Origin of the sequence: Arthrobacter oryzae (assembly GCF_003634095.1) — a bacterium.
GTDB lineage: Bacteria > Actinomycetota > Actinomycetes > Actinomycetales > Micrococcaceae > Arthrobacter > Arthrobacter oryzae.
Genome location: NZ_RBIR01000002.1, coordinates 1 through 115,343, shown reverse-complemented (window position 1 = coordinate 115,343; position 115,343 = coordinate 1). Strand labels below are relative to the sequence as shown.

The 115,343-nt window shown below is 67.1% G+C and carries 98 protein-coding genes, 1 tRNA gene, 1 other RNA gene, 1 pseudogene and 1 riboswitch (1 of these 102 running past the window's edge); of the genes and pseudogenes, 61 read left to right on the top strand and 40 right to left on the bottom strand.

Annotation, left to right across the window (positions count from 1 at the left end; all coding sequences use genetic code 11):
• A protein-coding gene (gene secA / locus C8D78_RS04865; protein ID WP_120950791.1) for a preprotein translocase subunit SecA crosses the window boundary here: on the top strand, positions 1-851 show its 3' portion. Its footprint begins 1,888 nt before the window's first position; the window shows 851 of its 2,739 coding nt (coding positions 1,889-2,739); its start codon lies beyond the left edge, outside the window; its stop codon occupies positions 849-851.
• Positions 852-975: 124 nt separating this feature from the next.
• On the opposite strand, the gene C8D78_RS04860 is transcribed toward secA, so the two are convergent.
• Together C8D78_RS04860 and C8D78_RS04855 are read right to left on the bottom strand one after the other, a co-directional pair.
• Positions 976-1,458: an Rv3235 family protein gene (locus C8D78_RS04860; protein ID WP_120950790.1), complete on the bottom strand. Its 483-nt coding sequence runs from the start codon at positions 1,456-1,458 to the stop codon at positions 976-978.
• A gap of 132 nt (positions 1,459-1,590) precedes the next feature.
• On the bottom strand, positions 1,591-2,454 hold the full coding sequence (locus C8D78_RS04855; RefSeq protein WP_120950789.1) for a LysM peptidoglycan-binding domain-containing protein: 864 nt from the start codon (positions 2,452-2,454) through the stop codon (positions 1,591-1,593).
• 164 nt (positions 2,455-2,618) lie between these two features.
• Between C8D78_RS04855 and C8D78_RS04850 the strand changes: the two genes are divergently transcribed.
• A complete protein-coding gene (locus C8D78_RS04850) occupies positions 2,619-3,188 on the top strand; it encodes a hypothetical protein (protein ID WP_120950788.1) in 570 nt (189 codons plus the stop codon).
• A gap of 19 nt (positions 3,189-3,207) precedes the next feature.
• On the opposite strand, the gene C8D78_RS04845 is transcribed toward C8D78_RS04850, so the two are convergent.
• Positions 3,208-3,429: a helix-turn-helix domain-containing protein gene (locus C8D78_RS04845; protein ID WP_120950787.1), complete on the bottom strand. Its 222-nt coding sequence runs from the start codon at positions 3,427-3,429 to the stop codon at positions 3,208-3,210.
• A 152-nt stretch (positions 3,430-3,581) separates the two neighbouring features.
• Here C8D78_RS04845 and C8D78_RS04840 point away from each other — a divergent pair, with 152 nt between their 5' ends.
• From C8D78_RS04840 to C8D78_RS04825, 4 genes are read left to right on the top strand one after another with little or no spacing between them, the layout of a single operon-like run.
• Positions 3,582-4,229 (top strand): CpaB family protein, encoded by a 648-nt coding sequence (locus C8D78_RS04840; RefSeq protein ID WP_120950786.1) that lies wholly within the window; start codon positions 3,582-3,584, stop codon positions 4,227-4,229.
• Entirely contained in the window at positions 4,226-5,548 is a 1,323-nt protein-coding gene (locus C8D78_RS04835; protein ID WP_120950785.1) for a CpaE/TadZ family protein, read from the top strand. The genes C8D78_RS04840 and C8D78_RS04835 overlap by 4 nt, the downstream gene beginning before the upstream one ends.
• A 57-nt stretch (positions 5,549-5,605) precedes the next feature.
• Entirely contained in the window at positions 5,606-10,471 is a 4,866-nt protein-coding gene (locus C8D78_RS04830; protein WP_120950784.1) for an NAD-glutamate dehydrogenase, read from the top strand.
• 35 nt (positions 10,472-10,506) lie between these two features.
• Positions 10,507-11,976 (top strand): sensor histidine kinase, encoded by a 1,470-nt coding sequence (locus tag C8D78_RS04825; protein WP_120950783.1) that lies wholly within the window; start codon positions 10,507-10,509, stop codon positions 11,974-11,976.
• 158 nt (positions 11,977-12,134) lie between these two features.
• On the opposite strand, the gene C8D78_RS04820 is transcribed toward C8D78_RS04825, so the two are convergent.
• A complete protein-coding gene (locus C8D78_RS04820; protein ID WP_003804966.1) occupies positions 12,135-12,383 on the bottom strand; it encodes a WhiB family transcriptional regulator in 249 nt (82 codons plus the stop codon).
• A 238-nt stretch (positions 12,384-12,621) separates the two neighbouring features.
• On the opposite strand from C8D78_RS04820, the gene C8D78_RS04815 reads away from it, so the two are divergent.
• Positions 12,622-13,146 (top strand): hypothetical protein, encoded by a 525-nt coding sequence (locus tag C8D78_RS04815; protein WP_120950782.1) that lies wholly within the window; start codon positions 12,622-12,624, stop codon positions 13,144-13,146.
• Here C8D78_RS04815 and C8D78_RS04810 read toward each other — a convergent pair.
• Positions 13,114-17,331, bottom strand: a complete 4,218-nt coding sequence (locus tag C8D78_RS04810) for an FtsK/SpoIIIE domain-containing protein (RefSeq protein ID WP_120950781.1) — start codon at positions 17,329-17,331, stop codon at positions 13,114-13,116. The genes C8D78_RS04815 and C8D78_RS04810 overlap by 33 nt on opposite strands.
• A gap of 368 nt (positions 17,332-17,699) precedes the next feature.
• Between C8D78_RS04810 and glf the strand changes: the two genes are divergently transcribed.
• From glf to C8D78_RS04765, 9 genes are all read left to right on the top strand, one after another.
• Complete coding sequence (gene glf / locus C8D78_RS04805) at positions 17,700-18,887, top strand: UDP-galactopyranose mutase (protein WP_120950780.1); 1,188 nt, start codon at positions 17,700-17,702, stop codon at positions 18,885-18,887.
• Positions 18,884-20,902 carry a glycosyltransferase gene (locus tag C8D78_RS04800; RefSeq protein WP_120950779.1) on the top strand — a complete coding sequence of 673 codons (2,019 nt, stop codon included), beginning with the start codon at positions 18,884-18,886 and terminating at the stop codon, positions 20,900-20,902. Before glf ends, C8D78_RS04800 begins: the two co-directional genes overlap by 4 nt.
• A gap of 1 nt (position 20,903) precedes the next feature.
• A complete protein-coding gene (locus tag C8D78_RS04795; RefSeq protein WP_120950778.1) occupies positions 20,904-21,785 on the top strand; it encodes an ABC transporter permease in 882 nt (293 codons plus the stop codon).
• Positions 21,786-22,511: an ABC transporter ATP-binding protein gene (locus C8D78_RS04790; protein ID WP_120950777.1), complete on the top strand. Its 726-nt coding sequence runs from the start codon at positions 21,786-21,788 to the stop codon at positions 22,509-22,511. It begins immediately after the preceding gene.
• A 99-nt stretch (positions 22,512-22,610) separates the two neighbouring features.
• Positions 22,611-23,900 carry a nucleotide sugar dehydrogenase gene (locus tag C8D78_RS04785; RefSeq protein WP_120950776.1) on the top strand — a complete coding sequence of 430 codons (1,290 nt, stop codon included), beginning with the start codon at positions 22,611-22,613 and terminating at the stop codon, positions 23,898-23,900.
• Between the two features lie 48 nt (positions 23,901-23,948).
• Positions 23,949-24,545, top strand: a complete 597-nt coding sequence (locus tag C8D78_RS04780) for an acyltransferase (protein WP_120950775.1) — start codon at positions 23,949-23,951, stop codon at positions 24,543-24,545.
• Positions 24,542-25,633 carry a DegT/DnrJ/EryC1/StrS family aminotransferase gene (locus tag C8D78_RS04775; protein WP_120950774.1) on the top strand — a complete coding sequence of 364 codons (1,092 nt, stop codon included), beginning with the start codon at positions 24,542-24,544 and terminating at the stop codon, positions 25,631-25,633. Before C8D78_RS04780 ends, C8D78_RS04775 begins: the two co-directional genes overlap by 4 nt.
• A 1-nt stretch (position 25,634) precedes the next feature.
• Positions 25,635-26,630 carry a Gfo/Idh/MocA family protein gene (locus tag C8D78_RS04770; protein ID WP_120950773.1) on the top strand — a complete coding sequence of 332 codons (996 nt, stop codon included), beginning with the start codon at positions 25,635-25,637 and terminating at the stop codon, positions 26,628-26,630.
• Positions 26,627-27,790 carry a glycosyltransferase family 4 protein gene (locus C8D78_RS04765; RefSeq protein ID WP_120950772.1) on the top strand — a complete coding sequence of 388 codons (1,164 nt, stop codon included), beginning with the start codon at positions 26,627-26,629 and terminating at the stop codon, positions 27,788-27,790. The genes C8D78_RS04770 and C8D78_RS04765 overlap by 4 nt, the downstream gene beginning before the upstream one ends.
• Positions 27,791-27,867: 77 nt before the next feature.
• On the opposite strand, the gene wecB is transcribed toward C8D78_RS04765, so the two are convergent.
• The 3 genes from wecB to C8D78_RS04750 all read right to left on the bottom strand — a co-directional run bounded on the left by wecB (position 27,868) and on the right by C8D78_RS04750 (position 32,285).
• The gene (gene wecB / locus C8D78_RS04760; RefSeq protein ID WP_120950771.1) at positions 27,868-28,944 is read right to left on the bottom strand and encodes a non-hydrolyzing UDP-N-acetylglucosamine 2-epimerase; all 1,077 of its coding nucleotides are present in this window, start codon (positions 28,942-28,944) and stop codon (positions 27,868-27,870) included.
• A gap of 80 nt (positions 28,945-29,024) precedes the next feature.
• Entirely contained in the window at positions 29,025-31,031 is a 2,007-nt protein-coding gene (locus tag C8D78_RS04755) for a DUF6541 family protein (protein WP_120950770.1), read from the bottom strand.
• Positions 31,032-31,139: 108 nt separating this feature from the next.
• Positions 31,140-32,285: a glycosyltransferase gene (locus C8D78_RS04750; protein ID WP_120950769.1), complete on the bottom strand. Its 1,146-nt coding sequence runs from the start codon at positions 32,283-32,285 to the stop codon at positions 31,140-31,142.
• A 55-nt stretch (positions 32,286-32,340) separates the two neighbouring features.
• Between C8D78_RS04750 and C8D78_RS04745 the strand changes: the two genes are divergently transcribed.
• The 3 genes from C8D78_RS04745 to C8D78_RS04735 all read left to right on the top strand — a co-directional run bounded on the left by C8D78_RS04745 (position 32,341) and on the right by C8D78_RS04735 (position 35,668).
• Positions 32,341-33,447 (top strand): glycosyltransferase, encoded by a 1,107-nt coding sequence (locus C8D78_RS04745; protein WP_120950768.1) that lies wholly within the window; start codon positions 32,341-32,343, stop codon positions 33,445-33,447.
• Positions 33,448-33,522: 75 nt separating this feature from the next.
• Positions 33,523-34,644 carry a glycosyltransferase gene (locus C8D78_RS04740; RefSeq protein ID WP_120950767.1) on the top strand — a complete coding sequence of 374 codons (1,122 nt, stop codon included), beginning with the start codon at positions 33,523-33,525 and terminating at the stop codon, positions 34,642-34,644.
• Positions 34,645-34,660: 16 nt separating this feature from the next.
• Positions 34,661-35,668 carry a glycosyltransferase gene (locus C8D78_RS04735; RefSeq protein ID WP_208641878.1) on the top strand — a complete coding sequence of 336 codons (1,008 nt, stop codon included), beginning with the start codon at positions 34,661-34,663 and terminating at the stop codon, positions 35,666-35,668.
• A gap of 6 nt (positions 35,669-35,674) precedes the next feature.
• Here the strand turns inward: C8D78_RS04735 and C8D78_RS04730 are convergent, their stop codons facing one another.
• Positions 35,675-37,540 carry an ABC transporter ATP-binding protein gene (locus C8D78_RS04730; RefSeq protein WP_120951698.1) on the bottom strand — a complete coding sequence of 622 codons (1,866 nt, stop codon included), beginning with the start codon at positions 37,538-37,540 and terminating at the stop codon, positions 35,675-35,677.
• 150 nt (positions 37,541-37,690) lie between these two features.
• On the opposite strand from C8D78_RS04730, the gene C8D78_RS04725 reads away from it, so the two are divergent.
• From C8D78_RS04725 to C8D78_RS04710, 4 genes are all read left to right on the top strand, one after another.
• The gene (locus C8D78_RS04725; protein WP_244208262.1) at positions 37,691-38,356 is read left to right on the top strand and encodes a glycosyltransferase family 2 protein; all 666 of its coding nucleotides are present in this window, start codon (positions 37,691-37,693) and stop codon (positions 38,354-38,356) included.
• Between the two features lie 4 nt (positions 38,357-38,360).
• The gene (locus C8D78_RS04720; RefSeq protein WP_120950765.1) at positions 38,361-38,759 is read left to right on the top strand and encodes a DUF2304 domain-containing protein; all 399 of its coding nucleotides are present in this window, start codon (positions 38,361-38,363) and stop codon (positions 38,757-38,759) included.
• Positions 38,756-39,847, top strand: a complete 1,092-nt coding sequence (locus C8D78_RS04715; RefSeq protein WP_167467856.1) for an acyltransferase — start codon at positions 38,756-38,758, stop codon at positions 39,845-39,847. Before C8D78_RS04720 ends, C8D78_RS04715 begins: the two co-directional genes overlap by 4 nt.
• Positions 39,848-39,924: 77 nt before the next feature.
• Complete coding sequence (locus tag C8D78_RS04710) at positions 39,925-41,070, top strand: glycosyltransferase family protein (RefSeq protein WP_120950763.1); 1,146 nt, start codon at positions 39,925-39,927, stop codon at positions 41,068-41,070.
• A 183-nt stretch (positions 41,071-41,253) separates the two neighbouring features.
• Here the strand turns inward: C8D78_RS04710 and C8D78_RS19800 are convergent, their stop codons facing one another.
• On the bottom strand, positions 41,254-44,682 hold the full coding sequence (locus tag C8D78_RS19800) for a GH25 family lysozyme (RefSeq protein ID WP_244208261.1): 3,429 nt from the start codon (positions 44,680-44,682) through the stop codon (positions 41,254-41,256).
• A 249-nt stretch (positions 44,683-44,931) separates the two neighbouring features.
• On the bottom strand, positions 44,932-47,550 hold the full coding sequence (locus C8D78_RS04695; protein WP_120950761.1) for a GH25 family lysozyme: 2,619 nt from the start codon (positions 47,548-47,550) through the stop codon (positions 44,932-44,934).
• Positions 47,551-47,849: 299 nt separating this feature from the next.
• Between C8D78_RS04695 and galE the strand changes: the two genes are divergently transcribed.
• Entirely contained in the window at positions 47,850-48,893 is a 1,044-nt protein-coding gene (gene galE, locus C8D78_RS04690; protein ID WP_120950760.1) for a UDP-glucose 4-epimerase GalE, read from the top strand.
• Between the two features lie 15 nt (positions 48,894-48,908).
• Here the strand turns inward: galE and C8D78_RS04685 are convergent, their stop codons facing one another.
• Positions 48,909-49,781, bottom strand: a complete 873-nt coding sequence (locus C8D78_RS04685; protein ID WP_147429549.1) for a glycosyltransferase family 2 protein — start codon at positions 49,779-49,781, stop codon at positions 48,909-48,911.
• Positions 49,782-49,967: 186 nt separating this feature from the next.
• Between C8D78_RS04685 and C8D78_RS04680 the strand changes: the two genes are divergently transcribed.
• The 13 genes from C8D78_RS04680 (at position 49,968) to ssrA (ending at position 60,454) form a co-directional block, all read left to right on the top strand.
• Positions 49,968-51,191, top strand: coding sequence for a TadA family conjugal transfer-associated ATPase (locus tag C8D78_RS04680; protein WP_120950758.1), 1,224 nt, complete (start codon positions 49,968-49,970; stop codon positions 51,189-51,191).
• On the top strand, positions 51,191-52,045 hold the full coding sequence (locus C8D78_RS04675; RefSeq protein ID WP_120950757.1) for a type II secretion system F family protein: 855 nt from the start codon (positions 51,191-51,193) through the stop codon (positions 52,043-52,045). Before C8D78_RS04680 ends, C8D78_RS04675 begins: the two co-directional genes overlap by 1 nt.
• Complete coding sequence (locus C8D78_RS04670) at positions 52,042-52,983, top strand: type II secretion system F family protein (RefSeq protein ID WP_120950756.1); 942 nt, start codon at positions 52,042-52,044, stop codon at positions 52,981-52,983. The genes C8D78_RS04675 and C8D78_RS04670 overlap by 4 nt, the downstream gene beginning before the upstream one ends.
• A 131-nt stretch (positions 52,984-53,114) precedes the next feature.
• Positions 53,115-53,324 (top strand): hypothetical protein, encoded by a 210-nt coding sequence (locus C8D78_RS04665; protein ID WP_244208259.1) that lies wholly within the window; start codon positions 53,115-53,117, stop codon positions 53,322-53,324.
• 111 nt (positions 53,325-53,435) lie between these two features.
• The gene (locus C8D78_RS04660; protein ID WP_244208296.1) at positions 53,436-53,783 is read left to right on the top strand and encodes a TadE family protein; all 348 of its coding nucleotides are present in this window, start codon (positions 53,436-53,438) and stop codon (positions 53,781-53,783) included.
• Entirely contained in the window at positions 53,764-54,198 is a 435-nt protein-coding gene (locus C8D78_RS04655) for a hypothetical protein (RefSeq protein WP_120950754.1), read from the top strand. The genes C8D78_RS04660 and C8D78_RS04655 overlap by 20 nt, the downstream gene beginning before the upstream one ends.
• A 122-nt stretch (positions 54,199-54,320) precedes the next feature.
• A complete protein-coding gene (locus tag C8D78_RS04650) occupies positions 54,321-54,734 on the top strand; it encodes a pilus assembly protein TadG-related protein (protein WP_120950753.1) in 414 nt (137 codons plus the stop codon).
• 146 nt (positions 54,735-54,880) lie between these two features.
• Positions 54,881-55,996, top strand: a complete 1,116-nt coding sequence (gene prfB / locus C8D78_RS04645; protein WP_120950752.1) for a peptide chain release factor 2 — start codon at positions 54,881-54,883, stop codon at positions 55,994-55,996.
• A gap of 193 nt (positions 55,997-56,189) precedes the next feature.
• A complete protein-coding gene (gene ftsE, locus C8D78_RS04640) occupies positions 56,190-57,008 on the top strand; it encodes a cell division ATP-binding protein FtsE (RefSeq protein ID WP_120950751.1) in 819 nt (272 codons plus the stop codon).
• On the top strand, positions 57,005-57,919 hold the full coding sequence (ftsX, locus tag C8D78_RS04635) for a permease-like cell division protein FtsX (RefSeq protein ID WP_120950750.1): 915 nt from the start codon (positions 57,005-57,007) through the stop codon (positions 57,917-57,919). Before ftsE ends, ftsX begins: the two co-directional genes overlap by 4 nt.
• A gap of 26 nt (positions 57,920-57,945) precedes the next feature.
• Positions 57,946-59,349 carry a M23 family metallopeptidase gene (locus C8D78_RS04630; RefSeq protein ID WP_120950749.1) on the top strand — a complete coding sequence of 468 codons (1,404 nt, stop codon included), beginning with the start codon at positions 57,946-57,948 and terminating at the stop codon, positions 59,347-59,349.
• Positions 59,350-59,490: 141 nt separating this feature from the next.
• On the top strand, positions 59,491-59,961 hold the full coding sequence (smpB, locus tag C8D78_RS04625; protein ID WP_120950748.1) for an SsrA-binding protein SmpB: 471 nt from the start codon (positions 59,491-59,493) through the stop codon (positions 59,959-59,961).
• A 124-nt stretch (positions 59,962-60,085) separates the two neighbouring features.
• Positions 60,086-60,454, top strand: a transfer-messenger RNA (tmRNA) gene (gene ssrA / locus C8D78_RS04620).
• 198 nt (positions 60,455-60,652) lie between these two features.
• Here the strand turns inward: ssrA and C8D78_RS04615 are convergent.
• The 14 genes from C8D78_RS04615 to C8D78_RS04555 all read right to left on the bottom strand — a co-directional run bounded on the left by C8D78_RS04615 (position 60,653) and on the right by C8D78_RS04555 (position 72,197).
• Positions 60,653-61,015 (bottom strand): SHOCT domain-containing protein, encoded by a 363-nt coding sequence (locus tag C8D78_RS04615; protein ID WP_244208258.1) that lies wholly within the window; start codon positions 61,013-61,015, stop codon positions 60,653-60,655.
• 53 nt (positions 61,016-61,068) lie between these two features.
• Positions 61,069-61,539 (bottom strand): DUF6325 family protein, encoded by a 471-nt coding sequence (locus C8D78_RS04610; protein ID WP_120950746.1) that lies wholly within the window; start codon positions 61,537-61,539, stop codon positions 61,069-61,071.
• Positions 61,540-61,866: 327 nt separating this feature from the next.
• On the bottom strand, positions 61,867-62,001 hold the full coding sequence (locus tag C8D78_RS20050) for a hypothetical protein (protein ID WP_018775274.1): 135 nt from the start codon (positions 61,999-62,001) through the stop codon (positions 61,867-61,869).
• Positions 62,002-62,048: 47 nt separating this feature from the next.
• A complete protein-coding gene (locus tag C8D78_RS04605; protein ID WP_120950745.1) occupies positions 62,049-62,420 on the bottom strand; it encodes a hypothetical protein in 372 nt (123 codons plus the stop codon).
• A 124-nt stretch (positions 62,421-62,544) separates the two neighbouring features.
• A complete protein-coding gene (locus C8D78_RS04600; protein WP_120950744.1) occupies positions 62,545-62,913 on the bottom strand; it encodes a fluoride efflux transporter FluC in 369 nt (122 codons plus the stop codon).
• Entirely contained in the window at positions 62,913-63,362 is a 450-nt protein-coding gene (locus C8D78_RS04595; RefSeq protein ID WP_244208257.1) for a fluoride efflux transporter FluC, read from the bottom strand. The genes C8D78_RS04600 and C8D78_RS04595 overlap by 1 nt, the downstream gene beginning before the upstream one ends.
• Positions 63,363-63,378: 16 nt before the next feature.
• Positions 63,379-64,092, bottom strand: coding sequence for a metal-dependent transcriptional regulator (locus C8D78_RS04590; RefSeq protein WP_120950742.1), 714 nt, complete (start codon positions 64,090-64,092; stop codon positions 63,379-63,381).
• 16 nt (positions 64,093-64,108) lie between these two features.
• On the bottom strand, positions 64,109-65,383 hold the full coding sequence (locus tag C8D78_RS04585; protein WP_120951692.1) for an Nramp family divalent metal transporter: 1,275 nt from the start codon (positions 65,381-65,383) through the stop codon (positions 64,109-64,111).
• A 160-nt stretch (positions 65,384-65,543) separates the two neighbouring features.
• Positions 65,544-66,335 carry a class I SAM-dependent methyltransferase gene (locus C8D78_RS04580; RefSeq protein ID WP_120951689.1) on the bottom strand — a complete coding sequence of 264 codons (792 nt, stop codon included), beginning with the start codon at positions 66,333-66,335 and terminating at the stop codon, positions 65,544-65,546.
• Positions 66,336-66,493: 158 nt separating this feature from the next.
• Positions 66,494-67,948: an aminotransferase class V-fold PLP-dependent enzyme gene (locus C8D78_RS04575; protein ID WP_120950741.1), complete on the bottom strand. Its 1,455-nt coding sequence runs from the start codon at positions 67,946-67,948 to the stop codon at positions 66,494-66,496.
• Positions 67,949-67,982: 34 nt separating this feature from the next.
• Positions 67,983-68,096: riboswitch (SAM riboswitch) on the bottom strand.
• Positions 68,097-68,263: 167 nt separating this feature from the next.
• A complete protein-coding gene (gene hisN, locus C8D78_RS04570; protein WP_120950740.1) occupies positions 68,264-69,076 on the bottom strand; it encodes a histidinol-phosphatase in 813 nt (270 codons plus the stop codon).
• A gap of 77 nt (positions 69,077-69,153) precedes the next feature.
• Positions 69,154-70,269: a ribosome small subunit-dependent GTPase A gene (rsgA, locus tag C8D78_RS04565; protein WP_120950739.1), complete on the bottom strand. Its 1,116-nt coding sequence runs from the start codon at positions 70,267-70,269 to the stop codon at positions 69,154-69,156.
• Positions 70,253-71,641: a 3-phosphoshikimate 1-carboxyvinyltransferase gene (aroA, locus tag C8D78_RS04560; RefSeq protein WP_120950738.1), complete on the bottom strand. Its 1,389-nt coding sequence runs from the start codon at positions 71,639-71,641 to the stop codon at positions 70,253-70,255. The genes rsgA and aroA overlap by 17 nt, the downstream gene beginning before the upstream one ends.
• Positions 71,642-71,648: 7 nt before the next feature.
• The gene (locus C8D78_RS04555; RefSeq protein WP_120950737.1) at positions 71,649-72,197 is read right to left on the bottom strand and encodes a DoxX family protein; all 549 of its coding nucleotides are present in this window, start codon (positions 72,195-72,197) and stop codon (positions 71,649-71,651) included.
• A 248-nt stretch (positions 72,198-72,445) separates the two neighbouring features.
• Between C8D78_RS04555 and C8D78_RS04550 the strand changes: the two genes are divergently transcribed.
• Both C8D78_RS04550 and rsrA read left to right on the top strand, forming a co-directional pair.
• Entirely contained in the window at positions 72,446-73,198 is a 753-nt protein-coding gene (locus tag C8D78_RS04550) for a sigma-70 family RNA polymerase sigma factor (RefSeq protein WP_120950736.1), read from the top strand.
• A complete protein-coding gene (gene rsrA, locus C8D78_RS04545) occupies positions 73,195-73,455 on the top strand; it encodes a mycothiol system anti-sigma-R factor (protein WP_120950735.1) in 261 nt (86 codons plus the stop codon). The genes C8D78_RS04550 and rsrA overlap by 4 nt, the downstream gene beginning before the upstream one ends.
• A 93-nt stretch (positions 73,456-73,548) precedes the next feature.
• Here the strand turns inward: rsrA and C8D78_RS20125 are convergent, their stop codons facing one another.
• The 5 genes from C8D78_RS20125 to C8D78_RS04520 all read right to left on the bottom strand — a co-directional run bounded on the left by C8D78_RS20125 (position 73,549) and on the right by C8D78_RS04520 (position 79,850).
• Positions 73,549-73,623, bottom strand: a complete 75-nt coding sequence (locus C8D78_RS20125; RefSeq protein WP_104061284.1) for a 50S ribosomal protein bL37 — start codon at positions 73,621-73,623, stop codon at positions 73,549-73,551.
• A gap of 133 nt (positions 73,624-73,756) precedes the next feature.
• Positions 73,757-74,383: a PadR family transcriptional regulator gene (locus tag C8D78_RS04535; RefSeq protein ID WP_120950734.1), complete on the bottom strand. Its 627-nt coding sequence runs from the start codon at positions 74,381-74,383 to the stop codon at positions 73,757-73,759.
• The gene (locus tag C8D78_RS04530; RefSeq protein WP_120950733.1) at positions 74,383-75,210 is read right to left on the bottom strand and encodes a DUF4097 family beta strand repeat-containing protein; all 828 of its coding nucleotides are present in this window, start codon (positions 75,208-75,210) and stop codon (positions 74,383-74,385) included. Before C8D78_RS04530 ends, C8D78_RS04535 begins: the two co-directional genes overlap by 1 nt.
• A 137-nt stretch (positions 75,211-75,347) precedes the next feature.
• Positions 75,348-75,947 carry a GDSL-type esterase/lipase family protein gene (locus C8D78_RS04525; RefSeq protein ID WP_120950732.1) on the bottom strand — a complete coding sequence of 200 codons (600 nt, stop codon included), beginning with the start codon at positions 75,945-75,947 and terminating at the stop codon, positions 75,348-75,350.
• Between the two features lie 111 nt (positions 75,948-76,058).
• On the bottom strand, positions 76,059-79,850 hold the full coding sequence (locus C8D78_RS04520) for a multifunctional oxoglutarate decarboxylase/oxoglutarate dehydrogenase thiamine pyrophosphate-binding subunit/dihydrolipoyllysine-residue succinyltransferase subunit (protein ID WP_120950731.1): 3,792 nt from the start codon (positions 79,848-79,850) through the stop codon (positions 76,059-76,061).
• 457 nt (positions 79,851-80,307) lie between these two features.
• On the opposite strand from C8D78_RS04520, the gene C8D78_RS04515 reads away from it, so the two are divergent.
• The 6 genes from C8D78_RS04515 to C8D78_RS04490 all read left to right on the top strand — a co-directional run bounded on the left by C8D78_RS04515 (position 80,308) and on the right by C8D78_RS04490 (position 87,333).
• Entirely contained in the window at positions 80,308-81,771 is a 1,464-nt protein-coding gene (locus tag C8D78_RS04515; RefSeq protein WP_120950730.1) for a GuaB1 family IMP dehydrogenase-related protein, read from the top strand.
• A gap of 350 nt (positions 81,772-82,121) precedes the next feature.
• The gene (locus C8D78_RS04510) at positions 82,122-83,456 is read left to right on the top strand and encodes a hemolysin family protein (protein ID WP_120950729.1); all 1,335 of its coding nucleotides are present in this window, start codon (positions 82,122-82,124) and stop codon (positions 83,454-83,456) included.
• Positions 83,453-84,517, top strand: coding sequence for a hemolysin family protein (locus C8D78_RS04505; RefSeq protein WP_120950728.1), 1,065 nt, complete (start codon positions 83,453-83,455; stop codon positions 84,515-84,517). Before C8D78_RS04510 ends, C8D78_RS04505 begins: the two co-directional genes overlap by 4 nt.
• 120 nt (positions 84,518-84,637) lie before the next feature.
• Positions 84,638-85,591 (top strand): metal ABC transporter solute-binding protein, Zn/Mn family, encoded by a 954-nt coding sequence (locus C8D78_RS04500; protein ID WP_167467855.1) that lies wholly within the window; start codon positions 84,638-84,640, stop codon positions 85,589-85,591.
• A gap of 50 nt (positions 85,592-85,641) precedes the next feature.
• On the top strand, positions 85,642-86,457 hold the full coding sequence (locus C8D78_RS04495; protein ID WP_120950727.1) for a metal ABC transporter ATP-binding protein: 816 nt from the start codon (positions 85,642-85,644) through the stop codon (positions 86,455-86,457).
• Complete coding sequence (locus C8D78_RS04490) at positions 86,458-87,333, top strand: metal ABC transporter permease (protein ID WP_120950726.1); 876 nt, start codon at positions 86,458-86,460, stop codon at positions 87,331-87,333.
• 12 nt (positions 87,334-87,345) lie between these two features.
• Here C8D78_RS04490 and C8D78_RS04485 read toward each other — a convergent pair whose 3' ends face one another.
• On the bottom strand, positions 87,346-87,807 hold the full coding sequence (locus C8D78_RS04485; protein WP_120951683.1) for a Fur family transcriptional regulator: 462 nt from the start codon (positions 87,805-87,807) through the stop codon (positions 87,346-87,348).
• Positions 87,808-87,939: 132 nt separating this feature from the next.
• Between C8D78_RS04485 and C8D78_RS04480 the strand changes: the two genes are divergently transcribed.
• Entirely contained in the window at positions 87,940-88,596 is a 657-nt protein-coding gene (locus C8D78_RS04480) for an MBL fold metallo-hydrolase (RefSeq protein ID WP_120950725.1), read from the top strand.
• Positions 88,597-88,677: 81 nt separating this feature from the next.
• On the opposite strand, the gene C8D78_RS04475 is transcribed toward C8D78_RS04480, so the two are convergent.
• A complete protein-coding gene (locus tag C8D78_RS04475; RefSeq protein ID WP_120950724.1) occupies positions 88,678-89,796 on the bottom strand; it encodes a PLP-dependent cysteine synthase family protein in 1,119 nt (372 codons plus the stop codon).
• A 48-nt stretch (positions 89,797-89,844) separates the two neighbouring features.
• Here C8D78_RS04475 and C8D78_RS04470 point away from each other — a divergent pair, with 48 nt between their 5' ends.
• Positions 89,845-90,717 (top strand): sulfurtransferase, encoded by an 873-nt coding sequence (locus C8D78_RS04470; protein WP_120950723.1) that lies wholly within the window; start codon positions 89,845-89,847, stop codon positions 90,715-90,717.
• A gap of 54 nt (positions 90,718-90,771) precedes the next feature.
• Here the strand turns inward: C8D78_RS04470 and C8D78_RS04465 are convergent, their stop codons facing one another.
• Entirely contained in the window at positions 90,772-92,424 is a 1,653-nt protein-coding gene (locus C8D78_RS04465) for an HNH endonuclease (RefSeq protein ID WP_244208295.1), read from the bottom strand.
• 167 nt (positions 92,425-92,591) lie between these two features.
• Here C8D78_RS04465 and C8D78_RS04460 point away from each other — a divergent pair, with 167 nt between their 5' ends.
• From C8D78_RS04460 to C8D78_RS04450, 3 genes are all read left to right on the top strand, one after another.
• The gene (locus C8D78_RS04460) at positions 92,592-93,155 is read left to right on the top strand and encodes a GNAT family N-acetyltransferase (RefSeq protein ID WP_208641877.1); all 564 of its coding nucleotides are present in this window, start codon (positions 92,592-92,594) and stop codon (positions 93,153-93,155) included.
• Between the two features lie 128 nt (positions 93,156-93,283).
• The gene (locus C8D78_RS04455) at positions 93,284-94,450 is read left to right on the top strand and encodes an NAD(P)-dependent alcohol dehydrogenase (protein WP_120950721.1); all 1,167 of its coding nucleotides are present in this window, start codon (positions 93,284-93,286) and stop codon (positions 94,448-94,450) included.
• A complete protein-coding gene (locus C8D78_RS04450) occupies positions 94,447-94,875 on the top strand; it encodes an HIT family protein (RefSeq protein WP_120950720.1) in 429 nt (142 codons plus the stop codon). Before C8D78_RS04455 ends, C8D78_RS04450 begins: the two co-directional genes overlap by 4 nt.
• 51 nt (positions 94,876-94,926) lie before the next feature.
• Here C8D78_RS04450 and hrpA read toward each other — a convergent pair whose 3' ends face one another.
• The gene (gene hrpA / locus C8D78_RS04445) at positions 94,927-98,979 is read right to left on the bottom strand and encodes an ATP-dependent RNA helicase HrpA (protein ID WP_120950719.1); all 4,053 of its coding nucleotides are present in this window, start codon (positions 98,977-98,979) and stop codon (positions 94,927-94,929) included.
• A 102-nt stretch (positions 98,980-99,081) separates the two neighbouring features.
• Positions 99,082-99,249, bottom strand: a complete 168-nt coding sequence (locus C8D78_RS19660; RefSeq protein ID WP_167467854.1) for a hypothetical protein — start codon at positions 99,247-99,249, stop codon at positions 99,082-99,084.
• A 93-nt stretch (positions 99,250-99,342) separates the two neighbouring features.
• Between C8D78_RS19660 and C8D78_RS04440 the strand changes: the two genes are divergently transcribed.
• Complete coding sequence (locus tag C8D78_RS04440; protein ID WP_120950718.1) at positions 99,343-100,308, top strand: GlxA family transcriptional regulator; 966 nt, start codon at positions 99,343-99,345, stop codon at positions 100,306-100,308.
• Positions 100,309-100,359: 51 nt separating this feature from the next.
• Here C8D78_RS04440 and C8D78_RS04435 read toward each other — a convergent pair whose 3' ends face one another.
• The 3 genes from C8D78_RS04435 to C8D78_RS04425 form a co-directional block, all read right to left on the bottom strand.
• Positions 100,360-100,656, bottom strand: coding sequence for a protealysin inhibitor emfourin (locus C8D78_RS04435; RefSeq protein WP_120950717.1), 297 nt, complete (start codon positions 100,654-100,656; stop codon positions 100,360-100,362).
• A 29-nt stretch (positions 100,657-100,685) separates the two neighbouring features.
• Positions 100,686-101,762 carry a M4 family metallopeptidase gene (locus tag C8D78_RS04430; protein WP_120950716.1) on the bottom strand — a complete coding sequence of 359 codons (1,077 nt, stop codon included), beginning with the start codon at positions 101,760-101,762 and terminating at the stop codon, positions 100,686-100,688.
• Positions 101,763-101,935: 173 nt separating this feature from the next.
• A tRNA-Arg gene (locus tag C8D78_RS04425) sits at positions 101,936-102,008 on the bottom strand.
• Between the two features lie 183 nt (positions 102,009-102,191).
• On the opposite strand from C8D78_RS04425, the gene argS reads away from it, so the two are divergent.
• The 10 genes from argS to C8D78_RS04375 all read left to right on the top strand — a co-directional run bounded on the left by argS (position 102,192) and on the right by C8D78_RS04375 (position 115,042).
• Positions 102,192-103,856, top strand: coding sequence for an arginine--tRNA ligase (argS, locus tag C8D78_RS04420; protein WP_120950715.1), 1,665 nt, complete (start codon positions 102,192-102,194; stop codon positions 103,854-103,856).
• A 5-nt stretch (positions 103,857-103,861) separates the two neighbouring features.
• Positions 103,862-105,328, top strand: a complete 1,467-nt coding sequence (lysA, locus tag C8D78_RS04415) for a diaminopimelate decarboxylase (protein ID WP_120950714.1) — start codon at positions 103,862-103,864, stop codon at positions 105,326-105,328.
• Complete coding sequence (locus C8D78_RS04410) at positions 105,329-106,645, top strand: homoserine dehydrogenase (RefSeq protein ID WP_120950713.1); 1,317 nt, start codon at positions 105,329-105,331, stop codon at positions 106,643-106,645. It begins immediately after the preceding gene.
• A complete protein-coding gene (thrC, locus tag C8D78_RS04405) occupies positions 106,646-107,752 on the top strand; it encodes a threonine synthase (protein WP_120950712.1) in 1,107 nt (368 codons plus the stop codon). It abuts the gene before it with no gap.
• A gap of 2 nt (positions 107,753-107,754) precedes the next feature.
• Positions 107,755-108,741 (top strand): homoserine kinase, encoded by a 987-nt coding sequence (thrB, locus tag C8D78_RS04400; protein WP_120950711.1) that lies wholly within the window; start codon positions 107,755-107,757, stop codon positions 108,739-108,741.
• 320 nt (positions 108,742-109,061) lie between these two features.
• Positions 109,062-111,203, top strand: coding sequence for a transcription termination factor Rho (gene rho / locus C8D78_RS04395; protein WP_120950710.1), 2,142 nt, complete (start codon positions 109,062-109,064; stop codon positions 111,201-111,203).
• A gap of 190 nt (positions 111,204-111,393) precedes the next feature.
• Entirely contained in the window at positions 111,394-112,467 is a 1,074-nt protein-coding gene (prfA, locus tag C8D78_RS04390) for a peptide chain release factor 1 (protein ID WP_120950709.1), read from the top strand.
• A gap of 17 nt (positions 112,468-112,484) precedes the next feature.
• Complete coding sequence (gene prmC / locus C8D78_RS04385; RefSeq protein ID WP_120950708.1) at positions 112,485-113,381, top strand: peptide chain release factor N(5)-glutamine methyltransferase; 897 nt, start codon at positions 112,485-112,487, stop codon at positions 113,379-113,381.
• A gap of 15 nt (positions 113,382-113,396) precedes the next feature.
• Positions 113,397-114,278, top strand: a complete 882-nt coding sequence (locus tag C8D78_RS04380; protein WP_120950707.1) for an L-threonylcarbamoyladenylate synthase — start codon at positions 113,397-113,399, stop codon at positions 114,276-114,278.
• Positions 114,275-115,042, top strand: a complete 768-nt coding sequence (locus C8D78_RS04375; RefSeq protein ID WP_120950706.1) for a WecB/TagA/CpsF family glycosyltransferase — start codon at positions 114,275-114,277, stop codon at positions 115,040-115,042. The genes C8D78_RS04380 and C8D78_RS04375 overlap by 4 nt, the downstream gene beginning before the upstream one ends.
• A 17-nt stretch (positions 115,043-115,059) precedes the next feature.
• Here the strand turns inward: C8D78_RS04375 and C8D78_RS04370 are convergent.
• Positions 115,060-115,343 (bottom strand): annotated as a pseudogene (locus C8D78_RS04370) (glycosyl transferase); the annotation flags it as partial.

The following is a 115,343-nucleotide window of genomic DNA, read 5'->3' as shown; positions in this document are numbered from 1 at the left end:
TGGAGGGCCGCAACGCCGAGCAGCGCAAGAACGTGCTGAAGTACGACGACGTCCTGAACCGCCAGCGCGAGGCCATCTACGGTGACCGGCGCCGCATCCTCGAAGGCGACGACCTGCACGAGAAGGTCCAGTACTTCCTGGAAGACACCATCAACGCCTTCATCGACGCGGCCACGGCCGAGGGCACCGGGGACGACTGGGACTTCAACCTGCTGTGGTCCAACCTCAAAACCCTGTACCCCGTGAGCTTCACGCCGCGCGATGTCATTGACGAGGCGGGCGGCAAGTCCCGCGTGACCGTCGACTTCCTGAGGGAAGAGATCCTTTCCGACGCCCGGCTGGTCTACCAGGCCAGGGAGCAGGCGATCGGCTCGGAGAGCATGCGCGAGCTCGAGCGCCGCGTGGTCCTGTCCGTGATCGGGCGGAAGTGGCAGGAGCACCTCTACGAGATGGACTACCTCAAGGAGGGCATCGGGCTGCGGGCCATGGCCCAGCGCGACCCCCTGGTGGAATACCAACGCGAGGGCTTCATCATGTTCCAGGCCATGATGGAAGCCATCCGCGAGGAGAGTGTCGGCTTCCTGTTCAACCTCGACGTGGAAGTGACACCGGCCGAGGACGTCGTGGTGGCAGACGCCGCAGGCCAGCACACGGAGCACCACGAGCCGCAGATCCATGCTGCCGGACTCGAAGCCCCGGAGAAGCCCGCGCAGCTGCAGTACACCGCTCCCGGCGAGGACGGCGCGGCCGAGACCCGGATCGAGGCGAAGGGCTCCGGCCGTTCGGGAAACCCGGCCAAGGCTGCAACGCAGGATGTCGGACGCCGCGCGGCGAAGAAGAAGCGGCGCTAGGCACCAATGAAACGCGGGAGGACCGGAACGATTGTTCCGGTCCTCCCGCGTTTCCGCCCTCCTTTCCTGACGGGAGCCGTCTCAGGCCCCCTGCTGGCCAGTCTTGCCGCGCGCGGCGTGAAGCTCAGCCGATCTCCAGCACGGTGACGCGCCAGGCCGCCGTGCCGCGTTCGAGCCGTAACGCGACCGCGCGGACCCGTGACTCCTCGACCACCACCGCGCTGGCCTCGTACACGTGATCCGATACCCGGCAGGCCCGGACGGACCGGACGGACGGATTGCGGTGCGGCCGGCCAGCCGTGGGCGAACTCCCGGAGGCAACCCGCCGGGTCAGTGCGGCGCGGTGCTGCAGGGCCGCCAGGCATCGAGGGTCCAGGCGGCGGGAGAGCTGCTGGGCCGGCCGTGTCCCGGCAAGGACTTCAATGGCCGCCTGGACGGTGCTGCGGGATATCGCGCAGATATCGCGGGCTTCATCAACCACGTGCAAGGGCGGGGGAGGCGTGGCGGGGTGAGGGGCCGGCGCCGCGCTGCCCGGCACAACCCGGAGTGCGGGGAGGGACGCGGCTGGGGTTGCCGCAGCGGAGCGGATCCCGGTGACTGCATTCATGACGGTTCCTTTGCTGGTGGCTGATGCTGGCTGAGCTGTTGTTCTGGATTACCTTTTCGTGCTGAATGAACTCTTGCGCCGTGGCTCACCAGCTCTGGTGACCGAGCGTTCCGGCATTTGCGTGATGGTCCTTCAGGTTCCAGGCGGGAGGATAAGCACCTGCCCCGGCCGCAGGAAATGCGGGTTGGTCCCGATAACTTCGCGGTTGCCCGCATACAGCCGCGGCCATGCCCGGGCAATCTCGGCGTCGGACGCCAGAGGTCCAAGCGACGCTGCGGCGATGCTCCACAGCGAATCACCCGAGCGGACCGTGATCTCTCTGCGGGCGCCGGGGGAGTCCTGCGTCCGGACATGCCGGGCGGTCAGGGGGCCCGCGGCCACCTCCGGGGCAGCAGGCTTCCAGCGCGCGTCCACCGCGGAACCGGCCGCCGGGTCGTTCGGCTCCGGAGCCGTGTCTGGCGCCGGTTCGGACGTCGGTTCGGATGCCGGACGGGGCGTGGGCAACGGGCCAACGCCAGGCGAAGGCGTCCACGCCGTTGAAACCGCCGTCGAAACCGCTGTGGAAACCGCTGTCGAGACCGGCTGGCCGGGGCCGGGCGCGTCGTGCGTGGTTGCCGCCGTAGCCAGCGGGGCGCCCAGCAGTTGGAGGCTGACGGCGGCGAGCACGAGCCTGCGCATGAAGGCCGGACTGAACCGGGCCGTGGCGGCCGCTGCTCGCGTCCTGCCGAGGCGATCGAGGAGGGCGGCGGCGACCGCAATGGCCAGCGAGATGACCCACCAGGTGATGACGATCAGGCCGGCGGTATTTGCCGCGATCCCGAGCTGGTCCTCGAAGGACAGTGACTGTTGGCGCGAGGAGGCTGCGTGCCAGCGCTGGACGAGGAAACTTCCCGTAATCGCAAGAAAGACCCCAAGCAACAAGATCACGGCTGCCATGGCCGCGTCCGCCCGAACGGCCTGCCGGGGACGGGGATTCGGCGCTGCTGCTTTGTCCATGACCGCTACCTCCCTCCGCCCCATCAGCATTTGATGCCGTTTGAGGTGATTTGATGTTCTTTGATCCAATTGATGCCAGTCTGACCCCAAAGGATTGTGTTTGTCTAGACCTTGTCCGTTGCCTGTGGATTGACCGGCGGGGAAGGCACGCCTACGCTGGCGCAATGCGGTGGGACGCCCTGTTTGAAGACATGGAGGCACAGCTTGCCGCGCGCCGGCGGCTGGACTTTGAGGCGGAAATCGCCGAGCGCGCCCGTGTTGACTCGGCGGGCGTGGAGATCGCGGACCGTCTTCGCGGATCCCTGGGCCTCTGCATCCGGGTCCACGTGGGCTCGGGACCGGCGTTCGAGGGAACCCTAAGCCACGCGGGAAGCGAAGCCCTGGTCCTTGATGAACCCCGACACCAAGTACTCGTCCCGTACGCCGCGGCGGTGCATTATGGCGGTCTTTCGCGGCTGGCGGTCTCCGAACCGTCAAAGGTGCGCCAGCGCCTTGGTCTGGCGAGTGCCCTGCGCGGGCTCGCCCGGAACCGGGCCCGGCTGACAATACTGGTATCACGCGGCCCGGTCGGGACAGGACTTCACGGCGTCATCGACACGGTCGGCCGGGACTTCCTTGATCTGGCACTGCTCCCGGAGGACACGGACCGGCGCCCGGGGACTGTCCGGCAGGTGCTGACCCTCCCCTTTGCCGCGCTGGCAGCCATCAGGTCCGGCGGCGCCGCGGGCGGCTAGCCGTACTCGGCCAGTAGGCTCAGCGCCCGGCAGACTTCGATTTGGCCTCTTCGATCATGCGGCTGGCCTCGGCGTAGCGCTCCTGGATGTACTGCTCCAGCATCGTCTCCTCGACCCGCCACTGGCCGCGTCCGCCTACCTGGATCGCCTTGAGTTCACCGCTGCGCACGAGTGCATAGGCGGCCGGCGAATTGATCTGGAGCTGCTCGGCAACGTCTGCGAGAGTCAGGAATCGTGGCATGTGTCCATTTTGCCACCGTTGGCCCCGGCTGGAGCCGTTATCCACAGTTTGGCCGTGTTTGTCCCTGGATCTTCCGCACGGACCGCCCGGGCGCAACAATAGGGGAGTCCGGCATCCTGTGAACGGACGGCGACGACAGGGGGAGCGGACGCATGAGTGGAAGCAGCGCGGCAGCCGAAGGGGCCCGTTTGAAGAGGCCGTCCTGGAAGGACCCGAGGCTCCTCGTCGGAATCCTGCTGGTGCTGGCATCCGTCGTGGGGGTCGTCTCGCTGGTGGGTGCCGCGGACCAGACCACCGAAGCCTATGCCGCGCGTGAACCGATTGCTGTCGGCGAGACGCTGACCGTTGAAAAGCTGCACCGTGTCAAAGTGCGGCTCGGGGAGGTGGAACAGCACTACCTGACCCCGGAGGCTGGCCTGGAGGCCGGTCTCGTTGCCGTCCAAAGGATCGGCAAGGATCAGCTCCTGCCCCGCGAAAGCGTCGGGCAGTTTGATGGACTGGACCGCAAGCCCGTAGCCGTCACCGTCGACGAAAGCCTCCCCGCCCAGGCCGTGGCGGGCTCCCGCGTGGATGTCTGGGTGGCGTTGCCGGATACCAGAAACGGGTTCAGCGAGCCCACCCTGCTCCTGGCCGGCGCTGAGATTGCGCAGATCACCCCGGGCAGCACCGCCCTGGGGTCTTCCCGTTCCGTCGTGGTCATGGTGCTCGTCACGGATGCCCAGATGCCGAAGCTGCTGGGAGCGCAGGCCAACAAGGCGAAGATCGCGGTTGTGTGGAACCCCGGCGGTGCCGCACGATGAGCATTCCCGTCGTGACCGTGGGCGACTCCCGCGATGACCTGGTCGGAGGCCTGGAGCGCCTGCACGGGCCCGTGTCCGTAGTCCGGCGGTGCGGCGAGCTGGCGGAACTGCTGGCCGCCTGCCAGAGCGGGTTGGCGCGCGCCGCCGTCGTCGCGGCGGGCAGCGAAGAGCTGACCGCCTCGCTGGTGGACCGCCTGTCCGCCGTCGGCGTGGTTGTGGTCGCCCTGACCGACAATCCGGAGGAAGCGGCCCGCCTGCGGTCCATCGGGGTGGCGGCAGAGGCCGGCGCCATTGATGCCGCGGCCCTGGCCGCGCGGATTTCCGCGGCGGTGGCGCTGCGGAGCGGCGTGCGGCCGGGGCTCGATGCTCCCGACGGCGGCGCCTCGTGCGTCCCCATGCCGGACGGACCTGCGGCACGGACTTCCGGAGAGCGTGCCGCAGGCATCGGCGGCCCTGCCGGGCAGGGCCGGATCATTGCGGTCTGGGGCCCTGCCGGCGCTCCGGGCCGCACCCTGGTAGCCGCCAACATCGCCGGCGAGCTGGCCGCGGACGGACAATCCGTCCTGCTGGTCGATGCCGACAGCTACGGCGCCAGCGTGGCCGCTGTGCTGGGGCTGCTCGACGAGGCTGCCGGGCTGGCCCAGGCCTGCCGGCTGGCGGACCAGGGGCTGCTCGACACCGATGCCCTGCTCCGGGTTGCCACCACAGTGCCAACCAAAGCCGGGACGCTTCGCGTGCTCACGGGGATCACCCGGGCGGACCGCTGGACTGAACTGCGTGCCGCGGCGCTCACTCTGGTGCTGGAGCGAGCGAGGGAGATCGCGGATGTGACTGTGGTGGACGCCGGCTTCTGCCTCGAAGTCGATGACGACCTCGGCTTTGAGATCGGCGCGCCGCGGCGAAATGCCTCAACCCTGAGGAGCCTGGAACTGGCCGACACGGTGTTTGCGGTCGGCGCTGCCGACTCCGTCGGGGTGCCCAGACTGGTCCGCGGCCTCGCCGACCTCCAGTTGGCAGTCCCGCACGCATCGCCGCAAGTGGTCATGAACAAAGTCAGGGCGGCCGCAGTGGGGCGGTCCCCGGAACGCCAGTTGCGGGCCGCCTGGGAGCGGTACGGCCCGGCGGCACCGCTCTCGGCCTTCCTGCCGGCCGACCCGGCCGCCGCCGACGCCGCGTTGCTTACCGGAGCACTTTTACTCGAATCCTCCCCGGAATCCGAGTTGCGCCGTGCCATCGCCAACTTGGTTTGTGCACCTGCCCAGCAAAAGAAGAAATCCTTTGTCTTTTCTTCCACAGCACGGCGCCGGGCAAAAGGTTAGGGTCAACGTAAGGGCCGCAAAGAGGCGGCTGTGAACTTCTTTTATGGAGGCTTTTCGATGTCGTCTGGGTCCAGCGTGGAGGATCAACCCGTTTCGATCGGTAGCCGTGAAAGCTACCTCGGGGATTACTACGAGCACCTCGCGGAGGAGGATCTCAAGGCCTATCCCCAGGAAGTCCTGACGGCGAGGGCTGATACGCACCGCCAGATCGCGGCGACCCGGCTGCCGGGCATCGCGAACATTGCGGTCCGTGACGAAGCTGACTGCAGTGTCCTCTACATCGTCACCGATGACATGCCGTTCCTCGTGGACTCCGTCAACGCCGAACTGGTCCACCAGAACGCCCCCATCCACCTCGTGCTGCACCCGCTGTTCGTCGTGACCCGCAACCGGGAGACCGGCGACCTTGTCAAGGTCTCGCGCGTCCCCTCCCACCTGGGCTTCTCCAGCGGTGATACGGCGGCCATGCCGAACCTCTCGCACCTGATCGCGCAGGGTGACAACGCCTCGCACATGGAGTCCTGGATCGCCGTCGAAATCGACCTCGTCGGCGAGGAAAAGCGCGCTGAACTCGTCAAGGGCATCGCCCGGGTGCTGGGCGACGTCCGTGCCGCCGTCGAAGACTGGCCGAAAATGCGCGCAAAGGCCCTGGAGATCTCCGCGGACCTGGACCGGGTTGCCAACCGGGGGCAGATTGCCGAGCTGCGTCAGGCCCAGGACCTGCTCCGCTGGCTCGACGACGGGAATTTCACCTTCCTGGGCTACCGGGAATACGACCTCGTGAATGAATCCGGTGAGGATGTCCTGGAGCTGCGCGAGGAAAGCGGCCTGGGCCTGCTCCGCTCCGGCGCCGACACCCGCCAGATCCAGCACCTCACCGAGGCCGGCAGGAAGAAAGCACGCGAGAAGCGCGCCCTGGTCATTACGAAGGCGAACTCACGTTCCACCGTGCACCGCCCGGCCTACCTGGACTACATCGGCGTCAAGAGCTTCGATGCCGCCGGAAACGTCAACGGCGAACGCCGCTTCATCGGGCTCTTCGCCACCACCGCCTACGCCGGCTCCGTCCGGGACATCCCCGTGGTCCGCGAAAAAGTCGCCGCCGTCCTCGACGACGCCGGCTTCCCGCCGGACTCGCACTCGGGCAAGGACCTGCTGGGCATCCTTGAGACGTACCCGCGCGACGAACTGTTCCAGATCGAGATTCCGGACCTCGCCGCCATCGCCACCGGCATCCAGCGGCTCCAGGAACGCCGGCGTACCCGGCTCTTCCTCCGCCCCGACATCTACGGGCGCTTCATGTCCGCCGTCGTCTACCTGCCACGCGACCGCTACACCACGAACGTCCGCCTGCGCATCGAGCAGGAACTGCGGGAGACCTTCAACGCGGTGTCCATCGACTACGAGGCGCGGATGACCGAGTCCGCCCTGGCCCGGCTCTTCTTCCGCATCCGGCTGCCGAAGGACGCCGACGTCAGCAACGTCAACAGCGACGAGCTGGAGAAGCGCCTGGTCCGTGCCGCCCGCTCGTGGGGCGAGGGCATTTCCGAGGTTCTGCGCGCCCGCGGGGCCGAGGGTCCCGGCGAGGACAGTGCCAAGGAACTCGCCGCAATCTGGGCCGAAGCGTTCCCGCCCGGTTACCGGGTGGACTATGAGATCGAAGACGCGCTGCAGGACATCGACCGCTTCGAGAAGTACGGTGCCGCGGCCGAGCGGGCCGGTGAGGCCGTCAAGGAGCAGCCCGGCGTCCACGTGTACCTGCCCGACGGCGCCGGCGCCACCTTGGAGGAGGACGCCCGCGTCAAGCTCTACATGCTGGAACCGAAGAGCCTGAGCCAGATCCTGCCGTATTTCCACAACCTCGGACTCGAGGTCCTGGACGAGCGCCCGTTCGAGATCGAGACCGCGGACCACCGGGACTTCTTCCTGTACGACCTCGGACTCAAGTACCCGGCCGGCGTCGACCCGCGGGCCACCGGCCAGCTGCTGGGCGAGTCCTTCGGGGCGGCCGTCACCGGGGCCGTGGAGTCCGACAGCTTCGACCGGCTCGTGCTGCGGGAGGGGATGCACTGGCGCCAGGTGGTTGTGCTGCGCGCCTACGCCAAGTACATGCGGCAAATGGGCAACACCAACTCCTTCGAGTTCATGTCCGACACCATGCTGGCCAACCCGGACGTGACCCGCGCCCTGACCGGGCTGTTCGCCGCACGCTTCGATCCCGCGCTCAGCGACGCCGAACGCCTGCACCGGCAGGATCAAGTCAGCGCCGAGCTGGATGCCGCCATCGAAAACGTCGCCACCTTGGACGCCGACCGCGTGCTGCGCACGTTCGCCAACCTGATTCGGGCGACGCTGCGGACCAACTACTTCCAGAACAAGACCCACGTGAGCTTCAAGCTCAGCCCCTCGGCCATTGACGGGCTCCCGTTCCCGCGGCCGGTGTACGAGATCTGGGTCTACTCGCCCCGGGTTGAAGGCGTGCACCTGCGCTTCGGCAAGGTGGCCCGCGGCGGCCTGCGCTGGTCGGACCGGCGCGAAGACTTCCGCACCGAGATTCTCGGGCTCGTGAAGGCGCAGACCGTCAAGAATGCCGTCATCGTTCCGACCGGCGCCAAGGGCGGCTTCTTCGCCAAGCAGCTCCCGGACCCGGCGGCCGACCGCAGCGCCTGGATGGCCGAGGGCATCGAGAGCTATAAGACGTTCATCCGCGGCCTCCTGGACATCACGGACAACCTCATTGTGACGCCCGAGGGCGAGACGGTCCGGCCGCCGGCCGACGTCGTCCGCCATGACGATGACGACTCCTACCTCGTGGTCGCGGCCGACAAGGGCACTGCCTCCTTCTCCGACATCGCCAACGGCCTGGCCGCCGAATACGGCTTCTGGCTCGGCGACGCCTTCGCCTCGGGCGGGTCGGTCGGCTATGACCACAAGGCCATGGGCATCACCGCCCGCGGCGCCTGGGAATCGGTCAAGCGCCACTTCAGCGAGCTGGACCTCGACACCCAGTCGGAGCCCTTCACCGTGGTGGGCGTCGGCGACATGTCCGGCGACGTGTTCGGCAACGGCATGCTGCTCTCCAAGCACATCCGCCTCCTGGCGGCCTTCGATCACCGGCACATCTTCCTTGACCCCACACCGGACGAGGCGGCGTCCTACGCCGAGCGCCAGCGGCTTTTCGAGCTGCCCCGGTCCTCATGGGGTGACTACAACAGGACGCTCATCAGCGAAGGCGGCGGCGTCTTCGCCCGGCAGGCTAAGGTGATCCCCGTGTCTGCCCAGGTGCGGGCGGCCCTTGGACTCCCCGACGGCACCACGGAGCTGAGCCCGCCGGAACTCCTGCGCGCGATCCTCCTGGCCCCGGCGGACCTTCTCTACAACGGCGGCATCGGCACCTACGTCAAGGCGAGCACGGAATCCAACGCCGAAGTCGGCGACAAGGCCAATGACTCCATCCGGGTCGACGGCCGGGACCTGCGGGTCAAGGTGGTCGGCGAGGGTGGAAACCTGGGGATGACCCAGCGCGGACGCATCGAGGCGGCGCTGCAGGGCGTCATCCTCAATACCGACGCGATCGACAACTCCGCCGGCGTTGACTGCTCCGACCACGAGGTCAACATCAAGATCTTCGTGGACCGGATGGTCGCTGCCGGCAAGCTGGACGGTGCGGACCGGGCGTCGTTCCTGTCCTCGATGACCGAAGAGGTCGGCCGCCTGGTGCTCGAGGACAACATCGACCAGAACATCCTGCTCCTCAACGACCGGATGCGGGTGTCCGAATGGAGCCCGAGCTACGAACGGCTCATGGACTGGCTGGAAAAGTCGGCGGACCTCAAGCGGGACCTTGAAGCCCTGCCCACGACGGCGTCGCTGCGCGAGCGGTTGGAACAAGGCCAGGGGCTGACGTCTCCGGAGCTGTCAGTCCTGGCGGCCTACGCGAAGATCGAACTTGCCACCGCGTTGCGCGACAGCGACCTCGCCGATGATCCGTGGTTCCGCTCGACGCTGCGCGCCTACTTCCCGAAGCAGTTGCGCGAGAGGTTCGACGCCGAACTGGACACCCACCCGCTGCGCCGCGAAATCATCGCGACCGTCGTGGCCAATGACATGATCAACCTCGGCGGCATCACCTTCGCCTTCCGTGCCATGGAGGAAACCTCAGCCACGGAGTCGGCCGTCGCCAAGGCGTTCGTGGCCCTCCGCGAGATCTACGAGCTGAACATCATGGTCGCCGAACTCAACGAGCTGCCGGCGTCGTTCCCGACCGAACACTGGAGCACCGTCCACCTGGACATCCGGCGCCTCCTGGACCGCGCGGTCCGGTGGCTCCTCGCCCAGGGTTCCACCTCGCGTCCCATCGCCGAGATCGTGGGTGAATTCAAGCCGCTGATGGATCCCATGCGGTCCCGGCTGCTGGACTACCTCCGGGGCGACGACCATGCCCGCGTGGCCGAGTGGCTGGAGAAGGCACGCAGCTGGGACCTTCCGGAGGACCTGGCGCACCGCTGGGCCGAGCTGTTCGAGAGCTTCGTGCTCCTGGACATCGCCAAGATCGTCCACGCCAGCGAGGAACCCGTGGCCGAAATTGCCCACGTCTACTACACCGTGTTCAACCGCTTCCACGCGGATTCGCTCCTCGAACGCATCACCAAGCTGCCGAGGGCGGACCGCTGGCAGGCCCTGGCCCGCGCGGCCCTGCGGGACGATCTTTACTCCACCATTTCGGATATGACGACGGCGGTGCTGGCAACCACCCCCTCCGGAACTCCCGCGGAGGAACGGCTCACGGCCTGGGAAGGCCAGAATGTGGAACAGCTGGGCCGGGCCAAGTCCATGTTCGACGAGGTCAATGCACTCGAAGCCGATGACATGGCGTCGCTGTCGGTAGCATTGAGGCTCTTGAGGTCAATCGTCCGACGCTAGGGGCAGCTGCCCGCGGTGTCGCAAATGGAGGTGCTGTGGCAATCTTTACGGACCCTATCAGGGAGCATGCTGATTTTGGCCCGGGGGATGCCGAGTGGCTGCACCTCCTGGTCGGCGACTGGCAGATGGTCGCCGACCTCGCGTTCGCCGACCTGGCGCTGTGGTTTCCGCATCCCGAGCTCGGCTACGTGGCGCTCGCCCACGTCCGCCCCTCCACCACGCACACGGTGTTCCACGCCGACTTCGTGGGGGAGGGGATCAGGTCGGACCTCCAGCCGCTGGTCGACAAGGCCTGGGAGAGCCGGGCGATTGAGCGCTCCAACGAGACCAACTGGAGCAGCGACATGGCCCTGCGGGTCGAGGCGGTGCCGATGGTCCGTAACGGCCGCACCCTGGCCATCGTGACCTCCCACATGGACCTGTCCAGTTCAAGGATGCCCTCGCGGCTCGAGCTCACTTACCGCCAATGCGCCTATGATCTGCTGCGCATGGGAACCCTGGGCCTGTGGCCGGACTTCGCATCGCCCACAGGCTCGCGCCGGGGCGCGCCGCGTGTGGGCGACGGCCTGATCAGGCTCGACGCCGAGGGGATCGTCCAGTACGCCAGCCCCAACGGGGTCTCCGCGTTCCGCCGCCTCGGCGACGGCGAGTCCCTCGAGGGCCGGTCGCTGGCCGAGGTGACCGCCGGACTCCTGAAGGACAGGCGCCTGGTTGATGAGACGCTCCCGCTCGTCGTCACGGGCCGGATGCCGTGGCGCAGCGAAATCGAATCCCGGGGCGTGAGCCTGTCGCTGCGGGCGATCCCGTTGCGCGACGAACAGCAGCGGTTCGGCGCGCTGGTCCTGTGCCGCGACGTCTCGGAGCTGCGCCGCCGGGAGATGGAACTGGTCACCAAGGACGCCACCATCCGCGAGATCCATCACCGGGTGAAGAACAACCTGCAAACCGTCGCGGCGCTCCTTCGGATGCAGTCGCGGCGCATGGTCAGCGACGAGGCCAAACAGGGACTCGAGCAGGCCATGCGGCGGGTGGCCACGATTGCCCTGGTCCACGAGACACTCTCGCAGGGGCTCACTCAGAGTGTTGACTTTGACGAGCTCATCGGGCGGCAGTTCCGCCTGTCGGCCGAGGTCGCCTCGCCCTCGCAGCAGGTCAAGACGCAGCGTTCCGGGCTGTTCGGCGATCTGCCGAGCGACTTCGCCACGCCGTTGGCCCTCGTCATCAACGAGCTGGTCACGAACGCCGTCGAACACGGGCTGGAGGGCCGGACCGGCACGGTCTGGTTGCTCGCCGACCGTTCGGAGACCGAAAACGGGGACGAACTGCTCACCGTGACGGTGGAGGACGACGGCGTCGGGCTGCCGGATACGCCGTACGTGGAAGGCCTCGGCCTGCAGATCGTCCGCACGCTGGTGATGAGCGAACTGGGCGGCACGATCCACTGGCAGGCCAGGGACGGCGGGGGAACCGCGGTTCAGATTGTCCTGAGCCTGACAACGAAGTGAATGCCGCCCGGCGCGGGCCGGCCTACCGGCAGCCCTGCGGCCCACCGGTCCGGCGGGCGGCCGGGCGGCTGGGCGCTTAAGCGGCTGTGGCCGCGGACCAGACGGTCCGCGGCCACAGCTGCAGGTATTGCGGTAGTTGCCGGCGTTCCGGCAGCGGGTCAGGAAGCGCGACGGGCCCGTGCGGCGCGGCGTTTCAGGGCGCGGCGCTCGTCCTCGCTCATGCCGCCCCAGACTCCGGCGTCCTGGCCGGATTCCAGAGCCCACTGCAGGCAGGTGTCAACAACGGGGCAGCGCCGGCAGACGCTTTTCGCTTCCTCGATCTGCAGGAGGGCAGGGCCGGTGTTTCCAACGGGGAAGAACAGCTCCGGGTCCTTGTCAAGGCAGGCTGCGCGGTTACGCCAATCCATGCTGATCAGTCACTCCATTCCTGGGAAATCGTTAAATGCCTTTGTGAAATTATTCACTAGAGGCTCCATAAGAAAAGGGCCCAATGGGCCCCCTCGGTCGTCTGGATTAAGCGTGTCATGTTAACGCTGTGTAAACAAGGGGTAATAGAGGCCGAAATGCCTAGAGACCGTGAGCGATGCATCACATACGGTGGCGGCGTCCTCACATCTAAACGACTATGTCCGGTAGTGTGCCAGTGTGTCAAGGCCCCCTGTGAACCCTGAAGATCCCAGCGAGGATCCCCGCGGCAACCCCCGCGAAAACTCCAGTCAGCGTCCCGGTCAACACCCGCTTCCGGGTGCGGACGGGGGCCCCGCCGGGCCCGCGGTCCGGCCCAGGGCAGTCGTTGTCATCGCCGTCGTCGTTGCGCTTGAGGCGGCGGCGCTGCTCTTGGCTGCCGCCTGGTACGGGACCCAGCTCCTGAGCGGCGCGCCGGTCGCCTCCTTCTGGGGTGCCGTCTTTACGCTGGGCCTCCTGCTGGCGTTCTCCGCATGGCTCTTCGCCGTCGCCCGTTTCCTCCTGCGCGGCTTCCGGTGGCCGCGTGCCGGGGCGCTGGTGACCCAGCTCTTCGTGCTGACCATTGGCTTCCCCACCCTGACCGGCGGTTATCCGCTGGCCGGCCTGGCCATGCTGGTCCCGGCTGTGCTTACGATTGTGCTCCTGTTCGACAAGCGGGTCATTGCGTTCGCCTCACGGGCAGCCGGGGCCCCGCCCGCCCTGTAGCGGCCCGTCCCGTGCAGTCGGCTGCCCGGGGGATATCCGGATCCGGCGTCCGGTGGTCCGGAGAACGGCGAGCTGGACAGGTGTTGCACGGCCATCGGAAATGACCACGGCGCGTCCCGGTGGCGCATTCTGTTCCGGGTCGAACCTGACTCCGAACGGCTCTCCGTCCATGAGCCCGCGCGGTCTGATCAGGACCGCCCGGCCCTGGCTGCGGGCCATGGCGGCGAGGGGCACCCGATGCCCGAAGCCCGGGCCGAAATCCGCTGTCAGGATCACCCTCCAGCCGAGGCTGTTCAGGGCCGCCAGGCTGCTGTTGGCTTTGTGCGAGAGCAGGTCGGCATCATCTGCGAGCGCTATCGCCTTCCGGTCGAGGGTGCCCGCGATAGCGCCGGCAAGGACCTCGGACCAGTAGTGGTCGGCATCGGTCCCCGCCTGCGGCACGAGCCAGATGTCGGCGGGGTTCATGTAGGGGAGCGCTGCAACCAACGAACTCTTCCCGGCGGCGGGGCCGCCCAGGACTGCCAGGACGCCGCCGGCCGGCAATCGAACGTCATGCCGCCGGAGTTCGTCCCCTCCGAGCCCGATCAGCACCGAAGCCGGTGGAACAACGTGCGCGACAGCGGGCGTGGCCCCGGGCAGCGCGAGCGGCGGCATTCCTTCAACTGGCCTGGGGCCGGCTGGCTGGGCCAGCACCTCGTCTACTGTCACAATCGACGGCAGGGCATCGATCCGGAAGGGCCGCGTGGAGACGCCGCCTGGCGGGCGCCTTGCTCCCGCGGGGTTCGGTTCGAACAGCTGGGCCGCGTGCCCGGCCGGCCCCGGAGCCGGCACGAACGCCCCGAACACGGCCACACGGCCGCGGATCGGCTCCATGGCCGGAATCCGCGGCCAGGCGAGACGGCCCTCCTCAGTGGACCCCGAGGGGAAGAAGATCCGGTTTGGCAGGCCCGCGAAGAACCTGGCGGTCACGAGTTCGCGATCCCCGGAAATGAGAACGGTGACGCCGGCCCTGGCGCCGTCCCGCACGATGTCATGGACAAGATCCTCGGCCCACGTCAGAGGCCCGGCGCGAAATGCGGAAACCCAGGCGCCCCAGTTGCTCACAACCAGCACCAGCCGGGGCCCCCGGCCGGCTGTGGGCATACCGAGCCGTGAGGTGGCTTCCTCGGCCACAAGCTGCAGAACCCTGGCCGCCCGGCGGAGTTCTTGCGGGCCGGCCAACGCCCCGACTCTGTCTGCAGCCGCTGCGGCGCCGAGCCCGCCGTCGGCGTCGAGTATGTACAGGTGCGACTCCACGCTGCCGGACAGGAGCTGGTTGACGGCGAGGGCCACGGCCTCGTCGCCGGCCCCGGCGGAAACCAGGCCCAGATGCCCGTGCTCGGCAGGATCCCAGCTGAGCTCCGCGACGCGTTGGCGTTCCGGCAGGTCTACCCGGCCCAGAAGAACAACATCCCCGTCGGCGTGACCGGATGCCGGAAAAGGCAAGGAGGACGGCAACGGCTCAGCCACTGGTGGCCGGGGCGCCGGGCCGCTCTGATTTCGCCACAGACGCGCCGTGACCTCGACGAGCGGCGCCGGCCCGTGTGCCGGCGTCAAGGCCGCGCCGTCGAAGGTTTCCCCGCGGGCGGGGATGCCGTCAGCCCGGACGCTCGCCGGTGACTGCGACCCCGCCCGTGTCAGATGGTCCGCGACCGTGCGCACGACGACCGTTCCGTTCGTCAATGCGGCGGCAGCCGGCGTCAGGGTGGCCGTCTGGAATTCCACCGGGGCCTGCGTGCCGCGGATCAGGAACGCCCGTCCGGGACATGCAATCGGGATGGCGGCCGCCAGCCCGGAGCCCATGATGTCGAAAGATTCGACGCCTGACTGGACCCGGAGGGCGATGCAGGTGGTGACGTTGGCCCGTATGTCGGCGTTCAGGGCTCCCTGGGGCCGCTGGGTTGCCATGATGAGATGGATTCCCAGAGACCGGCCGACGGCGGCAATTCTCATGAGCTCGGAGAGCGCGCCGGGCACTTCCTCCACGAGGATCCTGAACTCATCGACGACGATGACGAGGTAGGGCAGGGCGGGGCCGGCCGCCGGTGAAGACTCGTAGGCAGCGAGGTCCGGGGCGCCGAACAGTGAGAGCAGTTCCTCTCTGCGGCGGACCTCGGCCCGTAACGAGACCAGCGTGCGTTCTACTTCCGCAGCGCCCAGGTCCGTCAGGAAACCGACGCAGTGCGGCAGGCCGGTTAGCGGGCCCAGGCCGGAGCCGCCTTTGAAATCTATGAAGAGCAGGTTGAGGCGGTCCGGCGGATGGCTGGCCGCCAGCCCGGCGGCCAGGGTCCGCAGAAACTCCGATTTCCCGGATCCTGTGGTCCCGGCGACCAGGAAGTGCGGTCCGTCCGCTTTCAGGTCGATGCGCAGGGTTCCCGATAGGCCGGCGCCGACGGGCACGCCCAGTCCGGACGCTGGTCCTGCCGTTGGTCCGGCCCGGGACCAGCGCCGGGAGACGTCCGGCTCCGCGAGGAGAAGAATGTCCGCCAGGCTGCAGCTGCGCGGGACGCCCGGGACGGCAGCCTCCGCGGTTCGCCCGGCGGTGAAATTGCGGCAAAAGCGGTCAAAGACCTCGGCCGGAACCAGGTCCGGCACGAGGTCCAGGGGCGGATTCCCCGCAGTGGTCAGGGTACTGCGCCGGCCTAGGACGAGGCAGGCCTGTTCGGCGGGGCACTCCTGCGCCGAACACTCAAGGATCCGCCACCCGTGTGATGCTGCCAGGGGCCGGAGCGCGGTCCCCGCCCCGTCCGCTTCCGGGCTGCTGGTGGCGCCCGGCTGCCTCGGTGTGTCCCAGAGAATGAATACTCCCTGGTCGAACCCCTGGCCCGGACCGGCGGTCAGCAGGGCGGCAGTGGCAGCGGCATTTGCGGACAAGGTCACGCCGGGCAGGAAGCGCGCCGCCAGTGGCACGGTGTCCGCCGGCCCGTGCAGGAGCAGGCACGAGCCCCGGGCGATCGGATAGGCGGCCAGTTGCAGGATGAGGGAGCGCACCAGTCCGGCCACCGCGGTCCGGGGTCCATTGATGGTGACCACCGGTGCAGCCGGGTCCAAGGTCACGGGCACCGGGCCAAGCGGCGGCGGCGTGAAGCCGGATTCGGGTGGTTCCAACCGTATATTGGCCAGTTGATCCGCCAGCCCGACCCGCAGCCAGATCCCGGCCGTCTCCGGCCGCGGTGCACCTGCCGGTACCGGTTCCCCGGCGGCGGTCCCGAGGACCAGATCAGCCGCCGACGGTGCCGCCCGCCGGCGTCTGTCCCTGTCCTGAAGGGCCGCCGCAGCCACGGCGGCGGAGGTCTCGCGGCGCTGGCGGCGGCCAGAGAGAACCGGCACCAGAACGGACACGGCGGACACAGTAGTGAAGGCGAGGAACATCCACATGCCGGTGACGAGCGCCAGGCCGACGCCGGCCAGGAGCGGCAGCACTGCGGCCAGGACCACGGCTGCCCGATGGCTTGGGGCGCCGGTGCCGCTGACAACCAGCGGCTCGGCAACGCTGGAGCCTGCCAGGACCGCCGGGACGTCCGCGGCAGCGTTCGGGACCGTTGGCAGCCCGAGCCGGAGCGACATCGTGGACTCGCCGCAGCGGATCAGGGACAGTGTGGTGACCGGAGCCGTCCGAACGGTCCGGCCGTCGACGCGGGTTCCGTTGGCACTGCCGAGGTCCACGATCGAGACCGCGGAGTCGGATACGTCCAGGCGCGCATGCTCCCGGGAGAGGGTGGCATCCGGGATCACGATCCCGGTCCCGTTGCGTCCGATCCGGAACTGACCGCGCCGCAGCATGACCAGTGTGCCCGCACCCGGCCCGCTGTCTACCGCGAGGAGCAGGACCGCAGGTTCGGCACGCGCCCGCCCTGAGCGGATCGCTGCGGGCGAACCATTGGCCCCCGCGGCGTCAACACGCCCCGCGCCGTCAACGAGCCCGGCAGTATCAACGAGCACAGCAGTATCGACCAGCACGGCAGTATCAATGAGCACAGCGCCCTGGACTAGGGGAGCCGCGCCCACCGTCATGGCTGCGACCGGGTCCCCGCGGACGAACAGCCTGCCGGTCCCGAACCGGCGGGCAATGGCCGCCTCAAGGTCCCGGCCCGGGCACGGGTCCGGCACCTCGACGGCCAACTCGATGAGCGGCCCGTCCGGCATAGGGGGCGTGAAGGCGCCCGGCCTGGCTGTGTCCGGTCCGGGAGCGCCCCGTCCAGGAGCGTCCGGCACAAGAGTTCGCGGCACAAGAGTGCAGTGGAATATCATCCGGGCATCCCCTCCGATCGTGGCGGCCCGACTACCACGCTAGGGCCGCTCCGGCCGGAGGAGCGGCCGGAAATGTGGCCATGTGGAAAACGCCCGCGGAGGGGCCGGGAATCCCCGGAATGAGCGGCTTCCAGGGGGCAGTTGGCCGTGCCGCCGGCTCGTGGGATAAGCCGCGGGTCGCCTGTACCCTCGCTGTCTCAGGTAGGCTAGACCAGCAGCCAATGCACAACATTGCGCTGCCCGCATTCGAACCAGGAGAGTTTGTGACCGCTGACCTCGTCATCGTAGGGTCGGGCTTTTTCGGCCTGACAATCGCAGAACAGGCCGCCACTGAGCTGGGCTTGAAGGTAGTCGTCATTGACCGCCGGCACCACATTGGCGGCAACGCCTACAGCGAAAAGGAAGAGCAGACCGGCATCGAGGTGCACCGCTACGGCGCCCACCTCTTCCACACGTCGAACGACCGCGTGTGGGAGTACGTTAACCGCTTCACGACGTTCACGAACTACGTGCATAAGGTCTACGGCGTGCACAAGGGCGAGGTCTACTCCCTGCCCATCAACCTGGCCACGATCAACCAGTTCTTCCGGGCCAACCTCACCCCCGGGCAGGCGCAGGAACTGATCAAGGAACAGTCCGGCGAACTGGCCGGCACCGATCCGCAGAACCTGAACGACAAGGGCATCCAGCTGATCGGCCGCCCGCTCTACGAGGCGTTCATCAAGCACTACACCGGCAAGCAGTGGCAGACGGATCCGAAGGACCTGCCCGCGAGCATCATCTCCCGGCTTCCGGTGCGCTACAACTACGACAACCGGTACTTCAACGACAAGTACGAGGGCCTTCCGACCAACGGTTACACCGCGTGGATTGAGAAGATGGCGGAGCACCCCAACATCGAGGTACGGCTCAACACGGACTTCTTCGATGAATCCCACGAGTACAGCAAGGGCAAGGTAGTCGGCAACATCCCGGTCGTCTACACCGGCCCGGTTGACCGCTACTTCGACTACGCCGAAGGCGATCTTTCCTGGCGCACCATCGACTTCGAAGAAGAGGTGCTCGACGTCGGGGACTTCCAGGGCACGTCGGTGGTCAACTACAACGACGAAGACGTTGCGTACACCCGCATTATCGAGCCGCGCCACTTCCACCCGGAGCGCGACTACCAGACGGAGAAGACCGTCATCATGCGCGAGTTCTCCCGTGCCGCGGAGAAGGGCGACGAGCCCTACTACCCGATCAACACGCCCACGGACCGCGACCGGCTCCTGAAGTACCGCGACTTGGCCGCGGCCGAGCAGGATGTCCTTTTCGGCGGACGACTCGGCACCTACAAGTACCTGGACATGCACATGGCCATCGGCTCAGCCCTGACCATGTTCGAGAACAAGATCCGCCCGCATTTCGAGGGTGGCGCCAAGATTGAGAGCGGAGGGGTGGACGCATGAGCGTTGACCAGCAGGATAGTGAGACTGTGACGGCCGGACAGGGCAACGAGGCTACCTGGCAGACCATTCAGCGCGTAATCCTTCCGGGCGAGCGCGGGCTTGAGACCCTGCCGCTGTACATGGACTCCGGTGTTGTGAGCAGCTCCAGCGACGTCTCGGCGGAATCCTCAGGGTTCGGCCGCGTCAAAGCACCCGTCACGCTCCTGGACTCGGCGCGGATGGCGCACGCGGATGACATCACTTCGCGGACCAGCGCCTCCGTGCGCGCCGGCGAGCGAATCTCGTTCGCGACGTATTTCAATGCCTTTGCGGCGAGTTACTGGCGCCGTTGGACCACGGTCGAGGAAGTCCGCCTCAGGGTTCGGACTTCTGGCCGGGGCACTGTCAGCATCTACCGCTCCAACGCCCGTGGCTCGCTGCAGCACGTCGAGACGACGAGGGTGGTCGGCGAGGCGGAGACCGAGTTCGTCCTGTCCCTGGCCCCCTTCGGCGACGGCGGCTGGTACTGGTTCGACGTCACGGCCGGCACCGAGGGAATGGAGTTTGTCGGGGCCGAATGGCAAACCCAGGCCGAGCGCCGGCAGACCGGTTCGATCACCGTGGAAATCACCACCCTGAACAAGACCGGCTACTGCATCAACAACCTCCGCATCCTCGGACAGCACCCGGAGGCGCTGGCGCACGTGAAGGAAGTCATCGTCGTCGACCAGGGCACCGACAAGGTGGCCGAAGCCGAGGGCTTCGCCGACGTCAAGAGTGCGCTGGGCGGCAAGCTCCGCATCATCGACCAGGACAACCTGGGCGGATCGGGCGGCTTCGCCCGCGGCATGTATGAGGCAGTGGAGAACGGCAGCGACTACGTCCTGCTGCTTGACGACGACGTTGTCATTGAGGCCGAGAGCCTCACCCGGCTGGGTACCTTCGCGGATTACTGCAAGAAGCCCACCCTGGTCGGCGGCCACATGTTTGACCTGCACGACCGCAACGTCCTGCACACCCTGGGCGAGGTCGTTAACCCGTACTACATCGGCCCGGCGGAACCCAATCCCAACCAGGAAATGCGCCACAACTTCGCGCAGCAGAACCTGCGGGACACCCCCTGGATGCACCGGCGCGTCGACGTCGACTACAACGGCTGGTGGATGTGCTTGATCCCGACTGCGGTAATCCGCGAGATCGGCCTGTCGCTGCCCGTCTTCATCAAATGGGACGACTCCGAGTACGGCGTCCGCGCCAAGGCCGCGGGCTACAACACCGTTTCGCTGCCGGGTTCGGCGGTCTGGCATGTCTCCTGGATCGACAAGGATGACCTGGTGGGCTGGCAGGCCTACTTCCACACCCGGAACCGCTTCATCTACGCATTGCTGCACAGCCCCTATGACTTCGGCGGCGGCCTCGTGGAGAACTCGATCAAGCTTGACCTCAAGCACAACATTTCGATGCAGTACTACACGCTGCAGGGCCGGATTGAGGCCATGAAGGACCTGCTCCAGGGCCCCGGCAACCTGCACAAGATCCTTCCTACAAAGCTCCCCGAGATCCGGGCCATGGCCCAGCAGTTCTCGGAAGCACAGTTCAAGCCCAGCTTTGACGACTACCCGTCGGTCATGTCCACCAAGGTGCCCCGCCGCGGCAAGGGCGTATCTGTACCGTCCTACCTGCAGCTGCTGCCGTGGGTGGCAAAGACAGTGGTCCGGCACGTCGGCTTCCCGGTGTCGGAGAGCAGCAAGGCCCATCCCGAGACCATCGTGGCGCACCAGGACAACAAGTGGTGGAGGGTTTCCCAGTTCGACAGTGCGCTGGTATCCAATGCTGAGGGGACCGCCGTCTCCTGGTACAAGCGCGATCCGCGCCGGGTCCGCAGCCTGCTCGCCGAGAGCGTCAAGATGTACGGCGAAGTGCTGCGCAAATGGCCGACCCTCAAGCAGGAGTACCGCGGAGCCCTCGCCGAGATCACTTCCATGGAAGCATGGAAGAAGACCTTCGACGAACACTCTCAGAATGAAGTGAAATAGCGTGACAACCACGATTTCCGGCGAATTGACCCGTCCGGGCCTCGGCGGTGGATTTCGGGATCTGCGCCAGTCCAGCTTTCTGCTTAAGCTTCTGGTACGCAAGGAACTGAAAGTCCGCTACCGGGGCTCGGTACTGGGCCTGCTCTGGTCCTACGTGAAGCCCGCCGTGCAGTTTCTCGTGTTCTACGTGGCTTTGGGCGTCTTCCTGGGCCTTGAGCGCAGTGCACGCAACCCGGACGGCCTCTCGAACTATGCCGTGTATCTCTTCTCCGGAATCGTGCTGATCAACTTCTTCTCCGAGGCGCTCGGGAACTCGGCACGGTCGATCGTGAATAACGGCAACCTGATCAAGAAGATCTACCTTCCCCGGGAGCTGTTTCCGGTGGCATCGGTCTGGGTGTCGGCGGTCCACTTCTTCCCCCAGCTCGTAGTCCTCCTGATCGGTTGCCTCGTTGCGGGGTGGCATCCGGACGTCTTCCAGCTATTGGCGGCGGTCGGCGGATTCGCCATTGTGGGCTTCCTGGCCACCGGGCTCGGACTGCTTTTCGGCGCCGCCAACGTGTATTTCCGGGATTCGGAAAACCTCGTTGACATGCTGTTGATGGTGGCCACCTGGGCATCGCCTGTCATGTACTCCTGGACGATGGTGCAGGCCAAGCTGGGCCCGGTGGTCTTCGCCATCTACCAGGCCAACCCCATCACGGTGGGCGTCGAATTGTTCCACTACGCGTTCTGGTACCCCACAACGGACGGCTCCGCCGCGATGCCCCCGAACCTCTTCAGCCTCTGGTTGCCGATCGGCCTCGTCATTTCGCTCGTGGTCCTGGCGCTGGGACAGCTGACTTTCCGGCGGCTCGAGGGCCGCTTCGCTCAGGAGCTGTAAATGGCAAACGCGATCGAAGTTTCCAATGTCAGCAAAGAGTTCGTGCTTCGCCACACCCGTTCCATCAAGGAGGCGGTTGTGTGGCTGGCGAAGGGCCGCAAGGGTGATCTGTCCAAGAAGTTCCACGCCCTGAAGGACGTCTCCCTCATGGTGGAAACGGGGGAGACCGTGGCGCTGCTGGGCCTCAACGGATCCGGAAAATCCACCCTGTTGAAGCACATCTCCGGCGTCATGCTCCCGGATTCCGGCAGTGTGTACACCCGCGGCCGTGTGGCCGGCCTGATCGAGGTCGGAGCGGGCTTTCATCCGGACCTGTCCGGACGGGACAACGTGTACCTCAATGGAGCGATCCTGGGGATGACGGAGAAACAGATCAACGAGCGGTTCGACGCGATCGTGGCGTTCTCCGAAATCGGTGAATTCATCGACACGGAGGTCAAGTTCTATTCCTCCGGGATGTACCTGCGCCTGGCTTTTTCCGTGGCCGTCCACACGGATCCCGAGGTCTTCCTGATCGACGAAATCCTTGCGGTGGGGGATGAACCGTTCCAGCGCAAGTGCATCGCCAAGATCCAGGAGCTGGCCGAGCGCGGCAAGACCCTCGTCGTCGTCAGCCACGACCTGGACCTGGTGTCCCGGATCTGTGACCGCGGCGTCCTGCTTGAACACGGAAATGTAATGTTTGATGGGCCGATCAGCGAGGCGGTAAGCAGGCTCCGCAGCTAGTCGGCAAACCCCGCTGCGCCGTCGCGGCGCGGCAGCCGCTAGGGTGGAGGCTGGTCCTTCGGCCCCGCCGCCAGGCATGAGAGAAAAGGCACGAAAATCGTGAAGATTGCTGTAATTGCGTTGGGTAAGATCGGCCTGCCCTTGGCCGTCCAGTTTGCATCCAAGGGTCATGACGTCGTCGGCGTCGACGTTAACCGGCAGGTTGTCGACCTCATCAACGCCGGAACGGAGCCATTTCCCGGCGAAGCCCGGTTGCAGGAAAAACTCTCCGAACTGGTGCCGGCCGGGAAGCTCCGGGCGACGACCGACTACGCGGATGCCGTCCCGGACGCCGACGTGGTCGTTCTCGTCGTTCCGCTGTTTGTCGACGCCGAAGCGAATCCTGATTTCGGCTGGATGGACGCGGCGACCGCCGAACTGGCCAAGCACCTGACGCCGGGCACCCTCGTGTCCTACGAGACCACCCTTCCGGTCGGCACCACCCGGACCCGGTGGAAGCCGGCCCTGGAATCGGCCTCCGGACTGGTCGAGGGACAGGACTTCCACCTTGTGTTCTCGCCGGAGCGCGTGCTCACCGGCCGCGTGTTCGAGGACCTGCGCAAGTACCCCAAGCTGGTGGGCGGCCTGTCTGCTGAAGGTGCAGCCAAAGCAGTCGAGTTCTATCAGGCTGTGCTGGACTTCGACGAACGCACGGATCTGGCCCGCCCGAATGGCGTCTGGGACCTGGGCTCCGCCGAAGCATCGGAAATGGCGAAACTGGCGGAAACCACCTACCGCGACGTCAACATTGGACTTGCCAACCAGTTTGCCCGCTATGCCGCCACGGCAGGCATCGACATTTACCAGGTCATCGAGGCCGCCAACTCCCAGCCCTACAGCCACATCCACACACCGGGAATCGCCGTCGGCGGACACTGCATCCCCGTGTATCCCCGGCTGTACCTCTGGAACGATCCGGAGGCCACCGTGGTGCGCGCAGCCCGCGCCGCCAACGCCGATATGCCGGCCTACACCATCGGACTGCTTGAGGGAGCCTACGGCGACCTGACCGGCGCCCGCGTGGTGGTACTCGGCGCGGCGTACCGCGGCGGCGTCAAGGAGACGGCGTTCTCCGGCGTCTTCGATGCCGTCAAGGCACTTGAACTGCGCGGCGCCGACACGTTCGTCCACGACCCGCTCTACACCGACGAGGAACTCCAGAAGCTGGGCTTCCAGCCCTACCACCTGGGGGAACCGGCGGACGCGGCCGTGGTCCAGGCAGACCATGCCGAATACCGCACGCTGGGTCCGCAGGACCTCCCAGGCGTCCGGGTGTTCATTGACGGCCGCCGGGTAAGCAGCCCCGAGGCGTGGGACGGCGTCCAATACCGCGTCATCGGCAAGGCATGACCTCGGCAACTTCGCCGATCGATTCTTCCCTTTGACAGGAGATCCACGATGAATAACATTGCCCCGAGCGCCGACGTTTCGGACCGCGCGGTGCTGGGCGCCGGAACCAAGATCTGGCATCTGGCCCAAGTGCGCGAGGACGCCATCCTCGGAGAGAACTGCATCGTCGGCCGCGGCGCCTACGTCGGCACCGGCGTCCACATTGGCGACAACACCAAGATCCAGAACTACGCGCTGGTTTACGAGCCCGCGAAGCTGGGAAAGGGCGTCTTCATCGGACCCGCGGTGGTCCTCACGAATGACACCTACCCCCGCTCGGTCAGTCCCGATGGGTCATTGAAGAGCGCGCACGACTGGACCCCGGTGGGCGTCACCATCGAGGACGGAGCGTCCATCGGCGCTCGAGCGGTCTGCGTGGCGCCGGTGACGATCGGCCGTTGGGCGACCATCGCCGCGGGCGCCGTCGTCACGAAGGACGTACCCGCCTTCGCCCTGATGGCCGGGGTGCCGGCCAAACGGCTTGGTTGGGTCGGAAAGGCCGGCTTCCCGCTGCGCGAAGCGGACGGGTTCTGGGTGTGCCCCGAGACCGGCGCCAAATATGTTGAAGAAGAAAACTTCCTGAAAGAGGCAGAGGACAACGCATGAGCCTGGACTTTATCCCCGCAGCAAAGCCGATCATCGGCGATGAAGAGCGGGCGGCTGTAGATGCCGTACTCGCCTCCGGAATGCTGGCCCAAGGCAAGCAGGTAGCCGACTTCGAAACCGAGTTCTCTTCGGTGCTCGTCGACGGCCGCGCGGCCGTCGCCGTGAACTCCGGCACCTCCGGCCTCCACCTGGGTCTCCTCGCCGCCGGCGTCGGTCCCGGCGACGAAGTGATCGTGCCGTCCTTCACCTTTGCCGCCACCGGCAACGCGGTGGCACTGACCGGTGCGACTCCGGTCTTCGCCGACATCGAGCTGGAGCACTACACCCTGGACACGGCTCACGTCGCGTCGCTGGTCACGGAGAAGACCAAGGGCATCATGCCGGTCCACCTGTACGGCCACCCCTTCGACGTCGAGGGCCTCGGCCGGCTTGCCGCCGAGCGGGGCATCGACCTCTACGAGGACGCAGCCCAAGCACACGGTGCAAGCTTCAACGGGAAAAAGGTCGGCAGCTTCGGCACCTTCGCCATGTTCAGCCTGTACCCGACGAAAAACATGACCTCCGGCGAGGGCGGCATGGTAACGACGTCGGACGCCGACGTCGAGCACAAGCTTCGGCTGCTGCGCAACCAGGGCATGGAAAAGCAGTACCAGAACGAAATCGTCGGCTTCAACGCCCGCATGACCGACCTGCACGCCGCCATCGGCCGCGTCCAGCTCACCAAGGTGCTCGGCTGGACCGCGCAGCGGCAGCAGAACGCCGCATTCCTCGACGCCAACCTCGAGAACGTCGGCACCCCGGCGGTCAAGGCGGGCGCCGGCCACGTCTACCACCAGTACACCATCCGGGTCCCCGAGGACCGCGACGGGCTGGCCAAGGCACTGCGGGAGGAGTACAACATCGGAACCGGTGTGTACTACCCGGTCCCGAACCACAGGCTTCCGTCCTTCAACCGGACGGAAGACCTGCCCAACACGGAGACGGCCGCCAAGGAAGTGCTCTCCCTGCCGGTTCACCCGTCCCTGAGCCAGGACGACCTCGAGCGGATCGTGGCTGCTGTCAACGCCGTGGCCAAGGCCGGTGCCTGAGATGGCGAATCTGCGCGTTGGCCTAATCGGGCTGGGGATGATGGGCCGGCACCACGCCCGGGTCCTTCGCGAATTGCCCGGCGTCGATCTGGTGGCCGTGGCGGACGCCTTTGGCGATCCGCACGGCGTGGCCGGTGGACTGACGGTGCTGTCCTCGGTGGAGGAACTGATCGCCCAGGGCCTGGACATGGCGGTCGCGGCCGTCCCCACGGGGATGCATGAGGAAGTCGGTCTGGCCCTGGCCGAAGCCGGCATCCACACCCTCGTGGAGAAGCCGATTGCCGCAAGCGCCCCCGCAGGCCAGCGGCTCGTGGATGCGTTTGCCGCCAAGAACCTCGTCGGGGCCGTGGGCCACATCGAGCGTTTCAATCCGGCCCTGCAGTCCCTGCGGAAGCGGATTGAAGCGGGCGAACTCGGCGAGGTTTACCAGATTGCCACCCGCCGGCAGGGTCCCTTCCCGTCGCGCATCGCCGACGTCGGTGTCGTCAAGGACCTCGGCACGCACGATATCGACCTGACCGCATGGCTGGCCCAGAGCCGCTTCGATTCGATCTTTGCCCACGTCACCACGCGCAGCGGCCGTCCGCATGAAGACATGGTTGCGGCGACCGGGCAGCTGGAAAGCGGCGTCATCACCAACCACCTGGTGAACTGGCTCTCTCCCATGAAGGAGCGCCTGACCATCGTCACCGGCGAAAAGGGCGCCTTCGTGGCCGACACGGTCACCGCGGACCTGACGTTCTTCGAAAACGGCACCGTTGCCACCGAGTGGGATTCCATGGCAGCCTTCCGGGGTGTCTCCGAGGGCAACATGACCCGGCTTGCCATCGCCAAACCAGAACCGCTGCGCACCGAGCACGAGGCCTTCCGTGACGCAGTCCTGGGACTGCGGAACGACGTCGTGACCATGCGCGAAGGCCTGGACACGCTTGCCGTCGCCGAGGCCGTGCTCGAGTCCGCGCGCACCGGGCAGATGGTCAAAGTCGCCGCCTCATGACGGACCTTCCCCGGTTGAGGGTCACGGTCGCCACCCGGCTCTTCACCCCCGAAGTGGGGGCCGCCGCCTTTCGTCTCCAGGCGCTGGTAGACGGGCTCGTGGCCGCGGGCGCGGAGGTTCAGGTCGTGACCACCCGCGCCCCCGGCGGAGCCTCGGCCGGCGCCGTACCCTACAGGATCAGCCGTTGGCCCGTGCTGCGGGACCCGGGCGGCAACGTCCGCGGCTACTTCCAGTACCTGAGCTTCGACATCCCGGCGTTCTTCCGGCTGCTGGTACAGGGCGCGGATGTCGTCGTCTCCGAGCCGCCGCCCACCACCGGGCTGATGGCGGCCCTCAGCAGCCGGCTACGGCGCCGCCCATACGTCTACTACGCTGCGGACGTGTGGAGTGAAGCGCTGGCCGCAACCGACGTCCCCGGCGTCGTCATCGGCATAATGCGGCGCGTCGAAGGCTTCGTGCTGCGGCGGGCCGCCTGCGTGATCGCCATTTCCGACGCCGTCGCCGAGCAGGTGGCGAAGTTCGGCGTCCCGGCTGAACGGCTCCGGGTGGTGGCCAACGGGGTCGACACCTCAGTCTTCAGTCCGCAAGGCGAGACCGCCGTCAGTGACCGGCCCTACTTCGCCTACACCGGAACCATTTCGGAATGGCAGGGAGCCGACGTTTTTGTCCGCGCGCTGCCGATCGTGCAACAGAAATATCCCGACGCGGAGATCCGCTTTTTCGGGCAGGGCACCGACGAGCCGGCCCTGCGGGCGCTGGCGGCCGAGATTGCTCCCGGGAGCGTGGTTTTCGGCGGAGTCGTGCCGCCCCGGCAGGCTGCGGCCTGGCTGCGGGGAGCAGCGGCAGCACTCGTCAGCATCAAACCCGGCCAGGGCTATGACTTCGCCAAGCCGACCAAGATCTACGCGGCCGCGGGATGCGGGACCCGGGTGATATTTGCCGGCGCCGGCGAGGGGGCCGCGGTGGTCGCTGACAACGGACTCGGCGACGCCGTGGACCATGACCCCGATGCCGTGGCGGCTGCGATGATCGCCGCACTCGAAACCGACGACGCCGACCGGGATCTCCGCGCGCAATGGGTGGCGGACCACGCCTCCCTCGCAGCTGCAGGCCAGGCAGCGGCGGCTGTCATAGCCACGGTGGCAGAAGCCTCCCGATAAGCGCCCCCGGACAGCAGCAGGGGCGGTCAACGGACGCCTGTACGCCCGTTGACCGCCCCTGAGAGGCGCCTGCGCCCCTACTTTGTGTCGGACTCCGCGTTGAAGCTCAGCAGCGCGTCCACGATTTTCTCGGCGGCGTGTCCGTCACCGTAGGGCGCTGCGTCCGTGGGCTCGGGGGCAGGCCGCTTCACCGTGTCGGCCAGGATGGAGAGGTCCTCGCTCACGAGGACGTTCCACCGTGATTCGAGGGTCTCGACCCACTCCGTCTCGGGGCGGATGGTGGTGCACGGAACCCGCAGCAGGAAAGCTTCCTTCTGCAGCCCGCCCGAGTCGGTGATGACGCCTGCACTGTTGACCACGGCGTTGACCAGCTGCGGATAAGCCAGCGGCGGGCACACCCGGATGCTTCCCTGCTCGAGCTTCAGCCCGTGACGTTCGGCGAAACTGACCAGTCGCGGATGGGCCAGCAGGAGGACCGGACGGTCCAGGGACGCCAGGGACGCCAAAATGGACCCGAGCCGGGCCGGTGAGTCCGTGTTGTCCGGCCGGTGGATGGTGCTGACGTAGTATCCCTGCGGGGCCACGTCGAGGGGGAGCGGCTCCTTCCGGCTCTCCAGCAATGCGCGCACCTGGTACAGGACGTCGGTCATGACGTCGCCGACGAGGACCGTCTTGGCGGCGAGACCCTCATTGGCCAGATGGTCAACGGCCACGCGGGTGGGGGCCAGCAACAGGTCCGCGGCGTGGTCGGTCAGGACGCGGTTGTGTTCCTCGGGCATGCGCCGGTTGAAGGAACGCAGCCCCGCTTCAAGGTGGGCCAGCGGTATGTGCATCTTGACCGAGGCGATCGCAGCGGCCAGGGTCGAATTGGTGTCACCGTAAACCAGGACGCAGTCCGGTTTGGCTTCTTCCAGGATCTCTTCGAGACCTCCAAGCATGGCCCCTGTTTGGGCGCCGTGCTTGCCGGATCCCACGCCGAGGTTGAAGTCCGGCGCCGGGATACCCAGATCACGGAAGAAGACATCGCTCATGAGTTCGTCATAGTGCTGGCCGGTGTGGGCGATGAGGTGCTCCGCCCGGCCGGCGATGGCTGACGCGATCGGTGCGAGCTTTACAAACTGTGGTCTTGCGCCGACGACGCTGAGAATACGCATGGTCCCAGCTTAGGCGATAGCTGCGGCCCGCCATGGCCGCTGTGATCCTGCGCACAGGTCATAACCGGAGCCCGGTACGGTCAGCAGGCATCGATTTTGTAGAGTTTGGCCGCGCCCTGCTGGTCCACCAGCTCGACCTTCGCGCCGGGGGTGGTGACCACATTGACGAAGGCCGGGTAGGCACCCGCCACGGCGAAATTGAGCATATAGAACTGGCCGAAATCGAGGATGTAGCGCACATGGTCTTTAGTCGCGAGCTTGCACGTCTCGGATCCGGGCTGCGCCGTGGTGACGTCCTTGGCGATCTTGCGGAGTTCGGCGTCGGGATCCGGGGATAGGTGGTATTGCGTGACGTGGCGGCCCGAAATGGCGAAGGCCAAAGCACCGCCGTTGAAAGGATTGACGCCGATTACAGCGTCCTTTGGAACCGTCGAATCGAGCCTGGACATCAGCGCGAACTCGTCGTCGGAGACCACCCAGCCCGGGGCAAAAGAATACGACTTTTGGATTTGGTTGGAAACGGTTACCAGGCCGGGGCCGTGGTAGCGGTCGACCAGATTGGACAACGCGAGCGCAAGGATCGCGGCTGCTGCAACGGCATAAAGGCCCGCGGATCCGCGGAACTCGGGGAGGCCGAGCCGCCGGCCGGAGGAGCGCTTTGCGGTGATGCGCCGGAGCCAGCCCCGGACCGCGGACACCAGTCCGTCCGCCCCGACGCCGGCCAGGACGATCATGAACAACGGCACCAAAGCCGCGAGTCGGTACGGATCCTGGTACCAACTGCCGGTCGTGAAGTGCCGGAAGCGGCCTTGATGCATATAGACGGCAACGATGTAGAGGGCGGCCGCGATGAGCGCGCAGGCAATCATCCACCCGCCTTTGCGGCGCCAAAGAATGGTGATGATGCCCAGCACGGCCGCCACCGAGGCGACCATCGTCTCGCCGCCGCCAAGGAGGCTGCCCGTAGCGACGTCGTTGACGGCGTCCGACAGCGTCCGGCTCGGTTTCCAGTTGTCATAGCTCAGGAGCAGTGCCTGCCAGATGACCAGGAAGGCGGCGGCCGAGGCCAACCCCCAAAGCACCACGAGCGCGATTGACCTGGCACGGGCCTTGGCACGGATGCGGGCGCGCAGCTGGGTGAACCACGCGGCGGCAATTAGCGGGACGGAGAAGGCCAGGAGTGCTGTGACGCCGTTGGGCTGTGAAAGGAACAACGCCGCAACCGCAATGATCAGGAAGGACCAGAGGCTGACATCGTCCAGGAATCTTTCGCGCCCGACTTTGAACAGCCCCACTAGGACGAGCACCGCCAGGGGCAGCAAGCTGTAGGCCAGGGTGTTGGGGTAGAGCGGGCCCCACTGGAGCAACTGGAAGGGGAAGATCCAGAAGCTGCCGCTCAGGACGCCGGCCACCACCAGCGGCAGGACGCGGGGACCGACGATGCCCCGGACCAGCATGATGCAGGCGAAGGGCCACAGGAGGGCGCTCACCGCCACGATCACGGCGTTCTCGCTGACAAAGACGTTGTTGTTGGTCAGCTGGGCAACGAGGGCAGCCAGCGAGTGCCACACGGACGGGTAGATGGCGATCCCGGCATCCGGGCTCAGCATCCGGCCCAACGTCAGTGACGAGGCGTTACCGGTTTCGAGGATGTACCGGATCGCGTTGAGGTGAAAGATGTTGTCGTACACCTGGGCGAAGTTTCCGGGCTTGCCGACGGCGGGCAGCAGGCGGTTCAGTATCAGGGTGGAGCCGGCCACCAGGCCGCCCAGGATTGCCACCCATTGGACGGCGGGAACTACCGAGGCGGGCGCGACGGGGGCAACCCGTCCCTTGACAAATCTCCGCAGCACTATTGCCAGGCCGGTGCAGACTGCCGTCACCAGCAGGTAACTAAAGAGGCCCCAGTCGAGCCGGACCAGTCCACCCACCACGCCGGCGAGCCCGATGAGTCCACAGGACGCCAGGGGTGACATCGCCGCGGACGCGAAGCCCTTGGCGCCTAGTGCCCTTGCCAGCACGAACCCGGGAAGGAACATCAAGAGTGCGGCCACGGCGATAGCGGGAAACGCCTGCCACCAGTTCATTAATGCTCCTGCTCGTCCGATTTACCGACTCGAGTCTAGCAAGCCGGGCGGGTCGCCCTGCGCCCGGGAACCGCGGCAGCAGGCGGTGCGGCGGTGCGGGTTACCCGCTTAGGGCGCAGCGGGCGGGGCTGTGAAAACGCCGGCTCTGGCCCGCAGCCTCTCGCTGAGGTAGTGGCGGAGCGTCGAATCGCGGGACAGGGAGTCCTGCAGGCGTGGAGTGAGCAATGCCTCCCGGCGTCCGGAGCCGCGGTAGTCCGCCACCAGGACGCGCAGCTGCTGAAGTTCACCGGCCGAGCCCGCGGCCCGGATGAGTGCGGAGTCGCGCCGGCTGATACTCGGAATGGAACCGCCGGCAAGAGCCAGGACCCGGTCGGAGACGTCGCGCCAGTACAGGCTCTCGTCGGGATCCCACAACGGGGCCTGGCCGGGGGAGTCGGGGGCGTCAGCGCGCCTGAGCAGGGCCCCGATGCCGTGCACCCTCAGCACCTTGTGCGCGACGGCACGCCGTTCCGGCGTCGACGCCTGCCGCAGCCAGTCCGTGTCAAGCAGGTTTTCCAGCCACGCGAACTCCTGCCTGAGCGGCCGGATTGAGCTAGTTACGCGGGCCGGCCCGGAGTCGTCCGTCTGACGGTAGGCTGGCGCGCCGTACGGATAGCAGATGGCCCCGGAGCGGAACCACAAGCGCAGTGTGGGTTCAAGGTCTTCGCCGGTCAGGATGCCCTCGGTGTAGCCGAACCCCAGGGCGAGCAGGCTTTCCCGGCGCAATAGGCCGTACGGCACGCTGCGGTAGGCCAGCCCGTCGCGGAGGGGGTGGAGGATCTCGGGCTTTGACGGTCGAATTCGTGGGGACGCGAGGATGTTGCCCGCCGGGGTCCGCAAGGGTGCGATCACCGCCGCGGCAGCATGCTTCTCGGCCGACTCCCACCAGGCCAGCAGCGAACCGGGCTCCAGGTAGTCGTCGGAGTCGAGGAAGCTCACGTAGGTCGCACTGCTGCGGCCCAGGGCGTAGTTGCGGGGGCCTGCCGGTGACGCCACGCCGTCGGAGTGGGCCACGTAGGTGACACCCGGAAGCCCGGAAGGGAACCCGGGCTGGGAGAGGATATCCGCATCAAGGTTGTGCAGCACCACAGTCACGTGCAGGTCGACGCCGTGTGCCGCCAGTGCGGTGCGCTGGTCAGTGACGGATGCTATCCCGCGCGCCACCGGCCTTGCCGGGTCATGGACCGGGATGATGACTTCAATACTCCGGTTCACGGCGACGTACTCCTTGGCGGGCTGCGGTGGCTGGGTTCCGCGATAACCTTACTAGGTGGACAACCAAAGCCAGGATTCCGTGCTGCTCGACGTCGTGATCGCTGTGCACACGCCGGATCGGCCCGTGGAACGCGCGGTAGCCTCCCTGGTTGCGGGCGGACTGCCTACGCATCCGAACGGACAGCAGCGCCTCCGGATCAACGTCGTCTGCCACAACACCGAGGTGGAGCCGATCCGCGCCCGCGTGGCTGCCGAGCATCAGCCCCTGGTTCGGTTCCTGCATTACACCGACGGGATCAAGAGCCCCGCCGGACCCTTTAACCATGGAATTTCCCGGGCTACCGGAACCTGGGTTGCCATCATGGGAAGCGACGATTCGGTGGAGGCCGGCGCGTTGGCCCGCTGGGTCGAGAGCGCCGAGGATGAACGGGCCGACGTCCTCATCGCCCCCATGGCGCATGCGGGCGGCGGCACCATCCGCACGCCGGTGGTCCGTCCGACCCGCAGGGCAGGGCTGGACCCGGTGCGTGACCGCCTGAGTTACCGCACGGCACCGCTGGGCCTGATGAGGCTGTCGCTGGTTCGCGGCCTCGGCCTGATATTTCCCACTGACTACGCCACGGGCGAGGACCAGTCATTCTCCGCGAAGCTGTGGTTCTCCGGTGCCCGCATCAGCTACGGGCGCGGCCTTCCGCGCTACCTGGTGCATGACGATGCCCAACTGCGGGTCACCCAGACACCGCGGCCCGTGACGGAGGATCTGGCCTTTGCCACGGATTTGGTGGCCACCGACTGGTTTGCCGGGTTGAAGCCCGGCTCCCGTGAGGCGCTCGTGACCAAGCTCATCCGCGTCCACGTCTTCGGGCACGTCATGCTGCGTGCCCAGGCCGGAACCTGGAACGCCACCGACGCGTCCTTGATGGCAGCGGTGTTGCGGCAGTTGCTGTTCAAGGCCCCGCTTGCCGCCCGGCCGCTGTCCCTGGCCGACCGGCAACTTCTGGACGCCGTTGCGCGCGGGGAGGCGGACGCCGGGACCATGGCCGGGCTGGCCGCCGCGCGGCGGAGGTTCACCAGCCCCTGGACCTGGATGCCGCGCAGCCTGCCCCATGTCCTCCACCCGGAAGCTCCCTTACGCTTCATGAGTGCATCGGCACTCGTCTAAGCCCATTCGCCGAGGACATTCCCGGCAACCACCGCCGTGACCGCGGCGCGCCTGTCCACGCCACAGAAGGAACCCATGAAGATTCTCGTCATCGCCACGTGGTACCCGCACGATGAGAACCCCGCCGAGGCGCCGTTCAATGCAGACCATGTGGAGGCGATTCGACGCCGCGGGCACGAAGTGCGGGTGGTCCACGTCCGGCTGGGCGGCGGGCTGCCGATGCCGGGGATTGAATCAGGCGTCTGGGACGGAACGCCGGTGCGCCGCATCCTGGCAGACCCGGCCCACCCGCGCACTCTCCTGCGCGCCCTTGGGACCCTGCACCGTGAAATGGCATGGGCCGACGTCATCCACACCATGGCCTTTTCAAGCATCCTCGTCACCGCTCCGGCCTGGGCCGCGCGCGCCGTGACCGGTCGCGGCCCCGCGTGGGTCCATACCGAGCATTGGAATGGCGTGGTCAACCCCCGCAGCGTCTCGCCTCTGTGGGCCAAACTCTCCGGACTGCGGGCCGTGCTCCGGCTGCCGCATGTGGTCACCGGCGTCACCGGCCAACTCGCCGTCGAAATGCAGAAGTTTGCCCGGCCGCGTGCGGCGATGACCATCCCGTGCGTCGTCAAGGGACCGGCCAACCTGACCGCCGCAACGTTCGGCCCGGTTCTGCAGGTGGTGGCCGTGGGCGGCCTGATTGCACGCAAGCGTCCCAAAGAGGCCATCGAAGCGATCGCCTGGCTGCGGGACCGCGGCACGGATGCCCGCCTGACGTGGGTAGGCGAGGGGCCGCTTCGAGAGGAGTGCCAGGAGCTGGCAGGCGCGCTCGCACTGACGGAACGCGTGCGGCTGGTGGGGTCCGTCAAGCCCGCCGAAGTGGCGGCATACCTCTCCGAGGCAGACCTCTTCTTCCTGCCTACTGCCCAGGAAAACTTCTTCACCTCCGCCGCCGAGGCACTGGCCGCGGGCCGCGCCGTCGTCGCCACCCGGGTGGGTGGTTTCAGCGACTACGCCAATGACGCCAACAGCCGCCTGGTCAATGACCCGGCTCCCGAGGTGCTCGGACGGGCGATCCTGGACGCCAGCGCCGCATTCAAAACCGTCCCCGCCGAGGTCATCGCGGATCCCATCCGCGCACGGTTCTCGCCCGACGCCGTCGGCGAGCTCTTCGACCGTGCCTACGTGGCGGCGCTGGCACGTGCCTAGTGATCGGAGTCAGCGCGTGAGTAACGAACCGAAGGTTCTCCAGTTCAACGACTGTGCATTCGTGGCCCGGTCGATGGTGCGCGCGGCGCGCCGGGCCGGGATCACCTGGGACTATCTGCCGCCCGAACAGGTCCGCCCCCTCAGCGCGGCCCCGCGGAACCCGTTCATTGCCAAGACCAGGTTTGTTCCCTATGTGGCGCGACGGGCCGCGAAGCTGCTGCGGGCCGATGTGGTTCACGTCCATTACGGAACCAGTGCACGCCTGCTGCGCGAACGAGGCATGCCGCGCCGGCCCTACGTCTTGACGCTGCACGGGAGTGACATCCGGAGACAGTGGCGGGACCCGGCCTTCCACGACGAAATCCAACGGGCCATCGACGGCGCGGCCCACGTGTTCTTCGCCAACAACGACACTGCCGAAAACGCCCACGCGGCCCGTGCCGACGCGGAGTTCCTGCCGGCCCTCGTTGACGCCGCGGAACTGCCGGCCTGGGATCCGGCACCTGAGCCCTCGGTCCTCTTCGTCTCGCGCTGGGATGAGGACAAAGGCGTTGAGGACCAATTGCGGTTGGCGCGCGCCCTGCGCACCGCCCTGGGTCCCGGGATCCGCATGCTGGGGCTGAACTGGGGGCCGGGGGCGCACTCCGCGGCAGGCGCCGGTGTGGAACTGCTCGACCGGATGCCGCAGGCTGAATTCCACCGGCTCGTGTCCCGCGCCCACCTGACAATTGGCCAGGCGACGAACAACTTTGCCACCAGTGAATTTGAGGCGCTCTGCATGGGCGCGCCCATGGCGGCCCTTGGCCAGAGGCTGCCCAGGCCCGACGACGGTACGACGCCGCCCGTGTTGGAAGGCTCCGTGGAACAGGTGATAGAGCAGGTTGCCGGCGCGCTCCAGGATCCGCTGGCCACCGCCAACCGGCTCGGGGGAGCGGCATGGGCGCTGCCACGCTATGACGCGGCGTCCTACGTGGCGCGTTTGGACGCGCTCTACCGCGGGATTGCTAGTTCAGGCGGCAAATAACCAGCGCTAGGACGCCGCGTTCCTGCCGGCCAGCCGGGTGGCGTCATAGCCGCCGGCGGGGCCGGCCTCGGCTTCGGCGCCCGATCCGTTCGGGGTGTAGAGGCCCGCGAGGGCAGCCTGCTGGGCGAAGTCAGGGTTGACGCGAATGACCTCGTCGAAGATGCCCTGCGAAACGATGGTGCCGTCCTTCATGAAACAGATCTGGTCGTTGTGCCGGATCGTGGAGAGACGGTGAGCCACGGAGATCACCGTGATCTCGCCGTGCAGTTCGCTGATCGCGTTCGCGACGGCGGCTTCCGTCGCAGTGTCCAGCGCGCTGGTGGCCTCGTCGAGCACCAGGACCAGGGGGTCCATGTACAGGGCGCGGGCGATGCCCAGCCGCTGGCGTTGCCCGCCTGACAGCGCCAGACCCCGCTCGCCCACCCGGCCGTTGATTCCGCCGGCGCGGGTGTTGATGGTGTCCAGGAGCTGGGCGCGTTCCAGAGCACTCCGGACTTTGTCCTCGTCAATGTCGCTGCCCCAGCTCAGGGCCACATTCTGGGCGACCGTGCCATCGAAGATTGCCACGTCCTGGGGCACATAGCCCACACGCTTGCGCCAATCGGCGAGCACATCCTCAAGCGGCACGCCGTCGAGGGTCATGGTGCCCTTGGACGGCGTCAACAGCCCCAGGAAGATATCGATGAGGGTCGACTTGCCGGCGCCCGATTGACCCACGATTCCCACGGACGAGCCGATGGGCAGCCGGAGGTTGATCTTGGTGACCGCCGGACCTTCAGCGCCCGGATAGGTGAATTCAACGTCTTTCAGTTCCAGCATTTTCGGCTCGCTGGTGATGGGGGTCTTGCCAAGCTTCTCGGCGTTTTCCCTGAAAACGGCCGCATCCTTGATATCGCGCATCACGATCTCGGTGTAGGGAAGGGTCGACTGGATCAGGGTCATCTGGCCTTGGACGGTGGTGAGCGCCGGCACCAGCTTGAAACCGGCCAGGCCGAAGATCGCGACCGATGACATCGCTGTTTCCATGCCGCCAATCGAGTAGCCCACCGCACCAATCAGGAGGAAACCGCCGATTAGGGCCATGTCGATAATAAACTTGGGGACCGCGCTGATGAACCTGATATTTGACCGCGACCGGGCGGCGCGTTCCCGGCTGTGCAGGACGATGCCGCCTACTTCTTCCGCCTTGTCGCGGAGGGTGATTTCCTTGAGGGCCGCGAGCATTTCGGCCACCAGGGTTGACATGCGCATTGCGGCGTCGCGGTTCACCTTTCCGGCCTCATACGACTTCTTGGAGAGCCACAAATACAGGAATGCCGCGATGATCCCGAGATAGATGACCGTGGACAAAGCGGTCTGCCAGGAGGCGGCGACCAATACCACGAGGACGGAAGCGAAGGTCAGCGCCTGGGCCGGCAGCGTTACCGCGGGGAAGAGCACCCCCGAGACGGTGTTGGCGATCCCGACGTCGATCATCCGGACAAGCTCGGTGGTGGAGCGCTTCATCCGCTCCGTCCAGGGTGCACGGATGTAGCTCTGGAAGAGAATGGAGCCAATCTCGAGTTCATAGTCGGCAAACTTGCGGGTGGACACCCACTGGAGCCAGATGTTGAGCACTGATTTGAGGATCATGACCATGGCCGACAAGACGAGAATCACGAGGCTCGCCCCCTGGGTGACCACTCCCAGAACGGGCAGGGTCATTGTCCCGCCCTTGAGAATCTGGTTCAGGACCAGTGCAAAAACGCCCAGCGCCACCGAGTCCAGGAGCGCGAGAACCGCCGAGAGCACGCCAAACAGCACCAGGAACCGCCTGGCGTTGGCGGGCAGGAGGGGCAGTAGCTCGCGCATTGTGCGGCGCAGGTGTTTCAAGGAGTGCTCCAAAACGGCGGGGGAAGAATCCATCCCATACTACGCGGGGTGTTGCCGGGGCTCCTGCTGGGCCCGGAAGCCACGGCCGTTTGGGCAGGCGGAAGGCCGGCCCGCCCAGTTCGAAGGTGCCGGCTGTGGAATACTTGACGGGTGAGTCGCACCTGGATAGTCATACCTATGTACAACGAGGCCTCCGTCGTGGGCGGGGTAATCGACGGACTCCGCAAGGATTTTCCGAACGTCGTTTGCGTCGATGACGGAAGCAGCGATGGCTCGCAGGAGGTAGCCAGGCAGGCCGGCGCTGTGGTCGTCCAGCACCCGGTCAACCTGGGCCAGGGCGCGGCACTCCAGACGGGTTTCGAGTATGCGCTGCAGGATCCCGAACTCGACTGCATCGTAACGTTCGACGCCGACGGGCAGCACCGGGTAGAGGATGCCAAGGCAATGGCCGACCGCGTGCGGAACGGCGAAGCCGACCTGGTGCTGGGCTCACGGTTCCTGGACGGACGAACGAAGCTTTCCCCCGCAAAGCGTCTGGTGCTGCGGACCGCGGCGATCCAGTCCCGGCTGGCAACCGGAATGGCGCTGACCGACGCGCACAACGGACTGCGGGCCATCGGGCCGGAGGTTGCGCGCAAGATCCACCTCACCCAGAACAGGATGGCGCACGCCTCCGAGCTCATCCACCAGGTGTCCGAGATCAAACCGCACTGGGTGGAACACCCCGTTGAAATCATCTACACCGATTACTCCAAGGCAAAAGGCCAGTCCTTGCTGAACTCCGTCAACATCATCGCTGACCTTCTGTTTAGGTGAGAAATTGCAGATCATAGTCCAAATAGCCCTCGTACTGGCTGTCGTCATCGTTTCCCTCGCGCTCATGCGGGGCGGTTCGAATGCCCGGCATCTGGCCATCCGCCGGATCATGCTGGTGATATTCGCGGTCGTGGCCGCGTTGTCTATCTTCTTTCCTGAGCTGCTGACCATGCTCGCCCGTTCCCTGGGCATTGGCCGCGGCACGGATCTGGTCCTCTACGGGCTGATCGTCAGCTTCTTGGTCTTCATGGCCACGACCTACCAGCGCTTCAGGCACATGGAGACAACGCTGACACAGCTCTCCCGCCGGATCGCCATTGACGAGACCCCGCGTCCCTGGCTCAAGGACGCCCCGAAGGCCTCGTCCACCCTGTTCTCGGAACGGATGCAGGAGACCGAGTGACGGTTCTCGGGACGCACAGGGAGGATAACGCGGCCGTGGCCTCGCCGCGCGACTATTCCCTGGACATCCTGAGAATTCTCAGTATTTGTGGCGTCGTAGCGATCCACCTCTTCGGGTACGTGGTGGGCCATTCCGGCCGCGGGTCCCGCAACTGGTGGCTGGGGGCAGGCCTGGATATCCCCTTCATCTGGGTCGTGCCCGTATTTGTGATGATCTCCGGCGCACTCCTGCTGGCACCCCGGGACCGCGTCCTGGCGCCAGGACCGTTTTACCGCAAGCGGGCGGTCCGGCTGTTGCCGGCCCTCATCGCGTGGCACTTGATCTATCTGGTTGGAGTCCGCTGGCTAATGCGCGGTGAAGACCTGGCACCGGCCCGGGTGGCCCAGCTGGTGTTTGACGGCGCCGTCTTCACCCAGCTGTATTTTCTTTGGCTGATCCTGGGCCTTTACCTGGTTGCTCCGCTCATCACGGCATTCCTGAGGGACGGGGGGCCGCGGCGGCCGCAGATCCTGGCTGCCGTCCTGCTGGCCGCCACCGCGCTGGCTTTCATGGCCCCAGAAATCGTTGCGTCGCTGGGCCTCGCCAGACCGATCAGCCTGAACATCTTCACCTACTGGCTCCCATACGTTGGCTATTTCGTGGCCGGCCGCGCACTGAGGGACGTTGTTCTCAGCGGCGGGCCACTGCTCGCCGCGATCGTGGCCGCACTTGGCCTGGCGGGACTCTGTCTGTGGCAGTACGGAAACCACGGACCGGCAGGATTGCTGAACGTGGTGTCACCGGTCAGCTATCTCTCGCTGACCGTCATGATGTTGTCCGTGGCGGTATTCCTGTCCGCCAAATCGATGTTCAGCAGAATCAGGCCAAAGCCTGCCACCGGGCGGATGCTGGTCACCCTTTCCGGCGCTTCGTTCGGCGTGTTCCTCGTGCACCTGCTGGTCTTCGAGGTCATCAGGCTGCACGTGCCGGCGGTCTTTGACGGCAGGTCGATCGGGGTGGCCTTAGCAGCCTATGCGGCAACCCTGGCCCTAAGCTTTGCCATATCTGTCCTGGCGGCGCGGATTCCCGTTCTGCGGACCATTTTTTAGCGGCAGGCTTCACCCCGCGCCAGCGGAGCCTCGCCCGGCGTGAAGGGGTGGGCCTTGCGGTCTGGAATGATGGAGGGATGACTGCCTTGCCCCGACTTCTCATCATTTCCTTCTCGCCGATCCGGTCGGACCCGCGCGTGCTCAAGCAGGTGGGTCTTTTCAGCGGGAAGTACCACCTCATCACGTGCGGTTATGGGGCCGCCCCGGATGGCGTGGACGAGCATTTTGCCCTCTCGCCTGATGCCGTCGGCTGGCCTTCGGACCGGATCGGCCTGCTGGGGCACCGCTACCGGCGCGCCTACGACCAAATGTCGGCGGTCCAGGAGGCACGGAAGTTGCTGGCAGGGCTGTCCGTTGATGTCATTCTTGCCAATGACCTGAACACGCTGCCGTTGGCCCTGGAGCTGGAACCGAAGTACGGGGTCCATTCAGATCTTCATGAGTTTGCACCGAAGGAAAAGGACGACGACCCCAAGTGGCGTATGTTCGTCGCTCCGTACATGCGGTGGCTCTGCCGCACGTACCTGCCCCGGGCCCGCTCCCTCACCACGGTCGCCCCAGGGATCGCGGCGCAGTACACCAAGGACTTCGGGGTTGCGGCGGACGTGGTCACCAACGCGGCGCCCTTCGCGGAGGGAGCACCCCGTCCGGTCGGGGAGACCATCAGGCTGATCCATAGTGCCGCGGGGCAGCGCTACCGGAAGCTGGAGAACCTTATTGAGGCGATGCGCAGCGCGCCGTCCGGGGTTGAGCTGGACATGATCGTGATGCCCAACGAGCCGGACTACGTCGCCGAGCTGAAGCAGGCGGCGGCTGACGTGCCTGCGGTGAAGTTCCGCGACCCGGTGCCTTATGCCGAACTCGTTCAGACCTTGAGCGGATATGACGTTTCGCTGGTGTTCCTTCCCCCGACAAATTTCAATATGGAAAACGCCTTGCCAAACAAGTTCTTCGAGGCGGTCCAGGCCCGGCTGGGAGTGATTGTGGGACCCTCACCGTCGATGGTGGAAATCGTGAAACAGTACGGCTTCGGCACGGTCACCCCGGACTTCTCTCCGACGGCGCTGGCCAGGACGATCCAGTCGCTGAACCCGGAGCAAATCATGGAGTGGAAGCGGGCGGCGGATTCCGCCGCCAGGCCGCTGGCGGCGGAATCACAGCTCGGGATCTGGGAGGCGGCGATCCGTGCCTTGCTGCCTGCCTCTGATTCCGCCGTGTCCTGAGGCCCTGCCCTAACGGCAAGAATGTGAGCGGTCCACGTCGGGAACCGACGTGGACCGCTCACATGTGCCTCGCAGTACAGAACCGGCAAACCTCCCGCGGCTCTGCCTTCCCAACAGGCCTTCTCCAACGAGGCCTTCCCTAGCAGGGCCCTCCCTCATCGGGACTCCCTGCCGGGGCCTTCGCTAGTAGGCGGAGGTCGCCATCGAAACCACGGTCGACGACGGCATGGTTCCGGCCGTGGAGCGGGTGCCCCACGTGCTTCCGGCGACTATGGGGTAGTAGCCGAGCTGGCCGTTCGAAAGGAGTGCCATGACACCCTTGGAGCCTGCGCCGGCAAAGCCGGACGTGCTGGAAAACTGCTTGAAGTACTGCCACGATGAGCCAACGGTCTTCCGCGTCTCGGAGATAAAGCCGCCCTGGCCGTTGGAGCGGTAAAGCCGCATGGCGCCCAGGGAATTGACCGCAAGGAGATCCTGGTTGTCGTCGCCGTCGAAGTCGGTCATGGCAATTTTCAGACCAGCCCACCCCACCCCGATTTTGACGGGGGCGCTGAGCGTCCCGCCGGAAACATTGGCCCAGTAGTACAGCGCGCCGTCCGATCCATAGCCGACGAGTCCCGGATAGCTGCTCGCCTTCACCCACCGGCCGGTGACGAATGTCGTCTGTGCGAAGCCGGTGCTGGCCAGTGTTACCGGGCCGGTGAAGCCGCCGGTCTTGGCGCCGAAGTAGACGCTGAGGGCCCCCGAGGACCACTGCGCCAGCACGTCCGGCACACCGTCCTTGTTCCAGTCGAGAACGTGGAGGGTCTTAGCGGTGGACCAGCCGGGGCCGATGGGGTACGGAGTGTTCAGGCCGCCGGTTCCGTTGGCCGGGTGTGCCCACAACACGCCGGCGGGGTCTACCCGCACGATGTCGGACGGTGAGGTGAGGGGCTGCTGGCGGATGATGGGGTTGCTGCCTGCGATCAGGATGGTGTTCCATCCCGTCCCCAGGCTCTGTTTGGTTCCCAGGACGCCCTTGGCCAGCGGGTAGTAGCCGAGGGCGCCGGTTGTGTCACGGGTGAGCAGGCCCGTGGAGCCGGTCCCTGTGAAGCCAAGGGCGGGGCTGATGCTGTTCATGACAGACCACCCGGCGCCGAGCTGGGGGCGGTTCTCAGTGATGAATGTGCCCGAGCCGTTGGAGCGGAACAGGCTCACGCGGCCGATGTTGTCCACGGCGGTGAGGTCCTGATTGCCGTCGCCGTCGGCGTCCAGCATGGTGATGTCCGAGCGGGCAAAAGTGGTCCCCAGGATTGTCGGGGTTCCCACCGCGCTGCCGCTGGCGTTGCTGTAAAACGCCACGACGCCGTCCGGCCGGCGGACGATCACGCCGGGATACTTGGCGCCCTTCAGCCAGGGTCCAAACGTGACGTCAGCGCCTGCCAATCCCGAGAGCAGAACCGCGGGCGCCGAAAATCCTCCGGCGGACAGGCCGGTGCGGATAGTCAGGGCGCCTGCGTTGGTCTGCACCGCCAGGTCCTGGATGCCGTCTGCGTTCCAGTCCACAACATGCACGGAAGCTATGCCCGTGAAGCCCGTTCCGATCTTGACCGGAGAGCCAAGGGCCCCGGCGCCGGCCGGGCGCCGGTAGAGACTGCCGTCAACGTAGGCCGTTACGACGTCGGACGCGGCCTTGATTGACGGGTTGACAGTCGGCGTCGGCGTCGGCGTCGGGGTGGGTGTGGGTGTCGGCGTCGGAGTTGGGGTGGGTGTCGGGGTGGGCGTTGGCGTGGGGCTTGGAGAAGGGGAAGGGACCGTGATGTTGATGTTCTCGCCGCCGGCAATGAGGAAGCTGCCCCACCCCGCACCGATGACTGTGGAGGCGCCCCAGCTGGAGTTCCCCGGAACGGGGTAGTAGTGAAGGTAACCGTCACGGGTGCGGGCCATGATGCCGGTTGCAGCGTAGCCCTGGAAGGAGAACGTGACCGTCACGCTGGTCATCTGGTTCCAACCGGTCCCGACGGTCCGGGGCGATTCGGCAATGAAAGATCCCGCGCCGTTGGAGCGATACTGGCGCATGGTCCCGGCGGAGTCCTGGGCGAGGATGTCCTGGTTCCCGTCGCCGTCAAAGTCGACCATGGTCAGATTCAGATTGCTCCAGCCGCCGCTGATCTGGCTGCCCGCGCTGACGCCTCCGCCGGAACTGTTGCGCCACAGGACGAGGTTGCCGGCGTCGTCCCGGGTGAGGATTTGTGGGAAGTAGCTGCTGCTCAGCCAGTACCCGATGGTGAGCTGGTAGCCTCCCCATCCCGAGGCTGCCAGCACGGGTCCAGTCGCGAAGCCGCCGGTAGCGATGCCGAGGTAGACGTTGGTCCGGCCGGACGTCCATTGAGCAACCACGTCGAGGACGCCGTCGGCGTTCCAGTCGATCACGTTGACCGACCTGAGCCCCGTCCACCCCTGGCCGATCTGCTTCCGGGTACCAAAGCTGCCTGTGCCGCTGGCCGGATAGTCCCACAGGGCGCCGCTGGCATCGGCGGCCACGACGTCGCCGGTTGACATGATTGAAGGCTTCGGGACCGTGCCGTCAGCAGTGGAGGCGAACTTCTGCAAATTGGCGAAGGTGCCGTTCCAGGCGTTGGAGTCGCCGGCGAAGGGGCCCGTGCTGCTGTACTGCCAGACGCTGTAGGTTCCCCAGCCGTTGGGCACATTGCCGATGTATGTCGAGTAGGACGCCAGGTGAAGCGGCTGGTTTCCGAAGGCGCCCGAGTTGCCCGTGCACTGGGACCACCAGCCCGCGGTGGTGTAGATCATCGGCAGGCGGCCGGTCCGGGACAGCATGCGGTTGGAGAAATCCTGGAGCCAGCCGACCATGGCGGCGGCACTCATGTTGTAACAGGTGTTGCCGAGCGTGCTGTACGGGTTGTACTCGATGTCCAGCAGCGGCGGCATGGTTTTTCCATCGGGACTCCAGCCGCCGCCGCTGTTGATGAAGTAGTCCGCCTGCGCCGCGCCGGTGGAAACGGACGGAAGCGCGAAGTGGTACGCGCCGCGGATGAGGCCAGCGTTCAGGGACCCGGAGTACTGGGCGGCAAAGGCAGGGCTGCGGTAGCTGAGGCCTTCGGAAGCTTTCACATACGCGAACCGGGCGCCCATGGAGTACTGCGCCGGCCAGTTCACGGTCGGCTGGTAGCCGCTCACGTCCAGGCCTTGAACGCCGGGGGCCTGCCAGGTGCTTTGGATCTGCAGGGACTCGGCCACAGCCGAAGACGCACCGGACCGGGGGGAGCCGGCCAGCCGGGTCTTCAGGCCCTGGCCCATGTAGGCGCCGTTTGCGCCGATGGCGGCGTTGAGCGCCGTCATGTCGATGGCTCCGGCAGAGGCCGTACCCGCCTGCGTCGGCGTCGGCGCCGGCGCCGGTGTCGGTGTCCCTGTCGGCGCCGGCGCCGATGTCGCCGCCGGGACCGGGCCGGGTGCCGGCGTGGCCGCAGCCTTTGGCGAAGCCGACGGTGCGGGCTCGAGAGCCCAGGCCTGGGCTGGAAGGCCGAGGGCCGCTATCGCGGTGACCGCCACGGCTGCGACGGTCCGGAGCCGCCAAGTGCTTCGAAGTGACAGGGTCGTGTTCGGCTTCATGTCTCTCCCCGGAGCGCTAACGTGCTCAGCAAACACGCTACCTGTTTCACCATGACCGGTCGTCCGCCAGTCGGAGGCCGATATGTCAATTCGGTTGGTCTTGACGCGGAAACGATAGCACCGGATCGGCTGTGATACCAGAGTGACGGGTGGTGTCTCTGATATGTGAGTGATGGTCCTGACGCAGGCGTCGGCAGGCCGGTCGGCAGGTGTCAGCCGGGTGCGGCCCGCCTGGCTATCGGAACAGATTCACTTGAAGGAAACCGCTGTGCCGGTGGCGGGGGACCAGCGGATGGTGCCGCCCTGGAAGCTCTGGTCGCAGCCGCCGCCGGTCAGGCCACAAATTTCGTTGCCGGTGGGGTAGCCGAGTTTGCCGTTTTCGTATCCGAGGGAGCCCCAGGTCGTGCGGATGGCTCCCCACGTGGCGTAGGCGCCCGTGGCGGGGGACCAGTGGATGGTGCCGCCCTGGAATGTCTGGTAGCAGCCGCCGCCGGTCAGGCCACAGATTTCGTTGCCGGTGGGGTAACCGAGTTTGCTGTTTTCGTAACCGAGGGATCCCCAGGTCGAGCGGATGGCGCCCCAGGTGGCGTAGGCGCCGGTGGCGGGGGACCAGTGGATGGTGCCGCCCTGGAATGTCTGGTAGCAGCCGCCGCCGGTCAAACCGCAGGCCTCGTTGCTCATCGGGTAGCCGAGTTTGCCGTTTTCATAACCGAGGGAGCCCCAGGCCGCCCGGATGGCGCCCCACGTGGCGTAGGCGCCGCTGCCGGGCGTCCAGTGGATGGTGCCGCCCTGGAAGCGCTGGTAGCAGCCGCCGCCGGTCAAGCCGCACATCTCGTTGCTCGCCGGATAGCCGAGTTTGCCGTTTTCATAGCCGAGGGAGCCCCAGGCCGCCCGGATGGGTCCGGACGTGGCGTAGGCGCCGGTGCCGGGGGACCAATGGATGGTGCCGCCCTGGAAACCCTGGTAGCAGCCGCCACCGGTCAGTCCGCAGATCTCGTTGGTGACGGGGTAGCCGAGTTTGCCGTTTTCAAAACCGAGGGATCCCCAGGTCGAGCGGATGGCGCCCCAGGTGGCGTAGGCGCCAGTGGCAGGGGACCAGTGGATGGTGCCGCCCTGGAAGCCTTGGTAGCAGCCGCCGCCGGTCAGGCCGCAGGTCTCATTGCCCGTCGGGTAGCCGAGTTTGCCGTTTTCGTAGCCGAGGGCGCCCCACGTTGAGCGAATGGCACCCCAGGTGGCGACGGCGCCGGTCGCGGGGGACCAATGGATGGTGCCGCCTTGGAAACCCTGGTAGCAGCCGCCATTGACCAGCCCGCAGGTCTCATTGCTGGTGGGGTAGCCGAGTTTGCCCGTTTCGAAGCCGAGGGAGCCCCAGGTCGCATGGATGGCACCCCAGGTGGCGACGGCGCCGGTGCCGGTGGTCCAGTGGATGGTGCCGCCCTGGAAGCCCTGGTAACAGCCTCCACCGGTCAGGCCGCAGGTCTCGTTGGTGACGGGGTAGCCGAGTTTGCCGTTTTCGAAGCCGAGGGAGCCCCAGGTCGAGCGGATGGCGCCCCACGTGGCGTGGGCCCCGGTGGCGGGGGACCAGTGGATGGTGCCGCCCTGGAAGCGCTGGTAGCAGCCGCCGCCGGTCAGCCCGCAGATCTCATTGCTGGTTGGATACCCCAGTTTCCCGCCGCCGCCACCGACTGCAGCCCACGCGGCCCCGATCCCTCCGGTGACGACGAAGCCGGATGCGAACGTTTTCAGCCCCGCGTAGTCACCGTTCCAGACATTCGAGTCACCGTTAAAGGGCCCCAAACTGCTGTACTGCCAGATGCTGTAGTTGCCCCAGCTGGAGGGTATGGGCCCGGCGTCGTTCGACGCGGTTGTCGGGTAGGAGGCCACCCACAGCGGGTAGTTCCCGAATCCTGAAGCATTTCCGAGGCACTGGTTCCACCATGATGTGTTGGTGTAAATCACGGGCAGGCGGCCCGTCAGCGAAAGCATGGTGTTGCCAAAGTCCCGCACCCAGGAGGCTAGCTGGGCAGCAGACATGCCATAGCAGGTGTTTCCAAAGTTGAAGCCGTTGATGGTGCGGCCGGCATAGGGGTTGAACTCGAAATCGAGGACCGGAGGCATCGTGTAACCGTCCGCGCTCCATCCGCCACCGTTGTTGACGAAGTAGCGTGCTTGATCGGCCCCGGTGGACCAATTGGGAATCGCGAAGTGATAGGCGCCGCGGACCATCCCGACACTGCGGGAACCTTGATACTGGGAGGCGAAGGTCTCGCTGGCGTAATAGTTGCCTTCTGTCGCCTTGACGTAGGCGAAACGTGCCCCCGCGTTCCACTGCTGCTGCCAGTCGACCGAGGTCTGATGGCCGCTGACATCAAGACCCTGGACGCCGAACGTCGGCTGCCAGGTGCTTTGTGTTGTCAGGGCCTCGGTGGTCAGGGTCTTGCTGCTGGTGCCGGGACCTGCGGCGGCTGTGCCCGTAACGCGGGCGGACCGCTGCCCCATCTCGGCGCCCCCCGCGCCGACCGCAGCGGCCATCGCAGCCCGATCCGGTGCGCCGGAGGGTGCAGGCGAATTCGACGTCGGGGCAGTGGCGGTTGGTGATGGCGCGGGTTTGGGAGCCGTCAGCGCCGATGCCTGTGCCGTCGCAGTGGCTGTGGCAGTCGCCGTCGCCGTGGCAACGGCTGACGCAGCAGGCGTCGGCGTTGGCGTGGAAGCAGTGGCCGGCGTCGGCGTCGCAACACCTGGGCTCGGTGCTTCGGCGGCCGTCGCCGGCGCTGCCAATCCGGGACCTGCCAGCAGGGAAACCAGCAACAATGCGGTCCCGGCGCGCCTTCGGAAATCGTTGCCGTGGGGAAGTTGGGTCCGCTTCATATTCTGCTCCGGAACGATGGTGCGCTTCGCAAGCGCGGCATATATGTCTCAGATGAATTCGGATCCGCGAGGGGGCCACCGAACGATGAGAATGTCTGACTTAACGGGCTTACCCTAACACCGTGTAACCAGTGTGGCCATTGTTCCTGATGTTTCTGAAGTGGCGGGCGGCATCGAAGCTTCCCGTCGGAAGCGTGAAATTAGTGGGCTGTCCGGGAGCCCGTTGTCTCTGGGAATGCTGGCCTGGCGGGCCCCGGTCGAGTTCGCAGTGGCCGGCCGATCCTTCTAAGCTGTCATGCATGAAGGTATTGGTTACCGGCGGCGCCGGCTACATCGGATCTCACACGACGCTGTCCCTCCTCGAAGCGGGGCACGAGGTTGTGGTGCTGGACAACCTGATGAATTCGAATGCGGAGTCCCTGCGCCGCGTGGAGCGGCTCACAGGCAAAACCGTTGACTTCCGGGAGGTTGACCTTCTTGACGCTCCCGGCGTCGACGCCGTTTTCGCCGAGGGCGGCTTCGAGGCAGTGATCCACTTCGCCGGGCTCAAGGCCGTGGGGGAATCGGTCGAGAAACCCCTGATGTACTACCAGAACAATGTCGTGGGCACCCTTAACCTGCTGCACAGTATGGACGCTGCCGGGGTACGCCGCCTGGTCTTCAGCTCCTCCGCCACCGTCTACGGTGCCTCAGATGAAGTTCCCCTCATCGAGAAGGCGCCGCTGGACGCCACCAACCCGTACGGCCGCACCAAGGAACAGATCGAGGACATCCTCACCGACCTCGGGGCCGCTGATCCCCGCTGGAGCATCGCGCTGCTGCGCTACTTTAACCCGGTGGGCGCCCACGAGTCCGGCCTGATCGGCGAGGACCCCAGCGGGATCCCCAACAACCTGCTGCCGTTTGTGGCCCAGGTGGCCGTGGGCCGCCGCGAAAAGGTCATGGTGTTCGGCAACGACTACCCGACGCCGGATGGCACGGGAGTGCGGGACTACATCCACGTGATGGACCTCGCGGCCGGCCACTTGGCCGCCTTGGGCTACCTCGGTGACAAGGCCGGGGTGTTCCGCTGGAACCTTGGCACCGGCCGGGGCTCCTCCGTGCTCGAGGTCATCGAGGCGTTCGTCACGGCGGCCGGGCATCCGGTGCCGTACGACTTCGCGCCCCGCCGCCCGGGCGACGCCGCCGTCAGCTACGCCGACCCCTCGGCTGCCCTGGCGGATCTGGGCTGGTCCGCGCACCGCAGCCTCGCACAGATGTGCGAGGACCACTGGCGCTGGCAAAGCAATAACCCGCAGGGCTACAACGCGGTTGCCGAGCCCGCCGGAATCAAGGCCGACTAGCCGGGGTCAAGCCGGTCAGAGGCGGTAGCTGGCCAACAGCCGCGCCTCGACGCCGCGTCGGTCGTTCTCGCCAAGCCGGCTGGCCGCCTCCATCATGCACCGGACAAATTCCGCGATGTCGGGGTCCTCCGGGTACGGTTTTCCGGCCGCCGGGCGGTTGTAAAGGACGGTGGAAGCCGATCCGTGGAACCCGATCCGGTCCGCGGCCAGCTTGCTGAACGATTCCGCGAGGATCTTGTCCCCGTTTTCGTCCGACCAGGCCCGGGTCTGGCTGAGCTGGGTCTGGTGGCGGCGGTAGGCAATGGTTGGCAGCCGCGGGATGCGGCGCATGCGCAGCCCCGCCGTCGCGGCACGAAGCCACAGGTCATAGTCCTCCGCCGGGGTCGCCTGGTACCCGCCGAGCGACTCCAGGGCGGCGCGCGAGGCGTACATGGTCGGGTTCATCAGCACGTTCGTCAGCATGAGGTGCAGCGGCATGGCCTCAGCGGAGATGCCCGGCTCGAAGCGTGGCTTGAACGGGACGTTCTTGGCGTTGATCATGAGGGCCTGCGAGAAGACCATGTCCACGCCGTCGAGGGCACGCCGCTGAACCGCGAACCGCCACGGCAGGCAGATATCGTCGCCGTCGATGCGGGCCACGTGTTCGCCGCTGGCATGCGAGAGCAGCGCGGTCGAAGCAGCAGCGACGCCGGCTGACTGCTCATTGCGGAAGACCTTGAGCCGTTTGTCACTCAAGCCCGCGAGGAAGGCGCCGGTGCCGTCGGTGCTGCCGTCGTCCAGAACGAGGAGCTCGGAGTCCCGCGGCATCGCACGCAGCGTGCTGGCAACGGTTGACTTCAGGTAGGGCATCCCGTCCTTGACGGGGATCAGCACGCTCAGGTGTGGCACTTTCGACCTTTCTGTTAGCTAATGTCCGAGTCTAGTCGAGCGTCCTTGAGCGAGGTGATCCGGGCCCGCTGCCGCGAACTTATCCACACGCGTCGTTGGCGCCCTTGTCGGAACGACCGGGCTCCTCTAGTTTTAACCCAGTTGCACTGCCCCAGGGGGATGGGTAGCGGTCATGTTGGGGGCACCGTGGAAGCCGTGCGCATCGTCGAGGACGAAGTCCGTGAGTTGATCCGTCGCCGTGGGCTGGATCCCCTGCGCCAGAGCGGGGAGGTCCGCCGCCTCGTGGAGGAGGCAATCAGCGACTACGACGAGCGGGCGCTGCTCGCGCCGCTTCCGCCCATCGGCCCGCTGGAGCAGGCCCGCAGATTCGTCTTTGACGCTGTGGCCGGGTTCGGCACGCTGCAGCCGCTCCTGGACGATCCAGGCATCGAGGAAATCTGGCTGAATGCCCCGAACGAGATCTACGTGGCGCGCAACGGCGAATCCGAACTGACCTCCGTGACGCTGACGGATCAGCAGGTCCGGGACCTTGTGGAACGGATGCTCAAGAGCTCCGGCCGGCGGCTGGACATGTCCTCCCCGTTCGTGGACGCGGCGCTCCCGGACGGCTCGCGACTCCACGTCGTCATCCCGGATGTCACCCGGCGCCACTGGGCCATCAATATTCGCAAATTCGTGGTCAAAGCCAGCCGGCTGGAACACCTGGTGGAGCTGGGAACGCTGACCCCGCAGGCGGCCCGGTTTCTCGGCGCAGCCGTCGCCAGCGGACTCAACATCCTGGTCTCGGGCGCCACCCAGGCCGGCAAGACCACCATGCTCAACTGCCTCGCCGCGAGCATCGGCACCCGCGAGCGCGTCATCACGGTGGAGGAGATTTTCGAGCTGCAGTTTCCGCTCCGCGACGTGGTGGGCCTCCAATGCCGGCAGCCGAATCTGGAGGGCCAGGGCGAGATACCGCTGCGGCGCCTGGTCAAGGAGGCGCTGCGGATGAGGCCGGACCGGCTGGTGGTCGGCGAGGTCCGGGAAGCCGAGAGCCTGGACATGCTCATCGCCTTAAATTCCGGCATGCCCGGAATGTGTACCGTGCATGCGAACTCTGCACACGACGCGGTGACGAAGATCTGCACGCTCCCACTGCTCGCCGGCGACAACATTTCGAGTGCCTTCGTCGTGCCCACAGTGGCATCCTGCATTGATCTGGTGGTCCACTGCAGCAGGCACGCCAACGGGCGCAGGCAGGTCACGGAGATCCTCTCATTGGGCCGCCGGGTGGAGAACGGCATCATCGAGTCCTCCATGGTGTTCACGATGTCGGACGGGCAGCTCCTGCCCACGGCCACCTCCATGCCCGCCGCAGAAAAGTTTGCCCGCTCCGGGTTCGACGTCGCGGCGCTGCTGGAGCCGCGCTGATGGCGCCGCTCCTGGGAATGCTGGGCGGCGCGGGGCTTCTGTTGATCTGGTGGTCCGCATGGGAAAAGCCCGAGACTGCACCGCGCAAACCACGGACGAGCCGGCTTGAAGACCTGTTGCGGACTGCCGGCATTGAAAAGGTCAGCGCGGCGGGCCTGGTCGCCTCGTGTTTTGGGGTCGGGGTCTTCACGACCCTCGCATTCTTCGCAGCGACAGGGTCCGGGCCCATCGCGGGTTGCTTTGGCTTGTTCGGCGGCTGGCTGCCGATGGCCATGGTTCGGTGGCGTGCGAGAAAGCGCACGGCTGTCCTCCGCCAGTTGTGGCCCGACGTCGTAGATCATCTCCGGTCGGCCATTAGGGCAGGCTTGTCACTGCCTGAGGCCCTCATTCAGCTCGGCGAAAAGGGGCCGGAGGAGCTTCGCCACGTGTTTGTGGACTTCGGCTCTGATTACCGTTCGGGAGGCCAGTTTGATCCGTCGCTGACCCGGCTCAAGGAACGTCTGGCTGATCCCGTGGCGGACCGGATCGTCGAGGCGCTCCGGCTCACCCGGGAGGTGGGCGGCTCGGATCTGGGCAGGCTGTTGGGAACCCTCGCGGAGTTCCTGCGGGAAAGCGCCAGGACCAGGAGCGAGCTGGAAGCAAGGCAGTCCTGGACTGTCAATGCCGCGCGCCTGGCCGTGGCTGCTCCTTGGATTGTCCTGGTGTTGCTGGCAAGCCGTCCAGAGGCGGTAATTGCCTACAACACCACGGCTGGGGCCGCCGTGCTTCTCGGCGGACTGGCGGTCTCGCTGGCTTCCTACGCCATGATGTTGCGTATCGGCGCACTGCCGGAAGAACGGAGGGTGCTCCGATGACGGGGCTGATGGCGGGGGCCATGGTGTGCGGGGCAGTCTTGGGCACCGGTCTCTGGCTGTTCCTCGTGCGGCTTCCCTTCATGCGTCCGACGACGTTCGTCGAACGGATTGGTCCGCAGCTGAGAACCCACAATCTTGAATCCCGGCTGTTGCGCACCGCCCCGAGGAATATCACCCCGTTTGGGCCGCTGGAGCGGATACTCCGCCCGGCGATCCGCGATGGTGTCAGGTCCTTGGGCCGAATCAACCTTGGCGCCACGGCATTGAACCGCAGGCTTGCCCGCGCCGGCAGCGCCAAGACGGCGGTGGACTTCCGGGCCGAGCAGCTCCTATGGGCCGCCGGCGGCTTCGTCCTCGCCGTCGCCATCGCCGCGCTCGCCGCTTCCATGGGCCGCTTCAGCCCGTTCGTCGCAGTCGTGGCCGTGCTGGGGAGCGCCGCCGGCGGGTTCCTGCTTCGGGACTACCTGCTGGGCGTTCACATCAAGAAACGGGAAGCCAGGATGATGGCGGAGTTTCCCAGCATCGCAGAGCTCATGGCTCTGGCCGTCAGCGCCGGCGAAAGCGCCACCGGCGCGCTGGACCGGGTCTGCCGCAGCGCCCGGGGCGAACTCTCGCAAGAATTCAACCGGGTCCTCGCCGAGACCCGCGCCGGCAAGCCCCTCGTCGAAGCCCTGCGGGAGTTCTCTTCCCGAACAGATCAAGGGGCGCTGGTCCGCTTTGTTGACGGAGTAATTGTGGCAGTGGAACGCGGAACGCCCCTCGCCGACGTTCTCCGGGCGCAGGCGCAGGATGTCCGGGACACGGCCAAGAGGGACCTCATGGAGTCCGCCGGCAAAAAAGAAATCGGGATGATGGTGCCGCTCGTCTTCGGCGTGCTTCCGCTCACGGTCATTTTCGCCGTCTTCCCCGGCCTGGCCGCGATCAGTCTCGGACTCTAGGCAGACCACCGATCTAGAGACTGGAAAACCAAGGAAAACAGAGGGACTGGACCAACAGGAAAGAGGGCACTGTGAGGAACTTCGGAACCCGTATGGCGTTCATGGCTTGTGCGTTGGGTGCATTGGGAGCGATGAGCATGACAACCCGGTGGCCGGCTGCGCGGCGATCAGGGCAGCGGAACGGCACAACCGGGGGAGCAGGTCATCCCGAGCGGGGCGACGTCCCGGGCTGGGTGATGATCACCCTCATGTCGGCAGTCCTGGTGGCCGCCCTCCTGGCCCTCGCCGGTCCGGCGCTGGAGGGACTCTTCAACCAGGCCATGGATAAGGTCGGACAGTAACCCGTGGTGCGGGCCCGCGAAGTCCGTATCGGCAACGGCAGCCCAAGCGCGGCCAACCGTAGCCGCGGCACGGACTTTGACCACGGCAGCGACCCTGAACATGGCGCCGCCGTGGTGGACTTCGTGCTGATCGGCGCGTTGCTGACGCTGTTCTTCCTCGCGATCGTCCAGCTCACCCTGATCCAGCACGTCCGGAACACGCTGATCGACGCCGCCGCCTCAGGCGCCAGATACGGCACGCTGGCCGACCGAAGCGCCGGGGACGCCAAGGACCGGACCGTCCAGCTGATCACAGCGGCGCTCAACCCCGAGTTCGCCCGCGACGTCACCACAAGCGAATCTATGTTCCAGGGCATCCGCACCCTGGAAGTGACAGTCCGCGCACCCTTGCCGGTCATCGGCTTCATCGGCCCGCAGGCGTTTCTGGAGGTGAACGGTCATGCGGCCATCCAGCCATGAACGGGCGGAGCAGGGAAATGCTGTGGTCGAGTTTGTCTTCCTGTCCCTCCTGCTGATGGTTCCGCTCGTCTACTTCATCATCACCGTGGGCCAGATTCAGGGCGGCTCGTTCGCGGTGGTCGGCGCCGCAGACCAGGCGGCCAAGGTGTACGTTGCCCAGCCGGACGCGGCAAGGGCACGGGCCGCCGCCGAGCAGGCCGTGCTGCTGGCGCTCGCCGATTACGGCCAGCCTGCGGACAATGCGCGCATGGACACGAGCTGCGTACCCGCGGACTGCCTGGCCCCGGGCTCGACGGTGACCGTCACCGTCCACCTCACCGTGCCCCTGCCGTTTGTGCCCTTCAGCGATGCGCTCCATCTGAACGCGAGCCACCTCAGCGCATCGGCAACGCAGCTGGTGGGAAGGTTCCGGTGAGCAGCGCCGCCGGAGCGCCCGGGCGTCGAAGACTCCCACACTCCGGGCGCCGCACCGCTGCCAGCCGCCAACGCCTGCATCCCCGCAGCCAACGCCTGCATCCCCGCCGCCAAGAGGGCCAGGTGCTGGTGCTGAGCATCGGTTTCATCCTGGTGGCCCTGCTGGTCGCCACCGTCGTCATGGCCGCCTCCAGCCTTTACCTCGAACACAAGAAACTGCTCTCTCTCGCTGACGGCGCCTCGGTGGCGGCCGCGGACAGCTTCACCCTCGGCCAGCTCGGCAGCGCCGGCGGCACGCCGTCCGCCGTGCTCAGCGGGGCCAGGGTGCGCAGCGCCGCCGTCGAGTATCTGGGCCGCAACGGCGCGTTCGGCCGCTTCAGTAGCCTCACCGTGGCGCCGGCCACGGGAAGCCCGGACGGTTCCACCGCCGTCGTGGTGCTGAGTGCGGCGGTGCACCCGCCGGTGGTGAACTTCCTTATTCCGGACGGCATCCGGATCGAGGCGACGTCGACGGCGCGGTCCCGCCTCAGCCGCTGAGCTGCCCGGTCACCCCTGTTGCCCTATCACTTCGGGTTGCCAAAGGGCCCATTTGGCAACCCGAAGTGATGGGGCAACCGGCTATACCCGCTTTAGGCACGTAGCGGGTCGGGCGGCTAGGACACATAGCGTAGGCTTAAAAAACCATGGCAAACATTGATTTTCCCGCTGAAATCCGCGCGCTGCGGGCCACCTATGCGTCCATCGAGAACGTCTCGAACGTCGAGGCGCTCAAGGAAGACATCGCCGAGCTCAGCGAGCGTGCCGGTGAACCCAACCTGTGGGACGACCCCGCCGCGGCGCAGGTCATCACCTCCAAGCTCTCGCACAAGCAGTCCGAGCTCGAGCGCCTCAACAAGCTGACTGCCCGGATCGATGACCTCGAGGTCCTCGTGGAGCTCGGCCAGGACGAGGACGACGCCGACTCCATGGGCGAGGCCGCGGCGGAGCTGGAATCGGTCCGCAAGGCGCTGGGCGAACTCGAGGTTGTCACGCTGCTCTCCGGCGAGTTCGACGAGCGCGAAGCCGTGGTGACCATCCGGGCCGGCGCCGGCGGCGTGGATGCGGCGGACTTCGCCGAAATGCTGCTGCGGATGTACCTGCGCTGGGCCGAACGCCACGGGTACCCGACCACCATCATGGACACCTCCTACGCCGAAGAAGCAGGGCTGAAGTCCGCCACCTTCGAGGTCAAGGCCCCCTACGCCTACGGCACGCTCAGTGTCGAAGCCGGCACGCACCGCCTGGTCCGGATCAGCCCGTTCGACAACCAGGGCCGCCGCCAGACTTCCTTTGCCGCCGTGGAAGTGATTCCGCTGATCGAGCAGACGGACTCCATCGACATCCCGGACAACGAGATCCGCGTGGACGTGTTCCGCTCCTCGGGCCCCGGCGGCCAGTCGGTCAACACCACGGACTCCGCGGTGCGCCTGACGCACATCCCCACGGGCACGGTCGTGTCCATGCAGAACGAGAAATCGCAGCTGCAGAACCGCGCCGCCGCCCTGCGCGTGCTGCAGTCCCGCCTGCTGCTCCTGAAGAAGGAACAGGAAGACGCCGAGAAGAAGGCGTTCGCCGGCGACGTCAAGGCCTCGTGGGGCGACCAGATGCGTTCCTACGTCCTCAACCCGTACCAGATGGTCAAGGACCTCCGCACCGAGCACGAGGTCGGCAACACCTCCGCGGTGTTCGACGGCGAAATCGACGACTTCATCGACGCCGGCATTCGCTGGCGGACGGACAACCGCAACGCCGAGAAGTAGGCCTGCACCCCGGCTGGGCGCCGCGGCTGGCAGGTCCCTGACAATCGCGCGACACACCCCGCCCTGCCGGTCGATCCGCCGTTACCCGTGCGTATAGTCGAGGGGCCGGAGCTCTACTTCCCCCAAACGAAAGCCCTTGCGCCGGCAGCAGCACCGGGTCCCCGCGGCCTTGTCCTGCAGGGTACTAAGGGCCATGATCCGTTTCGAAAATGTCACCAAGGTCTACGACCAGAAGGCGCGGCCGGCGCTGGATTCGATCAACCTTGAGATCGACCGTGGCGAATTCGCCTTCCTCGTCGGGGCCTCCGGCTCGGGCAAGTCGACCTTCCTGCGCCTGGTCCTGAAAGAGGACCGCGCTTCCTCCGGCGCCGTCTATGTCGCCGGCCAGAACGTCGCCAACATCTCCAGCTGGCGCGTACCGCGGCTGCGGCGCGGAATCGGCGTCGTCTTCCAGGACTTCCGCCTCCTGCCGCAGAAGAGCGTGTTCGCCAACGTCGCCTTTGCGATGCAGGTCATCGGCAAGAGCCGCAGCGTCATCCGGGACACCGTTCCCGAGGTCCTCAAGACGGTGGGCCTGGAAGGCAAGGAAAACCGCCTCCCGCACGAGCTCTCCGGCGGCGAGCAGCAGCGCGTGGCGATCGCCCGCGCCGTCGTAAACCGCCCCGGCATCCTCCTGGCCGACGAGCCCACCGGCAACCTGGACCCCACCACCTCCATGGGCATCATGGGCGTGCTGGACAAGATCAACCAGAACGGCACCACTGTGGTGATGGCCACGCACGACGACGACATCGTCAACGAGATGCGCAAACGGGTGGTGGAACTCAAGAACGGCGTGATCATCCGCGACGAAGCGAGGGCCCTCTACACCTCCATGATTCCGGTGGTGGGCCAGTCGCGCCGGCTGCGCGACGCCAGCGGCCGGACCGAGCAGCCCGCCGCGTCCTCCCGGGCCGAGGCACGCGCCGACGCGCCCGCCGAACTGCGCACCGCAGGGGAGGGGCAGGCGTGAGGCTGGCATTCGTTCTCAGCGAGATCGGCAGCGGCCTGCGCCGCAACCTGTCCATGGTGATCTCCGTCATCCTGGTGACATTCGTGTCCCTGACTTTCGTCGGCGCCGCCGGCATGCTCCAGCTGCAGATCAACCAGATGAAGGGCTACTGGTACGACAAAGTCCAGGTGGCGATCTTCCTCTGCAGCGACGGCTCGACGGCGCCCGGCTGCGCCACCGGGCCGGCCACGCGGGAGCAGGAGGACAACCTCCGCAAGCTGCTGCAGTCGCCCGCGGTGGCCCAGTACGTCAACGACTTCCAATACGAGTCCAAGACCGACGCTTACAAGCATTTCAAGGAACAGTTCGCCAATTCCCCGATTGTGGACTCGGTGACCCCGGACCAGCTTCCGGCCTCCTTCCGGATCAACATGAAGGACCCGGAGAAGTACGAGATCATCAGCGAGACGTTCTCCTCCCAGGCCGGCGTCGAGACCGTGATCGATCAGCGCCAGCTGCTGGAGCGCTTGTTCTCGGCCATGAACGCGGCGTCCCTGGTGGCCGTGAGCATCGCCGGGGTCATGATTATCTGCGCCATCTTGCTGATCGCGACGACCATCCGCCTGTCCGCGTTCAGCCGGCGCCGTGAAACAGGCATCATGCGCTTGGTAGGCGCGTCCAAGATGGTCATCCAACTGCCGTTCATCCTCGAGGGCGTCATCGCCGCGGTGATCGGCGCGGCCCTGGCCTCCGGAACCCTGTGGGCCGTGGCGCACTTCTTCCTGGGCGGGGTCATGTCCAAGCAGTATCCGGACACCGCGTTCATCTCGCCAGGGCAGACCCTGATGCTGGCACCTGCCCTGATTGGCTTGGGCGTCGTCCTGGCCGGAGTTTCCTCCCTGCTGACCCTCCGCCGGTACTTGCGGGTCTAGCCTTGCGAAAAGAAAAGGGAATGCTTATGACACCAATGGCCCGCCGCCCTCTCCGGCAGTCCCTCCGGCTTCGCCTGGTGGGACGCCGCAGCCGGATGATCAGCGCCACCCTGGCGCTGGTCCTTGCCGGAAGCCTGGGAGCCTCGACGTCGCTAGCGTATGCCGACGACCTTGAAGACCAGCAGGCTGCATTGAAGGACCAGGCGGCACGGGTCCAGGATTCCCTTGAGTTCGTTGACGCCAAGATCTCCCAGGCCGCGGCCGACCTGGTCCTGTACCAGGGGCAGCTCCCGGGCGCCCAGAAGGCCCTCCTGGATGCCCAGGGCCGGGTGGCCGGTGCGGTTCAGGAGGTCGAAGCCCTGGCGGCCCGCGTGGACCTGGCACAGCAGAACAAGGCCAAAATCACCCAGCAGATCGAGGCGGACAAGCAGAAGATTTCCAGCACCAAGAAGCTGATCGGACAGATCGCCACGCAGGCCTACATGTCCGGCGGGGTCCCGTCCAACCTGTCGCTGTTCTTCGGCTCCAACCAGGGCCGCAGCCTGACGGACACCATCGACCTCGCGGACCAGGCCCTGCGCAGCCAGAACTCCGCGATGGACAAGCTCACCCAGCAAAGCGCGACCAATGTCAACGCTCAGGCCCGGCTGGCCGCCGTCGAGGCCGAAATCACGGACCTCAAGGCCAAGGCCGATGCCGCGCTGGCACGGGAGAAGGCCGCCCGCGACGAGGCCCAAGCCAAGAAGGCCAAGGTGGACAAGCTGATCGCCGACACCACCAGGCTCGACGCCCAGCTCCAGGCCGCCAAGCCTGCCATCCAGAGCAAGCTCGCCAAGGTCAAGGCACAGCAGGACGCGGTCGCCGCGGACATCGCCGAACGCGACCGGAAGCTGCGCGAAGCCTGGCTGGCTGAACAGCGGCGCATCGCCGAGGCGGCGGCCGCCGCTGCCCGCGCTCAGGGACAGGCCGCCCAGCCGTACGTCCCGCCGGCCCAGGGCTCACCGTCAGCCTTCGGCCTGCGGCACCCGTTCGCCGCCGACATCCCCATCACGTCCGGATTCGGCTGGCGCGCGACGCCGCCTGGCACCATCGACTTCTACGGCACCGGCGGCTACATGCACACCGGCATCGACTTCGGCGCCACATGCGGCACGCCCGTGTATGCCGCGGCGGCCGGCACCGTCTTCTCGGCCGGCTGGGGCGACGACGGCGGCGGCAACCGGGTGAAGATCTCCCACGGCGTGGTCCAAGGCAACTCCCTGACCACGATCTACTACCACAACACCTCTGTGACGGTCTCGGTCGGCCAGCACGTTGAACAGGGGCAGCTGATCGCCTACTCCGGGACCACTGGAAACTCCACCGGGTGCCACGCGCACTTCGAGACCTGGCTCAACGGCCGGGCCGTGGACCCCATGACCCTGCTGTAGCCCGGCCCGGGCCGTCAGCTGAGGCGGGCGTCGTGCCATCCACGGAGGCGGCTGCCCTGCCGTAAACTGGAAGATCGAACTGGAAAAATTCCGTCCCACCAGGCCGGAGTCAATCACCAACACAAACCGAGGAGTCCTACCGTGCCCAAAGAAAGTGGCCGTAAGGTAGTGGCCACCAACCGCAAGGCCCGGCACGACTACCACGTCCTTGACACCTACGAGGCCGGCATTGCGCTGATGGGCACCGAGGTCAAGTCGCTGCGCGAGGGCCATGCCTCGATGGTGGACGGGTTCTGCACCTTCTACAACGACGAGCTGTGGATGGAAGGCATCCACATCCCGGAGTATCACCAGGGGAGCTGGACCAACCACGCGGCACGCCGTCGCCGGAAGCTCCTGCTGCACCGGGACGAGCTCACGAAAATCTCGCACAAGATCCGCGAGTCGGGGTTCACGATCGTGCCGCTGCAGCTCTACTTCGTGGACGGCCGCGCAAAGGTGGAAATCGGCGTCGCCCGCGGTAAGAAGGAATACGACAAGCGCCAGACGCTGCGCGAACAGCAGGACAAGCGCGAGGCCCAGCGGGTCATGCGCGAACGCAACCGCCGCTAGCGGCAGGGGAGGGCCCGGGAATGATTCCCGGAGGCCGTGCGTTATGATTAACTGTCCGGGAAGGAACCGAGCGAAGACCGCGAAGCGGTTCAGTTCGAGCCTGACCGGTTTGATAAAAAAATACGGGGATGATCGGTTTCGACGATGTTAGTCGCGACAGGTGAAGCGGGCCGAGGATGCAGAATTATCTCGTAAACGCTGTCTGCAAACCAATAAGTGCCGAATCAAAACGCACTGACTTCGCTCTCGCTGCCTAAGCAGTAAGACAGTCCGTCAGCCCGAGGTTGCTATTGCCCCGGATCCTGGCGTCATTTAGATAGCCACTGCTGTTTACCTCCGTCATCGGGGTAAACGGGACTCTTAGATGACTGGGCCCGGATCAGCCAGCTGTTTGCAGCATGGCTGGGGCCGAGAAAATCCGACGCAAACTGCGCCCGGAGAAGCCCTGACAACACGACATCGGACGGGGGTTCAATTCCCCCCATCTCCACATAGGAGTTCCGGCAACGGTGCTCCACCCCGTATTGGGAACGCACAAACTCCTCGCCAGCTTCGGTTGGCGGGGAGTTTTGTGCGTCAAAGGAAAGGGAAGTGTCTGCTGACACTTCCCTTTCCTGCTGTCCCGCGAAAACCGTTCGTTGGTGGCGCCGGCCAGGCTCACGCGCAGGCATGGCCTGTCCGACGGCGGACGCTAGGTGCCAAGGATCTTCGCCTTTTGGGCTGCGAACTCTTCGTCGGTGAGAATCCCCTGCTCCTTCAGCGCGCCGAGTTCTTTGAGCTGCTGGATGGCGTCGTCGGTGATGCCGCCTGCGGCGGGCGGGGGAGGTGGCGGCGGCTGTTGGTAGACCGGCTGTTGGTATGCGGGCTGCTGCTGGTATTCCGGCGGCGGCTGCTGCTGGGCCATCTGCGCGTCGTAGGCCTCCTGCTGCTTGGCCGCGGTGGCGGCGTCCTTCTCGGCAAACTTGTTGGCCTGCCGGCGCTGGACCCGGCCGCTGACTGCCGATGCCGTCCCTGCGACCACGGCCGTCCGGGCCATACCCCTAAGAAGTCCCATAATTCGTCTCCTCTCACATCTGTTCTACTGCGTCAGATCTTAGGCGTCAGGGCTTAGGCGTCGGGCACCGGCGTTGCGGCGTCGCGGGCCTCGAGGGCATCGAGCGCTTCCATCACGTCCGGCGCCGGGATCCGCGTACTGGCGATGAGCTCGCCCCCGCTTTCGCGAACGGCCGCCACGAAAGGCGCTGCCCAAGTGTTTTCGTAGACAATCAGCGCGGCGACCGTCCCCGGCAGGACCGCGGCGGTCGCCTCGGCAATATCGTCATCGCCCAGGAGCCCGGACCGTGCGCCTTCGAAGTAGGAGAATCCCGCCGCCGGGCCGCCCGGGTCCGTCAGTTCGAGCACCTCTACGGTGCCGTCCTCGTTCTTCATGACGACGAGGAGGTCGAAGAGGCGGATGACGCCCTGCTCGACGAGCTTGACGAGTTCCTCACTCGCCCGTCCCGTCAGGCCCGCCAGGGGGAATTCGAGGAGTACGAAATCGACCGGCCCGTGGGCCTCGGTCTCCGGTGTGGTTGTCACTGGCGTTCCTCCGGTCTGGTTCGAGCGCGCTATGCGGCGCACTGGTCTTAGTGTGGACGTCCCCTCCCGGGTCGTCACCACCCGCGTCGAATGATTCCGATGCCGAGTCGCTGGCCCGGCCAGAGCCGTTGTCCGGCGCCGTCATCCAGCGCCGCGGCAGGACCCCAGCCTTTCCAGGCAAGGAACTCAAGACCACTAAAGCGCCAACGGGGGAGCGCCACATCATCCATTGGGGGTGAGCCACGACCCCGGCGAAGGCGCCCGAATCGGATGCAATCCGATGCAGAAAAAGGGCCGGACGCGTCGGCTTCCGGCCCTTTTCGATTTTCAGCGCTTCTTGATGTGTGCCACGGGATCGGTGTGGGCATCAACGATGTGCTTTGCCTTTTTCTCGGCCCGTTTTTCCTTGATGGTCTTGACCGACTTCTTCGACACGCTCTGGTGCGGCGTCTTGTCCGGCATGGTGCTCTCCCTCACGGCGGGGGCCCGGAATGGCCCCGTCTTTTACGCTACGCCTCGGGAACCGCGGCGTCCACGATCCCTGCAAAGCGGCTGCCGACGCCGTCGTAGATGCTGCGCACGAGCCCGGCGCCGAGCACGGGAATGTCGCGGGCCTCGTGGTCGGTGCAGCAGACGTAGGTGAAGTCCGGCCACCATTTCTTGGGCCGTGCGGCTTCGGAGAATCCGCAGACGGCGCAGGTGAGCTGCACCCAGACAGGCCGTTTGCCGGTCCGGTTCGCCTTGGACTGGACCAGCCACGCCGGAGGGTTGTCCAGCAGTTCGCCAAGCTCGGCCTCGGACAGGCGGGAGGGGATGCCGTGACGGTGCGCCATTTCCAAGGGAATGTCGAGGATCTGGGCTGCTTCACGTCGGGTAACCATCCTTCAACGATACGGGAACGACGGCGGCGCAGAGCCACCGGGAGGCCCGGTGTAAGGCGCGACACACCGCGGGCGGCCCCGCCCCGTGGAGGCGGCGCAGCTAAGCCTCTTGCCGGTTGGGTCCTCAGCCCGCGAGAAAGAGCCCGATGCCGGCGGCGGCGAGGCCCGCGACCAGATTTGAGCCGATGTTGAGCGCCGCGGCCCGGTACCGGGTTTCACTCACCAGGCGCACTGTCGCGGTGGTCCATGAACTGAAGGTTGTCAGGCCGCCGGCCAGTCCGGACGCGACGGCGGCGTGCCAGTCGGCTCCCAACTCCAGGTGGCCGGTGAGGCCCAGGGAGATACCGATGATGAACGATCCCACGACGTTGACCGCGAGAGTGGCCCACGGCCAGTGCGGCCGCGAGCCCTGGTGGTGCGCAAACCAGGAGTCGACACTGAACCTCAGGAGCGCACCCGAGACACCGAAGATTCCCACCAGAATCGCTGTCATCACTGGGCATCCCCGCCGAAGTCCGCGATCGCCTTGCCGGTTTTCCAGCCGGCAGCGGCGGCACCCAGGCCCAGGACGAGCGAGAGCCCGAGGTAGGCCAGCCACGTGGCATGGAATCCGCCGCGGATCTGCTGGTCAATCGCCATCACCAGCGCCGAGAAGGTGGTGAAGGACCCCAACAGGCCCGGCCCAATCCCGGCCCGCAGCCAGAAGGCCGTCTTTGGCCGCGCGATCCATAGGGTGGTCAGGGTGGCCAGGATGAAACTCCCGGCCACATTGATCGCCAGGGTGGTCCATGGCACCGCGCCGGTGCTTTCGGGGAAGGCCAGGCCGGCGCCGAACCGCAGCTCGGTTCCGATCAGGCCGCCGACGGCGACGGCAGTCCAGGCCTTCCAGCCCGGGAGGCCGGGGCGTGGGGCGGCGCCGCGTTCCTCCGGTGCACTCTTCACCGGGCGCCCCTCCGACTTAGAGGTCCGCAACGTTGCAGCCTGTGTGTGCGGCATCGCTGTGGACCCAGAGGGCCGATGCGACTTCTTCTGCGAAATCGAATTCGCGGGACGCCGCAGCGGACCCGATCCGCACCACGAGCGGGCCGCCGAACGGCCTCCGGCCCACAACCTCCACTTCGGCGTCGAGATCGATGTCCTCCGCGGCGAGGTAGCGCAGGAGTTCCGGGTTCTCGTCGCTGATCCGGGTGATCCGGCCGGTGTGGCCGTCGTCGAGTTCGCTGAGGCGGTGGGCGGAGGGCATCCGCACGGAGCCGTCGGCTGCCGGGATGGGATCACCGTGCGGGTCCCGTGCCGGGTTCCCCAGCTTGGCCGCCATCCGGTCAATGAAAGTGTCGGAGACGGCGTGTTCAAGGAGCTCGGCTTCGTCGTGGACCTCGTCCCAGCGGTATCCGAGCTCCTGGACGAGGAAAGTCTCGATCAGCCGGTGACGGCGGACCATCGACAGGGCGAGCCGGACGCCGTCGGCGGTCAGGGTCACGGCGCTGTAGGGCTTGTGGTCAACGAGGCCCTGGTCCTTGAGTTTGCGGACCATTTCCGAAACCGAGGAGTTGGCGACCCCCAGGCGCTGCGCCAGCTGCGTGGAGGTGATGGGCTTCTGCTGCCACTCGGTGAAGGAATAGATGACCTTGACGTAGTCCTCGATCGAGGAGGAGGGCGTACTGGTCTTCACAGACCCAAGCCTACAGTCAGCCGCGCCCGGAGAAGGTGAACCACAGCAACACCAGATTCAGGGCCACGACGAGCACGACGCTGATGATGGCGGCCATGCGGAGCGCCAGCCCGTCGGCAAACTGGCCCATAAGTGCCTTGTTGCTGGTCAGGACTACCAACGGGACCAGGACGAAGGGGATTCCGAAGCTCAGGACCACCTGGCTCAGGATGAGGGCCCAGGTGGGGTCGAAGCCCACGCTGAGCAGCACCACGGCCGGAATCAGCGTGACCACGCGGCGTGCCATGACGGGGATCCGGATCTTGAGCAGGCCTTGCATGATGGTTCCGCCGGCGTAGCAGCCCACCGAGGTCGACGCCAGGCCGGACGCGAGGAGGCCGACGGCGAAGACCACACCAATGACGGGGCCCAGATTGGCGGTGATGGCCGCATGCGCACCTTCGATGGTGTCCGTGCCCGCCTCGCCGCCGAGCGTCGAGGCGGCAAGGAGCAGCATGCCGATGTTGACGATTCCGGCGATGGCCAGCGCGGCCACGACGTCGAGCCGGGTGGCGCGGACCAGACGGGCGACGGCGGAGGTCGGGATATGTTCGTTTTCGTCCGGCCGGTGCCGGTCCCGGGACAGGGCCGAGTGGACGTAGATGGCATGCGGCATGACGGTGGCGCCGAGCATGCTGGCGGCCAGCAGGACGGAGTCCGGGCCCTGGAAACGGGGAACGAGGCCGGCCAGGGCTGCCTTCGGATCCGGCGGGCTGATGACCAGCCCGGCCAGGAAACCGATGGTGAGGATGCCGAGCAGGAACATGATGATGAATTCGAAGGGCCGTTGTTTCTCCCGCGCCTGCACCGCGAGCAGGAGCATCGAGACTGCGCCGACGATCACGGCACCGAGGGGGAGGGGGAGGCCAAACAGCAGGTGCAGTGCGAGCGCCCCGCCCACCACCTCGGCCAGGTCTGTGGCGGCGGCCACGACTTCGGCCTGCAACCAGAAGGCGCGGCGCCAGAACGGCTTGAGCCGCTCGCCCAGGATCTCCGGCAGGCTCTTGCCGGTGACGATGCCCAGCTTGGCGGACTGGTACTGGACGAGGACGGCCATGATGTTGGCTGCCACGAGGACCCACACCAGCAGGTAGCCGTACTTCGCTCCGGCGGTCAGGTTGGCGGCCACGTTTCCGGGGTCCACGTAGGCGATCGACGCGACGAACGCTGGCCCCAGGAGAGTGATCAGCGCCCGGCGGGCGCCCGGGTGCTTGTAGGTACGGGTACCTTGCGGCGGTTGTTCCTCTCCCATTACGTCCAGCACTGCCAGCTCCCGTGATTGGCGCGTCCGCGTCGACGCGATGATCGGCGCCAGCGGAAAAGACCGCCGTCGTCCGAGTGGGTAAAACAAAGTTAATAGTGCCTACAACAGATTATTAGGCACACCGAAACAATAAGGCCTGGCGTCCCGTTCACGCAATCCTGAAGGCGCGCCACGTCTGCGTCAGGTAGGGCAGTTGGAGGACGTCGCCGGGGGCATGGCCCAGGTGCTCGTGCAGGTACCAGTCGAGGTTGGCCGAGACCCTCGCCCGGCTGGCCGCAGACGCCGCGAGGTAGTAGCTCCGGGACTTGGCCAGCTCCTGGATGTCCTCCGTTGTGACGGCGTCCTCCCACCGGGTCAGATGGCTTTCCAGTCCGGTGAATTCCGGACCCACGGGCGGGCGGAAGTGCGGTTTGTGGACATCCCCGGCGTGCATGATGCGGGAGAGACGGTGCACCCACGGCACAGCGGTGTCCAGCTGGTTCCAGACCAGGCACAGCACGCCCTGCGGGCGCAGGATCCGGGCGATTTCGGTGCTGGCCAGGCGGGGGTCGCACCAGTGCCACGCCTGGGCAACCGTGACGAGGTCGAATGAGGCGGGTGCCAGGCCCGTGTGCTCGGCGGTGCCTTCGACGGCGGTGACATCCGGCAGCGTCCGGCGCAGCTGTTCGAGCATGTCGGCCGAGGGATCAACGGCCACCGTGTGCAGTCCGCGGGCGGCCAGGAGCGCGGTGAACTTCCCGGTGCCGGCACCGATGTCCGCGGCATCCCGGGCTCCGGCCGGGATGAGCCAGTCGGCCGACTCCTGCGGATAGCCCGGGCGGACGCGTTCGTAGTGGGCTCCGCCGTCCTGGAAGCTTTGTCCGAGTTCCTGGCGGCGTGCACTCTGCAGCTTGGGGCCGCCCTGCAGTTTGGGGGCCGGCAGTTTGGGAGCGCTGTGCATTTTGGGCACGCTGTGCAACGCGCGGTCTCCTTCGGAAGGTCCTGTTAGTTTCGGATACCTTTCGAATTTACCGCACCGGACCGGGCCCGGATTCTGCCGCCCGCGTGTACTCCCTAGTCCGCCGTGCCATGGTCCGCCGTGCTGTCGTCTGCAGTGCCCTAGTCCACGGTGCACGGCGCGGCGCCGGCGGTGCCCGGGGTGTTCGGCGCCCAGTGCGGGTAGCTGCGGGTATCGTTGGCCGGCACCCAGCGGCCGGCGTCCACAACGTAGTCCCAGCCGAGCCCCGTCTGCCGCAGTTGTTGCAGCCCCGCCAGGAGCCGCTCCGCGTCCTCCAGCCGTGAGCCGAGGCCGAAGCTGGCCCGCAGGGAGCCGGCGGGCAGGCCGAGCCGCTTGAGCAGCGGGTGGGCGCAGAAACGGCCGTCGCGCAGGCCTATGCCGTGTTCGGCCGACAAGTAGGCGGCCACCAGCCCGGCGTCGTAGCCTTCCACGGAGAAGTTCACGACGCCGATGGTCCCGGCGCCCGGCTCATCCCCTCCGGCGGAAGGAGCGGGCGCCGGATCGTCGAAGATCTGGTGGACGGTCACCCCGTTGATGCGCCGCAGCCCCTCGACGAGGAAGGACCGGATGGCGTCCTCATGTGCGTACCACTGCCCGGTGTCCAGGTCTGCGATCATCTGGGTGGCGCGGGCCAGCGCGGCCGCGCCCAGGACATTCGGCGAGCCGCCCTCGTGCCTGGCCGGTCCGGTGGTCCAGCTGACGGAGTCGAGCCGGGCATCCTTGACGGCGCCGCCGCCGGCCAGGTGCGGGGTGCCGGCGTCCAGCCAGTCCGGCCGCCCCACCAGCACACCGGCCCCGAACGGGGCGTACAGCTTGTGCCCCGAGAAGGCGAGGTAGTCGACGTCGTCCGCGTCGATATTGATCCGCCGGTGCGGGGCCAGCTGGGCGGCGTCGACAACAATCCTGGCGCCGTACTCGTGCGCCAGTGCCGCGAGGGCGCGGATGGGCAGGATCTCCCCGGTGACGTTAGAGGCGCCGGTAACGGCCAGCAGGCTGATGCCGCCGCGGGCGAGTTCGTCCCGGAGCCGGTCGACGGTGGCCGCAAGGGTGGTGGCGGCGACGACGCTGCGGTGCGGGACGTTCTGCCAGGGCAGCAGGTTGGCGTGGTGTTCGATGTCGAGGTAGAGGACCTCGCCCGCGGGCCGGCCGTCGCGCAGCGGCAGGCAGCCGGCCAGCAGGTTCAGGGAATCGGTGGTGTTGCGGGTGAAGATCACGGAATCGTCCGGCCGGCCGCCCACGAAGTCCCGGACGATGTCCCGGGCGTTCTCGTAGACCGAGGTGCTGATCTGCGACGCGTAGCCGGCGCCGCGGTGGACGCTCGCGTAGTACGGCAGGATTTCGTTGAGGTACGCCGAGACCACGGACAGGGCTGGGGCCGAGGCGCCGTAATCGAGGTTGGCGTAGCGGGCAGAGCCGCCCTGGATCAGCGGAGCCTGGATTTCCGCCCCGGTGACGGCGGCCAGCGGACGGGCGGCGGCGGCGAACCGGTGATTGGCCCGCCCGGCATCGGTGCCGGAGCGGAACTCGGGGGCAGCAGGGAAAACGGCAGTAGTCATGGGACCTCACTCGAACAGGACCCCACATGGTGGGAATCCGCGCTTGCCGGGTCCATTCCGGACCGGCCAGGTCGTCACCCGGGGCACCCCACCGCGACTGGAGGGTTGCCGGCCAGCAAACCGGGGTTTAGCGCTGGCACTCGTGACCTGCATCGAGCGTAGGACATCCGCGCAGCCGTGGAAAAGGCGGGCGGCGAATGTGAAGCGGATTGTTACGCGGGCAAAGGGCGCGCGGGCCGAATAAACAGCGGCGGCAACCCTCGAAAGGAGGCTGCCGCCGTTGTTTGTTCGGGTGAAGCTCGGATCTGGTTGGGCCTAGAGGAGGTCGTCGAGCCCGGGGCTGAGCCGCTTGAGCACTTCCGAATGGAGGATCGAATTGGTGGCCAGGGCATTGCCGCCGAAGGGGCCGTCCTCGCCTTCGAGCGAGGTGAAGCGGCCGCCGGCCTCCGTGACGATCGGCACCAGGGCGGCCATGTCGTAGAGGTTCAGCTCGGGCTCGCAGGCGATGTCCACCGCGCCCTCGGCCACCAGGCAGTAGGACCAGAAATCGCCATAGGCGCGGGTGCGCCACACCTCCTCAGTGAGGCCCAGGAACTCGTCCAGGTTTCCACGTTGCTTCCAGCCGCCGAGGCTGGAATAGGACAGGGAGGCGTCCTCAAGCTTGGAGACGTTGGAGACCTTGAGCCGGGTGGCCGCCGCCAGAGAGCGGCCGGTGTAGGCCCCGGCCCCCTTGGCCGCCCACCAGCGCTTGCCCAGTGCCGGCGCGCTGACGACGCCGACCACCGGCTCGCCCTCGTCGACCAGGGCGATCAGGGTGGCCCAGACCGGGACGCCGCGGACAAAGTTCTTGGTGCCGTCGATCGGGTCGATGACCCAGCGGCGGGAACCATGGCCCGAACTGCCGAACTCCTCGCCAAGGACGGCGTCGCGGGGACGGGACCGGGAGAGCTGGCCGCGGATGGCCTCTTCCGCGGACTTGTCAGCATCGGTGACCGGAGTGAGGTCTGGCTTCGTTTCGATCCGAAGGTCCAGCGCCTTGAAACGGCTCATGGTCTGGGAATCGACGGAATCTGCCAGTACATGGGCAAGGCGCAGGTCATCGTTGTAGCTCGAAGCGGGTTGGCTCATGGTTCCAAACTACCGTCAAAGCGGGCCGGCCGCCGGGAGGCCGCGGCACTGCGCCGCTGTCCCAGCAGCGGCGCAGCCTAGGACACGGTGCCCAGTTCCTTGGTTTCCTGTGCTTCCTGCCGGGGGTCCGTGCCCAGCAGCCGGCGCAGCGACGCCAGGCGTGCAGGCCCTGATGCTCCGGCGTGCCCGGCCGCAACCCAGGCGTCGACGCCGCAGTTGACGGCGCTGGAGTCGTGTTTGCAGCCGCGCTCGCAATCGTCGGTGCCCGGTTCGAGGTCCGGGAAGGACCGGAGGATCCGGTCCGGGTCGACATGGGCCAGGCCGAAGGACCGGATGCCCGGGGTGTCGATGATCCAGCTGCCGGCCGGGGCATCGTTGACCTTGAGCGCCAGCGCCGAGGAGGAGGTGTGGCGGCCGCGCCCGGTGACGGCATTGACGCCGCCGGTGGCGCGTTCGGCCCCGGTCAGGGCGTTGACCATGGTGGACTTGCCCACGCCGGAATGGCCCAACATGACGGTGACTTTCCCGTCGAGGTAGCCGCGCAGCTGGGACACCGCGTCCTTGTCCAGCCGGGCCGAGAGCCCGTCGTCGGAGCGGGCATCGATGCCCGAGGCGGCGGAGTCGGCCGTCTTGGAGATGATGACGGGGAAGTCCAGGTGCGTGTAGTTGGACAGCAGTTCAGCGGGGTCCTTGACGTCGGCCTTGGTGACCAGGAGCAGCGGCTCAATGCCGGCGTCGTACGCGGCCACCAGGGCGCGGTCGATGAAGCCGGTCCGGGGCTCCGGATTGGCTGCGGCGACCACTACGACGAGCTGGTCGGCGTTGGCGACGACGGCGCGCTCGATCGGGTCCGTGTCATCGGCACTGCGGCGCAGCAGCGTCCTGCGGTCCTGGATCTTGACCAGCCGGGCGAGGGTATCGGGCTCGCCGCTGACGTCCCCGACCAGGGACACGAAGTCCCCGGCCACCACGGGGTTGCGTCGCAGCTCCCGGGCCCGCGCCGCGATGATCTTGCGTTCGTCCGCGGTGCCTTCGCCGACGACGGCGGTATAGCGTCCGCGGTCAACGGTGATGATGCGCCCGGTGACGGCCTCGTCGTAACTGGGCCGGTCCTTGGTGCGGGGCCGTGTGCCCTTCTTGTTGGGGCGGATCCGGACGTCGGATTCGTCCCAGGAATCAGTGCTGCGTGCCACCGGCGGTGTCCTCGTCTGCGGCGGCACCCTGTGCCAGCATTGCTTCCCAGAGCTGCGGGAAGTCGGGCATGGTCTTGGCCGTGGTCCCGATGTCCTCGACCTCCACCCCGTGTACGGCAAGGCCAAGGATGGCGCCGGCGGTGGCCATGCGGTGGTCCGCGTAGCTGTGCACTAATCCGCCGTGCAGCCTTGCCGGGCGGATGATGAGTCCGTCCGCCGTCTCTTCGGCGTCGCCGCCGAGGCGGTTGATTTCCGCGACGAGGGCGGCGAGCCGGTCCGTTTCGTGGCCCCGGAGGTGGGCAATGCCGCTCAGCCGCGAGGGGCCGGTGGCCAGGGCGCAGAGGGCTGCCACGGTGGGGGCGAGCTCGCTGGTCTCGTCGAAGTCGCCGCCGTTGATGTCCTCGCCGCCGCTGACAGTCAAAAGGCCGTTCTGGACGGTCACGGTCGCGCCCATGGCGGTGAGGATGCCGCGCCACAGATCGCCGACCTGCGTGGTCTCGGCCGGCCAGTTGGGGATCCGCACCGTTCCGCGGGTGGCCAGGGCCGCCGCCAGGAACGGTCCGGCGTTGGAGAGGTCCTGTTCGATCCGCTGGTCGAAGGCGCGGATGGGTCCGGGGGACACCACCCAGTGGTTCGGCACCGAGTCATCGACCGCCACGCCCACCCCGCGCAGCACGGCCACTGTCATGTTGATGTGGTCCAGGCTGGGCACGGGCTTGCCGACATGCTCCAGGTGCAGGCCCTCGCTGAAGCGGGCGCCGGCCAGCAGCAGGGCGGAGACAAACTGGGACGACGCGCTGGCGTCGATGACGAGGTGGCCGCCCCGGACTTCCCCCGTGCCGTGCACGGTGAACGGCAGGGACGACGCCGGTCCGCCGTCGGGTGCGCCGACCGCCACCCCCAGGCCGGTCAGGGCCGCGATGATGGTGCCCATCGGGCGTTTGCGGGCGTGCGGGTCGCCGTCGAAGCGGGACGCGCCGCGGCGCAGGGCAGCCACGGGTGGCACGAACCGCATGACCGTGCCCGCGAGGCCGCAGTCGATCGTTGTGTCCGCGGGGGCCGCGTCCATATTGATCGGGAGGATTTCGAGATCGGGGCCGAAGGCGCCGTCGCCGGGAACCTCCGTGACGGTGGCCCCCAACTGCCGCAGGGCCTCGATCATCAGCGCGGAATCCCGGGAGTGCAGCGGGGCCCGCAGACGGGACGGCCCGTCGGCGAGGGCCGCGAGCACGAGGTACCGGTTGGTCAGGGATTTGGAGCCCGGAACCGTGACGGTCGCGTCCACCGGCCGTGCGGCGAACGGCGCGGGCCAGTGCGGACCGGCGTCGGCTGGATGAGCGGAAGCAGTTGCTGAGGGGGTGACGCCAGTCATTGCCGTCTTAGGCTCCGGCCGCGTGGTCTACGGCCTTGCGGACCACTTTGTCGGCCTTCTTCAGCTTCTTGTTGGTGGTCTTCCGGGCGTCGGCGGCGAGGTGCCCGGCGCTCTTGCGGGCATCCGCGGCCAGGTGGCCTGCGCGCCAGGCCAGGCTGGGCTTGCCGGCGGTGTCCACCGCGGCAAGGAGCACGCCGCCGGTCAGGGACACGTTCTTCAGGAGCTGCTTGCGGCGGGCGTCCCGGCCTTCTTTGGAGGAGATGTCGGCGCTGCGCCATTCCACGTACCCGTTCAGGGCGGAGATGGTGGCGAGGACGGTGGCCGCCAGGCGGGCGGACTTGCCGAGGGCGAAAAAGACACCGGCACCGATCTGGGTGCCGCCGATCACGCGGGCCAGGACTTTTTCGTTGGTCTGGAACGGCAGCGCGTCGGCCGCGCGGCGCAACAGGGGGGACAGCTGCGTCGCGGTGTCATCCGCATTCTTGAGCTTGTCCATGCCGGCGAGGACGAAACTGGAGGCGAGCATGGGCCGGGCGAGAAAGCGGACAAACGACATGAATTTCCTCCTGGATGGACGAGCCGCGGATTCACTGCGGGAGAACCGGTTCTAGTCTTGCACTTTTGCGGAATATTTGCCTGCCGGACGTGGTTGTGAAAGGCAGATTCAAGCAGGCTAACGAAGGCGGAGATTTGACGCGGGTACTGGACAGAACGGAACTGGACGCCGGTTCCGGGCAACCGTGGACCCTTGCGCTTGCGGCACGTCCGGCTGCCTGGCGGAAGGGGACAGTAGACTTGAAGGCAATGAGCACCATGGACCCGGCCGTTGCGGCCATGCACGAGGTTTCCGGAAACGACGCCACGCCCACCCAGACCCCTGAGCCCGGCACTGCCGCGGCCCTGGAAACCGAGGTGGACGGCAAGCCGCTGGATGTCTCCACCGAGTCCGCGGAACAGCGCCGGTTGCGCTTTGAACGGGACGCCATGCAGTACGTGGACCAGCTGTATTCGGCGGCCATGAGGATGGCCCGGAATCCGTCGGACGCCGAGGATCTGGTCCAGGAGGCCTATACGAAGGCGTTTTCGGCGTTCCACCAGTACAAGCCCGGCACCAACCTCAAGGCGTGGCTGTACCGCATTCTCACCAACACGTACATCAACCTGTACCGGAAACGCCAACGCGAGCCGCTGCAGTCGAATTCGGACACCATCGAGGACTGGCAGCTTGCCCGCGCCGAGTCGCACACCTCGTCCGGGCTGCGGTCTGCGGAGGCCGAGGCCCTCGACCACCTGCCCGATTCCGACGTGAAGCGCGCGCTGCAGTCGATTCCGGAGGAGTTCCGGCTGGCGGTGTACTTCGCCGACGTCGAGGGCTTCGCCTACAAGGAAATTTCAGACATCATGAACACCCCCATCGGAACCGTCATGTCCCGGCTGCACCGCGGCCGGAAGATGCTGCGGGACATGCTTGCCGATTATGCCGCCGAGCGGGGATTCAGGGCCGCCGGCGAGTCAGGCGCCGCGGCCGACAGCGACAAACAGGAGAACAGGAAATGAGCGACTGCCAGGGACTGGGCGATTGCGACGACGCCCGGATGCAACGTATCTATGAATATCTGGACGGTGCGCTCACGCATCAAGACATCGCAGAGATCAAGGACCACCTGGACAGTTGCCCGGAGTGCCTGGAGCAGTATGACCTCGAATGTGTCATCCGCGTGATGGTCAAGCGTTCGTGCACCGAAGCGGCTCCGGAGAACCTCAAGAACTCCATCCTGGACCGGATTCACTCCATCCGGACCGTGGAAGCCTGAGCCGCGGCCAAGACCCCGGAACGTAAGCGAAAGACCCCGGAACCGTGAGGTTTCCGGGGTCTTTCGCTTAAAGCTGTCGTTCCTAGCCGTAGCTTAGGCGTTGGGGCGCTTACCGTGGTTCGCGCCGCCACGCTTACGGTCACGACGTTTACGTGCACGCTTGCTCATAGCTGGCCTCCTTAATTTTTGGTACTCAAAAGAGCTGCCCTCAAGTCTCCCACATCAGGGCACCCGCCGCGAACCGGCGGCCGGGCACCGGGGGCCGCCGGCGGCTTGTACCGGAAGCGGAAAGAGACGCAGGTCAGCCCTCGAAAGAGTTGCGGATCGAGATCCGGGCCTGATCCAGCACGGTCTTGACGGTCTCGAGCGTGACGGCCGTGACGGGGCGGCTCCCGGCGTGGCGGCGCAGTTCCACCCGCATGTCGTCGCGGAACGCCTGGACGAGCATCTCAGCCTCTTTCAGCCGCCGTTCGCCCTCCGGGGAGTACCGCGGGCCCGCGAAGCCGGCAGGGCCTGTCCCGCCCCCGGCCCGGGCCGAACTGCGCGCCGCCTCCGCGGTTGCCGCGAGATCGGCTCGGAGGCCGCGCATGTTGACGCGGATATCCTGGCGCAGGTTGTCGGCGAGCCGGCGGACCGAGGCCGAGATGTCGTTCTCGACGCCGGCGAGCTCGTCCCGCCGGCTGTTCAGTTCCCTAAGGCCCGCCGGCGTGATGCTGTAGTTGGTGCGGCGGCCCTCCGTGTGGGTGGCCACGAGCCCTTCCTCCTCGAGCTTGCCCAGGCGCGGGTAGATGGTCCCGGCGCTGGGGGAGTAGGTGCCACCGAACCGCTCGCTGAGGGCCTTGATCAGTTCGTAGCCGTGCTTGGGGCCCGACTCCAGCAGGGCGAGCAGATACAGGCGCAGCGCCCCGTGGGCGAAGACGGGCGGCATTAGATGCCCGTTTCGGTGTCCGCGGTGGGCTGGCCGTGGAAGATCGAGGTCTTGCCCGAGACCGAGTTGGTCCGGACCAGCATCAGTTTGGTGTCCGGTCCCGCGATGGTCTGCAGTGTGCCGCCGGGCTGGGCATACCTCTGGCTGTCAATGACCACCGCGCCGCTGGCGGATTTGGCGACGATGTCCACTCCGACGTCGTGGGGGAGCCGGATGGTGACGTCGCCGGAGACCGAATTGGCGCCGAAGTCCTGGGTGAAGCCGTGCAGGTCGAAGTTCAGGTCGCCGCTGACGGTGTTGGCGCGGATGTGGCTGAATTCGCCCGAAGCGGTCACCTCACCGGAGACGCTCTTGGCGGTCAGGACTCCGCTGTGGTTCCGGGCGATCACCTCGCCGCTGACGGTGTTGACGGACAGGTCGCCCGAGGTGCCGTCGGCGAGCACGGACCCGGAGACCGTGTTGAGCCGGGCATGGCCGCTGATGCCGGAGACCATGCCGTCGCCGCTCACCGTTCCTGCTTCCACCTCGACGCCGGCCGGCAGGGCGATGCTGATGACCACGGAGTTGCTGCTGCTGTTGTTGACCGTCCCCATCAGGTTCTTGAACCACCCCTGCGGGCCGTGGAGCTGGTGGCGGACTTCCAGGCGGCCGTCGATGACCGAAACCGACAGCGGGTCGCCGCTGATTTCGGAGACTTCGACCCTCGCGAAGTCCTCGTCATGGGTGACAATATCGAACCGGCCGCGGACGATGCCGAGCTTGAGCGAGCGGACGCCGTCGACGTCGATGGTCTGCGGACCGGTCACGGTCCACGCGTTCTCTGACATGGTTCCTCCGGAAAGGCGAAAGGTGGCTGGACAACTGGCGATATATCGTGACTACGAAGTCACGATATATCGCGGCCGCCTTTCCGGTCAAGATATATCGCGAGTGGCCCGGGGTGTCGGTCCGGCCAGAGGCGGGATTATTCCGGGGCGTCGATGCCGAGCCACTGGAACCAGCCGCGGTGCAGCACGAGCCAGGCCATCAGGCCGTAGCCGGCCTGGCCGGGGGTGCCGCCGTTGGCCGCGAGGTCCTGGCGCCACTGTTCGTGGTTCAGGAGCGGCGAGAAGGTGTCCACGTAGAGGTGCTTCCGGCGCGTGGTGACATCGGCGAAGGCCGTGTTGAGCTCGCCGAGCCGGCGGTTCTGGGTGGGGTCAAGGGTGGGCGGCGGGCCCACCACGAAGACCTCGATTTTGTTCTGGGAGGCGGAGTCAAGGATGTTGGCGAGGTTCAACCGGCTGCGGGCGGTAGACAGGCCGAACTCTATGTCGCGTCCGGACAGGCCGATGACCAGGCGGTTCTCGTGGTGGTTACCGAATCGGCGGCCCGCCTCCTCCAGCCACCGCGCGGCGAGGCCTTCGGTGCCCTCTTGCGGGCACGGCAGGGAGTAGCACTCCAAGGCGACGCTGTCCTGCGGCGTGCGCGCCAGGACCCGGCCGAGCCAGCCGAGGGCTCGCGGATCACCGAGCCCGGCCAACAGCTCGTCCCCAACGGCTGCTATCCGCAGCTTCCGATCTTCCACGACTACCTCTTCACTTCAACGCTGTTCATCAAGCTGACCACTAACAGTCCATTAAACAGAACTGCCCGGCCGGAGTGTTGTGATTCAATCTCCGGCCGGGCAGCAATGGCGCTATTTACGGGCGAATGCCTGCTTGAGCAGGCTGTCCTGTTCTGCCGCGTGGCGCTTCATCGACCCTGCCGCGGTGGAGGCCGAGGCGGGGCGCGAAATGAGGCGGACGCGGCGGTCCAAGGCGTCGGGCAGGTTCAGGCCGATGAACGGCCACGGGCCCTGGTTGGCCGGTTCGTCCTGCGCCCAGACCACTTCGGCGTTCGGGTACTTGGCCAGCTCCGCGGCGATCTCAGCGGCCGGCAGCGGGTAGAGCTGCTCGACACGCACGATTGCGGTGGTCTTGTTCTCGGTCTTCTGCCGGGTGGACAGCAGGTCGTAGTACAGGCGGCCGGAGACCAGCAGCACGCGTTCGACGGCGTCCGCCTGCAGCTGCTCGTGCTCCGGGATGACCGGGCGGAACGAGCCGGTGGTGAAGTCCTCCACGGAGGACGCCGCCGCCTTCAGCCGGAGCAGCTGCTTCGGCGTGAAGATGATGAGCGGCTTGCGCGGCCTGCTGTAGGCCTGGCGGCGCAGCAGGTGGAAGTGCGAGGCCGACGTCGTGGGGTTGGCCACGATCATGTTCTCTTCCGCGCACATCTGGAGGAAGCGCTCGATCCGGGCCGAGGAGTGGTCCGGGCCCTGTCCCTCGTAGCCGTGCGGCAGCATCAGAACCAGCGAGGACCGCTGGCCCCACTTCTGCTCGGCGGAGGAGATGAACTCATCGATGATGGTCTGCGCGCCGTTGACGAAGTCACCGAACTGGGCTTCCCAGAGCACCAGGGCATCCGGGCGCTCCACGGAGTAGCCGTACTCGAAGCCCATGGCGGCGTATTCCGAGAGCAGCGAGTCGTAGATCCACAGCTTGGCCTGGTCCTCGGACAGGTGGGCCAGGGGCAGCCATTCGTCGCCGTTGGCGCGGTCGTGGAAGACTGCGTGGCGCTGCACGAACGTGCCGCGGCGCGAGTCCTGGCCGGCGAGCCGGACGGGGACGCCTTCCATGATGAGCGAGCCGAAGGCGGCGAGCTCGCCGAAGCCCCAGTCGATGCCGCCTTCGCGGGACATGGCTTCACGCTTCTCCAGCAGCTGCTTGAGCTTGGCGTGGACCGTGAAGCCCTCGGGGATATCGGTGTGGGCCTTGCCGATCCGGGCGAGGGTCTCCGCCGGGATCGCGGTGGAGACCGGGGCGCTGACGCCGGAGTCGGACTGCTGGGCCATGGGACGTTCCAGATCGGACACCGCGGCCGAATCGGCAGTGATGATGGGGATCGGGGACGTCTGGGCCGCGTGGGTTTCGGCGAAGACGCGCTCCAGGCGTTCCTGGTAGTCGCGCAGCAGCTGCTCGGCTTCTTCCTCGGTGATGTCACCGCGGCCGATCAGTGATTCGGTGTACAGCTTGCGGACCGAACGCTTGGCTTCGATCAGGTTGTACATCAGCGGCTGGGTCATCGAGGGGTCATCACCCTCATTGTGGCCGCGGCGGCGGTAGCAGACCATGTCGATGACAACGTCCTTGTGGAAGCGCTGACGGAACTCGTAGGCGAGCTGGCCGATGCGGACCACGGCCTCGGGGTCATCGCCGTTCACGTGGAACACCGGCGCCTGGATCATCTTGGCGACGTCCGTGGAGTAGGTGGAGGAACGTGAGGAGGACGGGGCGGTGGTGAAGCCGACCTGGTTGTTGACCACGATGTGGATGGTGCCGCCGGTGCGGTAGCCGCGAAGCTGCGAGAGGTTGAGCGTCTCGGCCACAACGCCCTGGCCGGCGAAGGCGGCGTCGCCGTGCACCATGATCGGGAGCACGGGGAAGACTTCGCCCTGGTCCAGGCGGTCCTGCTTGGCGCGGACGATGCCTTCGAGGACAGAGTCCACCGCCTCGAGGTGCGACGGGTTCGCGGCGAGGTAGACCTTGGTCTCCTTGCCGTTGTCCGAGGTGAAGGTGCCCTCGGTGCCCAGGTGGTACTTGACGTCTCCGGAGCCCTGGACCGAGCGGGGGTCCTGGGTGCCTTCGAATTCGCGGAAGACCTGGGCGTAGGTCTTGCCGGCGATGTTGGTGAGCACGTTGAGCCGGCCGCGGTGGGCCATGCCGATCGCCACCTCGTCGAGTTCGTCGTCGGCGGCGTCGGAGATGATGGCATCCAGCAGCGGAATCAGGGACTCGCCGCCCTCCAGCGAGAAGCGCTTCTGGCCGACGAACTTGGTCTGCAGGAAGGTCTCGAAGGCCTCCGCGGCGTTGAGCTTGGAGACGATGCGCAGCTGCTCGTCACGGCTCGGCTTCGAATACGGGTGCTCCAGCTGGTCCTGGAACCACTTGCGCTCGCCCGGGTCCTGGATGTGCATGTATTCGATGCCGGCGGTCCGGCAGTAGGCGTCGCGGAGGACGCCGAGGATGTCGCGGAACTTCAGCATCGGCTTGCCGCCGAAGCCGCCCGTAGGCCATTCACGGTCCAGGTCCCACAGGGTCAGGCCGTACGTCAGGACGTCGAGGTCCGGGTGCTTGCGCTGGACATACTCGAGCGGATCGGTGTCCGCCATGAGGTGGCCGCGGACACGGTAGGCGTGGATCAGCTGCTGGATCCGGGCCACCTTGTTGATCTCATCCGCCGGGTCCACCTGCAGGTCCGGGCTCCAGCGCACGGGCTCGTAGGGGATGCGCAGGGACTCGAAGATTTCGTCGTAGAAGTTCTGCGCGCCGAGCAGCAGCTGGTGCACGAGCTTAAGGAACTCGCCGCTGCCGGCACCCTGGATGACGCGGTGGTCATAGGTGGAGGTCAGCGTCAGGACCTTGCTGATGGCGTTCTGGGCGATGATCTTCTCGCTGGCACCCTGGAATTCCGCCGGGTAGTCCAGTGCGCCGACGCCGATGATGGCGGCCTGGCCCTTGGACAGGCGCGGCACCGAGTGCACGGTGCCGATGCCGCCGGGGTTGGTCAGGGACACGGTGGTGCCGGAGTGGTCGTCCGCGGTCAGCTTGCCGCTGCGGGCGCGCTTGATCAGGTCCTCGTAGGTGTGCCAGAACTCGGAGAAGTTGAGGGTTTCCGCCTTCTTGATGTTCGGGACCATGAGCAGGCGGGTGCCGTCGGGCTTGGGCATGTCGATCGCGATGCCGAAGTTCACGTGCGCCGGCTGGACCGCCACGGGCTTGCCGTCGATCTCGTCGTAGTAGACGTTCATCGACGGGAACTGGGACAGGGCACGGATGACGGCGTAGCCGATCAGGTGCGTGAAGGAGACCTTGCCGCCGCGTGCGCGGGCCAGGTTGGAGTTGATGACCACGCGGTTGTCGATCAGCAGCTTGGCCGGGATGGCGCGGACGCTCGTGGCGGTCGGCACTTCCAGGCTTGTGACCATGTTCGTCGCGATGGCCTTGGCGGGGCCGCGCAGGACGGAGACGACGTCCTCTTCCGGCGCCGTCGGGGCCTTGACATTCTTGGGCAGCTGCGCCGGGATCGGCGTCGTGCCGGGGCCGGCGTCGGAGGTCTTGGAGCCGTCCCGGGCGACGGTGGCCGGGGCTTTCTTGGCGGCGGGGGCCGGCGCGGGAGCCGCGGCCGCGGCGGGCGCGGCCGGCGCCGGAGCAGCCGGCGCGGCGGGGGGCGCTACAACGGGAATTTCACGGGTGGCAGGTTGCACAGCTGACGCTGTGCCGGACGTTCCGTTGGCGGAAGAGGCGTCACTGGCAGCAAAGGATTCGAACAGGGGCCACCACTTGGCGTCTACCGTGTTCTTGTCCTGCTGGTAACGCTCGTACAGTTCGTCAACGAGCCACTCGTTTCCGCCAAATTCCTCTGGTAGACGGTGGCTAGGCTGCTCTGGCACTTGAAATACGCCTCTTCCATGAGTTTGATTCCCTCTGGCTTCCACGGTGCCGCGGCACAACGATCGAGCCAGTCTCTGCGTCCAGTGAACCCAGACCCATGCCAGTCTAGTGACGATTCTTGCCAAACCGCCAATAAGCGTGACTCAAATCATGGTCTGTCCGTGCGGCCGCCGAAATCCCGGCGAAATCCCGCCGAATTGCGGCCCGGACGCGGCCCGGACACGTTTCCTGAAGCGGTGCGGGAAGCGGTGCGGGAACCGGTGCTTGCGGCGGGCCTGAGGCTGTGCCGGGCGGGGTGGCCCGGCCGGGGCTCGGACCGTTCCTGGATGCCCCCGGCGAGCCGGTCCGGCGGCGGGGGAGCGGCCGGGACCCGGCGCCGCGGCCGTGCCCGGAAAGCGCCCTAGAATCGAGGGAGAACCCGTTTGGCGCCCAAGGGTGCCAGCTTAAGGAGCAGCCGTGCGTTTCCTCAATGAGCCCACCACCGATCTGACCTACTCCGACCTGTTCCTGGTGCCGTCCCGTTCCGATGTCATCTCGCGTCTGGACGTGGACCTCGCGGCCGACGACGGGACCGGCTCGGCGATTCCGCTGGTGGCGGCCAACATGACGGCCGTGACCGGCAAGCGCATGGCCGAGACCATGGCCCGCCGCGGCGGCCTCGGCGTCCTGCCGCAGGACGTCCCGCTCAATGTCATCCGGGAGGTCACGGCCTGGATCAAAGGCCGCCATCCGGTCCTGGAGACCCCTGTCACCCTGGCGCCCACGGACACCGTGATTGATGCCCTGCACCTGATGGGCAAGCGTCCGCACGGCGCCGTGGTGGTGGTGGACCCATCAGGCGCGGTGGCCGGGGTGGTGCGTGCCGCCGACTGCGAGGGTCAGGACCGGTTCGCGTCGCTGGGCTCCGTCATCCGCCACCAGCCGCTGGTGCTGGACGCCGGCATGCTCGGTGCCGGGCCGGGCGCTGAGTCTGCGCAAGCCCTCCGCCGCGCCTTCGAGGCAATGGACGCCGCCGGGACAGACTACGCACCCGTGCAGAAGGACGGGGTCCTGGCCGGCGTGCTCACCCGCAAGGGCGCGCTGCGCTCCACGATCTACCGCCCGTCCTTGGATGAGGACGGCAAACTCAAGGTCGCCGCCGCCGTCGGGATCAACGGGGACGTGGCCGGGCGGGCGGCCGAGCTGCTGGCCGCCGGCGTGAACGTGCTGGTCCTTGATACGGCGCACGGCCACCAGCAGAAGATGTTTGACGCGCTGGCCGCCGTGAAGGGACTCAACCCCGGAGTGCCGGTGGTTGCCGGCAATGTGGTCACCGGTGAGGCCACCCGTGAGCTCATCGAAGCTGGGGCGGACATCGTCAAGGTCGGTGTGGGGCCGGGCGCCATGTGCACCACGCGCATGATGACGGCCGTGGGGCGCCCGCAGTTCAGCGCCGTGCTGGAATGTTCGGCAGCGGCGCGCGAAGTCGGCGGCAGGGTGTGGGCCGACGGCGGTGTCCGGTATCCGCGTGACGTGGCCCTGGCCCTGGCCGCCGGGGCCAGCCAGGTCATGATCGGGTCCTGGTTTGCCGGCACGCACGAAAGCCCCGGGGACCTGCAGCTCGACGCGGGCGGCCGGCAGTACAAGGAAAGCTTCGGCATGGCGTCGGCCCGGGCGGTGCAGAACCGCAACCAGCGCGAGGGCGCGTTCGAAAAGGACCGCAAGGCCCTCTTCGAGGAAGGCATTTCCACGTCCCGCATGTACGTGGACGCGGCACGGCCCGGCGTCGAGGACCTGCTGGACATGATCACCGCCGGTCTGCGCAGTTCCATGACCTATGCCGGCGCGGCCGATCTCGCCTCGTTCCGGGACCGTGCCGTGGCCGGCATCCAGTCCGCGGCCGGGTACGAGGAAGGCCGTCCCGTCCCGCAGAGCTGGTGACCGCATAGGCGGGGACCGCAGAGCCGGTGACGCCGCTGGAGAGGTGAAGCCGCAGGCCGGGGGCTGGCGGTGGCTGCTCCTGTAGACTGAAATTCTTATGGACAGTAAATCTAGGTGCCGGCCTGGGGGCTGTCAGCGGAGAACCGAAACCGTTCCCGCGCAGTCCACCCGCAGAGCCGGCAAACCCCGTTCACGTGCCCATCATTCTCCGGCCGCATGCCACGCCGGAGCCTTCCAGGAAATAGGGTCGGCCTCAGCCGACCATCCTCCGCCGGGAAGCCGCTGGCGGCCACAACGTTCCCCGCAGCGGCACCGGCTGTGCGCCGCCGCACCGGAAGCAGGCCGTTAATATGGAATGGCTGCTCCTCGCCGCAGGCCTCCTGCTCATCCTTGGCACCGGTTTCTTCGTCGCCGTCGAATTCTCCCTGGTCGCACTGGACCAAGCCACCGTGCAGCGGGCGGTGGACACCGGCGACGCCGCCGCCGAGCCCCTGCTCAAATGCCTCAAGTCCCTCTCGACCCAGCTCTCCAGCTGCCAGCTGGGCATCACCATGACCACTCTGCTGACCGGCTACGTCATGGAGCCGTCCGTCGGCAAGCTGCTTGAAGGTCCCCTCGTCGCCCTCGGACTCCCTGCCGCGGCGGCCGCCTCCCTGTCGCTGGTCCTCGCCATGGCGCTGGCCACTCTGCTGTCCATGGTGATCGGCGAGCTGGTGCCCAAGAACATGGCAATCGCCCTGTCCTTTCCGATCGGCAAGGCCGTCGCCCGGCCCCAGCTGGTCTTCACCGCCATCTTCAAACCGGCCATCGTGGTCCTGAACGGATTCTCCAACAAGGTCCTGAATGTCTTCGGCCTGGAGGCCAAGGAGGAAATCTCCGGCGCCCGCACCCCGGCCGAACTCGCCTCGCTGGTCCGCCGCTCCGCCGCCATGGGCACCCTCGATGCCGGAACCGCCAACTTCATCTCCCGGACCCTGAAGTTCTCCGGGCGGACCGCCGCGGACGTCATGACCCCCCGCATCCGCGTCGAAACCATCGACGCCGACCAGCCGGTTTCGGACATCGTCGAGGCCGCGAAGCGCACCGGCTATTCCCGGTTCCCGGTGATCGGGGAGTCCTCCGACGACATCCGCGGCGTGGTCCACATCAAGAAGGCCATCGCCGTGCCCGCGGACCGGCGCGCCAAGCTGGAGGCCGGAGCCATCATGACCGACGTGCTCCGCGTGCCCGAAACCATCCACCTGGACGCGCTCCTGGCCGAACTGCGCGAGGGCAACCTGCAGCTCGCCGTCGTCCTGGACGAATACGGCGGAACGGCCGGCGTCGCCACCTTGGAGGACCTCGTGGAGGAAATCGTGGGCGAAGTTGCCGATGAACACGACAAGGTCCGGCCGGGCCTGCTCCAGAGCGCCTCGGGAGACTGGTACTTCCCCGGACTGCTCAGGCCCGATGAACTCTCCGAACAGATCCCGGGCCTGACCGTGCCCGACGAAGCTGCCTACGAAACGGTGGGAGGCTACGTCATGAGCCAGCTCGGCCGCATCGCGGCAGTCGGCGACCAGGTCGACGTCGTCGGCGGGAAGCTCAGCGTCACCCGCATGGACGGCCGGCGGATCGACCGGATCTGTTTCCAGCCCTCCCGGGTGCCCGGCGGCCAGCCCGCCGGCCAGGAAGGTTCCGCATGAGCGACTGGGCTGGAATCCTGTGGCTTGCCGTCCTGCTGGTCGGCAACGCCTTCTTCGTGGCCGCCGAATTCGCCGTCATGTCCGCCCGGCGCAGCCAGATCGAACCGTTGGCCGAGGCCGGTTCCAAGCGCGCACAGACCACCTTGCGGGCGATGGAAAACGTCTCGCTCATGCTCGCGTGCGCCCAACTCGGCATCACGGTCTGTTCGTTGCTGATCCTGCAGGTGGCCGAGCCTGCCATCCACCACCTCCTGGCGGTCCCGCTGGAAGCGGCAGGCGTCCCGATGGAGGCCGCCGATATTGTAGCCTTCGCCGTCGCGCTGCTGGTAGTGACGTTCCTCCATGTCACCTTCGGCGAAATGGTGCCGAAGAACATCTCCGTGTCGGTCGCGGACAAGGCCGCGCTGCTGCTGGCGCCGCCGCTGATGTTTATCGGACGGATGGTGAAGCCGGTCATTGCGGCCCTCAACTGGTCCGCCAACCACATCCTGAAGCTCCTGCGGATTGAGCCGAAGGACGAGGTCACGTCCTCCTTCACCCTCGAAGAGGTGCAGTCGATCGTGCAGGAATCCACCCGGCACGGGCTGGTGGATGACGACGCCGGACTCATCACCGGAGCGCTGGAGTTCTCCGAGCACACGGCGTCCCGTGTGATGGTCCCGCTGCACAAGCTCGTCATGCTCAAGGCGGCCACCACGCCGGCGGAATTCGAAAAGGCGGTGAGCCGGACCGGGTTCTCCCGCTTCCCGATGCTCGATGACGACGGCATGCTCTCCGGGTACCTCCATATCAAGGACGTGCTGTCCATTCCCGATGCCGGGTACCACCAGCCGATTGCCGAAAGCCGGATCCGGTCGCTGGCCAACCTCGCCATGGATGACGAAATAGAGACGGCCATGTCTGTCATGCAGCGCACGGGCTCACACCTGGCCCGCGTGATCGGGCCCGACGGTCTGACCCAGGGGGTCTTGTTCCTCGAAGACGTGATCGAGCAGCTCGTCGGCGAAATCCGGGACGCGACCCAGGCCAGAGGCTACCGGAGGCTCGGCCAGGACCAGTAGTGGGTAGCGGACGCCGAGGCGGCACGCGATGTATCCCTAAATAGGAATGATTCCTATTTAGGGATACACTCGCACTGTTGCTATTGCTCCTGATTCTCAATAACAGATCCGAGGTTTCCCGTGCGCCGTCCCGCTGCCCGAGCCCTGCTGGCTGGTCTTGCCGGCCTGGGTCTCCTGCTGACGGCCTGCAGCCCGACCCCGGGCAGCTTGCGGGGGACCGCCGGCGACGGCATCGTCGACGTCGTCGCCTCCACCAGCGTCTACGGCGACATCGTTCGCAGCATTGGCGGCGACAAGGTCCGGGTCAGCTCCATCATCAACCGCACCAGCCAGGACCCGCACTCCTACGAGGCCAGCACCCAGGACAAACTGGCCGTTTCCAAGGCCGAGCTCGTGGTCGAGAACGGCGGCGGATACGACACGTTCATTGACACCCTCACCTCCGACACCGGGCTGGACCGCGGCAGCATCATCAACGCCGTGGACGTCTCGGGCCTGGCTTCGGCAAGCCCGGCAGCGACGGCCGCCGGCTCCTCCGGCCAGGCCCACACCGGGCTCAACGAGCACGTCTGGTACAGCGTGCCGGCCATGTCGCGCCTCACGGACGCCGTCGCCGGCAAGCTCAGTGCCCTGGAACCTGCCTCGGCACAGACGTTCCGGGCTAATGCGGCGGCCTTCAAACATGCCCTCGGCGGCCTGGAAGCCAAGCTCGCCGCCATCAAGGCCTCGGAGGCAGGCGCGCCGGTGGCCGTCACCGAGCCGGTGCCGCTGTATCTGCTCGAAGATGCCGGACTCCGGAACCAGACCCCCGCCGCGTACACGGCCGCGATCGAGGAAGACGCAGACGTCCCGCCGGCCGTGCTGAAGTCCGCCGTCGACCTCGTCGGATCCCGCGGCGTCCGGCTGCTGGCCTACAACACCCAGACCGAGGGGCCGCAAACCGTGGCGCTGAAGACGGCCGCCGAGACGGCCGGCGTCCCCGTGGTCAACTTCAGCGAGACCCTCCCGGACGGGCTGTCCTACGTGCAGTGGATGACCGGGAACATTGAGAGCATCAGCAAGGCCCTAGGATGATCGCACCAGCGGGAGCGGCAGTCTCCGCAGAAAAATCGAGGAAACCACAGTTGACACCGGTAGTGAGCCTGCGCGGCGCCTCCCTGACGTTCGGCAAGCGGACACTGTGGGAGGGCCTGGACCTGGACATCAACCCGGGTGAATTCTTTGCCGTGCTCGGCCCCAACGGCAGCGGCAAGACAACCTTCCTGAAGGTCCTGCTGGGACTGCAGGAGCTGAGCACCGGCACCGCAATGCTCGACGGCCGCCCCGTTGTTCGCGGGAGCCGCCGGATCGGCTACGTGCCCCAGCAGAAATCCTTCGACCCGGACACGCCCCTGCGCGCCCGCGACCTGGTGGCCCTCGGCGTGGACGGCCACCGCTGGGGCATCCGCCTTGGCGGCGCGAAAGTGAACCGCAAAGTCGACGAGCTTCTGGACCTCGTAGGCGCCACCGACTACGCCAAAGTACCGGTGGGGCAGCTCTCCGGCGGTGAGCAGCAGCGCCTGCGCGTGGCCCAGGCGCTTGCGACGGATCCCAACGTGCTGCTGTGCGACGAGCCGCTGCTCTCCCTGGACCTTCAGCATCAGCAGGCCGTCAGCGCCCTGATCAACAAGCAATGCCACGAGGCGGACAGCGCCGTGGTCTTCGTGACACACGAGATCAACCCGATCATGGACTACGTGGACCGGGTGCTGTACCTGGCCGGCGGACGGTTCCGGGTGGGCACGCCTGCCGAGGTCATGACCACCGAGGTGCTTTCCGACCTGTACGGCAGCCACGTTGAAGTCATCCAGGCCAATGGCCGGCTGATCGTCGTGGGGCTGCCGGATGCCACCACCCACCATCACCAGGACGCGCATTCTGTCGCGGGGGAGGTGGGCTAGATGGATCTGGGCGACCTGCTGCACTCAATCTTCAATTTCGAAAACTACGGCGAGCTGCTGGTCCTGGTGCAGAACTCAATCTGGGCCGGCGCAGTACTCGGACTTCTGGGCGGCCTGATGGGCACGTTCGTGATGAAACGCGACCTCGCCTTCGCGGTCCACGGCATCTCCGAGCTGTCCTTTGCCGGGGCGGCGTTCGCGCTGCTGATCGGTGCGAACATCGTGCTCGGCTCGCTGGCAGGATCGGTCCTCGCAGCCGTGGTGCTGGGCGTCATGGGGGTCCGTGCGCGGGACAAGAACTCGATCATCGGCGTCATCATGCCGTTCGGACTGGGCCTGGGCATCCTCTTCCTGTCCCTGTATGAGGGCCGGGCCGCGAACAAGTTCGGCCTGCTCACCGGGCAGATCGTGTCCGTCGGAACAGTCCAGCTGCAGGTTCTGGCCTTCGCCGCCGTCGTGGTGATGGTGGCGCTGGTCGCCATCTGGCGTCCGCTGACCTTCGCCAGCGTGGACCCCGACGTCGCCACCGCCCGCGGCGTGCCGGTGCGGGCGCTGGCCCTCGGCTTCATGGTGCTGCTGGGGATCAGCGTGGCGCTGTCCATCCAGATTGTGGGCGCCCTGCTGGTTTTGGCCCTGCTGATTACGCCGGCGGCTGCCGCCATGCGGGTCACGTCCTCGCCCCGGCTGGTGGTCACCCTGAGCATCGTCTTTGCGATGACGGCGACCGTGGGCGGAATCCTGCTGGCGCTCGGCGGCCGGCTGCCGATCAGCCCCTACGTGACCACGCTGTCTTTCCTTATCTACGTCGCCTGCCGGGTGATCGGCGGTGCCAAGGCCAAGCGGGGGATCAACGGCCGGATCCTGCGGAGCCCCTAGCCGCGGCCTCGGTTAGTGGCCGGCCTGCAACTGCGTGCAGTCGGGGCACAGCCCGAAGATCTCAACGGTGTGTTCCACCGCGCTGAAGCCGTGTTCTTTCGCGATGCGCGCTGCCCAGGCTTCGACCGCCGGGGCTTCAACCTCCACGGCCTTTCCGCAGTTGCGGCACAGCAGGTGATGGTGGTGCCCGGTGACGGCGCAGCGCCGGTACACGGCCTCGCCGTCGGCATTGCGCAGGACATCCACCAGTCCGTCGTCGGCGAGGGACTGCAGGATGCGGTAGGACGTCGCGAGCGAAACCGTGGTGCCACGTTCCTGGAGGAACCGGTGCAGTTCCTGGGTGCTGACGAAGTCTGCGAGATCGTCCAGGGCAGCACTGACGGCGAGGCGCTGCTTGGTGACGCGCTGCTCCCTGCCCGGTGCGGGGGCCGATGCCGGAACCCGGCCGCTGCCGGCGGTGGCGCCCTGGGACATCATGGAACTCGCTTCGCTTGGGTTTCTCGGGTAACTCGCTAACCGGTGGTGGCAATGTCCAAGATTACCAGCGTCCAAGATTGCCGGCAGCGCTCCGTGGACACCGTGACGGCTGTTCCCTAGGCTGGCCGGATGAAGCTCACGAAATTCACGCATGCCTGTGTTCGCCTTGAGAAGGACGGCCGGGTGCTGGTGTTTGACCCGGGCACGTTCTCGGAGACGGACCAGGCACTGGCCGGAGCGCATGCCGTGCTGATCACCCACGAGCACGCCGACCACGTGGACGCGGACGCCGTCGCGGCGGCGCTGCAGTCGAACACTGGCCTGGAGCTTTTCGCCCCGGAAGCGGTGGCCGCCACGCTCCGCAGCAAGGCGCCCGACGCCGGGAGCCGCATCCATGCGGCGTCCGCCGGTGAGGAATTTGAAACCGCCGGCTTCGCGGTCCGGACTTTTGGCGGCCAGCATGCCCTCATCCACCCGCAGATTCCCGTGGTGGCCAACGTCGGCTACCTGGTGGACGGCAACGTTTACCACCCGGGGGACTCCTTCGCGATTCCCGACGGCGTCGACGTCCGGACGCTGCTGGTGCCCATCCATGCACCTTGGAACAAGGTGGGCGAGGTGGTGGACTTTGTGATCGGCGTCCGCGCGCCAAAGGCCTTCCCGGTCCACGATGCGCTCCTGAACGAGATGGGCCGCGGTCTGGTGGAAGGCCACGTGACCCGGATCGGTGCGAAATACGGAACCGAATACCGGCACCTTTCCAGCGGCGATTCCGTGGAAGTTTAGCCGCCGCGGCCGGCAGCTCCGCTGCGGCCCATAGGGCCGGGTTCCGGATGGTCGGGGACCGGGTAATCAGACGGCCGGGCGTCAGGCCGGCCAGACGCCGCGGTCGAAGAATTCGCGCAGCGTCGCCTCGTGCGGTTCCGGATCCAGGCCGTGGGCGGCCAGCCACTCCGCGTTGTAGTAGTTGCCGGCGTAGCGGTCTCCGGCGTCGCAGATGAGCGTGACGATACTGCCCCGACGGCCCTCGGCGACCATTTCGGCGATCAGCTGCCACACGCCCCACAGATTGGTGCCCGTGGAGGGCCCGGCGTGCAGTCCGGCGTGCTCCCTGAGGTGGCGCATAGCCGCCACCGATGCGGCGTCGGGCACCCGGATCATGTGGTCGATCACGGCGGGCACAAAACTCGGTTCCATCCGCGGGCGGCCGATGCCCTCGATGCGGGACGGCAATCCGGCGGCCGGCGCGGCAGGAGCTGTCCCGGCGGCTAGGGTCCCGCCGTCGGACTGGCTGGCCAGCCAGCCCGGATAGAACGCGGAATTTTCCGGGTCAACGACGGCGAGCCTCGTTGGGTGGCGGTGATAGCGCAGGTACCGGCCGATCGTGGCGCTGGTCCCGCCGGTGCCTGCGCCGACCACTACCCAGTGTGGGACGGGATGCTCTTCCAGGGCCAACTGGCCGAAGATCGACTCGGCGATATTGTTGTTTCCGCGCCAGTCCGTGGCCCGCTCTGCATACGTGAATTGGTCCATGTAGTGCCCGCCGGTGCTGCTGGCCAGGTCCGCGGCCGCCGCGTAGACCTCGGAGGCGTGGTCCACCAGATGGCAGGAGCCCCCGAATTGTTCAATCAGGGCGATCTTCTCCCGACTGGTGGTCCGGGTCATCACCGCGATGAAGGGGAGCCCCAGCAACTGCGCGAAATAAGCTTCGGAGACGGCGGTGCTGCCGCTGGAGGCCTCAACGATTGTGGTGCCTTCCCGGATCCAGCCGTTGACGAGGCCGAACAGAAACAGCGAACGTGCCAGCCGATGCTTCAGGCTGCCTGTGCGGTGCGTCGATTCGTCCTTCAGGTACAGCTGCACTCCCCAGTGCGCGGGGAGCGGCATCGAATACAGGTGCGTGTCGGCTGATCGGTTGCTCTCGGCGTTGATCCGGCGGACGGCTTCGTCGGCCCAGGCCCGGTCCTGCTGGTGCGCGGTGTTCACCGCTACAGCCTACCGGGCGAGCCCGGACGCCGAAGATAGAGTGGGCGCATGGACACCCTCATCGATGCAGCTGCCCTGAAGGACCAACTGGACCGTGCCGGCGAATCCGGCCAGCGCACAGTGGTCCTTGACGTTCGCTGGGCGCTGGGTGACCCGCATGGTTACGACCATTACCTGCGCGGGCACATTCCCGGAGCCGTCTTCGTGGATCTCGCCACCGAACTCGCCGGTCCGGCGGAACCGGCCCGCGGAAGGCATCCGTTGCCCCCGCAGGAGCAGTTCCAGGAGTCCGCGCGCCGCTGGGGCATCAGCGACGGCGACGCCGTCGTGGCGTACGACGACAGCAGCAACATGGCAGCCGCGCGGCTGTGGTGGATGCTGCGCAACGCCGGCTTCCGTTCGGTCCGCCTGCTCGACGGCGGCCTGGCTGCCTGGCGCGCCGCAGGGTTGGACCTGGCCGCGGGAGCCGAACAGCCTGAGCCTGGCAACGTCACCCTCTCCGAGGGGGCGATGCCGTCGATCGACGCCGGGCAGGCAGCTTCCTGCGGACAGCGTGGACTGCTTCTCGACGCCCGCGCGGCCGAGCGCTACCGCGGCGAAATCGAACCCGTGGATCCCCGGGCCGGCCACATCCCGGGCGCCGTGAGTGCCCCCACTACGGGCAATCTGCGGGCCGACGGGGCGTTTCTGGCGCCGGCAGAGTTGCGCGAGCGCTTCGAGCGGCTTGGCTACCGGGCAGGCGTGCCCACCGCCGTGTACTGCGGTTCCGGGGTGACGGCCGCCCACGAAATCGCGGCCCTTGAGATCGCCGGCCTCTCTGCGGCCTTGTACCCGGGCTCATTCTCGGAGTGGTGCCACAATTCGTCCAACGACGTTGTCACCGGCGCTGCGCCGTACAGCGAGAACGCCGCTTCCCACTAGTCTCACCTGGTTTCCGGCGGACAAACTGGCAGGCAGTGCTGCGATTCATTGCTCTCAGGCCGCCGCGACAGTTGTGCGCTTGAGGCTCTTGAGGGCCTTCGCCCGCTCGAGGAGCTGACGGCGCTCGCAAGAGCTGGGCTGCGCGGCACCGTGTGGAAGCGAACGAGACAGGTTTGTTCCAGACAGCGGCACCCCCGAGGCGTGATCACCAGAGGCTGGGATTCCGGTCAGTCGTGTGCCGGGTGGGGCTGGTGCGGTGGACCGGTAGCTGTGGCCGGTGGGGGTTGTGAGTTCGATGGTGTGCCTGTGACCGGGCGCGGACCCGGGTCCGGCTGCCAAACCGTTCTGGGGCTCCGGTCCGGGGATCGGGCGGGCGTTCCAGCCGGGGGTTTCTTTTGTGTGGTTGCAGGCTTCGCAGAGTCCGGCGCCGTTGGCCACGGTGGTGGGGCCGCCGTCGTGGTGCGGGATGATGTGGTCCAGGTGGCGGATCGGGGCATCGCAGTACGGGGTGCGGCAGGTGTGGTCGCGGGCGGTGATGAAGCGGCGCAGTCCGGCGGGGAAGATCCGGGCACGGGAGTCCATGGCCACGAGGTCGCCGGTGCCCGGGTGGGTGTAAAGCCGCCGGAGCCAGAGCGCGAACGCCGGGTCGCGTCCGTCCCGGCCGTCAGCAATCCCTCCGGTACCAACCCCACCGGCAGCACCGTCACTCGGATCCGGGGCCGCGCCGTCTCCGTCGCCACTGCCGCAGTTGACGCGTGGCCCGGGCGGAGCGCCGGGGTCGTGCTTGTTGAAGCCGTGGTCTCCGGGGTCCGGTGGCCGGCGTGCGGCGGGGCCGGAGTCCGCGGAATAATGGGCGGCGTGCCCGGTGAGGAGGGTGCGGGCCCATTCGGCGGGGACGACGCCGTAGCCCGGGAGCACGGCCGGCTCGGCGTCGGACTGGAAGAGGGTGCGGTCGGTCAGGATGACCTGGATCTCGACCCCGCTGATCCCGCCGGGGGTGCCGGTGGCGCGTTCGACGAGGGCGTCGGCCATGGCCTGGCCGCGGGTGCGGGGGTCCCCGGCGTTGCGGAGGGAATCGGCGTGCCGGGTCAGGGCGGTGTGGACGGCCACCCCTTCGGCGACCGGCAACAGCGCGGTCAGGTGGCACATGGTGTCCGGGGCCGGGCGCAGGCTGACGTGCCGTTCGGTGGCGGCGTGCGCCGCGCGCTGGGTGATGGAGCGCGGGTCCCGCCGGTACGCGGCGGCCCGTGCCGCGGCACCAATGGCCCGGTCACCGGCGCCGGCGAACGTGCCGGTGTCGGGCGCCAGTTCCTCGTCGACGGCAGCCCGGTCGGCCGGGGTCAGGCAGGCGGTTTCGCGCACCAGCAGGGTGGCCCGCCATTCGTTGAGCTGCCCGGTTTCCAGCCCGGCGAGGGTGTGGGGCATTTCGGTCACGAGGGCTTTGGCCAGGCCCAGGAGCTGCCCGCCCTTGGCCGGGGATTCGCGCCGGGCCAAGGCGATCTGCGCGCCGATCCCGGCCCCGAGCTTATCCGCGGGCATCCCGGCGTCGGCCTGCTCGCGGCGTTGGGCGATATCGAATGAGACGGAGATACGGGCCTGCAGGGCGGAGGCCGCACATTTCAGGTCCTCGAGTTCGCGGAGCTGGTCGACCATCCCGGCACTGTCCTTTGCCGGGCGGACGGCAGCCAACGTGAGGGCCACATCCATGACCGTCACGCCTTTTGGCTGAGCCACATCGGGCTCCTGATTGCCGTCCATGAATCCACTCTCCTCCGGAGGACCGACATTAAAGGGCCAGCCAGAATCGGGGCCAAATAACCGGCCATGTGGGGGACATGGCACGTATGCGGTCGAGCCTCTGGAAGACTCTGAGCATGATGGGAAAACTTCACATGTCTTGGCTGACTACCCCTGCAATGGTCAAGCCCCATTTAAGGAACCAGCTTCTGGAGTGTTGGCGGGACGTGTCCAACGCCGGGGGCGCGGTGGGCTTTCCTTTCCCGCCGGTATCCGACGGTCAAGTCTTATCTTCGATTGACGCCATGGTCCGGACCCTGGACCAGCACGTGGATCGCATCCTCCTTGCTACGGTGAACGGCGAGCTGGCCGGCTGGCTGCTCCTGGCCGGCAATTCGAACGAACTCACAGCGCATTGGGCGCGCGTACTGCGGGTCCAGACAGCATTGGAATTCCGAAACCGTGGTGTCGGCCGCGCACTTATGGAGGAAGTGGCCCGAGCGGCGACGGAGGATCTCGCGCTTGAACAGCTTCACCTCAAATTGCGGTCAGGTATGGGTCTGGAGGGCTTCTACCAATCGTGCGGCTGGCGAGAAATCGGACGATGGCCCGCTGCCCTCCGGTTGCCCGAGGGTGACCAAGACGAAGTACTTATGGCCTTGGCCTTGCACCGCAGTTCCGAGGAACTCGTTGGCGTCTAGGGTTATTCAAACGGACCACTGGCGCGAAGGCCGGCGGGCGGCCCCGTCTCGCGGCCAAGCGTCTCCGTCCAAAGTGGCGTGGCGCTCCAAAGTGGAATCCACGCAGGCAGCGGGGGTAGCGTCGACGTATGACACCTGGACGCCCTGTACCCCCGCCCCTTGCCAAGCCGCTGCCGGATGTGGACACCCCCTCGAACACCAGCGCTGACACCACCGGCGCAACCCTGGCCGCTGCCTACGGTGCCACCTCACCGGAAAGCGGGCTTGTGCCCCTGACAGTTTCCCGCCGCGCGCCCAAGGCGGATGACATTGAGATCGCCATCGAATTCTGCGGACTGTGCCACTCCGACGTGCACGCCACCCGCGGCGAATGGGGCGGTGACACGTATCCGTTGATCCCGGGCCACGAGATCGTCGGCCGGGTTACCCGGGTCGGTTCCGACGTCGACGACTTCACGGTCGGAGAGCGCGTCGGCGTGGGCTGCATGGTGGACTCCTGCCGCGAATGCGACAGCTGCCTGGACGGCCTCGAGCAGTACTGCGAAAACGGCATGGTGGGAACCTACGGAGCCAAGGATCCCCGCAACGACGGCGCCATCACCCAGGGCGGTTACGCGACGTCCATCGTCGTGGACCGCAACTACGTCCTGCGGATCCCGGAGAGCCTGGATCCCGCCGCGGCCGCGCCCCTGCTGTGCGCCGGCATCACCACGTATTCGCCGCTGAACCACTTCGAAGTCGAAGAGGGCGACGTCGTCGGCGTCGTCGGGCTCGGCGGCCTCGGCCACATGGCCGTCAAGATCGCCAAGGCCATGGGTGCTGAGGTCAAGGTCTTTACGACGTCCGAAAGGAAGTTCGCCGCGGCCCGCGAGCTGGGCGCCGATGACGTCATCCTCTCCACGGACCCGGCCGCGATGGAAGCCGCGAACCGCAGCATCGATGTCATCATCGACACCGTCGCCGCGCCGCATGACCTCAATCCGTACTTCCACACGCTGCGCCTGGACGGCGCCCTCTTCCAGCTGGGCCTGCCCTCCGAAGCAATGCCGCCCGTCAATCCCGGCGCACTGATCCGGCGCCGGATCGCGTACGCGGGGTCACTGATCGGCGGCATCGCCGAGACCCAGGAGATGCTGGACTTCTGCGCCGAGCACGGCGTGGTGTCCGACGTCGAGGTGGTCGGCGCAGACCAGCTGAACGACGCCTATGACCGCATGGTGGCCGGCGACGTGAAGTACCGTTTTGTCCTGGACGTCAGCACCCTGGGGTCCCCGACGGAAAAGGCGGACGCATGAGCAGTCTCTTCACCAAAATCATCAACGGCGAGATCCCCGGCCGCTTCGTCTGGCGGGAGGACGACGTCGTGGCGTTCCTGACCGTGGGGCCGCTGGCCGACGGCCACACCCTGGTGGTGCCCACGGAGGAAGTGGACCGCTGGACGGACGCTTCCCCCGAGACGCTCGCCCGGGTCATGGAGGTGGCCCGGAAGATCGGCGCCGTCCAGGTGGAGGTGTTCGACGCCGCCCGGGCCGGCTTGATCGTGGCCGGCTACGAAATCAATCACATGCACGTCCATGTGTGGCCCTCCAACTCGATGGCGGACTTTGACTTCGGCTCGGTGGACCAGCACCCGGATCCGGCCAAGCTGGACGCCAACGCGGAGAAGCTCCGCGAGGGCCTCCGCGCGGCAGGACACGCGGAGCACGTCCCGAACGCCTAGCTCCTCCGGCCTGAGTTAACAAGGTACTGGCGCCGCGAAGCCCCCAGGGGGCTACGCCGGCGCCAGTACCTTGTTAAGCGCCGCCCGGATGCGCTTTTCGGACACCGAATACGCGGTCCCGAGCTCGACGGCGAAGAGGCTCACCCGCAGTTCCTCGATCATCCAGCGCACTTGGGTTAACTCCGCGCCGGCCCGCCGCCCCGGCAGGAGCGCCGAGACGGCGTCGTCGTAGTCGTCTTCGAGGGCCTGGACGGCGGCCATGTGCTGGGCGTCCCGCTGGACGTTGCCCGGCAGCTTCTCGAGGCGTTTTTCGATCGCCGCTAGGTAGCGCGGCAGCTGGCTGAGCTGCGCGTAGCCCGTGCGTGCCACGAACCCGGGATACACGAGCTGCTCCAGCTGGCTCTTGACGTCGTTGAGCGCACTGATGAGGGCAAGGCTCGTGGTGCCCTTGAGCTGCTTTTCGATCCGGCGGGTGCTGGCAAGGATCCGTTCAACGACGGCGGTGACCGTGAAGACGGTGTCGATCAGCTCCGCCCGGACACTCTCGTAGAGCGCCTTGAAGGAAACCTCGTCCCACGGCAGCTCGGCCGGCGTGAGTTTGTCGATGGCGGCCAGGGCACAGTCCGCGATGAGCGCGGCCACGGAACCGTGCGGGTTCTGGCTGAACGTCAGTTTCTCGGTGTTGTTCAGGTGCTCCAGGACGTAGCGGTCCGGCGGCGGCACCTTGAGAGCCAGGAGCCGGATGACGCCGGCGCGCATGGCCTCCTGCTGTTCGGACTGCGTTTGGAAGAGCCGCAGCGCCACCGACTGTCCCTCGTCCACCAAGGCAGGGTAGCCCGTGACCGTGTGCCCGCCGACGCTGCCCTGGACCTGGCGCCGAACGGGGCCGAACGTCCAGTCCGTCAGACCGGACAATTCGGTGAAGCCGGCCTGGGCGGCGGATGCCGCGCCAGCCGCGGCGGCCGAAGGCGATGCTCCGGACCGGGAGGCCCGGCGCCCGTCCGCCCCGTTCGCGGGGCCCTGGCCGCCGGACTTCCCTCTCGCGGGGGGCGCTGTAGTGGCCGGGGTGGCACCGAGGGATTCGGCGATGGCCCGGCGGGTGGCCGGGGCCAGCCGCTCCTGCAGCGCGCCGAGGTCCTTGCCCTCATCCAGCACCTTGCCGCGGGAATCCACAACCCGGAAGCTGACCCGCAGGTGCGGGGGCACGGCGTCCCAGTTCCAGGACCCCGGCGGAATGACCTGGCCGCGGATACGGCGCAGCACCAGTTCCAGCGACGGTTCGAGCTCGTCGGTGGCGGGATCGAAGTCCGCTTCCAGCGCGGCGACCGCCTGGCGGGCCACATCCGGTGCCGGAACGAAGTTCTTGCGGATCTGCTTGGGCAGCGACTTGATGAGCGCCGTCACGAGTTCCACCCGCTGCCCGGGGATCAGCCAGCGGAACGCGGCGTCGTCGAGCTGGTTCAGGAACAGCACGGGGACCTCCGCGGTGACGCCGTCGGAGGGATTCGGCGGCGATCCGGGCGCCACGGGATGGAACTCGTAGCTCAGCGGCAGCTCGAAGCCCTTGTGCAGCAGGGTCTTCGGGTAGGCCGAATCGTCCAGGGCCGCGGCATCCTCGCTGATCAGCAGCGACTGGTCGAAATCGAGGAGCGTGGGATCCTGCTGCCGGGCGTCCTTCCACCATTTGTCGAAGTGCCGCTCGGAGACGACGGTCCTGCCGATCCGGGCATCGTAGAACTCGAACAGCGTCTCGTCATCGACCAGGATGTCCCGGCGCCGCATCCGGGCCTCAAGCTCCTCGACCTCGTGGAGCAGTGCGCGGTTGCGGTGGAAGAACTTGTGGTGGGTCTGCCAGTCGCCTTCAACGAGGGCGTGGCGGATGAAGAGCTCGCGGCAGAGCTCCGGATCCACGCTGCCGTAGTTGATGCGCCGGTTCGGGATGATGGGCACGCCGTAGAGGGTGACCTTTTCGTGGGCCATCACCGCGCCCATCTTCTTGGACCAGTGCGGCTCGCTGTAGCTGTGCTTGACCAGGCCCGGGGCCACCTGCTCGGCCCAGAGGGGGTCGAATTTCGCCGCGACGCGGGCCCAGAGCCGGCTCGTCTCCACGAGTTCGGCGGCCATCACGAAGGTGGGGGACTTCTTGAACAGTGCCGAGCCCGGGAAGATCGCGAAGCGGCTGCCGCGGGCGCCGGCGTACTCGCGTTTGCGCTCGTCGAGGATGCCGATGTGGCTCAGCAGCCCGGAGAGCAGGCTGATGTGGATGCCGTCGTGGTTGCCCACGGGATCTGCCAGGCGCTTGTTGTCCAGGCTGATGCCCAGCGGACGGGCGAGCTGGCGCAACTGGGCGAACAAGTCCTGCCACTCCCTGACCCGCAGGTAGTTGATGAACTCGTTGCGGCAGAGCCGGCGGAACGCGGTGGAAGAAAGCTCCTGCTGCTTCTCCTGCAGGTAGTTCCACAGGTTCAGGTAGCCGGTGAAGTCAGAGTTCTCGTCCCGGAACCGGGCGTGCTTCTCCGCGGCCAGTTGCTGCTTGTCGGTCGGGCGCTCGCGCGGGTCCTGGATGGTCAGGGCGGCGGCGAGGATCATGACCTCGCGGACGCAGCCGCGCTTGCCGGACTCCACGATCATCCGGCCAAGCCTCGGGTCCACCGGCAGCTGGGCCAGTTGCTGCCCGACGGCGGTGAGCCCGCCGCCGCTTCTGCCTGTGTCAGTGCCGCCGCGCCGGGGGCCGGTGCGTCCGTCGCCGCCGTCGGTTGGTTCCTGCCGCGCGGCATTGAGGGCGCCGAGTTCGCGCAGGAGGCTGACGCCGTCGTTGATGGCCCGTGAATCCGGCGGTTCGACGAAGGGGAAGTTCTCCACGTCCTTCGGCCCGCGGGCCACGCCCATGGCGGTCATCTGCAAGATGACGGCCGCCAGGTTGGTGCGCAGGATTTCCGGGTCCGTGAACAGCGGCCGGGACTCGAAGTCCTCCTCGGAGTACAGCCGGATCGCGATGCCGTCGGAGACACGGCCGCAGCGGCCCGAGCGCTGGTTGGCCGAGGCCTGGGATACACGCTCGATCGGCAGGCGCTGGACCTTGGTGCGGTGCGAGTAGCGGGAGATGCGGGCCGTGCCGGTGTCGATGACGTACTTGATGCCGGGGACCGTGAGCGAGGTTTCCGCGACGTTGGTGGCCAGCACGATCCGGCGTTTGCTGCCGGGGTGGAAGACCTTGTGTTGCTCCTGCAGGCTCAGCCGGGCGAAGAGGGGGAGGACCTCGGTGCCGGCCAGCCGCCGGTTGGACTGGATGCGCGCGTTGAGGGCCTCCGCCGCGTCACGGATTTCGCGCTCGCCGGAGAAGAAAATGAGGATGTCGCCCGGGGCCTCCAGAGCGAGTTCGTCGACGGCGTCGCACACCGCGTCGAGCGGGTCGCGGTCCTCCTCGAGTTCGTCGTCCGAGCCTGAGCCTTCGCCGGCTCCGTCTTCGGTGCCAGCACCGGCGCCGCCGGCCGGCTGGGAGAGCGGGCGGTAGCGGATCTCCACAGGGAAGGTCCGGCCCGAGACCTCGATGATGGGGGAGGGCTGGTCCTCGCTGCCGAAGTGCTTGGCGAAACGCTCCGGGTCGATCGTGGCCGAGGTGATGATGATCTTCAGGTCCGGGCGCTGGGGCAGGATCCGCTTGAGGTAGCCGAGGATGAAGTCGATGTTGAGACTGCGCTCGTGGGCCTCGTCGATGATGATCGCGTTGTACTTGCGCAGCAGCCTGTCCCGCTGGATTTCCGCCAGCAGGATGCCGTCGGTCATGAGCTTGACCTTGGTGGACCGGCTGACCTCGCCGGTGAAGCGGACCTGGAAGCCCACCTCCTGGCCGATCTCGACGCCGAGTTCCTCCGCAATGCGCTCGGCGACGGTGCGGGCCGCGAGCCGGCGGGGCTGGGTGTGGCCGATCAGCCCCTTCTCGCCCAGGCCGAGCTCCAGGCACATCTTCGGGATCTGGGTGGTCTTTCCCGAGCCGGTCTCGCCGGCGATGATGGTCACCTGGTTGGCCGCGATGGCGGCCATCAGATCTTCGCGGCGCTCGGAAACCGGCAGCTCGGCGGGGTAGGAAATATGCAATGTCATGGCTGGACACAGTCTACTTGGGCGCGCCGTCTGCCGGGGGTCCGTGCCCGCGCATGGCGAGGGCCCGGCCGAAGGGGCCGGGCCCGTGATGTTGGTGCGGGGTCAGAAGATCCGCAAGGTGTAGTTGACGCTGGGAAGGTCCCGGGCCATCCAGTACTCGTCCGAGCGGACGGGCGGGGTGTGGCCGAGGCCATCTTTGCGCAGGGCCGAGATCGTGGCGGCGACGACGGCGATGATCAGGATGATGAAGGCGATTCCGAGGAGTTCCATACCTCCATGTTTCGCCTGTGCGCCCACGAAAAAAAGTGGCAGAAATGACCAAAAAGCTATAATTTCTGCCACCGTTTCTGCCACACTGGAACCATGATCAAATCAGTGGCAATGATCGTCGTTCCCAACTTCTCGATCTTCGAATTTGCGACCGCCTTCGAGGTCTTCGGCGTCGACCGCTCGGCCCGCGGAAACGGCGTTCCCGCCTTCGACTTCCGGGTCTGCGCCCCGGAACCGGGCGACATCCCGCTCAAATCCGGCCTGTCCATGCACGTCGCTTTGGGACTGGACGCGGCCGCGGACGCGGACCTGGTGGTGATGGCGCCGTACGGCCGGGACGAGGACGTCCCCGAGGCGGTCCTGGAAACCCTGCGGGCCGCCCACGCCCGCGGCGCCTGGGTGATGTCCATCTGTTCCGGGGCCTTCGCCCTGGCCCGGGCGGGCCTCCTCGACGGCCGCCGGTGCACCACGCACTGGCACTACTCCCAGGAGCTGGCCAGCAAATATCCGGCCGTCCGGGTGGACGAAAACGTCCTGTACGTCGAAGACGGCCGGATCATCACCAGCGCCGGAACGGCCGCGGGGATCGACGCCTCTCTGCACCTGGTCCGCATTGAATTCGGCGCCAAGGTAGCCGCAGCCATCGCCCGGGACATGGTGGTTCCGCCGCACCGCGACGGCGGGCAGGCCCAGTACATCGACAGGCCCATTCCGCAGTGCGGCTCGGAGCCCATGGAACAGCTGCTGCAGTGGATGGTCCGGCACCTTGACGAGGAGCATCCGGTCAACGAGCTGGCGGCCAGGGTCCACATGTCGCCACGGACGTTCGCGCGGCGGTTCAGGTCGGAAACGGGAGCAACCCCGGCCGCGTGGCTCAACTCCCAGCGGGTGCTCCGCGCCCAGGAGCTGCTGGAGAGCACGGAGCTCAATATTGACGAGATCGCCCGGGAGTCCGGCTTCGGGCATTCGGTCCTGTTGCGCCACCACTTTGCGAAGGCGCTGGACACCAGCCCGCAGTCCTACCGGCGCACGTTCCGGGGGCACCTGGCCACGGCATAAGGCAGGGACAGAGCTGGCCATGGCTAGCCCGGCGCCAGCCCTGGACCTTCGCTAGTCCGGGTCCTGTGCCGCTGCCTGCTCTGCCGCGGCCCGGGCGCATTCGACCAAATCGCGCCACGGACCAGTCAGGTCACGCTCGGGCAGGACCGCGCGGCGTTGGTCTGCCCGGATGCTGTACATGAAGCGGTCCGGCTGGCCGGGTGAGCCGCCGGCCCCCGGGACGGAATCCCAGGGGCATGCCTCGATCAGCGGTTGCCACCGGTCGGTGTCCTCGGGCGGCTCGGGCCGGACGGTCCACGTCCGTTGCATTCCGGCCACGCCGCCGCTTCGCTGGACTGTGATTTTCATGAGCCTGCGATCTTCAGGGCCTCGTTCGGTTACACCTTGACCTTTACAGTTTCCCACGCGGACCGGACGGCGTCATGTGCCGCGGAACCGGCACCAAAGAGCTCCTTGGCGGAAGCCGCAGTGGCCCGGGCAAAGGCACCGAACGTGGTGTTCGGCGAGAGCGTGCCGCCGGTCAGGGTCTGGTACCAGATCTGTGCCGGGGCCTCCCAGGCGTTGCCGCCGAGGGCCGTTGCCACCAGGCAGAAAGCGCGGTTGGGAATGCCCGAGTTGATGTGCACACCGCCGTTGTCCGCGCTCGTGCGCACGTACGAATCCATCGAGTCCGGCTGGGGATCCTTGCCCAGGACGTCGTCGTCGTACGCGGTACCCGGTGCCTTCATGGACCGCAGGGCGGTGCCCTGCACCTGGTCCGTGAAAAGTCCCTCGCCGATCAGCCAGCTCGCCTCCGCAGTGGACTGCTGCTTCGCATACTGTTCCACGAGGGCGCCGAAGACATCGGACAAGGATTCGTTGAGGGCCCCGGCCTGGTTGCGGTAGTTGAGGCCGCCCGAGTACTGCGTGACACCGTGGGCGAGCTCGTGGCCGATGACGCTCAGCGATTTCGTGAACCGGCCGAAGACCTCGCCGTCGCCGTCGCCGAACACCATCTGCCGGCCGTCCCAGAACGCGTTGTCATAGCGTTTGCTGTAATGGACCGAGGCCTCGAGGGGCAGCCCGCGTCCATCAATGGAGTCACGGCCAAAGGCGTCGGCGTAGAGCCTGTGAGTGTGCCCAAGCCCGTCATACGCCTCGTCCGTGGCCGGATCCCCGGTGGGTGGCTTGCCCTCCTTGCGGACCGGGCTGCCGGGCAGTTTTTCCAGGGACCGGGCATCGTAAATGGTGCGCTCCGGCGGCGCGGGCGTGGCCCCCCGCACTCCGGGGGGCGCCAGCAGGGACAGCTCCGCCCGGGCTGCATGGAAGGCCGGGACGTGGAGGAGGGCGTTGCGGGCGGCTTCGGCCGCTCCGGAGAGCTCATCCTGGGCAGCCAGCCGGCGGAGCAAGTAGGGCGGAACAATGGAGCAGTGTGGAAAAAAGCGGTCTGGAAAGAAGCGGTGTGGAAAGAACATGTGAGACCCCCTTCATGCGTCGGGGCGTGCAGGGTAGCCCGCCACCGATGAACACAGCCTAAGAGCGGGCACCGACAATTGGCAGGCGGAAAGCCACTGGATTTCCGCGTTCTTTCGCCGGGATTAGACGCAAAAAACCCCGCCACTTCCTTGAAGTGGCGGGGTTCCGCTTGTGCCCTCGATTGGAATCGAACCAACGACCTTCTGCTCCGGAGGCAGACGCTCTATCCCCTGAGCTACGAGGGCATCCGGGGATCCTGCCGTTTCCGGCGGGACGTCCTAGAGCTTAGCAGGAAGGTGGCCTCCAACGGAAAATCGGTCCTCATTTCGTGGCGTTCAGCGCCGCGCGGGGGCGTGTCCCGCGGCCCCCAAAAGTCACGCCCGGCCCCAGATTCCGCCACACCACGGGCCCACCGGTAGGCTAGAAGAGTGACCCCAGAAGAACTCTCCCTTGCCATATCCGCCTGCCTGAAGGACGCCGTCGCGGCCGGCGACATCGCCCTTTCCGCGGCCGAGATCCCGGACGAGGTGCGCGTGGAGCGCCCGAAGAACAGGGACCACGGGGACTGGGCCACCAACGTCGCCCTCCAGCTGGCCAAGGCGGCCGGGACCAACCCGCGGGAGTTCGCATCCGTCCTCAGCGCCCGGCTGAAACTGATCGACGGCGTGTCCGCGGTGGACATCGCCGGCCCCGGCTTCCTGAACATCACAGTGGACGCCGCGGCTGCGGGGACGCTCGCCAAGGCCATCGTCGAGGCAGGTGCGGATTACGGCACCAACACCGCGCTGGCCGGGCACGTAGTCAACATGGAGTTCGTCTCTGCCAACCCCACCGGCCCGCTGCACATCGGCCACACCCGGTGGGCCGCGCTCGGCGACGCAATCGCCCGCATCCTCCGCGCCTCCGGCGCCGACGTGACGGCCGAGTACTACATCAACGACGCCGGATCCCAGATGAATGTGTTCGCGAACTCCGTATACGCCAGGCTGCACGGCCGGGACGTGCCCGAGGGCGGCTACCCCGGCCAGTACATCGCCGATCTGGGCCATGATGTGCTCACCGAGCACCCCGGTATCCGGGAACTGACCGAAGTCGCGGCCCTGCCGGTGATCCGGGGCGCCGCCTACAAAGCGCAGATGCACGACATCAAGCAGACCCTGGCCGGGTTCGGCGTCGACTTTGATGTCTTCTTCTCCGAACAGGAGCTCCACGACGCCGGCGCGATCGAAGACGCCGTCGCCCGTCTGCGCGAACAGGGCCACGTGTTCGACGACGGCGGCGCCGTCTGGCTGCGCACCACCGACTTCGGCGACGACAAGGACCGCGTGATGGTCCGTGCGAACGGCGAGCCGACGTACTTCGCCGCCGACGCGGCGTATTACCTGTCCAAGAAGGACCGCGGCTACACCGAGAAGATCTACCTCCTCGGCGCCGACCACCACGGCTACATCAACCGGCTCAAGGCCATCGCCGCCGCCGCCGGCGACGATCCCGAGGTCAACATCGAGGTCCTGATCGGCCAGCTCGTCTCCGTCAACGGCGCCAAGCTGTCCAAGCGCGCCGGCAACATCATTGAGCTCAAGGACCTCATCTCCTGGCTCGGCAAGGACGCCGTCCGCTACTCGCTGGCGCGGTTCCCGGCCGATTCGCCGCTGACCCTGGACCCGGAGCTGCTGAAGAAGCACAGCAACGAAAACCCGGTGTTCTACGTCCAGTACGCCCACGCGCGCTCCCGCGGCGCCGCCCGCAACGCCGTCGCCGCGGGCGTGGAACGCAGTGTGGACGGCAAGGACAGCTTCGACGCGGCCCTGCTGGACCATGCCACCGAAAACGAACTGCTCTCATATCTGGGCAGCTACCCCTCGGTCGTGGCCAAGGCCGCCGAGCTGCGCGAGCCGCACCGCGTGGCCCGCCACCTCGAAGTCATTGCCGGCGCCTACCATCGCTGGTACGACGCCTGCCGGGTGGCGCCCCAGGGCGAGGACCCCATCACCGACACCAACCGAACCAGGCTGTGGCTCAACGACGCCACCAGCCAGGTGCTGGCCAACGGACTGGAACTGCTGGGCGTCTCGGCGCCGGAACGGATGTAACCGCCATGACATCAAAATCAGGACAGTCCAGCACCGCGGGCTCGCCCCTCGCGCCCGGCTGGCTTGAGGTCCCCGCCGATCTCAACGCCCTCCACGAGCCGCTGTGGGCTGCCGGCGTTGAACGCAATAGCGACGGCGAACTCACCATCGAGGGGCTGACGGTGAGCGAGCTGCAGCGCCAGTACGGCACCCCGCTGTTCGTGCTGAGTGAAACCGACTTCCGGGCCCGGGCCCGGGCCTTCAGTGACGCGTTCAACGACGCCTTCGCCGACATCTGCGGGGGAGTGGACGTCTACTACGCCGGCAAGTCCTTCCTGTGCACGTCGGTGGTCCGCTGGGTTGAGGAAGAGGGGCTGCGCCTGGACACCGCGTCCGGCGGCGAACTCGCCGTTGCCGCCCGCGCCGGCATCCCCGGCGCCGACGTCGCCCTGCACGGCAACAACAAGTCCGACGGCGAAATCCACCGGGCGCTCGACATGCAACTGGGCCGGATCGTGGTGGACAGCCTCGACGAACTCGACCGCGTCGCGGCGATCGCCGCCAACCGGGGGGACACCGCCAAGGTCATGCTCCGGCTGACCCCCGGCGTACACGCCCACACCCACGAATTCATCGCCACCGCCCATGAGGACCAGAAGTTCGGCCTCTCCATGGCCGGGGACTCCACCGAGAAGGCCGGGCTTTCCGCGGCCGAGGAAGCTGTGGCCGCGGCGGTCCGGCACGGGAGTATCGATCTGCTGGGCCTGCACTGCCACATCGGCTCCCAGATTTTCGAGCCCGACGGCTTCGCCCTCGCCGCGGAAAAGCTGCTGGATTTCCTGGCGGCGATGCAGACAAAGTACTCCATCGTGCTGCCCGAGCTCGATCTGGGTGGCGGCTACGGCATCGCCTACACCCCCGTTGACACCCCGCGCCCGGCCGCCGAGATCGCGCAGGCGATGGCCGCCGTCGTCCGTTCCAAGTGCGCCGCGCTGGGTATTTCCGCCCCCCGGATCTCGATCGAGCCGGGCCGCGCGATCGTCGGAAGCACCACATTCACGCTGTACGAGGTCGGCACGCTCAAGACCGTCCGGGTGGATTCCCCGGGCGCCGGCGGCGACGTTACGCACCCCCGCCGGTATGTGTCGGTGGACGGCGGGATGAGCGATAACCCCCGGCCGGTGCTGTACGACGCGGATTATTCGGCAATTCTCGCCTCGCGGGCCTCGGACGCCGCCCCGCAGCTGTCCCGAGTAGTGGGCAAACATTGCGAGAGCGGCGACATAGTTGTTAGAGATGTATATCTGCCCAAGGACGTGGCAGCCGGTGATCTGCTTGCTGTACCGGGGACCGGCGCCTACTGCTGGGCCCTGTCAAGCAACTACAACTATCTGGCCCGGCCGGGCGTCGTCGCTGTCCGCGACGGATCTGCCCGGCTCATTGTCCGCGGGGAAACCGAAGAAGATCTGCTCAACCGCGACATGGGAGTCTGAATGACCGAATTGCGAACCCTGAAAGTGGCCCTGCTGGGCTGTGGCAACGTCGGGGCTCAGGTTGCGCGGATTCTCATTGACGACGCCGGCGCCCTCGCCTCCCGGACCGGCGCCCGCCTCGAACTGGCCGGCATCGCGGTGCGCAACCTCGAAGCCGAACGCGACGTCGAGTTGCCGCAGGAGCTGTTCACGACGGACGCCGAAACCCTGGTCAAGGACGCGGACCTCGTCATCGAGCTCATGGGCGGCATAGAGCCGGCACGCACCCTGATCCTCACCGCCATGCGCAACGGGGCCTGCGTTGTCACCGGCAACAAGGCGCTCCTGGCCCAGGACGGCCCCACACTGTACGAGGAAGCGGACAAGGCCGGTGTACAGCTGTCCTACGAGGCCGCCGTCGCCGGCGCGATCCCCATCCTGCGGCCCATCCGCGACAGCCTCTCCGGCGACCGGATCACCCGGGTGCTCGGGATCGTCAACGGAACAACCAACTTCATCCTTGACCAGATGGACTCCACGGGCGCGCAGTTCGCGGACGCGCTGGCCGAGGCGCAGCGCCTGGGCTACGCCGAAGCCGATCCCACGGCCGACGTCGAGGGCTACGACGCCGCCGCCAAGGCCGCGATCCTTGCCTCACTGTCCTTCCACACCCGGTTCGCCCTGGAAGACGTCTCCTGCGAGGGCATCACGGCGGTCAGCGCGGCCGATATCGCCGCCGCGAAGGAGGCAGGCTTCGTCATCAAGCTGCTGGCGATCGCGGAGAAGCTGACGGACGAGGACGGCAAGACCGGCGTCTCCGTCCGCGTGCATCCCACGCTGCTGCCCCGCGAACACCCCCTCGCCGCCGTCCGCGGTGCGTTCAACGCCGTCTTCATCGAAGCCGAGAACGCCGGCGAACTCATGTTCTACGGCCAGGGTGCCGGCGGAACCCCGACGGCTTCCGCCGTGCTGGGCGACCTCGTCTCCGCGGCCCGCCGGATTGTCCTCGGCGGCCCCGGCCGGACCGAAACCACCACCGGGCACGTGCCCGCGCTACCCATCGCCGCAGCCGTCACAAGCTACTACATCGGACTCGACGTCGCGGACCAGCCCGGCGTCCTTGCCCGGATCGCCCAGCTCTTCGCGGAGCACGGCGTGTCCATCGAGATCATGCGCCAGACCATTCACCGCGACGCCGACTCCAACGTGGAGTCGGCCGAGCTGCGGATCGTGACACACCGTGCCCGCGAATCCGCACTTGCAGCAACCGTCGAGGCCGTCAAAGGCCTGGACGTCATCAATTCCGTCACATCCGTACTCCGGGTAGAAGGGGTCTAAGTGGCTCACCAATGGCGCGGTGTCATCCGCGAATACGCTGATCGTCTTCCTGTCACGGAAGCCACTAAGGTCATCACCCTGGGCGAGGGAGGCACCCCGCTGGTGCACGCCCGCCACCTCTCCGAACTCACGGGCAGCACTGTCTACCTCAAGGTCGAAGGCATGAACCCGACCGGTTCCTTCAAGGACCGCGGCATGACCATGGCCATGACGGCAGCGGTGGCCGCCGGTGCCAAGGCCGTGGTCTGCGCGTCCACCGGCAACACCTCGGCGTCGGCCGCGGCGTACGCGACGGCGGCCGGGCTGCAGTGCGCCGTGCTCGTCCCGGAGGGCAAGATCTCCATGGGCAAACTCAGCCAGGCAATCGCTCACGGAGCGACGCTGCTGCAGGTCGACGGCAACTTCGACGACTGCCTGGACATCGCCCGCAAGCTCGGCGAGTCCTACCCGGTGTTCCTGGTCAACTCCGTCAACCCGGCCCGGATCGAGGGCCAGAAGACCGGTGCCTTCGAGGTGGTCGACTCCCTCGGCGACGCCCCGGACTTCCACGTCCTTCCCGTGGGAAACGCCGGCAACATCAGCGCCTACTGGAAGGGCTACAAGGAGTACGCGGCGGCGTTTGAATCTCCCACCGCCGGATCGCTGCCCGCCGTCGCCACGAAGACCCCGGTGATGTGGGGCTTCCAGGCCGCCGGGGCGGCCCCGTTCGTCGCCGGCCACCCCATCACCGAACCCGACACCATCGCCACGGCGATCCGGATCGGCAACCCGGCCTCCTGGGACACCGCCGTGGCGGCCCGGGACGAATCCGGCGGCGTGATCGAGGCCGTCACGGACGAGGAAATCCTGTCCGCGCACCGCTGGCTGTCCGCCCGGGAAGGCGTCTTCGTGGAGCCCGGCTCCGCCGCCGGCGTCGCGGGACTGATCAAGAAGCACGCCGCCGGGGAAGTGCCGGCCGGCAAGACGATCGTGATCACGGTGACCGGCCACGGCCTGAAGGACCCGCAGTGGGCCCTGCGTACCGAGGACGGCAGCGACGTGCAGCCGGTCAAGGTCTCCAACGACGTCGTCACCGTCGCCGCCGCACTGGGACTGGAAGAAAAATAACGTTGGAAACCACCCTCACCGTCCCGGCCGAATCAGCTGCCGGCTCCCCGGCCGTTCCGGCCGGCCAGCTGGTCACCGTGCGGGTGCCGGCCACCAGCGCCAACCTGGGGCCTGGGTACGACAGCCTCGGCCTGGCACTGACGCTGCATGACACGCTCACCGTGGAAACCCTCGCCAGCGGCGAACTTGAATTCGAGCTCAGCGGCGAGGGCGCCGAATCGCTGCCCCGCGACGCGACCCACCTCGTGGTCAAGGCGCTCACCGAGGCACTGCACCGTCTGGGATTCCGGCACGAGGGCCTCCGCATCACGGCGGACAACGTCAATCCTCACGGACGCGGCCTGGGTTCCTCGGCCTCGGCCGTGGTGGCCGCGGTCAGCGCCGCGAATGCCCTGGTTCCGGAGGCGTCGCGCCGCGGCCGGGACTGGATCCTGCAGCTCACGAGCGAAATGGAAGGCCACCCGGACAACGTCGCACCCGCCATTTTCGGCGGACTGGCGCTGTCATGGCAGGACAGTGACCAGTACAGCAGCACGTGCGCGACCGTGGCGGACACGGTAATTCCCGTCGTCGCCGTCCCGGACTACGAGCTCTCCACCGAAGCTGCCCGGGCGCTGCTGCCGGCCTCGGTGGGCCACCACGCCGCGGCGATGAACTCCGGACGCGCCGCGCTGCTGATCCATGCGCTGACCACAAACCCGGAATTCCTGCTGCCCGGCACTGAGGACTACCTGCACCAGAGCTACCGTGCCGATGCCATGCGGCCCAGCGCCGAGCTGATTGCCGCGCTGCGGCGCGCCGGTCACGCCGCCGTCGTGTCCGGCGCCGGGCCCACCGTCTTGGTCCTGGCCAACGGGGAAACGGAAGCCCGCGAGGTGGTGGACTTCATCAGTGCCCACACCGCGGGCAACACGCCGGAAGTGGGCTGGCGCGTGATGAAGCTGGCCGTGGACGTCGAAGGTGCTAAAGTGGAAGTGCACCGGCGGTAAATACGCAGGCGGTAAATTAGTAACCGTTGTAAGACCGCGATGTTGGCCACGTAGCCTCTCTCATCTTTCACTGCGCGATATTTTCCGGTGCCACCTGCTTTCGGTCTGACGCAGGAATCAGCAGAATTGCTCTGCCCCCTGAAACGTCAGCCCGCCGTTCCTCATTTCTCGGATCGTGCATGGTGAAGCAGTATCCGGCCCTGCTGGCCGAATTCCATCCGGCAAGGCCGAAATCACGGCTGCAGATCTGAACTGCAGCCCAGATCAAATCACCGCGTCCAGCTCTTAGCCTGGACGCCGTCGAGGGGGAAGGATCCTTCGTGACCGAAACCACTGAGCTGTCTCCGGCTGTGGATACAACTTCTGCTGCCGGATCATCGGCAGCACCCGCCAAGAGCAGCGGCCTTGCAGGCCTCAAGCTCGCCCAACTCCAGGCTCTCGCCAGCCAGCTGGGCATTTCCGGCGGGTCCCGCATGCGCAAGGGCGATCTGGTCACGGCCATTTCCGCCCATCGTGCAGGCACGCCAGTAAGCAAGGCTCCGGCCCGCGCTGCTGAGAAGGCGAGCGATAACGGCGCCGTGGCCCATGCGGCTGCCGCGCCTGTAGCCGGCGACGCCGCCGCACAGGCCGGTGACACCGCCGCACAGGAAAGCCCCCGTGCTCGCCGCGGCCGCAGCCGCCGTGCAGGCAGCGACGGGGTGGTCACCACGGCCGCCGCAGAGGCACCCGCCGCGGCCCCGGTGGAGGCCCCCGCGGTTTCCACTGAATCCGGGACTTCGGAATCCGGCGCCGCTTCCGGTACGGAAAGCAGCGACCGCACGCGGCAGCCGCGCACCCGCAACCGCCGCCGTGGCGAAGCCGCAGCGCAGTCCGCCGAGTCTGCCGGCCAGAGCGAGGCACCGGCCGAACAGCCTGCCGCTGAGCAGCGCACCGAAACCCGCGCCGAACAGCGCACTGAACAGCGCGAACAGCGCACAGAACAGCGCGAACAGCGCCAGGGCGAGCAGGGCAGCGAAGACGGCCAGCGCCGCGACACCGCCCGCACCCGCGGCGGCCGCGACGAAACCGCCGGCACCCGCGAAAACACCCGCGACAGTGCCCGCGATAGCGACGACAACGACGGCGGAAGCCGCCGGAACCGCCGCAACCGTCGTGACCGCAACGACCGCGGTGACCGCCAGGGCGGCCAGCAGGACAGCCGCGACAACTCGCGCAACGACCGCTTCCGCGACCGCAACGACCGCCGCCGCGGACGCCAGCAGGGACCCGACGTCGACGACGTCGAGGTCACCGAGGACGATGTCCTCCTGCCGGTCGCCGGTATCCTCGACGTGCTGGAGAACTACGCGTTCATCCGCACCTCGGGCTACCTCCCGGGCCCGAACGACGTCTACGTCTCCCTCGCCCAGGTCAAGAAGTACAACCTGCGCAAGGGCGATGCCTGCGTCGGCGCCATCCGGGCACCGCGTGAAGGCGAGGACCGCAGCCAGCAGTCCGCCCGCCAGAAGTTCAACGCCCTGGTCCGCGTCACCTCGGTGAACGGCAAGACCCCGGAAGAACTCAAGGACCGCGTCGAATTCGCGAAGCTCGTCCCGCTGTACCCCTCCGAGCGCCTGCGCCTCGAGACGGACCCGAAGAAGATCGGCCCCCGCGTCATCGACCTCGTGGCCCCGATCGGCAAGGGCCAGCGTGGCCTCATCGTTTCGCCGCCGAAGGCCGGCAAGACGCTGATCCTGCAGTCCATCGCCAACGCCATCACCACCAACAATCCTGAGGTCCACCTCATGATGGTGCTTGTTGACGAACGCCCCGAAGAAGTCACGGACATGCAGCGCACCGTCAAGGGTGAGGTCATTGCCTCCACCTTCGACCGCCCGGCCGATGACCACACCACCGTCGCCGAACTTTCCATCGAGCGCGCCAAGCGCCTCGTGGAAATGGGCATGGACGTTGTGGTGCTCCTGGACTCCATGACCCGTCTGGGCCGTGCCTACAACCTGGCAGCCCCGGCCTCCGGCCGCATCCTGTCCGGTGGCGTGGACTCCGCCGCGCTGTACCCGCCGAAGCGTTTCTTCGGTGCAGCCCGCAACATCGAAAACGGTGGCTCGCTGACCATCCTGGCAACCGCGCTCGTCGAGACCGGCTCCAAGATGGACGAAGTCATCTTCGAAGAGTTCAAGGGCACCGGCAACATGGAACTGCGCCTGTCCCGCCAGCTGGCTGACAAGCGCATCTTCCCGGCCGTGGACGTCAACGCGTCCGGCACCCGCCGCGAAGAGAACCTGCTTTCCCCCGAGGAAGTCAAGATCATGTGGAAGCTGCGCCGCGTCCTCTCCGGACTCGAAACGCAGCAGAGCCTTGAGCTGCTGACCAACAAGATCCGGGAGACCCAGAGCAACGTCGAGTTCCTCATGCAGGTACAGAAGACCACGCTTGGTGCGAAGTCCGATAACGACAAGTAGCGTCGCGTAACCGCTCGAAAATTGGCGGCCCTTCCCGGGCCGCCAATTTCCCGGGCGGTTGTTGCGTTAACCGGTCCCCGCTTCAACAGCAACGCGGGGTCACATCCGGCCCATCCGGGCCCTTGGGATGGGCGGTAAGTGACCCCGCGTTGCAGTAACTAGACTTGAGAGAGTCGAAAGAGGTTTTGAAATGTTTGAGTCCGTACAGGGCCTGTTGGATGAGCATGACTCTATCCAGGCCCAGCTTGGGGATCCTGCCGTTTACGCTGACCAGCGGCTCGCCCGGAAACTGGGCCGGCGTTCGGCCCAGCTGAACGGCATTGTGGAGGCGTACCACCGCTGGGAGGGCATCCGCGATGATCTGGCGGCTGCCAAGGAAATGGCGGACGAGGACCCCGAGTTTGCCGCGGAGGTGCCCGAGCTGGAGGCTGAGCTGGAGACGGCGGCGGCCAAGCTGCGCCGGCTCCTGATCCCGCGCGACCCGGACGATGCCCGCAACGTGATCCTCGAGGTCAAGGGCGGCGAAGGCGGCGACGAGGCCGCACTGTTCGCCGCGGACCTGCTCCGGATGTACAGCCGGTATGCGGAATCACGGGGCTGGAAGACGGAGATCATCTCCGCCACCGAATCGGACCTTGGCGGCTACAAGGACGTCCAGATGGCCGTCAAGGGCAACTCGAACGATCCTGCCGAGGGCGTGTACGCGCGGCTGAAGTTCGAAGGCGGCGTGCACCGCGTGCAGCGCGTCCCCGTGACGGAATCCCAGGGCCGCATCCACACCTCGGCCGCCGGAGTGCTGGTGCTGCCCGAAGTGGACGAGCCCGAAGAACTCGAGATCAACCAGAACGACCTCAAGATCGACGTCTACCGCTCCTCCGGGCCCGGCGGGCAGTCGGTCAACACCACCGACTCGGCCGTTCGCATCACCCACCTTCCGACCGGCATCGTGGTGGCCATGCAGAACGAGAAATCACAGCTGCAGAACCGCGAAGCCGGCATGCGCGTGCTGCGCGCCCGCATCCTGGCGCACCAGCAGGAACTGATCGACGCCGAGAACTCTGCGCAGCGCAAGTCGCAGATCCGCACCATGGACCGTTCCGAGCGGATCCGCACCTACAACTACCCGGAAAACCGGATCGCGGACCACCGCACCGGCTACAAGGCCTACAACCTGGACCAGGTCATGAACGGAGACCTGGAACCGGTCATCCAGTCGGCCATCGAACTGGACGAGCAGTCCAGGCTCGACGCCATCGGGGAATAGGTGCGGTCGACCCCGTGATGACAGCAGGCAGTGTGAGCCTCGCGGAGGCGGTCCGGGAGGCGACGGCGGTCCTGGCCGCGGCCGGCGTGCCCACCCCGCGCGTCGACGCCGAGCTTCTGGCCGAGCACCTGCTCGGCGTCGGACTCGGCCGGCTGCGTGCGCTGATGCTCGGCGATTCGCCGGCCCCGGACGGCTACGCCGACCTCGTCGCCGAACGCGCGCAGCGGACCCCGCTGCAGCACATTACGGGCGTGGCGCATTTCCGCTACCTCCAGCTTGCCGTCGGACCCGGCGTCTTCATTCCGCGGCCCGAAACCGAATCAGTGGTGCAGCTGGTGATTGACTGGCTCAGCGACCGGCAGCGGCGGCAGGGCCTGACTCACCCCAAGGTCGTGGACCTGGGCACCGGATCCGGCGCCATCGCCGGGTCGATCGCGCACGAGGTTCCCGGCGCGGAAGTCCATGCGGTGGAGTACAGCGAATTCGCGCACGCCTGGGCCGCGAAAAACCTGGCTCACCTCGGCGTCCACCTCATCCGTGGCGACCTCCGTGACGCGCTGCCGGAGCACAACGGCACCTTCGACGTCGTCGTGTCCAACCCGCCCTACATCCCCGCCGAAGCCATCCCGAACGAACCCGAAGTGGCCCTCCATGATCCGCCGGAGGCACTGTACGGCGGGGGAGCGGACGGCATGGAACTTCCGACGGCGGCTGCCGCTTCCGCAGCCCGGCTGCTGGTTCCCGGCGGCTACTTCGTGATGGAGCACGCCGAGGTCCAGTCGGGCTGGATTGCCGCCATGCTGAACCGCAGCGGGAGCTTCACCGAGGTGACCACGCACCAGGACCTCAACGGCAAGGACCGAGCCACGAGTGCAGTACTCGCCGGCCCCGGCTCAAAGCTACGCGACAAGTGATGAAAGAATAGGCCAGTGACGACTAGCTACGATTGCACGGCAGCTGAGCAGCGCGCCGCAGGACTCGAACACGCCCAGCGGGCCATCCGCGAGAACAAGTGCGTGGTCTTCCCCACCGACACCGTTTACGGCATTGCCGCCGATGCCTTTTCGCCCCTGGCCGTGACCATGCTGCTGGCGTCCAAGGGCCGCAGCCGAAAGATGCCGCCGCCTGTGCTGATCCCCAGGCTGAACGCCCTCGACGGGCTCGCCACCGATGTTCCGGCCGAGGCGCGGCGGCTGGCCGAGGCGTTCTGGCCAGGCGGGCTGACCCTGATCCTGCACGCCCAGCCGTCGCTGGACTGGGATCTCGGCGAGACCAGGGGCACCGTTGCCCTGCGGATCCCGGCCGACGAGATCGCCCAGGACCTGCTGACACTCACCGGGCCCCTCGCCGTGTCCTCCGCGAACCGCACCGGACAAGCCGCGGCCCGGACTGCGGCGGAGGCCGAGGCGCAGCTGGCCGAATCCGTGGAGGTTTACCTCGAGGGCGGAGCCCGGCCCGCCGAAGGTGCCGAAGCCCTCGCCTCGACCATCGTCGACGCGACGGCCCTGCCGTTGCGCGTGGTCCGGCAGGGAGCCATTAGCCTCGAACGCCTGCGCGGCGTGGTTCCCGGACTGGTGGACATCGACGGCAACGCTCCCGCACCTGCCGACGTCGAGCCTGCCGACTCGGAGCCCGACGTCGAGCCTGCCGGTGCTAAGCCTGCCGACGCCGAGCCTGCTGCGGCGGAGCCTGCCGCCGCCCCCGCCGACGCGGGGCCTGCCGGTGCTAAGCCCGCCGACGCACCTGCCGACGTCGAGCCTGCCGACGCGGAGTCAGATACAGTTCCGGGCGCAGGGTCCGGATCCGCATGACGCTGGAGCGCCAGCCTGTCTCCTTCCTCGACGTTGACGCGACCCCCCTGACGGTTCCCGAGCTGACTGCTGTCCTCGGCGCCTTTATCGCCGAGGGCGGGACCAAATTCGTGGTGGGGCACAACCTGCACAGCGTGACGCTGCTGCACTCCGATCCGGCCTTCCGTTCGTTCTATGAGAACAGCGACGTGGTGCTGATCGACGGCGCGCCGGTGCTGTGGCTGTGGGCCAAGGCCTGCGGAGAGGGCGGCGGCGCGGGACCGGTCATGGATTATCGGCTGGGATCGACCGACTGGATTCCCGCCTTGGGCGGCGTTGCGGGCCTCGAACGGATCGCCGTGATCGGTGCCGGTGCCGTGGCCAACGCCGGCGCCGTGGCCAAGCTGAGGCAGATCATTCCGGGAGCCAGCGTCGAAGGCATGCCCGGCGAGGGCTGGAATGCCGACGTTGAAGAAGCCGCCGTCGAATGGCTATCCGGGTTCCGTCCGCAGCTTGTGCTCCTTGGCCTCGGCATGCCGCTGCAGGAGCAGGTTCTGGCGCGCCGGCGTGGCACTCTCCCGCCGGCGGTCTATTGCGCCGTCGGAGGCGCCATCGAGCAGATTGCCGGCGTCCAGAAACTGGCGCCGCGCTGGATCGGGCGTCTGGGGCTTGAGTGGGCCTGGCGGCTCATGCTCCACCCGCAGCGGGTGGCGTACCGGGTGTTCGTCGAGCCCTGGGTCCTGCTGGGCCTCCTGCTGCGCCGTCGGCTCCGCCGGAAGCCATAGGCCCGCCGGGGGACCGGTCAGAAGGTCTGGTCCTCCAGCGGACCGAAGCCCTTGCCGCGGAGCCCGGTGGAAAACGCCCGGAACCAGTCGGCGAGACCACGGAAGTCGCCGCGGCGCAGGAAATAACCGAGGTAACCGCCCACATCCGCGACGAAGGACTTGACCCGGAAGTGGCGGCGGATCATGTAGCCGCGGTTCCGGTAGTAGAAGTAGCGCTTGAAGGCGGAATCCGGAACGATCACGTGCCACCGGGCGCCGAAGACGTGTTTGGTTTCGGAAAACGCGTGCGGATGGGTGATGG

Bases quoted from the DNA above. Each gene is read 5' to 3' on its own strand.
- C8D78_RS04780 (WP_120950775.1), top strand. From the start codon at position 23,949: ATGAATAACATTGCCCCGAGCGCCGACGTTTCGGACCGCGCGGTGCTG.
- rsrA (WP_120950735.1), top strand. From the start codon at position 73,195: ATGAGCGACTGCCAGGGACTGGGCGATTGCGACGACGCCCGGATGCAA.
- C8D78_RS04830 (WP_120950784.1), top strand. From the start codon at position 5,606: ATGTCGTCTGGGTCCAGCGTGGAGGATCAACCCGTTTCGATCGGTAGC.
- aroA (WP_120950738.1), bottom strand. From the start codon at position 71,641: ATGACTGGCGTCACCCCCTCAGCAACTGCTTCCGCTCATCCAGCCGAC.
- C8D78_RS04435 (WP_120950717.1), bottom strand. From the start codon at position 100,656: ATGAAAATCACAGTCCAGCGAAGCGGCGGCGTGGCCGGAATGCAACGG.
- C8D78_RS04710 (WP_120950763.1), top strand. From the start codon at position 39,925: ATGACTGCCTTGCCCCGACTTCTCATCATTTCCTTCTCGCCGATCCGG.
- C8D78_RS04430 (WP_120950716.1), bottom strand. From the start codon at position 101,762: ATGTTCTTTCCACACCGCTTCTTTCCAGACCGCTTTTTTCCACACTGC.
- galE (WP_120950760.1), top strand. From the start codon at position 47,850: ATGAAGGTATTGGTTACCGGCGGCGCCGGCTACATCGGATCTCACACG.
- prmC (WP_120950708.1), top strand. From the start codon at position 112,485: ATGACAGCAGGCAGTGTGAGCCTCGCGGAGGCGGTCCGGGAGGCGACG.
- C8D78_RS04835 (WP_120950785.1), top strand. From the start codon at position 4,226: ATGAGCATTCCCGTCGTGACCGTGGGCGACTCCCGCGATGACCTGGTC.
- hisN (WP_120950740.1), bottom strand. From the start codon at position 69,076: ATGAGCCAACCCGCTTCGAGCTACAACGATGACCTGCGCCTTGCCCAT.
- C8D78_RS04510 (WP_120950729.1), top strand. From the start codon at position 82,122: ATGGAATGGCTGCTCCTCGCCGCAGGCCTCCTGCTCATCCTTGGCACC.
- C8D78_RS19660 (WP_167467854.1), bottom strand. From the start codon at position 99,249: ATGGAACTCCTCGGAATCGCCTTCATCATCCTGATCATCGCCGTCGTC.
- C8D78_RS04840 (WP_120950786.1), top strand. From the start codon at position 3,582: ATGAGTGGAAGCAGCGCGGCAGCCGAAGGGGCCCGTTTGAAGAGGCCG.
- C8D78_RS04845 (WP_120950787.1), bottom strand. From the start codon at position 3,429: ATGCCACGATTCCTGACTCTCGCAGACGTTGCCGAGCAGCTCCAGATC.
- C8D78_RS04820 (WP_003804966.1), bottom strand. From the start codon at position 12,383: ATGGATTGGCGTAACCGCGCAGCCTGCCTTGACAAGGACCCGGAGCTG.
- C8D78_RS04770 (WP_120950773.1), top strand. From the start codon at position 25,635: ATGGCGAATCTGCGCGTTGGCCTAATCGGGCTGGGGATGATGGGCCGG.
- C8D78_RS04790 (WP_120950777.1), top strand. From the start codon at position 21,786: ATGGCAAACGCGATCGAAGTTTCCAATGTCAGCAAAGAGTTCGTGCTT.
- C8D78_RS04485 (WP_120951683.1), bottom strand. From the start codon at position 87,807: ATGTCCCAGGGCGCCACCGCCGGCAGCGGCCGGGTTCCGGCATCGGCC.
- C8D78_RS20050 (WP_018775274.1), bottom strand. From the start codon at position 62,001: ATGCCGGACAAGACGCCGCACCAGAGCGTGTCGAAGAAGTCGGTCAAG.
- hrpA (WP_120950719.1), bottom strand. From the start codon at position 98,979: ATGACATTGCATATTTCCTACCCCGCCGAGCTGCCGGTTTCCGAGCGC.
- C8D78_RS04530 (WP_120950733.1), bottom strand. From the start codon at position 75,210: ATGTCAGAGAACGCGTGGACCGTGACCGGTCCGCAGACCATCGACGTC.
- C8D78_RS04615 (WP_244208258.1), bottom strand. From the start codon at position 61,015: ATGGGACTTCTTAGGGGTATGGCCCGGACGGCCGTGGTCGCAGGGACG.
- C8D78_RS04775 (WP_120950774.1), top strand. From the start codon at position 24,542: ATGAGCCTGGACTTTATCCCCGCAGCAAAGCCGATCATCGGCGATGAA.
- C8D78_RS04655 (WP_120950754.1), top strand. From the start codon at position 53,764: ATGCGGCCATCCAGCCATGAACGGGCGGAGCAGGGAAATGCTGTGGTC.
- C8D78_RS04505 (WP_120950728.1), top strand. From the start codon at position 83,453: ATGAGCGACTGGGCTGGAATCCTGTGGCTTGCCGTCCTGCTGGTCGGC.
- C8D78_RS04630 (WP_120950749.1), top strand. From the start codon at position 57,946: ATGACACCAATGGCCCGCCGCCCTCTCCGGCAGTCCCTCCGGCTTCGC.
- C8D78_RS04455 (WP_120950721.1), top strand. From the start codon at position 93,284: ATGACACCTGGACGCCCTGTACCCCCGCCCCTTGCCAAGCCGCTGCCG.
- C8D78_RS04460 (WP_208641877.1), top strand. From the start codon at position 92,592: ATGATGGGAAAACTTCACATGTCTTGGCTGACTACCCCTGCAATGGTC.
- C8D78_RS04800 (WP_120950779.1), top strand. From the start codon at position 18,884: ATGAGCGTTGACCAGCAGGATAGTGAGACTGTGACGGCCGGACAGGGC.
- ftsE (WP_120950751.1), top strand. From the start codon at position 56,190: ATGATCCGTTTCGAAAATGTCACCAAGGTCTACGACCAGAAGGCGCGG.
- C8D78_RS04465 (WP_244208295.1), bottom strand. From the start codon at position 92,424: ATGGATGTGGCCCTCACGTTGGCTGCCGTCCGCCCGGCAAAGGACAGT.
- C8D78_RS04695 (WP_120950761.1), bottom strand. From the start codon at position 47,550: ATGAAGCGGACCCAACTTCCCCACGGCAACGATTTCCGAAGGCGCGCC.
- C8D78_RS04765 (WP_120950772.1), top strand. From the start codon at position 26,627: ATGACGGACCTTCCCCGGTTGAGGGTCACGGTCGCCACCCGGCTCTTC.
- C8D78_RS04600 (WP_120950744.1), bottom strand. From the start codon at position 62,913: ATGACAGCGATTCTGGTGGGAATCTTCGGTGTCTCGGGTGCGCTCCTG.
- C8D78_RS04675 (WP_120950757.1), top strand. From the start codon at position 51,191: ATGGCGCCGCTCCTGGGAATGCTGGGCGGCGCGGGGCTTCTGTTGATC.
- wecB (WP_120950771.1), bottom strand. From the start codon at position 28,944: ATGCGTATTCTCAGCGTCGTCGGCGCAAGACCACAGTTTGTAAAGCTC.
- C8D78_RS04450 (WP_120950720.1), top strand. From the start codon at position 94,447: ATGAGCAGTCTCTTCACCAAAATCATCAACGGCGAGATCCCCGGCCGC.
- C8D78_RS04550 (WP_120950736.1), top strand. From the start codon at position 72,446: ATGAGCACCATGGACCCGGCCGTTGCGGCCATGCACGAGGTTTCCGGA.
- C8D78_RS04480 (WP_120950725.1), top strand. From the start codon at position 87,940: ATGAAGCTCACGAAATTCACGCATGCCTGTGTTCGCCTTGAGAAGGAC.
- C8D78_RS04755 (WP_120950770.1), bottom strand. From the start codon at position 31,031: ATGAACTGGTGGCAGGCGTTTCCCGCTATCGCCGTGGCCGCACTCTTG.
- C8D78_RS04810 (WP_120950781.1), bottom strand. From the start codon at position 17,331: ATGCCGGACGGGCCGCTCATCGAGTTGGCCGTCGAGGTGCCGGACCCG.
- C8D78_RS04670 (WP_120950756.1), top strand. From the start codon at position 52,042: ATGACGGGGCTGATGGCGGGGGCCATGGTGTGCGGGGCAGTCTTGGGC.
- C8D78_RS04410 (WP_120950713.1), top strand. From the start codon at position 105,329: ATGACCGAATTGCGAACCCTGAAAGTGGCCCTGCTGGGCTGTGGCAAC.
- C8D78_RS04665 (WP_244208259.1), top strand. From the start codon at position 53,115: ATGAGCATGACAACCCGGTGGCCGGCTGCGCGGCGATCAGGGCAGCGG.
- prfA (WP_120950709.1), top strand. From the start codon at position 111,394: ATGTTTGAGTCCGTACAGGGCCTGTTGGATGAGCATGACTCTATCCAG.
- C8D78_RS04860 (WP_120950790.1), bottom strand. From the start codon at position 1,458: ATGAATGCAGTCACCGGGATCCGCTCCGCTGCGGCAACCCCAGCCGCG.
- C8D78_RS04375 (WP_120950706.1), top strand. From the start codon at position 114,275: ATGACGCTGGAGCGCCAGCCTGTCTCCTTCCTCGACGTTGACGCGACC.
- C8D78_RS04580 (WP_120951689.1), bottom strand. From the start codon at position 66,335: ATGCACAGCGCTCCCAAACTGCCGGCCCCCAAACTGCAGGGCGGCCCC.
- lysA (WP_120950714.1), top strand. From the start codon at position 103,862: ATGACATCAAAATCAGGACAGTCCAGCACCGCGGGCTCGCCCCTCGCG.
- C8D78_RS04440 (WP_120950718.1), top strand. From the start codon at position 99,343: ATGATCAAATCAGTGGCAATGATCGTCGTTCCCAACTTCTCGATCTTC.
- prfB (WP_120950752.1), top strand. From the start codon at position 54,881: ATGGCAAACATTGATTTTCCCGCTGAAATCCGCGCGCTGCGGGCCACC.
- C8D78_RS04535 (WP_120950734.1), bottom strand. From the start codon at position 74,383: ATGCCGCCCGTCTTCGCCCACGGGGCGCTGCGCCTGTATCTGCTCGCC.
- C8D78_RS04740 (WP_120950767.1), top strand. From the start codon at position 33,523: ATGAAGATTCTCGTCATCGCCACGTGGTACCCGCACGATGAGAACCCC.
- C8D78_RS04585 (WP_120951692.1), bottom strand. From the start codon at position 65,383: ATGGGAGAGGAACAACCGCCGCAAGGTACCCGTACCTACAAGCACCCG.
- C8D78_RS04855 (WP_120950789.1), bottom strand. From the start codon at position 2,454: ATGGACAAAGCAGCAGCGCCGAATCCCCGTCCCCGGCAGGCCGTTCGG.
- C8D78_RS04575 (WP_120950741.1), bottom strand. From the start codon at position 67,948: ATGACTACTGCCGTTTTCCCTGCTGCCCCCGAGTTCCGCTCCGGCACC.
- C8D78_RS04470 (WP_120950723.1), top strand. From the start codon at position 89,845: ATGGACACCCTCATCGATGCAGCTGCCCTGAAGGACCAACTGGACCGT.
- C8D78_RS19800 (WP_244208261.1), bottom strand. From the start codon at position 44,682: ATGAAGCCGAACACGACCCTGTCACTTCGAAGCACTTGGCGGCTCCGG.
- C8D78_RS04850 (WP_120950788.1), top strand. From the start codon at position 2,619: ATGCGGTGGGACGCCCTGTTTGAAGACATGGAGGCACAGCTTGCCGCG.
- C8D78_RS04605 (WP_120950745.1), bottom strand. From the start codon at position 62,420: ATGGTTACCCGACGTGAAGCAGCCCAGATCCTCGACATTCCCTTGGAA.
- C8D78_RS04555 (WP_120950737.1), bottom strand. From the start codon at position 72,197: ATGTCGTTTGTCCGCTTTCTCGCCCGGCCCATGCTCGCCTCCAGTTTC.
- C8D78_RS04490 (WP_120950726.1), top strand. From the start codon at position 86,458: ATGGATCTGGGCGACCTGCTGCACTCAATCTTCAATTTCGAAAACTAC.